Source organism: Rhodopseudomonas sp. RCAM05734, from assembly GCF_052658035.1.
The window spans coordinates 452,501-564,194 of the sequence record NZ_CP199742.1; the positions used below are offsets into that span (position 1 = coordinate 452,501).

110 protein-coding genes, 1 tRNA gene, 1 rRNA gene, 3 pseudogenes and 1 riboswitch (1 of these 116 only partly in view) are annotated in these 111,694 nt (G+C 64.7%); of the genes and pseudogenes, 43 read left to right on the forward strand and 72 right to left on the reverse strand.

Annotation, left to right across the window (positions count from 1 at the left end; all coding sequences use genetic code 11):
• Positions 1-191: 191 nt before the first annotated feature.
• Positions 192-1,678 (reverse strand): 16S ribosomal RNA (locus ACUXVA_RS02340).
• An 853-nt stretch (positions 1,679-2,531) separates the two neighbouring features.
• On the opposite strand from ACUXVA_RS02340, the gene ACUXVA_RS02345 reads away from it, so the two are divergent.
• Positions 2,532-4,586, forward strand: a complete 2,055-nt coding sequence (locus tag ACUXVA_RS02345) for a LysM peptidoglycan-binding domain-containing M23 family metallopeptidase (RefSeq protein ID WP_265081757.1) — start codon at positions 2,532-2,534, stop codon at positions 4,584-4,586.
• 168 nt (positions 4,587-4,754) lie between these two features.
• Positions 4,755-7,187, forward strand: a complete 2,433-nt coding sequence (locus tag ACUXVA_RS02350; RefSeq protein WP_445490655.1) for a hypothetical protein — start codon at positions 4,755-4,757, stop codon at positions 7,185-7,187.
• Between the two features lie 51 nt (positions 7,188-7,238).
• Here ACUXVA_RS02350 and ACUXVA_RS02355 read toward each other — a convergent pair whose 3' ends face one another.
• Complete coding sequence (locus tag ACUXVA_RS02355) at positions 7,239-8,681, reverse strand: aspartate/glutamate racemase family protein (RefSeq protein ID WP_445490657.1); 1,443 nt, start codon at positions 8,679-8,681, stop codon at positions 7,239-7,241.
• A 254-nt stretch (positions 8,682-8,935) separates the two neighbouring features.
• Positions 8,936-11,575 carry an ATP-dependent chaperone ClpB gene (gene clpB, locus ACUXVA_RS02360; protein ID WP_265081754.1) on the reverse strand — a complete coding sequence of 880 codons (2,640 nt, stop codon included), beginning with the start codon at positions 11,573-11,575 and terminating at the stop codon, positions 8,936-8,938.
• 222 nt (positions 11,576-11,797) lie between these two features.
• Here clpB and ACUXVA_RS02365 point away from each other — a divergent pair, with 222 nt between their 5' ends.
• The gene (locus tag ACUXVA_RS02365) at positions 11,798-12,583 is read left to right on the forward strand and encodes an MOSC domain-containing protein (RefSeq protein ID WP_445490660.1); all 786 of its coding nucleotides are present in this window, start codon (positions 11,798-11,800) and stop codon (positions 12,581-12,583) included.
• A 136-nt stretch (positions 12,584-12,719) separates the two neighbouring features.
• Here ACUXVA_RS02365 and ACUXVA_RS02370 read toward each other — a convergent pair whose 3' ends face one another.
• The 3 genes from ACUXVA_RS02370 to metX all read right to left on the reverse strand — a co-directional run bounded on the left by ACUXVA_RS02370 (position 12,720) and on the right by metX (position 15,552).
• Positions 12,720-13,325, reverse strand: coding sequence for a TIGR02594 family protein (locus tag ACUXVA_RS02370; protein WP_265081752.1), 606 nt, complete (start codon positions 13,323-13,325; stop codon positions 12,720-12,722).
• A gap of 351 nt (positions 13,326-13,676) precedes the next feature.
• Positions 13,677-14,351, reverse strand: coding sequence for a methionine biosynthesis protein MetW (gene metW, locus ACUXVA_RS02375; protein ID WP_265081751.1), 675 nt, complete (start codon positions 14,349-14,351; stop codon positions 13,677-13,679).
• Between the two features lies 1 nt (position 14,352).
• Entirely contained in the window at positions 14,353-15,552 is a 1,200-nt protein-coding gene (gene metX, locus ACUXVA_RS02380; protein WP_445490662.1) for a homoserine O-acetyltransferase MetX, read from the reverse strand.
• A 93-nt stretch (positions 15,553-15,645) separates the two neighbouring features.
• Positions 15,646-15,725: riboswitch (SAM riboswitch) on the reverse strand.
• A 181-nt stretch (positions 15,726-15,906) separates the two neighbouring features.
• Here metX and ACUXVA_RS02385 point away from each other — a divergent pair.
• From ACUXVA_RS02385 to ACUXVA_RS02395, 3 genes are read left to right on the forward strand one after another with little or no spacing between them, the layout of a single operon-like run.
• Positions 15,907-16,755: a chorismate mutase gene (locus ACUXVA_RS02385; RefSeq protein WP_265081749.1), complete on the forward strand. Its 849-nt coding sequence runs from the start codon at positions 15,907-15,909 to the stop codon at positions 16,753-16,755.
• Positions 16,756-16,793: 38 nt separating this feature from the next.
• On the forward strand, positions 16,794-17,891 hold the full coding sequence (gene hisC / locus ACUXVA_RS02390) for a histidinol-phosphate transaminase (protein ID WP_445490664.1): 1,098 nt from the start codon (positions 16,794-16,796) through the stop codon (positions 17,889-17,891).
• On the forward strand, positions 17,888-18,829 hold the full coding sequence (locus tag ACUXVA_RS02395) for a prephenate/arogenate dehydrogenase family protein (RefSeq protein WP_265081747.1): 942 nt from the start codon (positions 17,888-17,890) through the stop codon (positions 18,827-18,829). The genes hisC and ACUXVA_RS02395 overlap by 4 nt, the downstream gene beginning before the upstream one ends.
• Positions 18,830-19,047: 218 nt before the next feature.
• Here the strand turns inward: ACUXVA_RS02395 and ACUXVA_RS02400 are convergent, their stop codons facing one another.
• Complete coding sequence (locus ACUXVA_RS02400; RefSeq protein WP_445490666.1) at positions 19,048-20,238, reverse strand: DUF2125 domain-containing protein; 1,191 nt, start codon at positions 20,236-20,238, stop codon at positions 19,048-19,050.
• Positions 20,239-20,362: 124 nt separating this feature from the next.
• Between ACUXVA_RS02400 and ACUXVA_RS02405 the strand changes: the two genes are divergently transcribed.
• Complete coding sequence (locus tag ACUXVA_RS02405) at positions 20,363-20,920, forward strand: gamma-glutamylcyclotransferase (protein WP_445490668.1); 558 nt, start codon at positions 20,363-20,365, stop codon at positions 20,918-20,920.
• A gap of 217 nt (positions 20,921-21,137) precedes the next feature.
• Here the strand turns inward: ACUXVA_RS02405 and ACUXVA_RS02410 are convergent, their stop codons facing one another.
• The 4 genes from ACUXVA_RS02410 to ftsE all read right to left on the reverse strand — a co-directional run bounded on the left by ACUXVA_RS02410 (position 21,138) and on the right by ftsE (position 24,381).
• Positions 21,138-21,911 carry a lysophospholipid acyltransferase family protein gene (locus tag ACUXVA_RS02410; protein WP_445490670.1) on the reverse strand — a complete coding sequence of 258 codons (774 nt, stop codon included), beginning with the start codon at positions 21,909-21,911 and terminating at the stop codon, positions 21,138-21,140.
• An 11-nt stretch (positions 21,912-21,922) separates the two neighbouring features.
• Positions 21,923-22,648: a YdcF family protein gene (locus ACUXVA_RS02415; protein WP_265081744.1), complete on the reverse strand. Its 726-nt coding sequence runs from the start codon at positions 22,646-22,648 to the stop codon at positions 21,923-21,925.
• A gap of 109 nt (positions 22,649-22,757) precedes the next feature.
• Entirely contained in the window at positions 22,758-23,729 is a 972-nt protein-coding gene (locus ACUXVA_RS02420; protein ID WP_445490672.1) for a cell division protein FtsX, read from the reverse strand.
• Positions 23,722-24,381, reverse strand: a complete 660-nt coding sequence (gene ftsE / locus ACUXVA_RS02425) for a cell division ATP-binding protein FtsE (protein WP_265081743.1) — start codon at positions 24,379-24,381, stop codon at positions 23,722-23,724. The genes ACUXVA_RS02420 and ftsE overlap by 8 nt, the downstream gene beginning before the upstream one ends.
• A 141-nt stretch (positions 24,382-24,522) precedes the next feature.
• Here ftsE and ACUXVA_RS02430 point away from each other — a divergent pair, with 141 nt between their 5' ends.
• Together ACUXVA_RS02430 and ACUXVA_RS02435 are read left to right on the forward strand one after the other, a co-directional pair.
• Entirely contained in the window at positions 24,523-25,389 is an 867-nt protein-coding gene (locus ACUXVA_RS02430; RefSeq protein WP_265081742.1) for an MJ0042-type zinc finger domain-containing protein, read from the forward strand.
• Between the two features lie 25 nt (positions 25,390-25,414).
• Positions 25,415-25,792 (forward strand): response regulator, encoded by a 378-nt coding sequence (locus tag ACUXVA_RS02435; protein ID WP_265081741.1) that lies wholly within the window; start codon positions 25,415-25,417, stop codon positions 25,790-25,792.
• A 221-nt stretch (positions 25,793-26,013) separates the two neighbouring features.
• On the opposite strand, the gene ACUXVA_RS02440 is transcribed toward ACUXVA_RS02435, so the two are convergent.
• The 4 genes from ACUXVA_RS02440 to argH all read right to left on the reverse strand — a co-directional run bounded on the left by ACUXVA_RS02440 (position 26,014) and on the right by argH (position 31,903).
• Complete coding sequence (locus tag ACUXVA_RS02440) at positions 26,014-28,563, reverse strand: TIGR02302 family protein (RefSeq protein WP_445490675.1); 2,550 nt, start codon at positions 28,561-28,563, stop codon at positions 26,014-26,016.
• Between the two features lie 296 nt (positions 28,564-28,859).
• Entirely contained in the window at positions 28,860-30,125 is a 1,266-nt protein-coding gene (gene lysA, locus ACUXVA_RS02445; RefSeq protein WP_265081739.1) for a diaminopimelate decarboxylase, read from the reverse strand.
• A gap of 6 nt (positions 30,126-30,131) precedes the next feature.
• Positions 30,132-30,413, reverse strand: coding sequence for an LPS translocon maturation chaperone LptM (gene lptM / locus ACUXVA_RS02450; RefSeq protein ID WP_265081738.1), 282 nt, complete (start codon positions 30,411-30,413; stop codon positions 30,132-30,134).
• A 92-nt stretch (positions 30,414-30,505) separates the two neighbouring features.
• Positions 30,506-31,903: an argininosuccinate lyase gene (argH, locus tag ACUXVA_RS02455; RefSeq protein ID WP_445490678.1), complete on the reverse strand. Its 1,398-nt coding sequence runs from the start codon at positions 31,901-31,903 to the stop codon at positions 30,506-30,508.
• Positions 31,904-31,999: 96 nt separating this feature from the next.
• On the opposite strand from argH, the gene tlpA reads away from it, so the two are divergent.
• Both tlpA and ACUXVA_RS02465 read left to right on the forward strand, forming a co-directional pair.
• Positions 32,000-32,662 carry a thiol:disulfide interchange protein TlpA gene (gene tlpA, locus ACUXVA_RS02460; protein ID WP_265081736.1) on the forward strand — a complete coding sequence of 221 codons (663 nt, stop codon included), beginning with the start codon at positions 32,000-32,002 and terminating at the stop codon, positions 32,660-32,662.
• A 131-nt stretch (positions 32,663-32,793) separates the two neighbouring features.
• Positions 32,794-33,153, forward strand: a complete 360-nt coding sequence (locus tag ACUXVA_RS02465; protein ID WP_265081735.1) for a DUF1428 domain-containing protein — start codon at positions 32,794-32,796, stop codon at positions 33,151-33,153.
• A gap of 9 nt (positions 33,154-33,162) precedes the next feature.
• On the opposite strand, the gene ACUXVA_RS02470 is transcribed toward ACUXVA_RS02465, so the two are convergent.
• Both ACUXVA_RS02470 and ACUXVA_RS02475 read right to left on the reverse strand, forming a co-directional pair.
• Positions 33,163-33,357 carry a putative motility protein gene (locus tag ACUXVA_RS02470; RefSeq protein WP_265081734.1) on the reverse strand — a complete coding sequence of 65 codons (195 nt, stop codon included), beginning with the start codon at positions 33,355-33,357 and terminating at the stop codon, positions 33,163-33,165.
• 66 nt (positions 33,358-33,423) lie between these two features.
• Positions 33,424-34,275 (reverse strand): LysR family transcriptional regulator, encoded by an 852-nt coding sequence (locus ACUXVA_RS02475; RefSeq protein ID WP_445490681.1) that lies wholly within the window; start codon positions 34,273-34,275, stop codon positions 33,424-33,426.
• Positions 34,276-34,378: 103 nt separating this feature from the next.
• Between ACUXVA_RS02475 and ACUXVA_RS02480 the strand changes: the two genes are divergently transcribed.
• Entirely contained in the window at positions 34,379-34,762 is a 384-nt protein-coding gene (locus ACUXVA_RS02480; protein ID WP_265081732.1) for a tautomerase family protein, read from the forward strand.
• A gap of 137 nt (positions 34,763-34,899) precedes the next feature.
• Here the strand turns inward: ACUXVA_RS02480 and ACUXVA_RS02485 are convergent, their stop codons facing one another.
• Together ACUXVA_RS02485 and ACUXVA_RS02490 are read right to left on the reverse strand one after the other, a co-directional pair.
• A complete protein-coding gene (locus tag ACUXVA_RS02485) occupies positions 34,900-35,118 on the reverse strand; it encodes a helix-turn-helix domain-containing protein (protein ID WP_265081731.1) in 219 nt (72 codons plus the stop codon).
• A 2-nt stretch (positions 35,119-35,120) separates the two neighbouring features.
• Complete coding sequence (locus ACUXVA_RS02490) at positions 35,121-35,666, reverse strand: DUF2975 domain-containing protein (RefSeq protein ID WP_265081730.1); 546 nt, start codon at positions 35,664-35,666, stop codon at positions 35,121-35,123.
• Positions 35,667-35,782: 116 nt separating this feature from the next.
• Between ACUXVA_RS02490 and ACUXVA_RS02495 the strand changes: the two genes are divergently transcribed.
• Complete coding sequence (locus ACUXVA_RS02495; RefSeq protein ID WP_445490684.1) at positions 35,783-36,175, forward strand: chlorophyllide reductase; 393 nt, start codon at positions 35,783-35,785, stop codon at positions 36,173-36,175.
• Positions 36,176-36,182: 7 nt separating this feature from the next.
• On the opposite strand, the gene ACUXVA_RS02500 is transcribed toward ACUXVA_RS02495, so the two are convergent.
• The 5 genes from ACUXVA_RS02500 to ACUXVA_RS02520 form a co-directional block, all read right to left on the reverse strand.
• A complete protein-coding gene (locus ACUXVA_RS02500; protein ID WP_265081728.1) occupies positions 36,183-37,064 on the reverse strand; it encodes a 3-hydroxybutyryl-CoA dehydrogenase in 882 nt (293 codons plus the stop codon).
• 115 nt (positions 37,065-37,179) lie between these two features.
• Positions 37,180-38,124 carry an electron transfer flavoprotein subunit alpha/FixB family protein gene (locus ACUXVA_RS02505; RefSeq protein ID WP_265081727.1) on the reverse strand — a complete coding sequence of 315 codons (945 nt, stop codon included), beginning with the start codon at positions 38,122-38,124 and terminating at the stop codon, positions 37,180-37,182.
• On the reverse strand, positions 38,124-38,873 hold the full coding sequence (locus ACUXVA_RS02510; RefSeq protein ID WP_265081726.1) for an electron transfer flavoprotein subunit beta/FixA family protein: 750 nt from the start codon (positions 38,871-38,873) through the stop codon (positions 38,124-38,126). The genes ACUXVA_RS02505 and ACUXVA_RS02510 overlap by 1 nt, the downstream gene beginning before the upstream one ends.
• Positions 38,874-39,009: 136 nt before the next feature.
• Entirely contained in the window at positions 39,010-39,582 is a 573-nt protein-coding gene (locus tag ACUXVA_RS02515) for a cob(I)yrinic acid a,c-diamide adenosyltransferase (RefSeq protein ID WP_265081725.1), read from the reverse strand.
• Between the two features lie 172 nt (positions 39,583-39,754).
• Positions 39,755-39,949 carry a twin transmembrane helix small protein gene (locus ACUXVA_RS02520; protein WP_265081724.1) on the reverse strand — a complete coding sequence of 65 codons (195 nt, stop codon included), beginning with the start codon at positions 39,947-39,949 and terminating at the stop codon, positions 39,755-39,757.
• A gap of 146 nt (positions 39,950-40,095) precedes the next feature.
• Here ACUXVA_RS02520 and ACUXVA_RS02525 point away from each other — a divergent pair, with 146 nt between their 5' ends.
• Positions 40,096-40,989 (forward strand): YihY/virulence factor BrkB family protein, encoded by an 894-nt coding sequence (locus ACUXVA_RS02525; protein ID WP_265081723.1) that lies wholly within the window; start codon positions 40,096-40,098, stop codon positions 40,987-40,989.
• On the opposite strand, the gene ACUXVA_RS02530 is transcribed toward ACUXVA_RS02525, so the two are convergent.
• Entirely contained in the window at positions 40,916-42,172 is a 1,257-nt protein-coding gene (locus ACUXVA_RS02530; protein ID WP_445490688.1) for an ATP-binding protein, read from the reverse strand. The two genes, ACUXVA_RS02525 and ACUXVA_RS02530, sit on opposite strands and share 74 nt — an antisense overlap.
• A gap of 103 nt (positions 42,173-42,275) precedes the next feature.
• Positions 42,276-43,145, reverse strand: coding sequence for a tRNA glutamyl-Q(34) synthetase GluQRS (gluQRS, locus tag ACUXVA_RS02535; RefSeq protein WP_445490690.1), 870 nt, complete (start codon positions 43,143-43,145; stop codon positions 42,276-42,278).
• Positions 43,146-43,181: 36 nt separating this feature from the next.
• Between gluQRS and ACUXVA_RS02540 the strand changes: the two genes are divergently transcribed.
• Positions 43,182-43,829, forward strand: coding sequence for a DNA-3-methyladenine glycosylase family protein (locus ACUXVA_RS02540; protein WP_445490692.1), 648 nt, complete (start codon positions 43,182-43,184; stop codon positions 43,827-43,829).
• A 16-nt stretch (positions 43,830-43,845) separates the two neighbouring features.
• On the opposite strand, the gene ACUXVA_RS02545 is transcribed toward ACUXVA_RS02540, so the two are convergent.
• Entirely contained in the window at positions 43,846-44,130 is a 285-nt protein-coding gene (locus ACUXVA_RS02545; protein ID WP_445490694.1) for a hypothetical protein, read from the reverse strand.
• Between the two features lie 25 nt (positions 44,131-44,155).
• Between ACUXVA_RS02545 and ACUXVA_RS02550 the strand changes: the two are divergent.
• Positions 44,156-44,836: pseudogene (locus ACUXVA_RS02550) on the forward strand (DUF2855 family protein); the annotation flags it as partial.
• A gap of 171 nt (positions 44,837-45,007) precedes the next feature.
• Here the strand turns inward: ACUXVA_RS02550 and ACUXVA_RS02555 are convergent.
• The gene (locus ACUXVA_RS02555; protein WP_265081720.1) at positions 45,008-45,409 is read right to left on the reverse strand and encodes a winged helix-turn-helix transcriptional regulator; all 402 of its coding nucleotides are present in this window, start codon (positions 45,407-45,409) and stop codon (positions 45,008-45,010) included.
• A gap of 62 nt (positions 45,410-45,471) precedes the next feature.
• On the opposite strand from ACUXVA_RS02555, the gene ACUXVA_RS02560 reads away from it, so the two are divergent.
• The 3 genes from ACUXVA_RS02560 to ACUXVA_RS02570 all read left to right on the forward strand — a co-directional run bounded on the left by ACUXVA_RS02560 (position 45,472) and on the right by ACUXVA_RS02570 (position 47,213).
• Positions 45,472-45,801, forward strand: coding sequence for a nuclear transport factor 2 family protein (locus ACUXVA_RS02560; RefSeq protein ID WP_265083545.1), 330 nt, complete (start codon positions 45,472-45,474; stop codon positions 45,799-45,801).
• Between the two features lie 44 nt (positions 45,802-45,845).
• Positions 45,846-46,523 (forward strand): SDR family oxidoreductase, encoded by a 678-nt coding sequence (locus ACUXVA_RS02565; protein ID WP_445493217.1) that lies wholly within the window; start codon positions 45,846-45,848, stop codon positions 46,521-46,523.
• 132 nt (positions 46,524-46,655) lie between these two features.
• Positions 46,656-47,213 (forward strand): HNH endonuclease, encoded by a 558-nt coding sequence (locus ACUXVA_RS02570; RefSeq protein ID WP_445490696.1) that lies wholly within the window; start codon positions 46,656-46,658, stop codon positions 47,211-47,213.
• 120 nt (positions 47,214-47,333) lie between these two features.
• Here the strand turns inward: ACUXVA_RS02570 and ACUXVA_RS02575 are convergent, their stop codons facing one another.
• Positions 47,334-48,047, reverse strand: coding sequence for an alpha/beta hydrolase family protein (locus ACUXVA_RS02575; RefSeq protein ID WP_445490698.1), 714 nt, complete (start codon positions 48,045-48,047; stop codon positions 47,334-47,336).
• Between the two features lie 376 nt (positions 48,048-48,423).
• Between ACUXVA_RS02575 and ACUXVA_RS02580 the strand changes: the two genes are divergently transcribed.
• Positions 48,424-49,044: a GNAT family N-acetyltransferase gene (locus tag ACUXVA_RS02580; RefSeq protein WP_320109699.1), complete on the forward strand. Its 621-nt coding sequence runs from the start codon at positions 48,424-48,426 to the stop codon at positions 49,042-49,044.
• A 131-nt stretch (positions 49,045-49,175) separates the two neighbouring features.
• Here ACUXVA_RS02580 and ACUXVA_RS02585 read toward each other — a convergent pair whose 3' ends face one another.
• The 4 genes from ACUXVA_RS02585 to ACUXVA_RS02600 all read right to left on the reverse strand — a co-directional run bounded on the left by ACUXVA_RS02585 (position 49,176) and on the right by ACUXVA_RS02600 (position 52,514).
• Positions 49,176-50,324 (reverse strand): patatin-like phospholipase family protein, encoded by a 1,149-nt coding sequence (locus tag ACUXVA_RS02585; protein ID WP_445493219.1) that lies wholly within the window; start codon positions 50,322-50,324, stop codon positions 49,176-49,178.
• A gap of 149 nt (positions 50,325-50,473) precedes the next feature.
• Positions 50,474-51,055, reverse strand: coding sequence for a PepSY domain-containing protein (locus ACUXVA_RS02590; RefSeq protein ID WP_265081716.1), 582 nt, complete (start codon positions 51,053-51,055; stop codon positions 50,474-50,476).
• A 312-nt stretch (positions 51,056-51,367) separates the two neighbouring features.
• Positions 51,368-52,039, reverse strand: coding sequence for a TetR/AcrR family transcriptional regulator (locus ACUXVA_RS02595; protein ID WP_265081715.1), 672 nt, complete (start codon positions 52,037-52,039; stop codon positions 51,368-51,370).
• A 226-nt stretch (positions 52,040-52,265) separates the two neighbouring features.
• Complete coding sequence (locus ACUXVA_RS02600) at positions 52,266-52,514, reverse strand: hypothetical protein (protein WP_265081714.1); 249 nt, start codon at positions 52,512-52,514, stop codon at positions 52,266-52,268.
• Here ACUXVA_RS02600 and ACUXVA_RS02605 point away from each other — a divergent pair.
• Together ACUXVA_RS02605 and ACUXVA_RS02610 are read left to right on the forward strand one after the other, a co-directional pair.
• Positions 52,513-53,709 carry an MFS transporter gene (locus ACUXVA_RS02605; RefSeq protein WP_265081713.1) on the forward strand — a complete coding sequence of 399 codons (1,197 nt, stop codon included), beginning with the start codon at positions 52,513-52,515 and terminating at the stop codon, positions 53,707-53,709. The two genes, ACUXVA_RS02600 and ACUXVA_RS02605, sit on opposite strands and share 2 nt — an antisense overlap.
• Before the next feature lie 67 nt (positions 53,710-53,776).
• Positions 53,777-55,027, forward strand: a complete 1,251-nt coding sequence (locus ACUXVA_RS02610) for an arsenic transporter (protein ID WP_265081712.1) — start codon at positions 53,777-53,779, stop codon at positions 55,025-55,027.
• Between the two features lie 59 nt (positions 55,028-55,086).
• Here ACUXVA_RS02610 and ACUXVA_RS02615 read toward each other — a convergent pair whose 3' ends face one another.
• Positions 55,087-56,076, reverse strand: coding sequence for a hypothetical protein (locus ACUXVA_RS02615; protein ID WP_445490702.1), 990 nt, complete (start codon positions 56,074-56,076; stop codon positions 55,087-55,089).
• A gap of 25 nt (positions 56,077-56,101) precedes the next feature.
• Positions 56,102-57,490, reverse strand: a complete 1,389-nt coding sequence (locus tag ACUXVA_RS02620) for an MBOAT family O-acyltransferase (protein WP_445490704.1) — start codon at positions 57,488-57,490, stop codon at positions 56,102-56,104.
• A gap of 162 nt (positions 57,491-57,652) precedes the next feature.
• Here ACUXVA_RS02620 and ACUXVA_RS02625 point away from each other — a divergent pair, with 162 nt between their 5' ends.
• Positions 57,653-58,624: a S1C family serine protease gene (locus tag ACUXVA_RS02625; RefSeq protein ID WP_265081710.1), complete on the forward strand. Its 972-nt coding sequence runs from the start codon at positions 57,653-57,655 to the stop codon at positions 58,622-58,624.
• Here the strand turns inward: ACUXVA_RS02625 and ACUXVA_RS02630 are convergent, their stop codons facing one another.
• The 6 genes from ACUXVA_RS02630 to ACUXVA_RS02655 form a co-directional block, all read right to left on the reverse strand.
• The gene (locus ACUXVA_RS02630; protein ID WP_265081709.1) at positions 58,625-59,599 is read right to left on the reverse strand and encodes a Bug family tripartite tricarboxylate transporter substrate binding protein; all 975 of its coding nucleotides are present in this window, start codon (positions 59,597-59,599) and stop codon (positions 58,625-58,627) included.
• Between the two features lie 42 nt (positions 59,600-59,641).
• Positions 59,642-60,529, reverse strand: coding sequence for a polysaccharide deacetylase family protein (locus ACUXVA_RS02635; RefSeq protein WP_265081708.1), 888 nt, complete (start codon positions 60,527-60,529; stop codon positions 59,642-59,644).
• A 25-nt stretch (positions 60,530-60,554) separates the two neighbouring features.
• Positions 60,555-61,451, reverse strand: coding sequence for a fumarylacetoacetate hydrolase family protein (locus ACUXVA_RS02640; RefSeq protein ID WP_265081707.1), 897 nt, complete (start codon positions 61,449-61,451; stop codon positions 60,555-60,557).
• Positions 61,448-62,143, reverse strand: coding sequence for a GntR family transcriptional regulator (locus ACUXVA_RS02645; RefSeq protein ID WP_265081706.1), 696 nt, complete (start codon positions 62,141-62,143; stop codon positions 61,448-61,450). The genes ACUXVA_RS02640 and ACUXVA_RS02645 overlap by 4 nt, the downstream gene beginning before the upstream one ends.
• 237 nt (positions 62,144-62,380) lie before the next feature.
• Positions 62,381-64,576 (reverse strand): TonB-dependent receptor family protein, encoded by a 2,196-nt coding sequence (locus tag ACUXVA_RS02650; RefSeq protein WP_445490708.1) that lies wholly within the window; start codon positions 64,574-64,576, stop codon positions 62,381-62,383.
• Between the two features lie 66 nt (positions 64,577-64,642).
• Positions 64,643-65,029 (reverse strand): DUF2946 family protein, encoded by a 387-nt coding sequence (locus ACUXVA_RS02655; RefSeq protein ID WP_265081704.1) that lies wholly within the window; start codon positions 65,027-65,029, stop codon positions 64,643-64,645.
• Positions 65,030-65,345: 316 nt separating this feature from the next.
• Between ACUXVA_RS02655 and ACUXVA_RS02660 the strand changes: the two genes are divergently transcribed.
• Positions 65,346-65,969 carry a L,D-transpeptidase gene (locus tag ACUXVA_RS02660; RefSeq protein ID WP_445490711.1) on the forward strand — a complete coding sequence of 208 codons (624 nt, stop codon included), beginning with the start codon at positions 65,346-65,348 and terminating at the stop codon, positions 65,967-65,969.
• A gap of 86 nt (positions 65,970-66,055) precedes the next feature.
• Here ACUXVA_RS02660 and ACUXVA_RS02665 read toward each other — a convergent pair whose 3' ends face one another.
• Positions 66,056-66,505, reverse strand: a complete 450-nt coding sequence (locus ACUXVA_RS02665; RefSeq protein ID WP_265081702.1) for an RrF2 family transcriptional regulator — start codon at positions 66,503-66,505, stop codon at positions 66,056-66,058.
• A gap of 99 nt (positions 66,506-66,604) precedes the next feature.
• Here ACUXVA_RS02665 and ACUXVA_RS02670 point away from each other — a divergent pair, with 99 nt between their 5' ends.
• From ACUXVA_RS02670 to ACUXVA_RS02690, 5 genes are all read left to right on the forward strand, one after another.
• The gene (locus tag ACUXVA_RS02670) at positions 66,605-66,772 is read left to right on the forward strand and encodes a hypothetical protein (protein WP_265081701.1); all 168 of its coding nucleotides are present in this window, start codon (positions 66,605-66,607) and stop codon (positions 66,770-66,772) included.
• Entirely contained in the window at positions 66,769-67,185 is a 417-nt protein-coding gene (locus ACUXVA_RS02675) for a group III truncated hemoglobin (protein ID WP_265081700.1), read from the forward strand. Before ACUXVA_RS02670 ends, ACUXVA_RS02675 begins: the two co-directional genes overlap by 4 nt.
• Before the next feature lie 135 nt (positions 67,186-67,320).
• On the forward strand, positions 67,321-68,625 hold the full coding sequence (locus ACUXVA_RS02680) for a hypothetical protein (RefSeq protein ID WP_265081699.1): 1,305 nt from the start codon (positions 67,321-67,323) through the stop codon (positions 68,623-68,625).
• 74 nt (positions 68,626-68,699) lie between these two features.
• The gene (locus tag ACUXVA_RS02685; protein ID WP_445490714.1) at positions 68,700-69,512 is read left to right on the forward strand and encodes a hypothetical protein; all 813 of its coding nucleotides are present in this window, start codon (positions 68,700-68,702) and stop codon (positions 69,510-69,512) included.
• A gap of 53 nt (positions 69,513-69,565) precedes the next feature.
• Positions 69,566-69,772 carry a hypothetical protein gene (locus ACUXVA_RS02690; RefSeq protein ID WP_265081698.1) on the forward strand — a complete coding sequence of 69 codons (207 nt, stop codon included), beginning with the start codon at positions 69,566-69,568 and terminating at the stop codon, positions 69,770-69,772.
• 59 nt (positions 69,773-69,831) lie between these two features.
• On the opposite strand, the gene ACUXVA_RS02695 is transcribed toward ACUXVA_RS02690, so the two are convergent.
• The 4 genes from ACUXVA_RS02695 to ACUXVA_RS02710 all read right to left on the reverse strand — a co-directional run bounded on the left by ACUXVA_RS02695 (position 69,832) and on the right by ACUXVA_RS02710 (position 72,318).
• Positions 69,832-70,521 carry a DsbA family protein gene (locus tag ACUXVA_RS02695; protein WP_265081697.1) on the reverse strand — a complete coding sequence of 230 codons (690 nt, stop codon included), beginning with the start codon at positions 70,519-70,521 and terminating at the stop codon, positions 69,832-69,834.
• Between the two features lie 143 nt (positions 70,522-70,664).
• Positions 70,665-71,393 (reverse strand): LrgB family protein, encoded by a 729-nt coding sequence (locus tag ACUXVA_RS02700; RefSeq protein ID WP_265081696.1) that lies wholly within the window; start codon positions 71,391-71,393, stop codon positions 70,665-70,667.
• Entirely contained in the window at positions 71,390-71,773 is a 384-nt protein-coding gene (locus ACUXVA_RS02705) for a CidA/LrgA family protein (protein ID WP_265081695.1), read from the reverse strand. The genes ACUXVA_RS02700 and ACUXVA_RS02705 overlap by 4 nt, the downstream gene beginning before the upstream one ends.
• Before the next feature lie 59 nt (positions 71,774-71,832).
• Positions 71,833-72,318 (reverse strand): hypothetical protein, encoded by a 486-nt coding sequence (locus ACUXVA_RS02710; protein ID WP_265081694.1) that lies wholly within the window; start codon positions 72,316-72,318, stop codon positions 71,833-71,835.
• Positions 72,319-72,511: 193 nt separating this feature from the next.
• On the opposite strand from ACUXVA_RS02710, the gene ACUXVA_RS02715 reads away from it, so the two are divergent.
• A complete protein-coding gene (locus ACUXVA_RS02715; RefSeq protein WP_265081693.1) occupies positions 72,512-72,778 on the forward strand; it encodes a PsiF family protein in 267 nt (88 codons plus the stop codon).
• 130 nt (positions 72,779-72,908) lie between these two features.
• Complete coding sequence (locus ACUXVA_RS02720; protein ID WP_265081692.1) at positions 72,909-73,973, forward strand: AbrB family transcriptional regulator; 1,065 nt, start codon at positions 72,909-72,911, stop codon at positions 73,971-73,973.
• Positions 73,974-73,981: 8 nt separating this feature from the next.
• Here ACUXVA_RS02720 and ACUXVA_RS02725 read toward each other — a convergent pair whose 3' ends face one another.
• Positions 73,982-74,527 (reverse strand): disulfide bond formation protein B, encoded by a 546-nt coding sequence (locus ACUXVA_RS02725; RefSeq protein ID WP_445490719.1) that lies wholly within the window; start codon positions 74,525-74,527, stop codon positions 73,982-73,984.
• A gap of 178 nt (positions 74,528-74,705) precedes the next feature.
• Here ACUXVA_RS02725 and ACUXVA_RS02730 point away from each other — a divergent pair.
• The 4 genes from ACUXVA_RS02730 (at position 74,706) to ACUXVA_RS02745 (ending at position 77,965) form a co-directional block, all read left to right on the forward strand.
• Positions 74,706-74,790 (forward strand) — tRNA-Leu (locus ACUXVA_RS02730).
• Between the two features lie 176 nt (positions 74,791-74,966).
• Positions 74,967-75,215 (forward strand): hypothetical protein, encoded by a 249-nt coding sequence (locus ACUXVA_RS02735; protein ID WP_265081690.1) that lies wholly within the window; start codon positions 74,967-74,969, stop codon positions 75,213-75,215.
• A gap of 288 nt (positions 75,216-75,503) precedes the next feature.
• On the forward strand, positions 75,504-76,229 hold the full coding sequence (locus tag ACUXVA_RS02740) for a Crp/Fnr family transcriptional regulator (RefSeq protein ID WP_445493221.1): 726 nt from the start codon (positions 75,504-75,506) through the stop codon (positions 76,227-76,229).
• 155 nt (positions 76,230-76,384) lie between these two features.
• Positions 76,385-77,965 carry a GMC family oxidoreductase gene (locus ACUXVA_RS02745; protein WP_445490721.1) on the forward strand — a complete coding sequence of 527 codons (1,581 nt, stop codon included), beginning with the start codon at positions 76,385-76,387 and terminating at the stop codon, positions 77,963-77,965.
• Between the two features lie 25 nt (positions 77,966-77,990).
• On the opposite strand, the gene zigA is transcribed toward ACUXVA_RS02745, so the two are convergent.
• Positions 77,991-79,214 (reverse strand): zinc metallochaperone GTPase ZigA, encoded by a 1,224-nt coding sequence (gene zigA / locus ACUXVA_RS02750; protein ID WP_445490723.1) that lies wholly within the window; start codon positions 79,212-79,214, stop codon positions 77,991-77,993.
• A gap of 206 nt (positions 79,215-79,420) precedes the next feature.
• On the opposite strand from zigA, the gene ACUXVA_RS02755 reads away from it, so the two are divergent.
• Positions 79,421-80,434: an LLM class flavin-dependent oxidoreductase gene (locus ACUXVA_RS02755; protein WP_265081687.1), complete on the forward strand. Its 1,014-nt coding sequence runs from the start codon at positions 79,421-79,423 to the stop codon at positions 80,432-80,434.
• Positions 80,435-80,437: 3 nt separating this feature from the next.
• Here ACUXVA_RS02755 and ACUXVA_RS02760 read toward each other — a convergent pair whose 3' ends face one another.
• The 10 genes and pseudogenes from ACUXVA_RS02760 to ACUXVA_RS02805 form a co-directional block, all read right to left on the reverse strand.
• Positions 80,438-81,106: a hypothetical protein gene (locus ACUXVA_RS02760; RefSeq protein ID WP_265081686.1), complete on the reverse strand. Its 669-nt coding sequence runs from the start codon at positions 81,104-81,106 to the stop codon at positions 80,438-80,440.
• A gap of 116 nt (positions 81,107-81,222) precedes the next feature.
• The gene (locus ACUXVA_RS02765) at positions 81,223-81,471 is read right to left on the reverse strand and encodes a hypothetical protein (protein ID WP_265081685.1); all 249 of its coding nucleotides are present in this window, start codon (positions 81,469-81,471) and stop codon (positions 81,223-81,225) included.
• 108 nt (positions 81,472-81,579) lie between these two features.
• Positions 81,580-83,634 carry an ATP-binding protein gene (locus ACUXVA_RS02770; RefSeq protein ID WP_445490726.1) on the reverse strand — a complete coding sequence of 685 codons (2,055 nt, stop codon included), beginning with the start codon at positions 83,632-83,634 and terminating at the stop codon, positions 81,580-81,582.
• Positions 83,631-85,127, reverse strand: coding sequence for an ATPase domain-containing protein (locus tag ACUXVA_RS02775; protein ID WP_445490728.1), 1,497 nt, complete (start codon positions 85,125-85,127; stop codon positions 83,631-83,633). Before ACUXVA_RS02775 ends, ACUXVA_RS02770 begins: the two co-directional genes overlap by 4 nt.
• A gap of 87 nt (positions 85,128-85,214) precedes the next feature.
• Complete coding sequence (locus ACUXVA_RS02780) at positions 85,215-85,988, reverse strand: thioesterase family protein (protein ID WP_265081684.1); 774 nt, start codon at positions 85,986-85,988, stop codon at positions 85,215-85,217.
• Positions 85,989-86,065: 77 nt separating this feature from the next.
• Entirely contained in the window at positions 86,066-87,034 is a 969-nt protein-coding gene (locus ACUXVA_RS02785; protein WP_265081683.1) for an NAD(P)H-dependent flavin oxidoreductase, read from the reverse strand.
• Between the two features lie 139 nt (positions 87,035-87,173).
• Positions 87,174-87,884 (reverse strand): hypothetical protein, encoded by a 711-nt coding sequence (locus ACUXVA_RS02790; RefSeq protein WP_265081682.1) that lies wholly within the window; start codon positions 87,882-87,884, stop codon positions 87,174-87,176.
• Positions 87,832-88,413: a YqaA family protein gene (locus tag ACUXVA_RS02795; RefSeq protein WP_445490732.1), complete on the reverse strand. Its 582-nt coding sequence runs from the start codon at positions 88,411-88,413 to the stop codon at positions 87,832-87,834. The genes ACUXVA_RS02790 and ACUXVA_RS02795 overlap by 53 nt, the downstream gene beginning before the upstream one ends.
• Positions 88,414-88,467: 54 nt before the next feature.
• Positions 88,468-88,864: pseudogene (gene hisE / locus ACUXVA_RS02800) on the reverse strand (phosphoribosyl-ATP diphosphatase).
• A 138-nt stretch (positions 88,865-89,002) separates the two neighbouring features.
• Positions 89,003-89,401 (reverse strand): hypothetical protein, encoded by a 399-nt coding sequence (locus ACUXVA_RS02805; RefSeq protein ID WP_265081679.1) that lies wholly within the window; start codon positions 89,399-89,401, stop codon positions 89,003-89,005.
• A gap of 234 nt (positions 89,402-89,635) precedes the next feature.
• Between ACUXVA_RS02805 and ACUXVA_RS02810 the strand changes: the two genes are divergently transcribed.
• The 5 genes from ACUXVA_RS02810 (at position 89,636) to ACUXVA_RS02830 (ending at position 96,798) form a co-directional block, all read left to right on the forward strand.
• Positions 89,636-90,685: an ABC transporter substrate-binding protein gene (locus ACUXVA_RS02810; RefSeq protein ID WP_445490734.1), complete on the forward strand. Its 1,050-nt coding sequence runs from the start codon at positions 89,636-89,638 to the stop codon at positions 90,683-90,685.
• A gap of 134 nt (positions 90,686-90,819) precedes the next feature.
• The gene (locus ACUXVA_RS02815; RefSeq protein WP_265081677.1) at positions 90,820-92,643 is read left to right on the forward strand and encodes a glucan ABC transporter ATP-binding protein/ permease; all 1,824 of its coding nucleotides are present in this window, start codon (positions 90,820-90,822) and stop codon (positions 92,641-92,643) included.
• A 223-nt stretch (positions 92,644-92,866) separates the two neighbouring features.
• A complete protein-coding gene (locus ACUXVA_RS02820) occupies positions 92,867-94,270 on the forward strand; it encodes a serine hydrolase (protein ID WP_445493223.1) in 1,404 nt (467 codons plus the stop codon).
• Between the two features lie 96 nt (positions 94,271-94,366).
• Positions 94,367-96,052 carry a long-chain fatty acid--CoA ligase gene (locus ACUXVA_RS02825; protein ID WP_445490737.1) on the forward strand — a complete coding sequence of 562 codons (1,686 nt, stop codon included), beginning with the start codon at positions 94,367-94,369 and terminating at the stop codon, positions 96,050-96,052.
• A gap of 260 nt (positions 96,053-96,312) precedes the next feature.
• On the forward strand, positions 96,313-96,798 hold the full coding sequence (locus ACUXVA_RS02830; protein WP_265081674.1) for a peroxiredoxin: 486 nt from the start codon (positions 96,313-96,315) through the stop codon (positions 96,796-96,798).
• 186 nt (positions 96,799-96,984) lie between these two features.
• Here the strand turns inward: ACUXVA_RS02830 and rnhA are convergent, their stop codons facing one another.
• From rnhA to ispH, 3 genes are read right to left on the reverse strand one after another with little or no spacing between them, the layout of a single operon-like run.
• A complete protein-coding gene (gene rnhA, locus ACUXVA_RS02835) occupies positions 96,985-97,437 on the reverse strand; it encodes a ribonuclease HI (protein WP_265081673.1) in 453 nt (150 codons plus the stop codon).
• Positions 97,438-97,448: 11 nt separating this feature from the next.
• Complete coding sequence (locus tag ACUXVA_RS02840) at positions 97,449-98,417, reverse strand: homoserine kinase (protein ID WP_265081672.1); 969 nt, start codon at positions 98,415-98,417, stop codon at positions 97,449-97,451.
• Between the two features lie 4 nt (positions 98,418-98,421).
• The gene (gene ispH / locus ACUXVA_RS02845) at positions 98,422-99,384 is read right to left on the reverse strand and encodes a 4-hydroxy-3-methylbut-2-enyl diphosphate reductase (RefSeq protein WP_445490740.1); all 963 of its coding nucleotides are present in this window, start codon (positions 99,382-99,384) and stop codon (positions 98,422-98,424) included.
• Positions 99,385-99,662: 278 nt separating this feature from the next.
• Here ispH and ACUXVA_RS02850 point away from each other — a divergent pair, with 278 nt between their 5' ends.
• Positions 99,663-100,364: a DUF1013 domain-containing protein gene (locus ACUXVA_RS02850; protein WP_265081671.1), complete on the forward strand. Its 702-nt coding sequence runs from the start codon at positions 99,663-99,665 to the stop codon at positions 100,362-100,364.
• Positions 100,365-100,655: 291 nt separating this feature from the next.
• Complete coding sequence (locus tag ACUXVA_RS02855; protein WP_265081670.1) at positions 100,656-100,994, forward strand: potassium channel family protein; 339 nt, start codon at positions 100,656-100,658, stop codon at positions 100,992-100,994.
• 3 nt (positions 100,995-100,997) lie between these two features.
• On the opposite strand, the gene ACUXVA_RS02860 is transcribed toward ACUXVA_RS02855, so the two are convergent.
• From ACUXVA_RS02860 to ACUXVA_RS02910, 11 genes and pseudogenes are all read right to left on the reverse strand, one after another.
• Positions 100,998-101,216, reverse strand: a complete 219-nt coding sequence (locus tag ACUXVA_RS02860) for an alkylphosphonate utilization protein (RefSeq protein WP_265081669.1) — start codon at positions 101,214-101,216, stop codon at positions 100,998-101,000.
• Positions 101,217-101,485: 269 nt separating this feature from the next.
• The gene (locus tag ACUXVA_RS02865) at positions 101,486-102,178 is read right to left on the reverse strand and encodes an OmpW/AlkL family protein (protein ID WP_265081668.1); all 693 of its coding nucleotides are present in this window, start codon (positions 102,176-102,178) and stop codon (positions 101,486-101,488) included.
• A 246-nt stretch (positions 102,179-102,424) separates the two neighbouring features.
• Complete coding sequence (locus ACUXVA_RS02870) at positions 102,425-102,691, reverse strand: hypothetical protein (RefSeq protein ID WP_265081667.1); 267 nt, start codon at positions 102,689-102,691, stop codon at positions 102,425-102,427.
• Between the two features lie 264 nt (positions 102,692-102,955).
• Positions 102,956-104,867, reverse strand: a pseudogene (locus ACUXVA_RS02875) (propionyl-CoA synthetase).
• A 126-nt stretch (positions 104,868-104,993) separates the two neighbouring features.
• Positions 104,994-105,407 (reverse strand): BA14K family protein, encoded by a 414-nt coding sequence (locus tag ACUXVA_RS02880; RefSeq protein ID WP_265081666.1) that lies wholly within the window; start codon positions 105,405-105,407, stop codon positions 104,994-104,996.
• A gap of 86 nt (positions 105,408-105,493) precedes the next feature.
• Complete coding sequence (ftsH, locus tag ACUXVA_RS02885; RefSeq protein ID WP_445490744.1) at positions 105,494-107,335, reverse strand: ATP-dependent zinc metalloprotease FtsH; 1,842 nt, start codon at positions 107,333-107,335, stop codon at positions 105,494-105,496.
• Between the two features lie 63 nt (positions 107,336-107,398).
• On the reverse strand, positions 107,399-107,860 hold the full coding sequence (locus tag ACUXVA_RS02890) for a hypothetical protein (protein WP_445490746.1): 462 nt from the start codon (positions 107,858-107,860) through the stop codon (positions 107,399-107,401).
• A 135-nt stretch (positions 107,861-107,995) separates the two neighbouring features.
• Entirely contained in the window at positions 107,996-108,709 is a 714-nt protein-coding gene (locus tag ACUXVA_RS02895) for a hypothetical protein (RefSeq protein ID WP_445490748.1), read from the reverse strand.
• 108 nt (positions 108,710-108,817) lie between these two features.
• Positions 108,818-109,621: an SDR family NAD(P)-dependent oxidoreductase gene (locus ACUXVA_RS02900; protein WP_265081663.1), complete on the reverse strand. Its 804-nt coding sequence runs from the start codon at positions 109,619-109,621 to the stop codon at positions 108,818-108,820.
• 23 nt (positions 109,622-109,644) lie between these two features.
• The gene (locus ACUXVA_RS02905) at positions 109,645-110,022 is read right to left on the reverse strand and encodes a DUF1850 domain-containing protein (RefSeq protein WP_265081662.1); all 378 of its coding nucleotides are present in this window, start codon (positions 110,020-110,022) and stop codon (positions 109,645-109,647) included.
• Positions 110,019-111,694: the 3' portion of a TRAP transporter permease gene (locus ACUXVA_RS02910; protein WP_265081661.1), read on the reverse strand. 430 nt of this gene lie beyond the right edge of the window; only the last 1,676 of its 2,106 coding nucleotides appear in the window; the start codon falls outside the window, past its right edge; its stop codon occupies positions 110,019-110,021. Before ACUXVA_RS02910 ends, ACUXVA_RS02905 begins: the two co-directional genes overlap by 4 nt.

The following is a 111,694-nucleotide window of genomic DNA, read 5'->3' on the forward strand; positions in this document are numbered from 1 at the left end:
CAAAGGGCTGCCCAGCGTATCCCGGCTTGCACCAGGAACGTCACAAGCACGCCCCAGCGTGTGTTCGTCCGCGAAGAAAGAGAAACGAAGACGGCGGTGTCCCGCCAATGCAGCCTAACGATCCGAAAACCGTTGGCCACTGATGTTTCAAAAGAGGATCGATAGTGCAAGCACTGAAGATCCATCCTTAGAAAGGAGGTGATCCAGCCGCAGGTTCCCCTACGGCTACCTTGTTACGACTTCACCCCAGTCGCTGACCCTACCGTGGTCAGCTGCCCCCTTGCGGTTAGCGCACTGCCTTCAGGTAGAACCAACTCCCATGGTGTGACGGGCGGTGTGTACAAGGCCCGGGAACGTATTCACCGTGGCATGCTGATCCACGATTACTAGCGATTCCAACTTCATGGGCTCGAGTTGCAGAGCCCAATCCGAACTGAGACGGCTTTTTGAGATTTGCGAGGGGTTGCCCCTTAGCGTCCCATTGTCACCGCCATTGTAGCACGTGTGTAGCCCAGCCCGTAAGGGCCATGAGGACTTGACGTCATCCCCACCTTCCTCGCGGCTTATCACCGGCAGTCTCCCTAGAGTGCTCAACTAAATGGTAGCAACTAAGGACGGGGGTTGCGCTCGTTGCGGGACTTAACCCAACATCTCACGACACGAGCTGACGACAGCCATGCAGCACCTGTGCTCCAGGCTCCGAAGAGAAGGTCACATCTCTGCGACCGGTCCTGGACATGTCAAGGGCTGGTAAGGTTCTGCGCGTTGCGTCGAATTAAACCACATGCTCCACCGCTTGTGCGGGCCCCCGTCAATTCCTTTGAGTTTTAATCTTGCGACCGTACTCCCCAGGCGGAATGCTTAAAGCGTTAGCTGCGCCACTAGTGAGTAAACCCACTAACGGCTGGCATTCATCGTTTACGGCGTGGACTACCAGGGTATCTAATCCTGTTTGCTCCCCACGCTTTCGTGCCTCAGCGTCAGTAATGGGCCAGTGAGCCGCCTTCGCCACTGGTGTTCTTGCGAATATCTACGAATTTCACCTCTACACTCGCAGTTCCACTCACCTCTCCCATACTCAAGACTTCCAGTATCAAAGGCAGTTCTGGAGTTGAGCTCCAGGATTTCACCTCTGACTTAGAAACCCGCCTACGCACCCTTTACGCCCAGTGATTCCGAGCAACGCTAGCCCCCTTCGTATTACCGCGGCTGCTGGCACGAAGTTAGCCGGGGCTTATTCTTGCGGTACCGTCATTATCTTCCCGCACAAAAGAGCTTTACAACCCTAGGGCCTTCATCACTCACGCGGCATGGCTGGATCAGGCTTGCGCCCATTGTCCAATATTCCCCACTGCTGCCTCCCGTAGGAGTTTGGGCCGTGTCTCAGTCCCAATGTGGCTGATCATCCTCTCAGACCAGCTACTGATCGTCGCCTTGGTGCGCTTTTACCACACCAACTAGCTAATCAGACGCGGGCCAATCTCTCGGCGATAAATCTTTCCCCGTAAGGGCTTATCCGGTATTAGCACAAGTTTCCCTGTGTTGTTCCGAACCAAGAGGTATGTTCCCACGCGTTACTCACCCGTCTGCCACTGACATATTGCTATGCCCGTTCGACTTGCATGTGTTAAGCCTGCCGCCAGCGTTCGCTCTGAGCCAGGATCAAACTCTCAAGTTGGACTTGAACTTTGAACCGGCTGATCACATCGTATTGACGAGGTCCCACCATACTTGGTCAATCAAACCGAAGCCTGACCAACCTGCCGTCCGCGCTTCACAGCGCAAACAACGATGGTGTAACCTTTGTATCAAAACGTGTACCGCCGAAGTCTTTCGTCCGGCCTCAATCCAAAATCACCAGCTTGCGCCGAATGACTAGAGATCAAGACCCGCAAGGACTCCGCCGTCCACGTTTCTCTTTCTTCATCTAAACTTGTCAAACAACCCGATGTCGCAAAACATCGCCCTCCCCTAAGGGAGAAAATTCGTCAGGCACTTCTACTTAAAGAAGACCGGCTACTCATCCGACGACAAATCAACCGACACCTATCGGCTGCTAAGTCACTCACCTTGATGAGAGCATCAGAGACACGGAAGCTTGCCTGGACCCGTGGGCCCCGGCGCCGCCGCGCTCAGTGGCCGGTTTATAGGCCCTCCAACTCGGATCTGTCAACGCCAATCGTCAGGAAAATGTCATCTCCCGCGCGCGCCAAAAAGCTGAGGTATTACAGGGGCTAGCCATCTATCAGCCACAATGCTGCGGCGTTCTGGCGGGAAGTTGTTCGGAAAAAATTCGGTCGCCGGGTCAGGCGATCTGGATTTCATGGAACGAAAGCGACCGTCGCAACTTGGCGGCTGCTTTTGTCCCCCCGAACAAGATGCAGCAAGCGGCTTTGCGGCATTGACGTCTTGCACCGGGGCCAGCATTTTGGCGCACGCTGTTAGGATGCGGTGACGTTTGCGATGTCGATGCGACGCGGCCGGGGGAAATCCCGTCGTATTGTGGTGATGAACGTTCGGGGGATTTCGGTTTGAATTACGCGACGTCACGCGGCGGCAACTATGGACGCGAGTCTGGGGTCATCGATCTCGGACACGAGCCGCCGCTTTCCGTCGATGGCTCCGAAGCCGCGGTGATCGATCGCCGCCGTGTTTCGGTCCAGTGGTTCAGCGGCACGATTCTCACGGGTCTTTGCGGCGCAGCTCTCATCGGCGGCGCCGTTTTCGCATCGCTCGACGGCGAGATGACATTTGCCAAGGTGCCCGAACGCGTCGAAGGCGCGCTGCGCGGCGCCTTCAGCGCCAACGACAAGATGGCCAGCCTGCACAAGAGCGACCGCCTGCCGCCGCCAAGCGAATCTTCCGCCGCGCGCCAGGTGGTCCGCGTCTCCACCGTGACCCGCGTCGGCAATCGCGACGTGATGCGCGTGCGGCCGTTCATCCGGATCTCCGGCAACCTGTCGATGGCAACCAGCGATCTCAGTGCGAAGGTGCCGCCCTTCAATGCCCAGCGCATGCTGACCGACGTCGGCATCACCGCGCCCGCCGCCACCGAAGACGCCCAGAACCCCGACGCCATCGAACCCGACGCCGAAGTATCCTTCGTCACCCGCGATCTCGCGCCGGTGTTGCCGAAGGCCAAGATCGCCGCCTCGGTGGCGATCGACGAAGTCCTGATGCGGGTCCGCGACGCTTCGAACTGGCGCGGCAATTCAGGCGTCCGCTACACGCTGGCCAGCGCCACCGGCGAGGTCGGCCGCCAGCCCGACATGAAGATGTCCTACGCCGCCGAGGGCACCACGTCGGATCCCTATGCCGGCTTCGAGACCCGCGTGGTCCCGGAAAACGTCACCCAGCTTCCGAAAACCAAGGACCAGGCGACCGGCGGCAATCCCAGCGGCGAACGCATTCATGTGGTCAAGAAGGGCGACTCGGTCGCCACCATCCTGCGCGACCAGGGCGCCTCGCCGGAAGAGATCAAGGCCATCACCTACACGCTCGGCGCGCGCGGTCGCGACGGCGGATTGAAGGAAGGCCAGAAACTGCGGATCCTGATGGCGCCGTCGGCGCCCGGCCAGCGGCTGCAGCCCTACCGCGTGATCGTCGCCAACGACTCCACCATCGAAGCGGTCGCCGCTTTGTCCGACCTCGGCAAATACGTCGCGGTCGACGTTTCCAGCATGAACACCGTGGCCGACGCGCCCGCCGCCGAGAGCGACGACGACGAGGATGACGGCACCGGCGTGCGGCTCTACCAGAGCATTTACGAGACCGCGCTGCGCAACAAGGTGCCGGCCACCGTCATCGAGGACATGATCAAGATCTACTCCTACGACGTCGACTTCCAGCGCAAGGTGCAGCCCGGCGACTCGTTCGACGTGTTCTTCGCCGGCGAGGACGAAGGCGCCACCATCACCGAAAAGACCGAGGTGCTGTTCGCCTCGCTCACGGTGGGCGGCGAGACCAAAAAATACTACCGCTTCCAGACCCCCGACGATTCGATCGTCGATTACTATGACGAGACCGGGAAGAGCGCGAAGAAGTTCCTGGTGCGCAAGCCCGTCAACAACGCCATCATGCGCTCCGGCTTCGGCAGCCGCCGCCATCCCATCCTCGGCTATGTGAAGATGCATACCGGCGTCGACTGGGCGACGCCCTATGGCACCCCGATCTTCGCCTCCGGCAACGGCGTGATCGAGGTCGCCGGCTGGGAAGGCGGCTACGGCAAGTTCATCAAGATCAAGCACAACAACGGCTACGAGACCGCCTACGGCCACATGTCGGCCTTCGCCAAGGGCATGGAGCCCGGCAAGCGGGTCCGCCAGGGCCAGGTGATTGGCTTCGTCGGCTCCACCGGCGCATCCACCGGCGCCCATGTGCATTACGAAATCCTGGTCAACGGCCGCTTCGTCGACCCGATGCGCGTGAAACTGCCGCGCGGCCGCTCGCTGGAGGGCCCGCTGATGGCCAGCTTCGAGAAGGTGCGCGACGGGCTGGACGTGCAGATGAACATGCGCGGCAACGGCGCGCGGGTCTCCGACGCCGCCCTGCCCAGCTCACCGGTGCGGCAGGTCAGCAACCGGTAGGTTCCCGCTTCGCTTCGCCCCATCGGGGAGAGGTAAAGGCGGGCAACCGCGGGCTCCCGATACCCCGTGGAATGCGGCATCGGGTCAATCAGATCTTAGGAGATTTTTGGCAGTTTCGGCGGCAGCCGCGCGTCAGCGTATGGTCACGGTTCACGTGAGGACAGCGCCTTGCCGACATCATTTGCGGCTCAACGCCGCTACTGCATCGCCATCTTCGTGCTGGCCGCGGCGACGCTGTCGTACCAGGTGCTGATCACCCGCTTCTTCAGCGTGATGCTGTACTACCACTTCGCCTTCGCGGCGATTTCCTTCGCCATGCTCGGGCTGACCCGCGGCGCCATCGCGGTCTACGGCGATGCGGCGCGCTATGCGCCGGAGCGGGTCGCGCAGGAATTCGCGCGCCACGCGGCGTATTTCGCCATCTCAAGCGTCGCCGCCATGACCGTGTTTCTCTGCGTGCCGCTGGCGGTGCCCGAGCCCTACGTCGCCGTGGCGCTGACCGTCATCACCTTCGCCTTCGTCATCCCGTTCACCGAAAGCGGCGTCTGCATCACGCTGCTGCTGACCCGCCTGCCCTATGCCGGCGGCTGGCTCTATGCGGCCGACCTGTCGGGCGCCGCGCTGGGCTGCCTCGGCCTGATCTTCGTGCTGCTGCTGATCGACCCGGTCAGCGCCACGTTCTGGATCGGCGCCTTTGCCGCCGCCGCCGGCTGGATGGTGACGCGGCACAGCGGCGACCGCAAAAGCCTGCGCCTGAGCGGCGCAGTGGCGCTGACGCTGGCGGCCATTGCCACGCTGCATACCGGGCTCGCCATCTCCGGCAAGAGCCATCTCGGCGTATTCTGGGCCAAGGGCGCCGAACAGACCGGCACCCTGTTTGAGCGCTGGAACACCTATTCCCGCGTCCGCGTCACGGCGATGGGCGAAAGCACGCCGCAGGGCTGGGGCTTCGCGCATCCCCCGCAGGCCAGGATCGACCAGAACCATCTCGACATCGACGCCGATGCCGCCACCGTCATCACGAAGTTCGACGGCGATCTCACCAAGCTGTCCTATCTGCAGGACGACGTCGTCAACGCTGCCTATCTGCTGCAGAAGCCGAACGACGTCGCCGTGGTCGGCGTCGGCGGCGGTCGCGACATTCTCTCGGGCCTGTATTTCGGCGCGAAGACCATCCGTGGCATCGAGATCAATCCGGCGATCTTCGAAGTGCTCACCGACAAGTTCGCCGACTTTTCCGGTCATCTCGACCGCCAGCCCGGCGTCAAGCTCGTCAATGCCGAAGCGCGCAGCTACATCAACCATTCGCCGGAACGCTTCGACCTGGTACAGATCTCGCTGATCGACACCTGGGCGGCCACCGCCGCCGGCGGCCTGACGCTGACCGAAAACCGCCTCTACACAGTCGAGGCCTGGGGCAATTTCTACCGGGCGCTCAATCCCGGCGGGATGCTGTCGGTGTCGCGCTGGTACGATCCGAAAGACCACCGCAGCGAATTCTACCGCCTGGTGGCGATCGCCGCCGCCGCCCTGCAGAACAAGGGCGTGCCCGCCGCCGAACTGGCGCAGCACGTGGTGGCGCTGAACGTCGACAACATCGTCACGGTGATCAGCCGGCCCGACGCCTTCACCGCCGCGCAGTGGGAGGCCGCCAAGAGCCGCGTGCTGGCGCAGGGTTTCAAGATCCTGCTAGGACCCGACGTGTCGTTCGACGGCGTCACCACGACGCTGATGTCCGGCAAGGCCGACGCCGCCTGGTTCAACGCGCGAGCAGAGAACATCGCACCATCCACCGACGACAGCCCGTTCTTCTTCTACACCGCCCGGCTCGGCACTTTCTTCGCCAAACCGTCGCGGGCGCTGACCAATAACAATTCTGCGGTCAGCATCACCCTGTCGCTGGTGCTGGTGGCGGGGCTCGCCTGCATCTATTACATCGTCATTCCCTTCACCCGCCTCGCGCGGGCCATGCCGCTGGCGACGCTGACGCCGCCGGTGATCTATTTCAGCGGTATCGGCATGGGCTTCATGCTGATCGAAATCTCGCAGATGCAGCGGCTGATGGTGTTCCTCGGCCATCCCGTCTACGGGCTCGGCGTGGTGCTGGTCTCGATCCTGATCTTCAGCGGGCTCGGCAGCATCACCGTGGGCGCACGGCCGCCCAGGCCCGGCGCCGTGGTCGCCCGCATCGTTGCACTGCTGGCCATGCTTGTGATGGCCGGGCTGCTGACGCCCGTGGTGACCGGCTGGGCACGCACCGAGGCCACGGACATGCGTATCCTGATCTCGGTGCTGCTGCTGGCGCCGCCGGCGTTCTTCATGGGCATGATGTTCCCGCTGGGCCTGAGCATCTGGCGCCGCCACGACAGACTGCTGCCGTTCTTCTGGAGCGCCAACGGCATCACCTCGATGCTGGCCTCGGCGCTCGGCGTCGCTCTGTCCATCGAGTTCGGCATCGCGCGGACCTTCGGGCTCGGCGTATGCTTTTATGTGCTTTGCGCGGTGATGATGATGGTGGGCTGGCAGGCGGTGGCAGCACGCACGGACACGCGGGAGCCGGGCGCAGGCGTACCGGCGGTACCCGCGCCGAAGGCGATGTAGGGCACACTGGCCTTTTCACGTCGTCCCCGTCCAAGCAGGGACGATACCGAGCTAAGCTCGCGCCGCCTGTGCATGCCGCACGCAGGCCGACGCCAGCAGCAGCGTCGGATCGAGCAGGGCCACCATGCGGCCTCCGGTCTCAAAACTTTCGGTCTGCGGAAACAGCAGCGGCAGCTCGGTGCAGCCAAGCACGACGACAGCGGCGCCGCGCTCGGCCAGGTGCGCGATGGCGGCGCGCAGGTCGTCGCGACAGCGCCCCTCGGTAAAACCCGCCTTGACGCCGCTGGCGCCATAGATCGCTTCCATCACCAGCGTCTGGTGCGCCGCGTCCGGCAGCATGATCGCGACGCCAGCGCGCCTGGCGGCCACTGCATAGACCCCGCTTTCCACCGTGCCCGACGTCGCCAGCAGCCCGACAACTTGGCCGGCATAGCGGCTGGCAATCTGCGCCATGGTTTCATCAAGCATGTCCAGCACCGGAATCCGCAAGTGCGCCTGCATGCGCTCGACGAAGGCGTGCGCCGTGTTGCAGGGAATGGCGATCAGGTCGGCCTCGGCAGCTTCGAGCTTCTTGCAGGTGGCGAACAGCGCGATGGTCGGATCGGTGCCCTGGTGCAGCAGATGCTCGGTGCGATCGGGGATCTGCGGATTCTGCTCGACGATCATCTTGATATGATCCTGGTCGCGCCGCGCCTCGGTCAGCTTGACCACCTTCTCCATGAAATCCACCGTCGCCAGCGGCCCGACGCCGCCGACCACGCCGATCTTGAAAGCCTTGCGTGGGCGCAGCACCGGCTGACTCAGCGCATAGTCGGCATAGCACTGGTTGGCATTGAAGATCGGAATCGACAGCGAGACCGACAGCGCCGCATGGACCAGCGACAATTCGGTGAAGCCGGGCAGGATGATATCGCAGCCCTGCCCCGCCAGGCCTTCGCAGATGTCGCGCAGCCGGCCGAGCAGCGCCGGCGCATCCGTCCCCGACCGGATGCCGCCGGCCGCATAGACGATGTCCATCAGCGCGCGCTGGGCGTCGGCATCGGGATAGACCAGTGCATGGCTGTCGCCAAACGTCCGGCCGAACAGATCCTTGTCGCGGACGTAGTCGGAAGCCAGCACGCCGATGCGCCGCGCCTGCGGAAAGGCGGTCGTCACCTTCGCCTGCAAGGCGGCCATCAGGCTGACGATAGGCGTGCTGATATTGGGCTCGATCTCGTGCAGGAAGGTATGGCTGACAAAACAGGGCAGCAGGATCGCATCGGTCCCGCGCAGTTCGAGCCGGCGGATCAGGCTGAACGCATGCAGCTTGCGGCCGGTCGGATCGTATTGGCTGTCGCTGCGCAGCCGGTCGCCGGGGAAACTCTGCTGCTCGAACACGATGGCATAGCGCTCGTGATCGGTGGCGGTGACGCGGATCAGCCGCTGCAGCAGATCCGCCCCGGCCAGCGCGCCCAGGCCGCCGACCACGCCGAAGGCAAAACGGTTGTCGATCATGCGGGGCTTTCAAGGCTGTTGTCGCGATCTTTTACGGGAAGCCGAGACAGGGTGCAAAGGGCGCCGACGCCAATGGCAACGCCTCTGCCGCCTGCTGGCGCTTCAGGCATCGATCACGGATTGATCGGCGGTCGGACCGTGCATCGGGAGCGCTGCGCGCCCTCACCCGGATTGCCCCGGCGAGGCGTCGCATCCACGCAGCAATCCACCTCTCCCCGACGGGGAGAGGTGGATGAACATGGCCGTCCCGGTCCTCAGTTCAGTTTGCGCTTCGGGATCGGCGCTTCGAACTGCGCGATCTCGGCGGTCTGCGGCACGCGTCCGTTGAAGGTCAGCACGTTGCCTTCCGACGAGATGGCCACGGTGTCGCCGTCCTTGATGTCGCCGGCGAGGATCATCTCGGCCAGAGGATCCTGCACGAAGCGCTGGATCACCCGCTTCAGCGGACGCGCCCCGTAAGCCGGATCCCAGCCCTTCTCGGCCAGCCAGTCGCGCGCCGCAGGATCGAGCGCGAGCGCGATCTTGCGGTCCTCCAGCAGCTTTTGGAGGCGCGAGAACTGGATCTCGACGATGCGGCCCATTTCGCTCTTCTGCAGCCGGTGGAACAGGATGATCTCATCGACGCGGTTGAGGAATTCGGGCCGGAAATGGGCGCGGACATTGCCCATCACCAGCTCGCGCACCATCGAGGTGTCCTCGCCCTCCGGCTGATTGACCAGGAGTTCGGACCCGAGGTTCGAGGTCATGATGATCAGCGTATTGCGGAAGTCCACGGTGCGGCCCTGACCGTCGGTCAGACGGCCGTCGTCGAGCACCTGGAGCAGCACGTTGAACACGTCCGGATGCGCTTTCTCGATCTCGTCGAACAGCACGACCTGATAGGGCCGCCGCCGCACGGCTTCGGTAAGCGCGCCGCCCTCGTCATAGCCGACATAGCCCGGAGGCGCGCCGATCAGCCGGGAGACCGAGTGCTTCTCCATGTATTCGGACATGTCGAGACGGACCATCGCGGTGTCGTCGTCGAACAGGTATGACGCCAGCGCCTTGGTCAGCTCGGTCTTGCCGACGCCGGTGGGGCCGAGGAACATGAACGAGCCCATCGGCCGGTTCGGATCCTGCAATCCCGCCCGCGAGCGGCGCACCGCGGTGGCCACCGCATGCACGGCTTCGGCCTGCCCGACCACGCGGTCAGCCAGACTCTCTTCCATGCGCAGCAGCTTGTCCTTCTCGCCTTCGAGCATCTTGTCGACCGGCACGCCGGTCCAGCGCGAGACCACCTGCGCGATGTGGTTGGCGGTGACCGCCTCTTCCATCATCTCGCCGTGGTTCTCGTGCGCCTCGATGTCCGCCAGCTTCTTTTCCAGCTCGGGAATCCGGCCATAGGCCAGCTCGCCGGCGCGCTGATATTCGCCGCGGCGCTGGGCTTCGGCGAGATCGTTGCGCAGCGCTTCCAGCTCGCTCTTGAGCTTCTGGGCGTTGGACAGCTTGTTCTTCTCGGCCGACCAGCGCTGGGTCAGCGCCGCCGACTTCTCCTCGAGTTCGGCAAGCTCCTTGGACAGCGTCTCCAGCCGGCTCTTGGAGCCCTGATCGGTCTCCTTGCGCAGCGCCTCCTGCTCGATCTTGAGCCGGATGATCTCGCGGTCCATGGAATCCAGTTCTTCCGGCTTGGAATCCACCTGCATCTTCAGCCGCGCCGAAGCCTCGTCCATCAGGTCGATGGCCTTGTCCGGCAGGAAGCGATCGGTGATGTAGCGGTTGGACAGTGTGACGGCGGCCACCAAGGCGGAATCCGTGATGCGGACGCCGTGGTGCTGCTCGTACTTGTCCTTCAAGCCGCGCAGGATCGAAACGGTGTCCTCGACGGTGGGCTCAGCCACGAAGATCGGCTGGAACCGGCGTGCCAGCGCGGCGTCCTTTTCCACATGCTTGCGATATTCGTCGAGCGTGGTGGCGCCGATGCAATGCAGCTCGCCGCGCGCCAATGCGGGCTTCAGCAGGTTCGACGCGTCCATAGCGCCGTCGCCCTTGCCGGCGCCGATCAGCTGATGCATCTCGTCGATGAACAGGATGATGCCGCCTTCGGCCGAGGTCACTTCCTGCAGCACGGCCTTCAGCCGCTCCTCGAACTCGCCGCGATACTTCGCGCCGGCAATGAGCGCGCCGAGATCGAGCGACAGCAGCTTCTTGTCCTTGATGCTGTCAGGCACGTCGCCGTTGAGGATGCGCAGCGCCAGGCCCTCGACGATGGCGGTCTTGCCGACGCCGGGCTCGCCGATCAGCACCGGATTGTTCTTGGTGCGGCGGGACAGAACCTGGATGGTGCGGCGGATTTCCTCGTCGCGGCCGATCACCGGATCGAGCTTGCCGTCGCGCGCCGCCTGGGTCAGGTCGCGGGCGTATTTCTTCAGCGCATCATAGGCGTTTTCCGCCGTGGCGGAATCCGCGGTGCGGCCCTTGCGCAGGGCATTGATCGCAGCGTTGAGGTTTTGCGGAGTGACGCCGCCCTTGGCGAGCAGACTGCCGGCCTCGGAATCCTTGTCCAGCGCCAGTGCCAGCAGCAGCCGCTCCACGGTGACAAAGCTGTCGCCGGCCTTTTCTGCGGCCTGTTCGGCGGCTTCGAAAGCGCGCGCGGTAGCCGGCGCCAGATAGACCTGACCGGCACCGCCGCCCGACACTTTGGGCATCTTCTTCAGTTCGGCTTCGGTGGCCTGCAGGATGGCGCGCGAATTGCCGCCGGCGCGATCGATCAGGCCGCCGGCCAGACCCTCGCTGTCGTCGAGCAGCACCTTCAGAATATGCAGCGGCGAGAATTGCTGATGGCCCTCGCGCACGGCCAAGGATTGCGCCGACTGGATGAAGCCGCGCACGCGTTCGGTGTATTTTTCAATATTCATGGTTGGGATGTCCCTCGGCCTGCCGGTTCGCCCCGAAAGCACGATACCGCCATCTTCACTGGGTTTCCACGGGCTGCATTGATATCGCTCAACAGCCGCGGTCGTCGCCGGCATCGCGCCGGCTTGACGCAAATGTGGGCAGTCGGTTCCCGGAACGGAAGAGGTCGCCTCACAATTTCGTCAGCGGTGGCGGAGCCGGCGAGAATCCCCTAAAAATCTCCGATGATTGAAAAGCCCGTTGCCAGCGTCGCCAGCCTGTATCGCTATCCCGTCAAGGGTCTGACCCCGGAACGCCTCGCCGGGGTGGCACTGTCCCCCGGCCAGCCACTGCCCTCAGACCGGCGCTACGCCATCGAGAACGGCCCCAGCGGCTTCGATCCGGCGGCGCCGCAGTATTTCCCGAAGATCAAGTTCCTGATGCTGATGCGCAACGAGCGGCTGGCGGCCCTGCGCAGCCACTACGACGAGGCCAGCCACACCCTGACGATCCACCGCGACGGCGCCGAGATCGTGCGCGGCGACCTGGAGACATCGGAAGGCCGGGCGGCGATCGAGCAGTACTTCGCCGCCAACTTTGCCGACGAGTTGCGCGGGCCGCCAAAAATCCTGTTCGCGGCCGGGCACAGCTTTTCCGACGTGGCCAAGAAGGTGGTGTCAATCATCAACCTCGCCAGCGTCAAAGCGTTGGAAAACGAGATCGGCCAGCCAGTGCATCCGCTGCGGTTTCGCGGCAACGTCTATGTAACGGGCTGGCCGGCCTGGCACGAGTTCGACCTGATGGATCAGGTGATCGCGATCGGCGATGCCCGCTTGAAGATCGTCAAGCGCATCGTCCGCTGCGCCGCGACCAATGTCGATCCCGACACCGCGGCGCGCGATCTCAACATTCCCGCGACGCTGATGCAGACCTACGGCCATGCCGATCTCGGTGTCTATGCCGAGGTGATTGCCGGCGGCAGCATTGCCGAAGGCGATGCGATATCTGTCGAAGCGCCGCAGCCGCTGTAGTCCGCTCAGTAGTCCGCTCAGTCGTAGGGTGGGCAAAGGCGCTCTTGCGCCGTGCCCACCATCTCGCGAGATGGTGGGCACGTCATCGTGCGCTTGCGCGCACGCTGACTTTGCCCACCCTACGCATTCGACTAACTCAGCTCGTCGGCATCACATAGGCGTAGATGCGACCGCGCGAATAGACGGACTCCGCGACGCGGCGGCCGTGATTTCCGGAGACGATGATCGGATTGCCGTTGGGATCGATGCCGCTGACGACGCCGACATGGCCGCCGCGACGGCCGCGCGACATCACTGCGATGGCGCCGACCTGCGGGCCGGAAATGCGCTGGCCGTAGCTCGAGAACGAACGCGCCATGTCGGAGCCGGTGCCCTGATGGCCGGAGCGCTGCAGCACCATGTTCATGAAGCGCGCGCACCACAGGCGGCTGCGGCCGGTGGGATTGCTGCCGATGTAGCGCCGCGCCTCGGCGACCACGTTGGACGAGCTGAAGCCGCTGCCGGCGAACGATTCCGCGGCGCTGTCAGCGCTCTGCAGAGTCGCATGGCGAGCAGAGACGCGCATGTGACGGCGGCCGTGATGACGGGAACTGTGATTGTAGGTCTTGTGATGGGAATGGGCATGATGCCCGCTGTGACGTGGCCGTGCCGAAGCCGGTGTTGCGAGCGCGACAATGACGACCGAACAAAAGGCGAGAGTGACGAAGCGAAGCGCCCAACGAAACGCAGTGAACTGAACCATACCAAATTTTTTCCTTGTGAACCCAGACCCCGATGCTGATCGCCAAACGAGCGGTCGATAGCGGGGGGTGGGGTAAAGGAATTTGATGTGGCCATAAAAAGACGCGGCTGAAATTCGCGTCGCGTCTCGCGCCGCATTGCGGCCACGAGAATTAATCTCTGTTAAGACAGTCGCGGCCAAATAGCGTTAAATTGCGATTAACGCAGACGTCACGCAACATTCATACGCGTTGGGATTTCGATTATCATTCTGTTACGACAGGAATGCAGACGTGGCCTGCAAATAGGGGACCCACGAATCTGCAATCTCGCCGGACTGACGTACCGTTCCGAATGGACGCGACGCCGAAGTTTATTGTCCGGCGGATCTGGCGGCGCGGCTGAGCAGGAACACGCCCTGCTCGCCGAACATGTTCCAGAACCACCACGGCGCGTTGAGGCGCAGCGGACGGCCGTTGAGATCGAGCGCCACCGCGCGCTCCATCTTGACGTTGATCTCGTCGCACAGCTGCACGAAGTCCTTGATGGTGCAGAAGTGGATGTTCGGCGTGTCGTACCAGGTCGCCGGCAGGTTCTCGGTGCGCGGCATCTGGCCGTTCACCAGCAACTGCAAACGCATCTTCCAGAATCCGAAATTCGGAAACGACACGATGGCGCGCCGGCCGATGCGCAGCAGGTTTTCCAGCACCACCTTCGGCTGCCGTGTGGCCTGCAGCGTCTGCGACAGGATCACATAGTCGAAGGCGTCATCGGGATAGTTGACGAGGTCGGTGTCGGCGTCGCCCTGCACCACGGCGAGCCCCTTGGCGACGCAGCGGTTGACGCCCTCGCGCGACAGCTCGATGCCGCGGCCGTCGATGCCGCGGCTTTCCAGCAGCTGCAGCAGATCGCCTTCGCCGCAGCCGACGTCGAGCACCTTGGAGCCGCGCGCCACCATTTCCGCCATCAGCAGATGATCGCCGCGCTGCGGTTGCGCGCCGGGGATGACGAGACCCGGCAGGGGCAGAACCTGTTGCTGTGCGGCCATGTTACTTCTCCGCGATCAGGCCGCGCACGGCGCCGGCGGATTCCAGGAAGGCGCGGGAGATGTCGATGAACTCCGGCACATCGAGCAGGAAGGCGTCGTGGCCCTTGTCGGTTTCGATTTCGGCAAACGACACCCGCGCGCCGCCGGCATTGAGTGCATGCACCGTGGCGCGGGATTCCGTGGTGGGAAACAGCCAGTCGGAGGTGAACGACACCACGCAGAACCGCGTCTGGGTGCCGCGATAGGCTTCCGCCAGCACGCCGTTGTGGTCGGCGGCGACATCGAAATAGTCCATGGCGCGGGTCAGATACAGATAGGAGTTGGCGTCGAAGCGCTCGACGAAGGACGAGCCCTGGTAGCGCAGATAACTCTCGACCTGGAAATCGGCGTCGAACGAAAACGTCGGCAGGTCGCGGTCCTGCATCCGGCGACCGAACTTGCGGTGCAGGGCGGCGTCCGACAGATAGGTGATGTGCGCGGCCATGCGCGCGACGCCGAGGCCGCGGTGCGGATAGCTACCCTCCTCGAAGTAGCGGCCGCCGTGCCAGTCCGGATCGGCCATCACCGCCTGCCTGCCGAGTTCATGGAACGCGATGTTCTGCGCCGAATGCCGCGTGCTGCAGGCCACCGCCAGCGCGGAGAACACCCGCTTCGGATAGGCCGTGCTCCACTGCAGCGTCTGCATGCCCCCCATCGAGCCGCCGACCACCGCGAACAGCGTGTCGATGCCGAGCCGGTCGATCAGCATGGCCTGGGCGCGCACCATGTCGGGAATGGTGATGACCGGAAAATCCAGCCCCCACAATTTGCCGGTGGCCGGATTGGTCGAGGCCGGGCCCGTGGTGCCCATGCGGCTGCCGAGCACGTTGGAGCAGATGACAAAATAGCGGTCGGTGTCGAGCGCCTTGCCCGGGCCGAGCAGGGTGTTCCACCAGCCCGGCTTGCCGGTGACCGGATGCGGATTGCCGACATGCTGGTCGCCGGTCAGCGCATGGCAGACCAGAATGGCGTTGGATCGGTCGGCGTTGAGCGTGCCGTAGGTCTGGTAGGCGATCTGGAATGGCGCGAGATCGACGCCGCAATCGAGCCGCAGCGGCTGGTCGGCGCCGAACAGCGCCACGAGCGAGGTGGGATGATCCGCCTCGTGGGCGCTATCCTTGTTTCGCGCCGTCTCCGGCTTCAACGCCTGGACGTTTACCATCTCGATACTGGCCTCCTCAGAAGGTCACGCAGACCACCGCGGAATTCAGGCCATAAAAAACCCGGCCTGAACACGCGTTCGGCCGGGATCACTCTGAGTGTGTCCCCGGCCTGTTTAGCAAGTTGTTTAACGTGGCTGCAAGCCGGCCGGCTCAAATGACCACGAAGTGACAGTTAAGCTAGTCCTGCACACGCCCTCCGTCAAGAAGCGGCGGCGGACACGGTAAACCCTGTCTTCCGCGGCGGCCCGCGGGCGCAATGTTTTCTTTGCTTTCAGAGCCTGCGAACCCTATCAAGATGGGCGGCCACATCCCCGATTTCATCAGTCGCTTCCACGTCTTGCAGGTTACCACGCATGTCCATCGCACCGCCCGCCCCGCCCTCGCTCGAGGTGCTGCGCCAGGAAATCGACAGCATCGACGCGCAGGTCCACAGCCTGCTGATGCAGCGCGGCGACATCATCGACCGGCTGATCTCGGTGAAGCAGACCCAGGAGGTCGGCTCGGCGTTCCGCCCGGCGCGCGAGGCCGACATGATGCGGCGGCTGGTGCAGCGCCATCGCGGCATCCTGCCGATCGATACCGTGGAGAGCATCTGGCGGGTGATCATCGCCACCTTCACCTATGTGCAGGCGCCGTTCTCGGTGCATGCCGATCTGTCGCTCGGCGAATCCGCGATGCGGGATTCGGCGCGATTCCATTTCGGCTTCACGGTGCCCTATGTGGCGCATTTCAGCGCCGCCGCGGCGGTCGAGGCCGTCGCCAAATCCAAGGGCGACCTGGCGCTGGTGTCGGCGACCTCGAGCCGCACGCCATGGTGGCTCGAACTGGAAGCCAAGGGCACGCCGAAAATCATCGCACGGCTGCCGTTCATCGAGCGCGCCGACCATCCCGCCGCACTGCCGGTCTTCGTGGTGTCCCGCGTCGCCGACAGCGCCATGGTGACGGAAGTCGAGATGTGGAGCGTGCGGGTGTCCGGCTGGAATGCGGAGATCGCCCGCGCGCTGTCGCCGCTGGCCGAGATCGTCGCCGTGCCCGATACCGCCTTCGACGGCGCCGCGCTGCTGGTATCGATCACCGCGGCCACCAGCCTCGACAGCATCAAGGCGGCGCTCGTTGCTGCGGGGGCAACCATGCGTTCTTCGGCCCTCGTCGGCAGCCACGCAACCCGCTATACGGTGCCCGCCGACGCCAAGCGGTCCTGACCGCACGTCTGAGACGCCTGACTGATCTGGAGCTACCGATGTCCCGTCCCGTGCCGAAGCCCGGCATCCTCGATATTTCGCCCTACACCCCCGGCAAGAGCCCGGTGGTCGATCCCGGCCGCAAGACCTACAAGCTGTCGGCCAATGAGACCCCGTTCGGCCCGTCGCCGAAGGCGAAGGAGGCGTTTGCCACCGCGGCAGCCCATCTCGAGGATTATCCGGAAGGCACCTCAAAGGTCCTGCGCGAGGCGATCGGCCGCCGTTTCGGCCTCGATCCCGCGCAGATCATCTGCGGCGCCGGCTCCGACGAGATCCTGAACCTGCTGGCGCATGTCTATCTCGGCCCCGACGACGAGGCGATTTCGACGGCGCACGGTTTTCTGGTCTACCCGATCGCCACCCAGGGCAACGGCGCCACCAATGTCGTGGCACCGGAAATCGACCTCACCTGCGACGTCGACGCCATCCTGAAATGCGTGACTGATCGCACCAAGCTGGTGTGGCTGGCCAACCCGAACAATCCGACCGGCACCTATCTGCCGTCGTCGGAGATCAAGCGTCTGCGCGCTGGCCTGCCCGAGCACGTGCTGCTGGTGCTCGACGCCGCCTATTCGGACTATGTCACCAAAGGTGACTACGACAACGGCCTCGAACTGGCGAAGACCACGGACAACACCGTGGCCACCTACACCTTCTCCAAGGTGCACGGTCTTGCCGCCCTGCGGATCGGCTGGATGTTCGGCCCGGCCCATATCGTCGATGCGCTGAACCGCGTGCGCGGTCCGTTCAACGTCTCGGCACCGGCGATGTTCGCCGCGGTCGCCGCGATCGAGGACACCGGCCATGTAAAGATGTCGGTCGACTACACTGCGAAGTGGGTCGAGATCATGACCGCTGAAATCACCAAGCTCGGCATCAAGGTGACGCCGAGCGTGGCGAACTTCATCCTGATGCATTTTCCGGAGACGGGAAAAACTGCCGCCGATGCCGACGCATTCCTCACCAAGCGCGGACTCGTGCTGCGTGCCGTCAACAATTACGGCCTGCACAACTCGCTGCGCATGACCATCGGCACCGAGGAGGCCAACCGGCTGGTCATCGAGACTTTGCGCGAATTCATGGCGTCAAATACGTGACTGCGCAGCCGCCCTTCAAACGCATCGCGCTGATCGGACTCGGCCTGATCGGCTCGTCGCTGGCGCGCGGCATCCAGCAGCTCGGCCTCGCCGAAGTGCTGGTAGCCACCGATGCGTCGGCCGCCGTTCGGGCGCGGGCGGTTGAGATCAAGCTCGCGGACGTGGTCGCTGACGACAATGCCAGCGCCGTGGCGGATGCCGATCTGGTGATCGCCTGCGTGCCGGTGGGCGTGTCCGGCGCGGTGGCTGAAAGCATCGGCGCGCATCTCAAACCCGGCGCCATCGTCTCCGACGTCGGCTCGGTCAAGGCGTCGGTGCTGACGGCCATGGCCGCGCATCTGCCTGATAATGTGCACTTCATCCCGGCCCATCCGGTCGCCGGCACGGAGAATTCCGGGCCGGATTCCGGATTCGCCGAACTGTTCATGAACCGCTGGTGCATTCTCACGCCGCCCGAGGGCGCGGATACAGCGGCCGTGGAGAAACTCACGGCGTTCTGGGCCGCGCTCGGCGCCAATGTCGAGATCATGACGGCCCCGCATCATGACCTGGTGCTGGCGGTTACCAGCCATCTGCCGCATCTGATCGCCTATACAATCGTAGGCACAGCCGACGAGCTCGAGGACGTGACTCGCTCGGAAGTGCTGAAGTTCTCCGCCGGCGGCTTTCGCGATTTCACCCGCATCGCCGCATCCGACCCGACCATGTGGCGCGACGTGTTCCTGGCCAACAAGGACGCGGTGCTGGAAATGCTCGGCGCGTTCCAGGAAGACCTGTCGAAGCTGACCCGCGCCATGCGCCGCGGCGACGGCGAAGCGCTGTTCGATCATTTCACCCGCACCCGCGCCATCCGCCGGGGCATCGTGAGCATCGGCCAAGACGAAGCCGCGCCGGACTTCGGCCGCAAGCACGCCGCGCTGACGAAGAAAGCAGAGTAAGGCGCGCGCTTTCTTCCTTCCCCTCTCCCCCAGCAAAGCGAAGCTTTGCGCAGCGGGAGAGGGCGCCTTCGCGCAGCGAAGGCGGGAGAGGGAAAGCCGCAAACTCAGAAGAGCCCCCTCTCCCGTCTCGAATGCGCTTCGCGCCTTCGATCCACCTCTCCCGCCTGCGCAGCTTCGCTGCTTGGGGGAGAGGGGAAGAAAGGGCGCGCTTCGTCTTTCTAAAACAGCGGCGGGATCTGCGCGACCTTCAGCGAGCCCATCATCACCGCCCCATCGACGAATTTCAGCGGGAAGCTGCGTGCCTTACGGCCCTCCAGCATGGCCTCGGTTCCGAGCGAATTGACGCCGGCAGTAACGCCCGCGCTGGCATTCTGGCGCACCACCTTGCCGAGGCCCGGAATGGCGCGGTCCAGCGCGCCAAGCACGTTGTTGACGTCCGCGCTCTTCACGCCAGGCGCAAAACGATCCAGCGCCGACTGCGGCACGCCCATTTCCAGCAGCTTGTCGATGCCGAGCGCCGGGATCACCTTCTCCAGCCCGGCGACGGTCATCTGCACTTCGCCGTCGAGATTGCCCGCCGCGGTCAGGCCGAGCGAGCCCGACGCCACCGAAATCAAGTCGCCCTGCTGGATCCGCGACTGCACAATCTCCACCCGGCCGCCGGCGGCCTGCAACTCGCGAAACCGCGCCGGCCAGGGTTTGGGCGAGAAGTCCTTCAGCCCGCTGAGCTGGGCACGGATGTCGGCGTCGAACGGCACCGCGAGCGCCGGATGCAGATCCTGGATACTGCCGCCGCCGATCTGCAGCGCCGCCTCGATGACCGGCTTGTCCGGCGTCGAGCTCTCGGCGTTGCGGCCGTGCAGTTCGATATGCTTGGCGCGCGCGATCGGCGCCTGCACGGAGGCGGCGATGCGGTCCACCGAGGCGTCGTCGAACACGATGTCGGCTCGGTCGGGCGGTCCGGGCAGGCCGACGATGCTGCTGCGCGCCGTCGACCAGTTCACCACCATGGCCGGCTGGCCGCGATCGGACAGCACGGCCGGCGCCTTGAATTCGGCGATCAGCAGCTTGGGATCGTAGATCTGCGCCACCACCAGAATTTCGCCGAGCTTGGCATTGATCGGCTGCGCTGCCGCCTGCCCCGCGGTCTGCGCCAGCAGCGCCACGCTCACACCGGTGCAGCGCACTTCGAGCCGGAACGGGAAGCCGGCCACCGAGCGATCTGCGCAGTCGTAGGTCCGCCCCGCCGCGGCCTCGCGGGCGCGCCAGGCGTCGACGTTCTCGTCGACCTTGGAGGCGGCATAGAACCAGAATGCGCTCCACGCCGCCGCCAGGACGACAACGAGGATGGGCATGATGAAAACGGGCCACAGGCGGCGCCGGCGGGTCGGCAGGACAAAATCGGACATGGCGGGACGTAGACAGCATGATTTTGTCAAATCAGCGGTGACACCGGGCTTCCCCCGCCCGATGCAGGCCGGGGTTGCAGGGAAACGCTTCGCCTCAAAAGCCGGATTCTGCTAGGTCGGTAGCATGTCGGCAGCACAATCAACCGAAGCGACGTCGCACGGCGACCTCTGGGTGTTCGGCTACGGCTCGCTGATGTGGCGGCCGGGCTTCGACTTCCTCGAGCAGGCGCCGGCGCGGCTGATCGGCGAGCACCGCGCGTTATGCGTCTATTCCTTCGACCATCGTGGCACGCCGGAGAAACCCGGCCTGGTGCTCGGTCTCGACCGCGGCGGCGCCTGCCGCGGCATCGCCTTCCGGGTCGCCGCAGAGAAACGCCATGCCACCATCGCATATCTGCGCGAGCGCGAGCAGACCACCCACGTCTATCGCGAGGTGATGCGGTCGGTATGGCTCGGCAACGAGGCCCGCGACCGCGTCAGCGCGCTGGCCTATGTGGTCGACCGCAGCCACGTGCAATATGCCGGCCGGCTGAGCCTGACCGAGCAGTTGCATTTCGTGAAGCAGGGCCATGGCCGCTCCGGTCCCAACCGCGACTACGTGCTGTCGACGGTGAAGGCCATCGAGGCCGAAGGCTTTCGCGATCCGCAACTGCATCGGCTGGCGGCGATGTTGCAGGGGTGAGTTGGTGAGGCACTCTCTTTCCCTCCCCCCGCGTCTTCGCGGCGGGGAGGGTGGCCGCGCGAAGCGCGGTCGGGTGGGGGGTGTCACAACAAACTCCGCGCTCCCGGCGCCCCCACCCCGGCCTCCACTTCAGCGATGCTACGCATCGCTTCGTTCGGCCGACCCTCCCCACCGCGAAGACGCGGGGGGAGGGATCACGCAGGCCTCGTGCAAAACGCTAGTTCTCCTTCACCGCGACGTTCGGCACGCGGCCGAACAGTGCGGCCTGTTCCGCGCGGGCCTCGGTGACCAGGCGGGCGGTGGCGGCTTCGATGGAGGTGCTGATGGCGGCGATGAATTCCTTGCGCGGCAGGCCCGGCGGCAGCGGATCGAGGAACTCCACCACCAGCGTGCCGGGATAGCGCAGGAAGGTCCGGCGCGGCCAGAACAGGCCGGAGTTCAGCGCCACCGGCAGGCACGGCACGCCGCATTTGCTGTAGATCTGGGCGATGCCGGGCTTGTAGTCCGGAGCGGCGTCGACGGGTCGCCGCGTGCCCTCCGGAAAGATGATCGGCTGCCTGCCGAGTTGCACCTCTTCGGTGGCGCGCCTGGCCATGTCGATCAGCGACCGCGCCCCGCCGTCGCGATCGACGCCGACCATCTTCGATTTTTTCAGGTACCAGCCAAAAAACGGAATCTTGCCGAGCTCGCGCTTGTAGATGAACAGCGGCCGGTCGAAGAACGGCATCAGCGCGAAGGTCTCCCACATCGACTGATGCTTGGAGGCGACGACCAGCGGCCCCGCCGGAATTTTTTCGAGTCCGCGATATTCGGTCTTGGTGTTGCAGGCCACCCGCATCAGCCAGACGCTGCTGCGGGCCCATGCCTTGGCAATCGCCATGAACGCCCGCGGCGGCATCACGAAGGTCGGGATCGCCACCAGAATCCAGAACACCAGCAGCACATAGAACAGCACGTTGTAGATCAGCGAGCGCACGAAAATGGAAACCATCGAAGATCCGATCAATTGGCGGAGGCGGTGGCCGGCTTGCGCGGCGCGTTGTCGGTTTGCGGCTCATTGCCGTCGGGCGTCAAGTCGATGCCGTGGTCGGCCAGCCAGACCCTGACCTCGGCAGCGAGATATTTGACATATTCGGACAGCAGCAGGCGCAGCGTGGTGCCCGAAGTCCACCACGGCTCGTCGCGCCATCTGTCGCCGATGACCACGAACGGGATCAGTTCGATCTCCGGCATCTCGTGGGACAGCTCAACGAAGGCGCGCGGCATGTGGTAGTTCGAGGTGACCACGATCAGCGAGCGGAAGTTGCGCTCCCGCGCCCAGCGTCTGGTCTCCACGGCATTGCTGCGGGTATTGACCGCGGAGCGATCGAGATCGACGCAGCAGGAGATCAGCAACTGGCTGTCCGGCAAAGCGCGCGAAATCTCGCTGGCGCCGTTGGTCGGATGCACGCCTGAGATCAGCAACCGTGTCCCGTAGCCGCCGGCCAGCAACTCCATCGCGTCGGAGACCCGCGACGATCCGCCGGTCAGCACGACGATGCCGTCGGCCTTCTTGCCGGGCCGCGCCTCGGCGCTGCGCAACTGCGACAGGAAGCCGACAAAGCCGATCGCACCCACCATGAAGGTCAGCGCAAAGGCCACAACGAAAGCCGCGCGCAGCATGCCCCGGCGGCTGCGCGGTCGCGCGGCCGGTCTGTCGATCGGGTCCTCATCCAGCGGCACGGTCATCTGGCGGTGCGTGATCCTGTCGGCACAATTCTAGTTTTTTTCGGTCCTGTTGGCGATGCCAGCCCGGGCCCGATGCGCAAGGGGGAGCACTGCCGACCAGCGGACCGCCTCATTCGATATCGTTCAGCGTCGAAAACAGGGTGCGGCGCGAGGCCCATGCGGTGATCGCCGCGATGAGCACCGCCTGCACCGCCAGCGCCAGATAGCCCGACGGGCGCAGCGAAAACGTCCCCAGCAGCGCGGCGAACTGGTCCCCCACCGGGGTGCCGGAAAACCGGCTGGCGACGGATTCGGAAAACCCGAAACCCAGCATCGCGGCGCCGCCGCCGATCACGCCCCCCTGCAGGCCGAGCCGCAGGAAATGCCGGAAGAAGCGGTTGGCGATATAGCGGTCACCGGCGCCGACGAAATGCAGCACCTCGACGATCGGCCGGTTCGCGGCCATGGCGCCGCGGGTGGCGAACGACACCGAAATGATGGTGGCGACGATGACCAGCGCGAGAATGCCGATGCCGGCAAGCACCGTCGCCGATGTCATCGAACGCATCCGCTCGATCCAGGCACGATGGTCGTCGACGGTCGCCGCCGGCACCGCCTGGGTCACCTGGCCGCGCAGCTTGGCGATATCCAGTGTGGTCCCCGGCACCACATGGGCAACGATCACGCGCGGCACCGGCAGGTCGTCGAGCGACAGCCCGCTGCCGAGCCAAGGCTCCAGCAGCGCCGCGGATTCCGCCTTGGTATAGGGACGCACCTCGACGATGCCCGGCTGCGCCCGCACCGTCTCGGCCACCGCCAGCGTATCGCGCTCCAGATCGCGGCCGGGCACCGGCCGCACCTGGATGGTGATTTCGCTGGCCACCTCGGACTGCCATTCCGATGCCGAGGCGGAGATCAGCAGCACGGCGCCCGTGGTGATCGAAGCCAGGAACGTCATGATCGCCACCACCGCGACCAGTGCACGGCCGGCGATCGAGCCGCGCGGCACGATCGGCGACAAATTGCGCGCACGCGCCGGCACCTGCGGGGTGTCGTGCCCGAGATCCATCAGCGCGCCGTGCTCGTCTCCGGTTCTACTCATAGATATGCAGCCGCCCCTGATGCAGCACCATGCGCCGCGCGTCGTACTGGTCCATCAGCGTGATATCGTGGGTCGCGATGATGACGGCGGTGCCGGACTTGTTGAGCTCGATGAACAGCCGCAGCAGGCGCCGGCCGAGGGTCGGATCGACGTTGCCGGTCGGCTCGTCGGCCAGCAGCAGATGCGGCCGCGAGATCACCGCGCGCGCGATCGCCGCACGCTGCTTCTCGCCGCCGGACAGGATCGGCGGCAGCGCATCCATCCGCTCCCCCAGCCCCACCCATTTCAGCAGGTCGATGACCTCGCGGCGGTAGCTCGATTCGTCGCGGCCCATGACCCGGAACGGCAGTGCGACATTCTCGTAGGTGGTCATGTGGTCGAGCAGGCGGAAATCCTGCAGCACGATGCCGATGCGTTTGCGCAGGTCGGCGATCTGGTCCTTGCCGAGCAGGGAGATGTCCTTGCCGAACAGCGTGACCAGGCCGCGGGTCGGCCGCATCGACAGGAACAGCAGGCGCAGCAGCGACGTCTTGCCGGCGCCGGAAGGGCCGGTGAGGAACTGGAACGAGTGCGCAGGAATCTGGAAACTCAGGTCGCGCAGAATCTCCGGGCCAAGCCCGTAGCGCAGACCGACGTTTTCGAACCGGACCACATTCAGCTCCGTTCGATGAGACGCAGTGCGGCCCCACGACCGCTCATTGAAATATCCTAATTGGTTGTGCCGCCCTTATGGTTTCCGATTCGTTAACGGTCGTCTTGTAGCCTGCCGGCAATGTCATTGGCGAATAGCTCCATGCATATCGTTTGTCCCAACTGTACGACAGCCTACGCCGTCAATCCGGCGACCTTCGGCGATGCCGGGCGCACTGTGCGCTGCGCGCGCTGCAAGGAAGTGTGGCTGGCGCAGCCGGAGGATCTCGCCCGTCGCGAGGCACTGGTTCCCGCAGCGGCCGCGGCACCACCGCCCCCGCCGGACGACGACATGAACGCCTGGGGTCTGACCGACGACGACAGCGCGGATCAGGATCAGCCGCTGGTCGAAAGCCCGTCGATCGCCAGCGCCTTGCCCGCCGAAGAGCCGCCCGAAAATCCCGCCTGGGCCGAAGAGGCCCAGGACGAACCGGCCCTCGCCCCGGCTGACGCCAAGACCTCGCGCCTGTCAGCCGCACTGTCACGCCTGCGCGGCCTGGCGCCATCGATGCCGGCCCGCATCCCGTTCCTGCCGCGCATCAACTCCTCGATCGCCTGCGCCGGCATGGCCGCCCTGGTGCTAGCCCTGATGATCTGGCGGGTCGACGTGGTCAAGCTGATGCCGCAAACCGCGTCATTTTACAAAGCCGTCGGCCTCGGCGTCAATTTGCGGGGCCTGTCGTTCAAGGACGTCAAGGTCGCCACCGAGGAGGTCGACGGCAAGCGCGTGCTGGTGATCGAGGGCAATATCGTCGGCGACAGCCACACCAAGCCCGTGGCGATGCCGCGGCTGCGCTTTGTTGTCCGTGACGAACACGGCACCGAGATCTACGCCTGGACGGCCGTGCTGGACCAGCAAGGCCTCAATCCCGGCGACAAGGCGTGGTTCAAGTCGCGGCTGGCGTCGCCGCCGGCAGAAGGCCGCACCATCGACGTGCGTTTCTTCAACAAGCGCGATATCGGCGCCTGACGCGCCCTGGTTTGACGGAGAGACAATGCCCCGCGTGCTGATCGCCGATGACGAGGAATCCATGCGCCTGCTGGTGGCGCGCGCCATCGCGCTGGACGGCCACGACATCGTGACCGCGCAGGACGGCGCCGAGGCCCTCGAGATCCTGACCGATCAGGACGGCGCCTTCGACCTGCTGCTGACCGACATCAAGATGCCGGTGATGGACGGCATCGCGCTGGCGCTGGCCGCCGCACGCGACTTTCCCGACCTGACCATCCTGCTGATGACCGGTTTCGCCGACCAGCGCGAACGCGCCTCCGGCCTCAATGCCATCGTCCACGACGTGGTCACGAAGCCGTTCTCCGTGGCGGACATCCGTACCGCGGTCGCGGATGCGCTGGCGTCGCGGACAAGGGATTAGGGGCGGCGCTCTCCTTTTCCCCTCTCCCCCGACGCAGCGAAGCTGCGTTGGCGGGAGAGGGTGGATCGAACACGCGAAGCGGGTTCGAGACGGGAGAGGGGGCTGTTGCGGCGGCAACGGCGCTCGCGGCTTTCCCTCTCCCGCCTTCGCTTCGCTCAGGCACTCTCTCCCACGGCGCAAAGCTTCGCTTTGCTGGGGGAGGGGAAAAGCAGAAGCGCCCCTCAATAATCCTTCAGCAGCCGTTCGATGTAGTCGAGCTCGAGCTGCGGGCGGCTGGTGTCGCCGAGGCGGCGGCGCAGTTCCTCGAGGATGCGGCGGACCCGCTGGACGTCGATCTCGCCGGGAATCTTCACCGTCAGATCGTCGCCGAGTTCGCGGCCGCGCAGCGGCCGACCGAGCGGATCGGTGTCGCGTCCACCACTCTGCTGGCGGCCCGGTGCGTTGCCGGGACCGTCGCCCTGGCCCTCGCCGTCACCCTGCTGCATCGCCTGTGCCAGCGACTGCGCGCCCTTGCGCAGAGCATCGAGGGCACGGCCCTGGGAATCCACCGCGCCGTCGGCATTGCCTTCGCCGAGCCGGCCGCTGGCGTCGCCCATGGCGTTGTCGGCATCGCCGAGGCCATCGCCGTCACCCTGCTCGCCCTGGCCCTGTTCGCCGCCCTGACCCTTTTCGCCTTTTTCGCCCTTCTGTCCCTTGCCCAGGCCCTGCTTGGCGAGTTGGTCCTGCAATTTCTTCAGGCGATCGCGCAGGCTCTGCTGGTCCTGCTGCAGGTCGCCCATGCCCTGCTCACCGGGCTTGCCGCGCATCCGGTCGCGCCGCGAATCCTGACCCTGCTTGAAGGTCTTGTCGCGGAGCTGCTGCTGCTTGCGGATCATGTCGCCGAGCTCGTTGAGCGCCTGCTCCATCTCGCCGTCGCCGGACTGGCCGGGCTGCGCCATCTGCAGGTTCTCGAGCATCTGCTGCATCTGTTCGAGCGGCTGCTTGGCGGCGTCCTTGTCGCCGGAGCGCGACAGCCGCTCCATCCGCTCGATCATGTTGTTGAGGTCCTGCTGCCGCATCACCTTGGTGTTGGGATCGAGCGGACGCGCCGGCTGCTGCGGATTCTGCTTCATCTGCTCGGCCAGCTGTTTCAGGAACTTGTCGAGCGCCGCGCGCAGATTTTCGGTGAGCTTCTTGATCTCCTCGTCGCTGGCGCCGCGCTCCAGCGCCTGCTTGAGCGCCTCCTGGGCCGCCTTCAGCGCCTTGTCGACGTCGGTGATGTCGCCGTCCTCGATGGTCACGGCAAGCGCCCAAAGGCTGGCCACCACCTCGCGCAGCGCCGCATCGGTGCGGGCGCGGTCGAGCTGGGTGGCGACGCTGCGCAGGCCGAGATACTGGCCCGCCTCCGGCGTGAACGCTTCCGGCGCGATCATCAGCGCGGCGAGCGCCACCGCAACCTGCGAACTCTGGTTGGCGTCGAGCGCCAGATTGCGGCGCTGCTCGATCAGCGCGCGCGGCAGCGGCTTGGTGAACAACCGCTCCGGCAGTCTGGTATTGAACGGCTCGCTTTTGCCTTCGTTGGCGGCCTCGTCCTTGGCGGTCAGCGTCAGCGTCACATCGGCGCCCGCATAGGGATCCTCGCTGAGGTCCTTGACGGTCTGGCCGACGCCGTTGCGGGTCCGCGCATTGGGCAGCACCAGCGCGAAGCCCGGCGGCTCGAACAGCGGCCGCGGCTTGTCGCCCTTGGCATCGGCGTTGCGTAAGGCGAATTGCGCGTGGGCTTCGGTGACGCCGTAATCGTCCTCGAGCTTGTAGGACATCTGCAGCGAGCCGCGGGCCTGGCGTTCCGGATCCTTGGCCAGCGCGATGCTCGGGGCGCGGTCCGCCGTTGCGGTGAAGGTCCAGACCGGCTGGCCCGAGGGCGCGCGGACATGGGCGGTGCCGTTGCCGGCGATGGTGAAGTGCCGCTCGTTGGTGCCCTTGGGCGCTTCCGCGGTCGGCGCGACCTCGGTAACGCCGCCGCCGAGCGCGACATCGAGCGCGCCGCCGCTGGAGCGCACGATCAGCGTGCTGCCGGCCGGCACCGGTAGCGCGGCAGCATCTGCGGCGGCGGCATCCTTGTTGGCAGCGGACAGGATGATGGGCGGCTTGCCGGTATAAAGCGGCGGGGTGACCCAGGCATCGACGCGGACATTGGCCGGCGCCAGCACGCCGTTCCAGTCGAACGCCGCGGCGATTCGCTGGACGCGCTCGCCGCCGGCGGCGATGAAGGTGGCGACCATGGCCACGATCACCAGGGCTCGCAGCGCCCACGGATCGTGAAGCGCGAGCCGCGGCGACGGCAGCCCGGCGCGGATCCGCTTGACCGAGGCCAAAGTGCGTTCGCGCTGCGCCTGCCACAGCGCCAGCGCGACGGGGTCCTTCGAGGCCAGCGTATCGGCAAGCGCGGTGACCGGGCGATGGCGGATGCCGGTACCGCGGTCGAGCCGGGCAAGGCCGTCGTCGCGGCTCGGCCAGCGGAATTTGCGTAGCGGAAACAGCGATGCCAGGGCCAGCAGCACGAACAGGCCGAGCCCGATGGCCCGGGCGATGAACGGCAGCGCCAGCCAAAGCCCCGCCCACGAGACGACCAGAAACAGGCCAACCATGCTGGACAGGCGGGCCAAATGCGGCCACAGCCGCTCCCACCCGATCGCGACACGCGCCCGCAGCAGCGCCTGCGCCAGCTGATGCTGCGCCAGCGCGTCGGGATCGCGCGATGGTACTGGTCGGTCGGGGGGCGAACCGCTCAACAAAATCTCCGGGTTACCGAATAGCAGCCTAGCACGGCGGCAACAGTGAGGCATGCCGCAAACGATACAACCCACATGCAAGGCGTGAGCCTAAGGCGATTTCGGCGCGATGGGGTCACGAAGGCGTGAGGACGGCGGTGTCGAAGACGGTGCCGCCATCTCCGGCTGCCGTCACCCGGCTCGACGGGTGACCCAGTACACACCGATGGCTCTGAGTTTACTGGATCGCCCGGTCCCGGCGCGCAAGTGCGCGCAGGCCGGGCGACGACAGCCTTTGCCGGGCACCAGAGGTCAGCTCACAGCCAGGGCGCGATCTTGTCCATGGCGATGAGATCCTCGACCTCCACGCGCGGGCGGACCACGGCGTATTGATCGCCGTTGACCAGCACTTCGGGCACCAGAGGGCGGGTGTTGTAGGTGCCAGCCTGCACCGCGCCATAGGCACCGGCGGTCATCACCGCCACGAGGTCGCCGGGCTTCGGCGCCGGCAGCTTGCGGTCCAGCGCGAGATAGTCGCCGGTCTCGCAGACAGGACCGACCACGTCGGCGACGATCATCGCATCATCAGCGCCCGCTTCACGGACCGGCAAAATCTCGTGATAGGCCTCGTACAGTGTGGGGCGGATCAGGTCGTTCATGGCGGCATCGATGATGACAAAGGTCTTGCCGTCGCCGTGCTTCACGTAAATCACCTTGGCGACCAGGATGCCGGCATTGCCGACGATCATGCGGCCGGGCTCGAACATCAGCGTGCAGCCGAGGTTGTGGCTGACGCGCTTGACCATGGCGGCATAGGCCGCCGGCTCCGGCGGCACCGCGCGGTCCTCATAATAGGGGATGCCGAGACCGCCGCCGAAATCCACATGGCTGATGGTATGGCCGTCGCTGCGCAACACCGTAACGAAGTCGGCCAGCAGCCGGAACGCGGTTTCCATCGGCGCGAGGTCGGTGATTTGGCTGCCGATATGCATGTCGACGCCGGTGACCTGAATGCCCGGCAATGCGGCGGCGCGTGCATAGACCGCACGCGCGCGGCTGAGCGGAATGCCGAACTTGTTCTCCGACTTGCCGGTGGTGATCTTGGCATGGCCGCCGGAATCCACGTCGGGATTGACCCGCACCGAAATCCGCGCAGTGCGGCCCATCTCGGCGGCGATGGCCGAGAGCAGTTCGAGCTCCGGCTCCGATTCGACGTTGATGCAGAGAATGTCTTCCGAAAGCGCCGCGCGCAGTTCGGCGGCAGTCTTGCCGACGCCGGAGAACAGGATCTTCGACGGCGGGATGCCGGCCGCCAGCGCGCGCTTCAGCTCGCCGCCGGAAACCACATCGGCACCGGCGCCAAGCTTCGCCAGCGTGCGCAGCACCGACTGGTTGGAATTGGCCTTCATCGCGTAGCAGACGAGCGTCTTCACATCGGCAAAGGCCTCGCTGAACACCCGGTAGTGCCGCTCCAGCGTCGCCGTCGAATAACAGTAGAACGGCGTGCCGACGGCTTCCGCCACCTCGGCAATATTCACACCCTCGGCGTGAAACACGCCGTTGCGGTAATCGAAATGGCGCACGGCGGCTTAGTCCAGCAGCGGGTCGAGGAGGAACGGCTTCTTGCGCCCCTTGGCGGCCAACGGCTGGCCGTTGTCGCCGGGAGCGGTACTGAACAGGGCTGAACCCTTGCCGGCCGCGCCGTCCGCATCCGGATCAACTGCCGCCGCGGAGCCGGCCAGCGGCTGCGCAGACGACTGCGGCGGCAGATCGAGCCCGCCCTTACGGCCGCAACCGGCCAGGGCCAGTGCGGTAGCGGTCAGAACAAGAAGAGCCCATCGCGAAGACGCAGGGCGGGTCGTCAGATTCACGGCGATATCCCCAAATACCCCGGCACCTTACAAAGATTGCCTCGCTCTGGCGAGACCCCGGGCCGGACTGAATTTTCTGCAGATCAACCCGATCAGCCCAATTTTCGCTCTTTTTCCAGCCGCTTGAGCCAGGACTTGGCCTGCGCCTTGACGTTTTTCGGCGCCGTGCCGCCATAGCTGACCCGGCTTTTCACCGAGGATTCCACTGACAGCACCGCCATCACCGCGGCGGTGATCTTCGGCTCGATGGCCTGCATCTCCGCCAGCGGCAGTTCGTGCAGCGCCACGCCGTCCTTCGATGCCCTGGCGACGATCCGGCCGGTGACATGATGGGCATCGCGGAACGGCATTTTCAGGGTCCGCACCAGCCAGTCGGCGAGATCGGTGGCGGTGGCATAGCCCTCGCCGGCCGCAGCGTGCATGCGGGCCTCGTCCGGAACGATGTCGAGGACCATGCCGGTCATGGCGCGAATCGCCAGCGACAGCGCGCCGAAGGCCTCCATGGCGCCCTGCTTGTCCTCCTGCATATCCTTTTGATAGGCCAGCGGCAGGCCCTTCATGACGATCAGCAGCCCGGTGAGCGCGCCGATGATGCGGCCGGTCTTGGCGCGCACCAGTTCGGCGGCGTCGGGGTTGCGCTTCTGCGGCATGATGGACGAGCCGGTGGTGAACTTGTCGCTGAGACGGACAAGCCCGACCAGCGGCGAGGTCCAGATCACGATCTCCTCGGCCAAGCGCGACAGGTGCACCGCGCAGATCGAGGCTGCCGACAGGGTCTCCAGCACGAAGTCGCGGTCGGACACCGCGTCGAGCGAATTGTTCATGGGACGATCGAAGCCGAGCGCCTTGGCGGTGGCGTGGCGGTCGATCGGAAACGAGGTGCCGGCCAGCGCCGCGGCGCCGAGCGGGCTTTCGTTGAGCCGCTTGCGCGCATCCTGGAAGCGGCCGCGGTCGCGCGCCGTCATCTCGACATAGGCCATCAGATGATGGCCGAAGGTGACCGGCTGTGCGGTCTGCAGATGGGTGAAGCCCGGCATCACCGTCTCGGCGTGCTCGAGCGCCCGATCCACCAGCGCCAGCCGCAGCGCGGCCAAAGCGGCATCGGTCTCGTCGAGGGTATCGCGGACATAGAGCCGGAAATCGGTGGCGACCTGGTCGTTGCGCGAGCGTGCGGTATGCAGCCGCCCGGCGGCCGGGCCCATGATCTCGGTCAGCCGGCTCTCGACATTCATGTGAATGTCCTCGAGCGCGCGCTTGAAGGTGAATTTGCCCTGCTCGATTTCTGACAGGATCGTGTCTAGACCCTTGGCGATATTTTTCGCATCACTGGCCGTGATAATGCCTTGCTTGGCGAGCATGGCGGCATGCGCCTTGGACGCGGCAATGTCCTGGGCATAAAGGTGGCGATCGACGTCGATGGAAACATTGATTTCTTCCATGATCGCGTCGGGGCGCTCGCTGAACCGACCGCCCCACATCTTGTTGCTCATGACTGCCACTCATCTTGAGCCCGCGGACCTGCCGCACCGGCTCGATTGCCTCACTGGGCTCTGCATAGCCGGATCTGACACGGAATGACAAACGATATGCCTGACACGCCTCCCACCAGCCCGGCCCGCAGCCGGCGTCCTTTCGTGATCGGCGCGGTCGTGGTCGGGGCGATCATCGGTTATGCTGCGGTTGCCAATTTCGACGGGCTGTGGCGCTCGGCTGCTCCGGTCGACCCCACCTGCCTGCCGGCAGTGGCGCAGGCGAAGAAACTGGCGCCCTTGGCCCATGGCGAGGTCGCCGCATTGACCATGGCCTCGGCGCCGCTGCAGATCCCGGATCTGACGTTCAAGGACGCCGACGGTCAGCCGAAGAAGCTGTCCGACTGGCGCGGCCGGACGGTACTGGTGAACCTGTGGGCGACCTGGTGCGTGCCCTGCCGCAAGGAAATGCCGGCGCTGGACCAACTGCAGGGCAAACTGGGCGGACCCGATTTCGAGGTGGTGGCGATCAACATCGACACCCGCGACCCCGCCAAGCCGAAAGCCTTCCTGAAAGACGGCAATCTCGAAAAGCTCGGCTATTTCAGCGACAGCAACGCCAAGGTGTTTCAGGACCTGAAGGCCGTCGGCCGGGCGCTGGGCATGCCTACCTCGGTGCTGATCGACCGCAAGGGCTGCGAGATCGCCACCATCGCCGGCCCCGCGGAATGGGCCAGCGACGACGCCGTGAAACTGGTGAAGGCGGCGCTACAGAAATAGCCACCGGCCCTGCGTCCAGATGTCGCCTCCGAAAGAGCGCCGGACGGTCGGATTGTCGTCCTCTCGCCCGTCTTTGTCATAAGAGCGCGCCGAAACCTGCCCGTGCGCGCCAACGCAAGGGAGGACATTGCATGGCCTATGTGGACGGATTCATCGTACCGGTGCCGAAGAAGAAACTCGCCGCCTATCGCAGCCTGGCGCGCAAGGCCGGCAAGGTGTGGCGCGAGCACGGCGCGCTCGACTATCACGAATGCATCGCCGACGATGTCAGCGTCGGCAAGGTCACTTCGTTTCCGCGCAGCGTGAAGCTGAAGCCCGACGAAGTCGTGGTTTTTTCCTACATCGTCTACAAATCGCGCCGCGACCGTGACCGCATCAACGGCAAGGTGATGAAGGACCCACGGCTGGCAAAGATGATGGATCCGAAGGCGATGCCGTTCGACGGCAAGCGGCTGATCTATGGCGGCTTCAAGAGCCTGGTCGAGTCCTGAGCGGAAACGTCAGGCGGCGATGTCGAGATTACCACCGACGCCGGCAGCAAGATTGGCCTGCGACGACTGCTGGGCGCCGCCGAGCAGCGTCAGCACGGTAGATTTTTCCATGTCCGCGTTCGACTTCATGATCGCAGTACCGATCTGCGATTGAGTTCCCGCCGCCTTCATGGCGAGAGCGCTTGCAACCAGGGCCATATCCATCAACGCTACTCCGTACCGCAGAAGATGTAGCCCGGAATTCGTTAACGAATGTTTCCGCGGCAGCTGTCAGCCGGCATTGGCGCGGAAGGCCGCGCCGAGCGCGCGCAGCGCGCCGCGGGCACGGGCGTCGGTCAGGCTCGAATACAGGAGCACCTCGCGGCGCGGCAGACGCGGCAGGCCGAGCCGCGGTCCCAGATCGAGACAGCCCGCAGGCGCCACCCGCGGCACCAGCGCGGCGATTGCCAGCCCGGCTGAAATAGCCGCGCCGATGGTCGCGATTCCGCCACCGACAAACACCTCCTGCCACGGGATGCCGGCGGCATCGAGCGCACCGATGGCCATGGCGCGCACGCTGCAGGGTTGTGCCTGGGTCGCCAGCCGCAGCGGTTCGCCCGGCGGGTGATTGAAATCGGGCGCGGCCATCCAGCCGAAGTCCTCCTCGAGCAGAACCTCGCCATCGCGACGGTGGGCGTCGTGGCGCAGCACGATGGCGGCGTCCAGCGCGCCACCCTCGAACGCGTCCAGCATGACGCGCGAGGTGTCGATATGCAGCTCGATCACCAAAGCGGGGTCGCTGGCGTTCATGCGCTTCAGCACCTGCGCCAGATCCGCGCCGACGATGTGATGGCTGATGCCGACCACCAGGCGGCGCCGCTCCACGGCAAACGAACCGAGCGCCGACTGATGCGCCGCCACCAGCCGGCGTGCCGATGCCAGGAAGGCCGTGCCCTCCGCGGACAGCCGCACCAGCCGCGGCGTGCGTTCCAGCAGCCGTCGGCCGAGCCCGCTTTCCAGCCGTTTGATCTTCAGACTGATCGCCGACTGCGTGCTCCCCATGGCTTCGGCGGCCCGGGTAAAACTGTTCAGGTCGGCCACCAGCACGAAGGCCTGGACCGCCTCGACATCAAGCGTCTTCATCGGCGACCATTTAAATTCAGCATCATTGAAATGTTATTTCATGGCGTTTTTAAATGATCAAGCGCACGCTATGTCTTCCCCATCACTTCCAAGGGAGCTTCCAATGCCGCTGACACGCATTTCGATGAGACGGGGCAAGTCTGCAGCCTATCGCCAGGCCATCATGGACAACCTCTACGAGGCCATGCGCGAGACCTACGACGTGCCCGAGGGCGACCGCTTCATGACCATTTCCCAGCATGACGGCGAGGATTTCAACTACGGCGCCGACTATCTCGGCATCCAGCGCAGCGACGACCTGGTGCTGATCCAGCTCACCGTCAGCAACACCCGACCGCTGGCGAAGAAGCAGGCCCTGTACCGGCGGATCGTCGAACGCCTCGGCGAAAACCCCGGCCTGCGGCCCGAAGACATCTTCATCAATCTCGTGGAAGTGCTGCCGGAGAACTGGTCGTTCGGGCACGGCGGGGCGCAATACGTCAAGTGATCGACCTGCGCATCGCCCTGACGGCGCATTTGCTGGGCCTCGGCATGGGCACGGCCACGGTCATAAGCTCGTGCCGGCGGTGACCCGGCTGATGCATGCGCTGAACTAGCAGAACTTCCCGCTTCGGCCATGCCGCCTTACGTATCAGGCTTGCCCGGCTCCCAGACCATCAGGTCGCCGGGCTGGCAGCGCAGATATTCGCAGATCTTCTCCAGCGTCTCGAAACGGACGCCCTTGACCTTGCCCTGCTTCAGCAGCGACAGGTTGGCCTCGGTGATACCGACATACTCCGCCAGTTCCTTCGATCTGACGTTGCGTTCGGCGAGCATGACGTTGAGCCTGATCCTGATCGGCATGATCAGACGAACTGAGCGTTTTCGTCGGCGAGCGTACGGGCCTGCGCCATCACCCACGCGATCACCGCAATCAGCCCGGCGAACACCAGCGCCATCAAGGTGTCCGAGCCGACGGTCAACACCAGTGTCCTGCCGCCGGCCCTGCCGGCTCCGCTGAGCAGCACCGACAGGGCCGCGCCGGCGACCGGCTTGAGGATCGTCGATAGCAGGATGGCGATCGCAAAGGCCCGCAATCGCTGGGCCGGTTCGGCCGTGAAGAAGTTGCCGGCAGCAAACGCGTCGAAACATCGACCGGCCTGCAGCAGCCCCCAGACCAGGCAGCCGAGCGGTACAGCCGATATCAAAATCGCCATGACACGCACGCCAATACCGATCTCCACCACCGGAAAGCCGGGAATGCCGGCCTGCTGAAACACCGCCTCGGTGGGCGTCACCAGCCAGTAGACCACCAGCCCGCCGGTCAAGATGAGGGCGACCGCCAGACAGAGTTTCGACATCAGGCTGCTCAAGCGAACGATGCGCGCCCGGTCGTCCGGCGTCCGCGCCAATCGCGATCCTGCAGTTACGGCCATGCTCTTTCTCCTTTTTTCTGATGGCCCTCTATAGCTTGACAATTATCGTTTCACAATAATAAATATCTGCAAAACAACCTATGGAGACCGACATGCGCGCTTTTCGCGTCTATACGACCTGTGCCGCAGCCATCGTGCTTTTCAACGTCCCGACGGCCAGGGCCGCATCGAGCACGTCGCAGGGCAAAATTTCGGTCACGCAGGTGCAGAGCATGCTGGATCGGGCCGCCGCCAATGCGACCGCGCGGCAGGTGATGATGGCCTATCTTGCCGGCGTGGGAGAAACGGCTGGCGTGCTGATGGATCAGGCCAAGGGAAGGTCGCAAGCGAGCCGATTGAACTGCAGGCGCCGGCTTGCCATCGACGAGGCGCTTGTGCAGGCCGCGCTGGCGCGAGCGCGCACCGCCGACAATCCGGGCGAGACGCCAGCAACGCCGCTGATCGTCGGCGAACTGCTAAAGAGAGCTGAGTGCGAGATCAGGTAACAAGCGATCAGCGCGTCGGGACCGGCTTGTCGCCGCGGTAGTCGTAGAAACCGCGCTGGGTCTTGCGGCCGAGCCATCCGGCTTCGACGTATTTCACCAGCAACGGGCACGGCCGGTATTTGGAATCGGCGAGGCCCTCGTGCAGCACCTGCATGATCGAGAGACAGGTATCGAGGCCGATGAAGTCCGCCAGTTCGAGCGGCCCCATCGGATGATGCGCGCCGAGCTTCATCGCGGCGTCGATCGCCTCGACGTTGCCCACGCCTTCATACAGCGTGTAGATCGCCTCGTTGATCATCGGCAGCAGGATGCGGTTGACGATGAAGGCCGGGAAATCCTCGGAGACGGCGATCTGCTTCCCGAGCTTGCTGACGAATGCCTTCGACGTGTCGAAGGTGGCATCGTCGGTAGCGATGCCGCGGATCAGCTCCACCAGCTCCATCAGCGGCACCGGATTCATGAAGTGAATGCCGATGAATTTTTCGGGGCGATCCGTGGAGGCCGCCAGTCGGGTGATGGAGATCGACGAGGTGTTGGAAGCGATGATCGCTGAGGGCTTCAGCACCGCGCACAGATCGTGGAAGATCTTGCGCTTGGTCTCTTCCTTCTCGACCGCGGTCTCGATCACGAGATCGCAGTCGGCGAGCCCGTCCATGGTCTCGGCGGAGGTGATCTTCTCCAGCGCCTGCTTGCGGGCGTCCTCGCTGATGATCTTCTTCGACACCTGCCGCGACAGGTTGCCGTTGATGGTGGCCATGGCCGACTTCAGCCGGTCGGCCGAGACGTCGTTGAGGACGACGTCGAAGCCGCCCAATGCGGCGACGTGCGCGATGCCGTTGCCCATCTGGCCCGAGCCGATCACGCCGACTTTCTTGATCATGTCCGCCATCTTGCCATCTCGTTGGAGCGCAGGGCCGCGCATATCGCGGCGCGCTTGCATTCTTGCATAAACACCGGCCGGAGTCCGTTGCTCCGGCCAATGTGTCGGTCAGCTTGAGCGGCCGTTACTTCCCGAGCGCTTCGGTGAGTTCCGGCACCGCCTGGTAGAGATCCGCCACCAGTCCGTAATCGGCGACCTGGAAGATCGGCGCGTCCTCGTCCTTGTTGATCGCGACGATCACCTTGGAGTCCTTCATGCCGGCGAGATGCTGGATCGCGCCGGAAATGCCGATCGCGATGTACAATTCAGGCGCGACCACCTTGCCAGTCTGGCCGACCTGCCAGTCGTTGGGGGCGTAGCCGGCATCCACCGCGGCGCGCGAGGCACCGACGCCGGCACCGAGCTTGTCGGCCAGCGGCTCGATGTATTTGGTGAAGTTCTCGCGGCTCTGCATGGCACGACCACCGGACACAATGATCTTCGCCGAGGTCAGTTCCGGACGGTCGCTCTTGGCGACTTCCTCGCCGACAAACGTCGACAGGCCGGGATCGCCGGCGGTCGCCGCGGCTTCCACCGAAGCGCTGCCGCCTTCGCCCGCCGCAGCGGCGAAGGTCGAGGTGCGCACGGTGATGACCTTCTTGGCGTCCTTCGACTTCACGGTCTGGATCGCATTGCCGGCATAGATCGGGCGTTCGAACGTATCCGGCGCAATCACCTTGGTGATTTCCGAGACCTGCATCACGTCGAGCAATGCTGCGACGCGCGGCATCACGTTCTTGAAGCGCGAGGTAGCGGGCGCCACGAAGGCATCGTAGGCGGGAGCCAGCGACACGATCAGCGCGGCCAGCGGCTCGGCGAGGTCGTGGGCATAGACGGCATCGTCGGCCAGCAGCACCTTGGTGACGCCGGCCAGCTTGGCGGCGGCTTCCGCCGCGGCCTTGGTGCCTTCGCCGCCACCGGCGACCAGGACGTGCACCTCGCCGCCGAGCTGCGTCGCAGCAGTCAGCGCCTTGTTGGTGGAATCCTTGAGGGTGGCGTGTTCGTGTTCGGCAATCAAAAGCGTGGTCATCAGATCACCCCGGCTTCGGTCTTGAGTTTCGAAATCAGCTCGGCGACGTCCTTGACCTTGACGCCGGCCTTGCGGCCTTCGGGCTCGGTGGTCTTGATGATCTCGAGATGCGGCGTCAGGTCGACGCCGTAATCGGCGGCGCTCTTGTCGGCGATCGGCTTCTTCTTCGCCTTCATGATGTTCGGCAAGCTGGCGTAGCGCGGCTCGTTGAGGCGCAAGTCGGTGGTGACGATGGCCGGCCCCTTGAGCTTCACGGTCTGCGAACCGCCGTCGACTTCACGGGAAACCACGAAATCGGCCCCGTCGACTTCCAGCTTGGAGGCGAAGGTCGCCTGCGACCAGCCGAGCAAGGCGGCCAGCATCTGGCCGGTCTGGTTGCTGTCATCGTCGATCGCCTGCTTGCCGAGAATGACAAGACCGGGCTTCTCTTCGTCGACGATGGCCTTGAGGATCTTGGCGACCGCAAGCGGCTCGACGATGCCCTCGGCCTTCACCAGGATGCCGCGGTCGGCGCCCATGGCGAGGCCGGTGCGGATGGTTTCCGACGCCTGCGCCGGCCCGATGGACACGACCACCACCTCGGTCGCCTTGCCGGCCTCTTTCAGGCGCAGGGCTTCCTCGACGGCGATTTCATCGAACGGATTCATCGACATCTTGACGTTGGAGAGTTCGACGCCGGTTCCGTCGCTCTTGACGCGAACCTTGACGTTGTAATCGACAACCCGCTTGACCGGCACCAGAACCTTCATCGATCCTCTTTCGTATGAGTTTCTTCGTTTCATCAGCTTGGAAGCTGGGATCAGCTTGGGCGCGGAACCTAAAGCGCCCGCTATCGGCGGTCAACGCGCGAAAGCCAAAAATCGAGCCCCTCGGGCCTGCCGCGGCCTAGCGGTTCTGGCCGGGAACCCACAGCACGTCGCCGGCGCCATTGTCGTTGACCGTACGGCTGGCAACAAACAGGAAATCCGACAGCCGGTTCATGTACTGGATGGCGGCGTCGGAGACCGGCTCGCCCGGGTGGGCCGCGAGTTCGACCATGATCCGTTCCGCCCGGCGGCAAATGGTGCGGGAGACATGCAAATATGCCGCGGCCGGCTTACCGCCCGGCAGCACGAAGGATGTCAGGTCCGCCAGCTTCTCGTTCAGGCTGTCGATGTCGCGCTCCAGCCGGTCGACCTGACTGGCCAGCATGCGCAGCCGCTCGGCCTTGCCGTCGCGCTGCGGCACCGCCAGATCGGCACCGAGGTCGAACAGGTCGTTCTGGATCAGCCGCAGCATGGCATCGAGCGCCGGCGCATCGGCGAGATGCAGCCTGACGACGCCGATCGACGCATTGGTCTCGTCCACGGTTCCATAGGCGGAAATGCGCAGATCGTATTTGGGACGGCGCTCGCCCGACCCCAGCGCGGTGGTGCCGTCGTCGCCGGTACGGGTGTAGATCTTGTTGAGAACGACCATCGCCTGTTTCCTCGAACGTTTCCCGGACGCGCTGCGGCATTATTCATGCCGTTGCGCAGATCCAGAATCCCGGTTTCATTCGCATCCCCGGGGGCCCCGGATCGGCAGCGCACCACGCGGCAAGCGCCGCGCGTTGCGCAGCATCCAGGGCGCGGCACCTGCGTCTGTTTGCTTACCGTCCCATCGCCCAGACCGTCGCCATGGTGACGACGATGGCGACAAACTGCAGCGCCACGCGCCAGCGCATCAGCTTCTGCGAACGGTTCGGCGAGCCGCCGCGCATCATGTTGATCAGGCCAAGCAGCAGGACCAGCGCAACCGCGCCCACCGCGAAGGGAAGAAGAATGGTGCTCAGAAATGTTGTCATCGGCGCTACATAACACCGCATTTGCGGGTTCGCCATCACTGCTGTGAAATTGATCGCGAGGCTGCAACGATCTGGCTTTTTATCCGTAGATATCAGATGGTAACGTGAATCCGTCGACGGTCGGATCTCCCCGGGCAAGGTGGCATGTGAGGCAGATTCGCTACGTCGTTCATGTCGGGCTGGACGCCTTCTATACGTTTCTCGCCGATGACGGCTGGGCGATCGCCAGCCATATCGCGCTGTCGTCGCTGATGGCCCTGTTTCCGTTCCTGATCGTGCTGGCGTCGCTGGCAGGGTTCGTCGGGTCCAAGGGCCTCGCCGACCAGGCCGTTGGCCTGCTGCTGCAGGTCTGGCCGGACCAGGTCGCCGGCACCCTGTCCGGCCAGATCCATGACGTCCTCACCACCACCCGCGGCGACGCCCTGACCATCGGCGTGGTGCTGGCGCTGTATTTTGCCTCCAACGGCGTCGAGAGCCTGCGGGTCGCGCTCAACCGCGCCTATGCGGTGATCGAGCCGCGGCGCTGGTACTGGCTGCGGCTGGAGTCGATCGGCTACACGCTGATTGCCGCCTTCACCGCCTTGGCGATGGCCTTCCTGATCGTGCTCGGCCCGCTGATGCTGGAGATCGTGCGACTCTACGTGCCGCTTCTCGTGGCGAACAACGAGAAGCTGCTCAACCTGGCGCGTTACGGCATCACCATCGCGGCAATGATCACGGCGCTGTTCGTCCTGCATGCATGGCTCCCGGCGGGGCGACGCAGCTTCCTGCAGATCCTGCCCGGCATCGTCTTCACCATGCTGGCCTCGCTGCTCTCGGGCATCGGCTTCGGCCTGTACCTTGCGCGCTTCGCCAACAACTACGTGACCATGTATGCGGGGCTGGCCTCGGTGATTATCGCGCTGGTGTTTCTGTATTTCATTGCCGCGATCTTCGTCTATGGCGGCGAACTCAACGCCGCCATCATCAAGTCGCGGCTACCGCATGGCGTCTCGCTTCAAGCAGCGCAGTCGCTAGCGCCCGTGGAGACACCGGTTTGACCAGGAACGCATCGGCGCCGGCGGTGCGCGATGCCGCCTCGTCGTCGCCGCGGCCGGACACACCGATGATGGCGATCTGACCGAACGGCGCATGCAGCGCGCGAATCCGCTGGATCGCCTCGATCCCGTTGATGCCGGGTAACACCATATCCATCAGCACCGCGTCGAAACCGCCCTGCGCCACACGTTCGGCGGCGGCCTCGCCTCGGCCGATGAATTCGGCCTGGTGACCGAGTTCGGTCAGGATCGCATTGAGCACCACGCGGCCGAACGGATTGTCCTCGACGCTGAGCACCCGCAGCGACTGGTGCGGCTCCGCCGAAGCATCGTCGGCGAGCCCGGACATGATGGCGATCGGCCCCTTCGCCCGCGCGAGCGTCACCGTCAGCGTGAAGACCGTGCCGCCGCCGCGGCGCGGCGCCACCACGATGTCGCCGCCCATGGCACGCGCCAGTTGCTTCACCGACGACAGGCCGAGACCGGCCCCGCCGAAGCGCGAGGCGATGGTGACGTTGGCCTGCGAGAACGGCCGGAACAGCCGCTTGATCTCCGCCAGCGACAGCCCGATGCCGCTGTCGGACACCCGGAATGCAATGCCGACCGCGCCGCGGCCGGCGCGCAGCGACGTCACTTTCATCTCGACGTTACCGCGATCGGTGAACTTCACCGCATTATCGATCAGGTTTTCCAACGCCGCGCGCAGCCGGACCGGATCGCCGATCACGAACACCGGCAATGTCGCGGAAATATCGACACGTGATTGCAGGCCCTTGGCGGCGGCCCGGCCCGCCAGCGAATCGCCGGCATTGCGGGCCAGCGCCCGCAGATCGAAAAAATCCTGACGCACTTGCAGTTTTGAATTTCCGCTGCGCGCGGCATCGACGAAAAGGGTCGCCAAGCCGGCAAGATGTTCGGCACCGGCCTTGATGGTATCGACCCAGCGCCGCTCGCGCTCGTCGAGGTCGGAGGTTGCGAGCAGATCGCTGACGGCAAGGATGCCGGTGAGCGGCGTGCGGACCTCATGGGCAAAGGCGGCAAGCGCTACTTCCACCATACCGGCCTTCGGCCGCGCCACACTGCGCCGGGCGCGCGGCTTCACGGCAGCCGTCTTCGCGACGCGCTTTTTCGCCTTCAACTGGGTGCGCGGCCGCCGTGTACGCGGCGTGCGCGGTGTCAGCGCCATTTGTTCCCCACCCGGCCCCGTCTCACCATGCCACAAAGCGGATGAACGAGTCACGCAAGGCTGCTCAATGGCTTGTGGGCGGCTTGCGGCAAAGCTGTGGCAGTCAGGCCAGGCCGACCAGCCGGCGGATATCGGCGGGCATGGCCCCCTCGGCCCGCAGCCGCCGCAGGCTGGTCGCATGGATGGACTTCGACAGCTTGGCGCCGGCGGTATCGCGGAGCAATTGGTGGTGCCGATAGACCGGCTGCGGCAGGCCGAGCAACTGCTGCAACAGGCGGTGCACGCTGGTGGACCAGAACAGGTCCCGGCCACGGACCACGTCGGTCACGCCCTGCAGCGCATCGTCGATCACCACCGACAGGTGGTAGCTGGTTGGCGTCTCCTTGCGGGCGAGGATGACATCGCCCCAAGCCTCCGGCCGCGCCGCCACTGCGCCGCTCTGGCCATCGGGACCCTGGCCGCCCTCGGTCCAGCCGAGGTCGCCGGCGCGGCGCCGGGCCGCCACCATGTCCAGCCGCAGCGCCGTGGGCGCGCCGGCCTGACGCAGCCGCGCAACCGCCTCCGGCGACAGCGACCGGGCGACGCCGGGATACAGCGGGACGCCATCGGGGTCGTGCGGCCAGGCGCCGCGGGCCTGCTCGGCCGCCACCAGCCGGGCGATCTCGGCACGGCTTTCGAAGCTCGGATACAGCAGGCCGTCGCGCGCCAGCCGGTCGGTGGCGGCGCGGTAGACATCGAGGTGTTCGGACTGCCGCCGCACCGGGGTTTCCCAGGCGATGCCGAGCCACGCCAGGTCCTCGTGGATCGCCGCCTCGAATTCCGGCTTGCTGCGAACCGGATCGATATCCTCCATGCGCAGCAGCAGCCGGCCGCCCGCCTGCCGCGCCAGCTCGAAATTCAGCAGCGCCGAAAAAGCATGGCCGAGATGCAGGTAGCCGTTCGGGCTGGGCGCAAAGCGGAAGACGGGCGGCATTGATCTCTCGGTACGGACGCGCGAGTCCAGGGCACCATGACCGTTCATCTCAACAGCCAGTCCGACCTCGAAGACGCCATCGCCGGCCTGATGAAGCTCGACCCGCGGCTGCCGCCGATCCTGGAGATCGCCGGCATGCCGAAACTGCGCCGGCGCGAGCCGGGATTTGCCGGGCTGGCGCAGATCATTGTCGGCCAGCAGGTGTCGGTGGCCTCGGCCTCCGCGATCTGGGGCCGGGTGTTCGGGGCTTTCGATCCCTTCCACCACGACAGCCTGCGCAAGGCGCGCGCCGACCGCCTCGGGCGTCTGGGCCTGTCGACGGCCAAGATCAAGACGCTGAAGGGGATCGCCCGCGAGCTCGGCAGCGAGCGACTCAATCTCGACGTGCTCGCCGAAGAGGACGCCGACATCGCGCACGCCACCCTCACCAGACTGCACGGCATCGGACCGTGGACCGCCGACGTCTATCTGCTGTTCTGCCTCGGCCACGGCGACGCCTGGCCGGCCGGCGATGTCGCGATCCAGGAGGCGATCAAGGTCGGCCTTGGCCTGGCAGCGCGCCCCACCGTGAAACAGATGGCACCGCTGGCCGAACCCTGGCGCCCGCTGCGCGGCGCCGCCGCGCATCTGTGGTGGAGCTACTATCACGCCATCAAGAAGCGCGAAGGCGTGATCGGGAAGTAACAAAACCGAACAGCGTTTAAAACAGGCCCTGTCGCAAAGTTTTCATCGTGCAGCATGAGGATGCGGAAGAACCAACACGAGGTCTTGAATGAGTGCTTTTCAGTTCATCGTTGCGCGCGACGATCTTCAGCACTGCAAAGTGATCGAGACGCACCTGCCCGATCCGGACAGACTGCCTGAAGACGGCGTCCTGCTGAAGATCGATCGCTTCGCCATCACCGCCAACAACATCACCTACGCCACGCTCGGCGATGCGTTGAAATACTGGCAGTCTGTTTCCGGCCCCGGCGGGTTTCGGCAATATTCCGGTATGGGGTTTTGGCGATGTGATCGTCTCAAAGCATCCTGCAATCGCCGAAGGCGAGCGGCTGTTCGGCTATTTCCCGATGGCCACGCATCTGCAGATCGAGGCGGGCAATGTCAGCAAGCGCGGCCTGCGCGATGCGGCCTTGCACCGCCAAGGCGTGGCGCCGGTCTACAACGCCTATGCGCGCATCGGTAGCGATCCCGCTTTCGCCGGCGCACAGGGTGACTACCAGGCACTGCTGCGGCCACTGTTCATGCTGTCGTTCATGGTCGACGATGCGCTGGCCGAAGCGGATTTCTTCGGCGCCGAAAGCGTGATGCTCACCAGCGCCTCCAGCAAGACCGCCTTCGGGCTCGCGCACCTACTGCACACGCAGCGTCAGCCTATACGGGTGATCGGCCTGACCTCGGCGGCCAATGCCGATTTCGTCCGCGAACTGGACTGTTACGACGAGGTCGTGCTCTACGACCAGATCGCGTCACTGCCCAACGATCGGCCCGCCGCTTTGGTCGACATGGCCGGCAATGGCGCTTTGCGCGCGCGGCTGCACCACCACTTCGGCGACCGGCTGGTCTATAGCGGGCGCGTCGGGCTCACCCATCAGGACTCCTCCGACGACACCGAATTGCCGGGAGCCCGGCCGCGCTGGTTCTTCGCGCCCGACCAGATCTCGCAAGCGCGCCAAGGAATGGGGCCCGGGCGGCATCGACGCCCGCTTCGGCAAGGCTTGGGACGGTTTCAATCCGCTGCTGCAACGCGCGATTACCGTAGTGGAGAGTCGCGGCGCCACGGCCGTCGAACAGGTCTATCGCGACACGCTGGCCGGCCGGATCCCCCCGAACCAGGGCCATATGCTGTCGCTGGCGGGAGACTAATCGGTCTTGCCGGCCGCTTCGTGCGCCGCCGCGCCGTCGGTCGGCTTCAGCGCCGCCCACTTCAGCAGGGCATCGAGCACCGGACAGAGCGTCTGGCCCCAGTCGGTCAGGCCGTACTCCACCTTCGGCGGCACCTGGTGATGAACGATGCGCCGGACAATGCCGTCCTGCTCCATCTGGCGCAGTTGCTGGATCAGCATCTTCTGGGAGATCGCCGGAATCGCGCGTTCAAGCTTCGAGAAGCGCAGCAGCTTGCCGCCGAACAGCTGGAACAGGATCACCAGTTTCCAGCGCCCCTCCAGCATCTTCAGCACCGACTCGACGCCAGTCGCCGCGGTGACCGGGGTCAGCAGCTCACCTGCAGGTAAGTACCCTACTTTTTCGTGCGTACTTGTCATTTGGTGAGCATAGCGACATTTGCTGATGAGACAACGCCCCTTGGATTACTCAGGAGAAATTGATGCCGATCACGCTTGCACCCTCTATCGCCGACTACATCACCGCGGACAATACCGGCGACGCCCGTCGCTTCGGCCAATGCTTTGTCGAGGACGCTATCGTGCGCGACGAAGGTCACACCTATCGCGGCCGCGCCGCGATCGAACAATGGAACACAGAGGCGCGGGCGAAGTACCAGCATCGGATCGAACCGGTTTCCGCAAAAGAGGCCGATGGCAGGACCATCGTCACCATGCGCCTCGCCGGCCAATTCCCCGGCAGCCCCATCGATGTCGATTTTGCCTTTCAGCTCGCTGACGACAAAATTATCGGACTGGAGATCGGGTTGTGAGCGGCGGACTGGAGGGACTGCGCGCGCTGGTCACCGGCGGCACCATGGGCATCGGCGCGGCCGTGGCGGCGCAGTTGCGTGAGGACGGTATCCTGTTCGTCGCCGCCGACATCACGACGGCGGCGGGCTGCGCCGTGGTAGCCGATGCCGTGCACGCGCAGCTCGGCGGTGTCGATATCGTCGTTCACGTCGTCGGCGGCTCCTCGGCGCCCGCCGGTGGCTTTGCCATGCTTGACGATGCGCAGTGGCAACGCGCCCTCGATCTCAACCTGCTTCCGGCGGTACGGCTCGACCGCGCCTTGCTGCCTGCCATGCTGGCGCGCGGCAGCGGCGTCATCATTCACATCACCTCGATCCAGCGGGAACTGCCGCTGCATGACGCGACCACCGCCTATGCCGCGGCGAAGGCGGCGCTGTCGACCTACAGCAAGGCGCTGTCCAAGGAAGTCGGCCCGAAAGGGATTCGCGTCGTCCGGGTGGCGCCGGGCTGGGTCGAAGCCGAGGCGGCCATCCGACTGGTGACCAAGATCGCCGCCAGCGACGGCACCGATTACGAGGCAGCGCAAGGCAAGCTGATGGCTTCATTGGGCGGAATCCCGCTCGGACGACCGGCGAAGCCGGCCGAGGTGGCCGACCTCGTGGCCTTCCTGGCCTCGGATCGGGCCTCCGCCATCACCGGAACCGAATATGTCATCGATGGCGGCACGGTGCCGACGGCCTGACGGCCTGACAGCCTGACGGCGGCCCGCCCCTGCGGGATAGACCAGCCAACACCCTTCACAATGGCGTCACGCTGCCTGTAGTATGTGGAGGTGGGCTGCGTCGCAGCCCAATGTGGGGGTCAGGAGCGTTACTTGAACGCACATGTCTCGCAGGGCGGTTGGCCGGTACTGGTCCTCAACGCGGACTTCCGGCCGCTCAGTTATTACCCACTGTCACTGTGGTCGTGGCAGGATGCCATCAAGGCGGTGTTTCTCGACCGCGTGAATATCGTTGAGCACTACGATCATTCGGTGCACAGCCCGTCGTTCGAGATGCGGCTGCCCAGCGTGGTATCACTGAAGTCTTTCGTGAAGCCGTCGACGCACCCGGCCTTCACCCGGTTCAACGTGTTCCTGCGCGACCGGTTCTCGTGCCAGTACTGCGGCTCGCACGACGACCTCACCTTCGACCACATCATCCCGCGCTCCAAGGGCGGCCAGACCACCTGGGAAAACGTCGTCGCCGCCTGCTCGCCATGCAATCTGCGCAAGGGCAACATGACCACCCAGCAGGCCCGCATGTTCCCGCGGCAGACGGCCTTTGCGCCCACAGTGCACCAGCTGCACCGCAACGGCCGGATGTTTCCGCCGAACTATCTGCACGACAGCTGGCTCGACTATCTCTACTGGGATACGGAACTGGAGCCGTAAGGGGCGCTGTGGCGTTTCCCTCAGCGGGGCCCGCCGTCCCGCGCAAGATGCTGGCGAAAGAAGTCGACAATGCCGGCGTCGAAGTCGCGATGGAAGGCGATCCTGTCGAAGCCCGCCGGATCAGTGCAATAGCTTGGCCGCGAACTGCGGCGAGCAAGGTGGCAAAAATGCAAAATGCCCAGCCGGCACGGCGTGAATGTCCGGCTTGCCGGGCAGGCCGCGGGCGACGCGGGCCACGCCTTCCGGATCGATGCCCACGCTCTTGTCTCCCAACTCTGATCGCCAGACCTGCAGCGGGATGCCGATGCCGGCCAGTGTCTGCGATGTGAAGACCACGCTCATTGCGGGGTCGGCGAGCACGGCTGCCTTGATCCGACTGTCGCGAGGCAGGTCACGTGGAACGTCGCCGCTGCGGACCTGCGCGCAAAATTGCGTGTCGTTGGTACAGTAGGTTGCAAACCTCTGGAAATCGAGCGTGGCGCCGCCGAGCACCAGCCCTGTGTAGCCCCCCTTGGAAAAACCGAAGAAACCGATCCGGTTGGGATCGAGCGCCGCCTTGTCTTTCCAGTTGTTCACCATGAAGTCGAGCAAGCGAATAATGTCCGCCGGACGCGACGCCATCACCGACAGGCTGTCGCTCTGCGAGCGATCGTTGCCGTTGTCGCCGGGATGGTTGATGGCGGCCACTACAAAGCCGGCGTCGGCCAAGGCCTCCGCGACGTCGTTATGGCCGCCGAACCAGCCGCCGCGACCGTGCGAAATGATGACCAGCGGCAGCTTTGTGCCGGTGATAGGACAGTCCTTCACGCCCTGGAGCGAATCGATAAACTGCATCGTGAGGCTACCAAGCGGCACGGGTTGCGGCGCTCCGGCGCATGGATACCAGATGGCGCCGGCCAAGTCTGGACCGGAATCAAGAAGCTGAATGCCTGCCCCCCGCGCGGGAACGCCCAAACAACACAAGATAGTGGCGTAGGCCAAATACCTTTTGAGTACCAAAGCAGCCCCTCGATCCGGCGCATCGAACTATCGGAAGAACAACGATATAATTGTGTCGAAAATGCTCCACAGACCAGACATCATCAGCCTATCGGCCCGGGCAGCGCCATGAGCGAGACGACCGCAACGGCCGGATGTATCCACCGAATTATCTGCACGACAGTTGGCTCGATTATCTCTACTAGGAAACGCGCGAGCAGCCTCGAACTGAATGTTGCTGACGGACGAAGCGCAGGCGTCTATCGCCTGTTCGGGCAGGATCGCGGATCACCAGAGAGGTTACATGGACGCGATTGAGACCGACCGACTTGTGCTGAGGAATTTTCGGAAGGCAGATGCCGCCGATCTCTACGCCTACCTGCACGCACCGACAGCGAGTTGTTTTCTTTCCCTGAAGCTCGAGGATATCGCGGCGGCAGAGGTAGAGGCGGAGAACCGAAGCCGAAACGACGAGTACATCGCCGTGTGCCTGAGAGATTCAGGAAAGCTGATCGGCGACGTGTTCGCCATGCCCGAAGAAGACACCTTCTCGGTCGGATGGAACTTCAATGCGGAATTCGGTGGACGAGGGTATGCAGCCGAAGCCGCGCGAGCCCTTTTTGCCTATCTGTTTACGGTTCAGAATGCGCGTCGCCTCTATGCCTACGCAGAGGACCACAATGTCGCGTCGCAGCGCCTGTGTGAGAGATTGGGGATGCGGAAGGAAGGGCTCTTCATGGAGTTAGTGTCATTCGAGACTGACACTAACGGGAATCCGATCTTCGAGAATACGTTGCAGTATGCGATCTTGCGAAGGGAATGGGCGTTGCAGCGGTCAGTGGAGACGCGCTGATTGAGCCGTGATCGGCATCGTGCCGCCGCAGCCGTCCTCCCCTCGCTCATGAGGGGAAACGGCGGCACCCGCCATCTCGAACAACGACATGGCCAGCCAGACGTTGGGTGCCAAGGGGCCGCGCCCGCGGCTCAATTCCTGGCGCTCGTCGGCAACGCGGCGACGGTTTCGGAAGCCGGTGTCGCATCGAGACCGTCGGCGGGCGGCGCGTGCGACCACGCATGATTGCTGCGCGCCTTGTCATAGCCGTACTGGAACAGATCGCGCATATAGGCGGTCTCAAAACCGGGAGGCGACGTCGGCCGTTCACCGCCGATGTAGCTCAGGTTGAAGCCTAACTTGCTGCGACGGGCGAACTCATAAGTGCTGGCAATGGTCGATCGCGTCAGTCCCTTGACCATAGTCGAAGACGACCGTCCGGCAATGTCCACGGTCTTGTTGTCGGTCGGCTGGAATTCCCGATCGACCTTGTTGTTGATCAGAATGTAGAGCTGCAGGCGTTCGCCCTTCACCATGGACGCGTTGCGCAGCAGGTAGGCTTCCGGCAGGGTCAGAACAGGCGCCGTGACGCCGCCATCGATGTGCATTTCCTGGAATTGCCGGCCATTGGCCTCTGCGTTGATGAGTATCGGCGGGAACACTACCGGCAGACTTGCTGAGGCGGTGACGACGTCGCGGAACAGGTTCAATGATTCTGTCGTCCGCAACGAGGCGATCCGTCCCATGTCCCAGATCGCAGTACGCTGCGAGTCGATGTTTGTCGTCACGATCAGGAGCCGCCGGCCTTTGGCGTGTTCGGCGGCAACCTCGGCAACGAACTTCGCATCGATGTACCTGGCGACCAGACCGCGCAGATTCTTGTTACCGAACAGCCCCGAGCCAAAAATTGCGTTGAACGGATTGGGCGATTCGAGCAAGGTCTCGGCAACGCCGCTGGTATAGACCTCGCGCAATGTCTGGTCGTATCTCGGTCCGAGAAATGCGAATGGCGCGATCAGTGCACCGGTGCTGACGCCGGAGACGAGTGAAAAAGACGGGCGCGTGCCCGTCTCCGACCACCCGGACAGAACACCGGCGCCGTAAGCGCCATCGGCGCCGCCTCCCGACAGCGCGAGATAGGTCAGCGGTCCGCGCGGAGCCGCCTGACTACGCAGGCTTTGAAATCTCCAGGCCGGCTCGTCCGCGTAGCGGCGCAGGTCGGCCAGATCGAGGACGCGCGCCTGCGCTGCATCCCCGGCCGCATAGGACGTTCGCGGCAATGACGCGCAGCCGGTGACCATGAGACTTACGGCCACGAGGACCGCGAGCGAAAGGGTGAAACGCAATGCGACGGGCTGCAATTTCTTTCCCTGGACTTCTTCACCACCTTCCGCGGTGGCATGCGCAGCCTTGTTTGCGGCGAGAGACAACACCGGCGTGAGCGGGATCTTCACTGAAGTCGTCCCTCGAACGAACGCGCTGACGAGCGCCGACGCCCCTTCACAACCCTGCCTGGATCGACTGAGACTTCCTTCAGTGCGCCGTCCGACACGATCACCACAAGGAAGACCAGCCTGCCCTGGGCATATTCCAGCCCGGCACTGACGGCCTTGCCCACGCCGTACTGCTCGGCAATTTCCATCGTCTCGGAAAGAACTATATTTGACTGCTCGAAGTCAGCGACCTTGCGCTGATCTTCGGCGCCAAGATCCGATCTCGGCATCAGCGGATCGACGCGAATGATCTCGCGCTTCGACGCATCGACCACGATGTTCCAGATCTGGCCCCGACGGCTGCCTTTCATATTGAAGATCGGCACGGCGCCCTGACCGTCGAAACTGACGTCCAGGATCTTTCCATCCGCAAACTGCGTCTCGACCTTCTTGGTCAGCTCCGGGACCGCATCCACGCTGCGCGCGAACCAGACGAGTTCGTCCTCCCGCGACGTGGTCGGCGAACTGCCGATGGCCGCGATGGGTTCGTGGGCCGCATGCGCCTCTGGCATGGTTGCCAAAAGCAGCACCTGAAGCATGATCGGTCTCAGGAGTTTCCACACAGACATGCCTCACCCCTCCGCACCGGCCAAACCGGCCGCCAGAAAACGGTACCGTTTCGTATCGTACTTTGATGGCGAGCGCCAGCCCATTCTTGGGCCGGAGTGCAGCGTGGCCGGAGACGCACCGGAAACGGGCCTGAGGGCGGGAGAATGGGTCCCGACACCGGGACCCGCTGCGGCGCCATGATCAGCGCCGGCAATTCCGCGTTTGAAGGTTACGGTCGGATCCCGACCGATCCGCGAGCGCCACTGTGGTGACCTGCGGCGCCACTGCCGGAAAGGAAAGCGCTATCCGTTACGCGGACGCACGCCATCGAGGAACAGATCGATCGAAAGACGCAATCTCTTCAGATGGCTGGACGTCAGTTCGGGTTTCTCGACTCCGAGCGTCACCAGGCGCATTGGTCCTACGATGACCGCATGGAAAAAATATTCAGCGGCATGCTTGCGGTCGCTGATGGAGATCTCGCCGTTCGCTTGGGCCTGATCGAGAATCTTCTCCACCAGCCCGAGTGCGCGCGCGCCGGCGAAATCGTAGAGAATCCTGCCTAGCTCCGGAAACCGCCCGACTTCGGCCGTCACCACGCGGTCGAGCGCTATGGCTTCAGGCTGACAGGCGATCTGGATAAGCGTCTTTGCGAAATTCTCGAGTTGGCGCTTCAGCGGCCCGGGGTGCGCCGGGATGGCGTCCAGCTTGACCATGTGCTTTTCAGCGTACCGCACGACGACCGCGGTGAACAAATCGGCCTTGCCGCTGAAACGCGAATAAAAGGTGCGTTTTGAGATGGCAGCCTCGGCCGCGATTGTGTCGATACTGACGGCCTCGAAGCCGACGCGCAGGAACAGGGCCGTTGCCCGATCGACAATGTCTTCGGTCAGCCGGGCCGACACTTCCTGGGACGGGCGCCCGCCATGACTTTTGCGCGCCGGAGCAAGTGTTTTCGCGATCTGTCGACGCATCAGGTCCTTCAAGCAACGCGGCTGTAGGGCGTTTGAATTCCAGCGTCGGACGACGCCAGGCCCGCCCCGCGATGGGTACTGTATTGTTTACATCTGACGAAGGCAATTTCCACGCCGTCGATGTGCGGGCCGCCTGACTATCGGCGGGATGTCCGTCGCGGACGCCGGACGACGCAGCCGGTCTCTCCGCCCTGTTCAGGTTGAGTTAAGCCGCGACGGATAGCTGTCACATTGACGCTTCAACGGCGGCGTTGACCACGCTGCCGATTGACCGCGAACGGAATGCTTTCCGATCGAACCGGCGCATTGCGTTGACGGCTTGCAGGCGAGCGTTTTCGTGCGGAACCGGTCGCTCGAAATTCTGAAGCCGGCCCTCCCCTGCAGCCCCGAGTTGAAACGATCGGAGCACCATGACCCAACCAGCAAATAGCCCCTGCCGGGGCATCTGGCCCTTGCAGTCGCTGAATTTTTTCATGGCGGATATGCAGGCCGGTATCGGTCCTTTTCTCGGTATGTTTCTGCTCGCGCACGGATGGGAAAGCGGTCTGATCGGCACGGTGATGACCATCGGTGGCGTCGCCGGGATGATCATGACAACACCCGCGGGTGCGCTGATCGACCAGACCAAGCGCAAGCGCGCGTATGTCATCATTCCCGGGATATTCACGGTGGTGGCCTCGGCGATCATTCTCTATTCGCAGAGTTTCTGGGTTGTCGCCGCCTCACAGGTGGCAACAGTGATCGCCGGTGCGGCCATCGGGCCGGCGGTCACCGGCATCACGCTCGGCATGGTGCACCAGGCGGGCTTCAACTGGCAGAACGGTCGCAATCAGGCTTTCAATCACGCAGGCAACGTCGTCGGCGCGGCCCTGTCGGGATTCCTGGGATGGAAGTTTGCCTTCGTTGCTGTCTTCATTCTCGCCGCGGTGTTTGGCGTGCTGTCGATCACCTCGGTCCTGATGATCCCCAGGGACGCCATCGATGACCGTGCCGCCCGCGGCATGACCGATGCAAGTGACGAGCAAAAGGTCGGCGCCTGGACGGTATTGCTCGAATGCAAGCCGCTGCTGATCCTCGCTGCGGCCCTTGCTTTGTTCCACCTCGGCAACGGGGCCATGCTGCCACTCTACGGCCTGGCCGTGGTCTCCGAACAGCATGGCGATGCCGCAAGCTTCGTCGCGATGACCATCGTGGTGGCGCAGGCCGTGATGATCCCGGCGTCGCTGGTGGCGATGCGCATGGCGAGGAAGGAAGGGCTCTGGCTGGTGATCCTGATGTCCTTTCTGGCGCTTCCGATCCGCGGCCTCGTCGCCGCATCAATCATCAAGGGATGGGGCGTGTTTCCCGTGCAGGCGCTGGACGGTATTGGCGCGGGCCTGCAGAGCGTCGCCGTCCCCTCGCTGGTCGCGCATATCCTGAACGGCACCGGCCGCATCAACGTCGGTCAGGGAGCGGTGATGACCGTGCAGGGCGTCGGTGCTTCGCTCAGTCCGGCCATCGGCGGCTGGATCGCTCAAAAGCTCGGCTACCCCGTTGCATTTCTGATTCTGGGAAGCTTCGCGGTCGGGTCCATCGCGCTCTGGATTGGCTTTTCGTCCCTGCTCAAACCGGCCTGCGCGATGAAACTGGACGATGGTGACGCGGCGCTTGCTCCGGCGCCCGCGGCATGAAATGCAGGCCTCTGCACGCAACCTTTCAACCTGATCACCGAATCCGACCGATCGGAGCAACGCGTAAGTGACCAACAACGACATCATCTGGGGCGTCGCAGGCGTCGCGACGTTCGGCGTCATCGTTCGCCCGTTTCGACTGCCGGAATATGTCTGGGCCCTGATCGGCGCAGGCATCCTGGTCGCATTCGGACTGCTGCCATGGCGTGACGCGATCGCGGCCGCCGGCAAGGGGACCGACGTCTACCTGTTTCTGGTCGGCATGATGCTGCTGTCGGAAGTTGCGCGGCAGCAGGGATTGTTCGACTGGCTCGCGACCCACGCGGTGCGCCAGGCGAAGGGGTCCGCGGAGAAGCTGTTTCTCATCGTCTACGGCGTCGGCACGCTGGTCACCGTTTTCCTGTCGAACGATGCGACGGCCGTCGTCCTCACACCGGCCGTCTACGCTGCGGCAACCGCCGCGCGCGTCGCGCCCTTGCCCTATCTGTTCATCTGCGCGTTCATCGCCAACGCCGCGAGCTTCGTGCTGCCGATCTCCAACCCGGCCAACCTGGTGATCTTCGGCGAACACATGCCGCCGCTCGGTCAGTGGCTGTACCAGTTTACGTTGCCGTCGATCGCTTCCATCCTCGTCACCTACGTGGCGCTTCGCTTTACCCAGCGCCACGCGCTGACCGAGAAACTCGCGGAAGACCTGGACGCGCAGCCGCTTTCGCTCGGCGGCAAGTGCGTCGCCATCGGAATCGGCCTGACCGCGGCCGCATTGCTGGCCGCCTCGGCGCTCGACCGCCAGCTTGGCCTGCCGACGTTCATCTCCGGCGCTGCCGTGACCATCGTCGTCCTCCTGATCGGCCGGCAATCGCCGCTTCCGGTTCTGCGGGACGTCTCGTGGGGCGTGCTTCCGCTCGTCGCCGGGCTGTTCATTCTGGTCGAGGCCGTCGAACAGACCGGCATCCTGCGCGTGATGGCGCAATTGCTGCACGAGGCTGCCGCGGCTTCGCCGGACAAAACCGCCGTCGGCGCCGGCGTCATCGTGGCCTTTGCGTCGAACCTGCTCAACAACCTGCCGACCGGGCTCGTGGCGGCCACCATCAGCCAGACGGCGGACGTGCCGCTGCAGGTCACCAGCGGCTTGCTTATCGGTGTCGACCTCGGCCCCAACCTGTCCGTGACCGGCTCGCTTGCGACCATCCTCTGGCTGATCGCGCTGCGGCGGGAAGGCGAGGCTGTCACCGCCTGGCAGTTCCTCAAGCTCGGCATTGTCGTCATGCCGCCCGCATTGGCGGCGGCGCTGCTGGCGATGGCAGTCATGCCATAGCGTGAAGCCATGTCCGCGGAGTGACGACAATCTCCATCGAGACTGCCGACACCCCGTTGCTAAGGCAGACCGCGCACCGCCTCCTCCGCCAGCAAGATCGTCGGCTTGCCGGCCGGAGCGCCGGCTTTCAGGCCGGCATCCTGAAGCCGCCCGATCAGCCGCTCGGTGCGCAGCCGCGCCGCGCCGCTGTCCACGTGATAGTAGGTGTCGAGCATATGCTCCGGCGAAAAGTATGAATCTTCGGGTTCGCCGACCACCGCTATGCCATGCCGCTGAAAGATCGCGCGGGCCTGGTCGGCGATCGGCAACCGGCCGTTCGCCAGCGCGTAGCAATTCGTCCCGGCGACCGCCGGCCATGTCACATAGATGCGCACGCCGCGCTGCGTCTGTAGTCCGGCCAGCTGTTTCGCTGCCCACTCGACGACGGGAGGAATGTTGCCGGTGGCGGCAATGTAATCGGCGCAACCGATGCCCTCGACACTTGACCGCCGCCGTGAATCATCCTTGCGGTCACCCAGCGGCCACTTCGCCATGTCGGCCTTGATGCGGCTGACATGCCCCGGCCACAGATCCTTCCTCAAATAGAGCCTGCCGCCATCCGACAGGTTGTGCAGCGACAGGTGTTGCACGGCGAATGCCACCCGCGCGAGGAAAGGCTGGCTGGCGTAATAGGCGGCATATTCATCGGGCGTCTTGTCGGTGAAATCCTGCGGCTCCTCGTCACGCGTATAGTAGACCCATTCGAACGGCAGGATCAGCGTATCGCCCTGCCGCGCATATTTCAGCAGGCGATAGATCTTCATCTCCAGCGGAATGCTGCCATTGTCGGCGACGTCGATCACCGGCATGGAAAAGGCCTGTTCGATCAGGCCGGGCTCGATGCCGAACATCGAGCTCGATCCGGCATCGATAACGATGCGCGGCGCGGCAATGTTCTCCAGCAGGAACTGCGGATAGCCGAAGGGGATCCTGCGGTTGCTCGTGGTGAAGAAGTCGTAGGACGCCGTCAGCCCGAGCGCGCAGAGCAGCGCGCCTGCGACTGTGGACACGGCGAATGTCAGGAGCTTTCCCACGTCAGAAATTATAATAGATGAAGGGGGAAGAGATCGACGTATTTGTCGCGACCATGGCGACAACCGCCGCCGCACCTGCCAGCACGCCGGAAAGCGGAATCCGCCAGCGCCAGTCCGCGGCTGCAATGTTCTGGCTGTTCGGAAGAAGCCAGACGATCAGCGCAGCAACCAGCAGCAGCGGGCAGGCTTGATACATCAACGTCGACAGGCCGGGGCCGGGAGACATCATCGCGGCCAGAACGCTGTGGGCAGTGGCGAGATCCGGCGCCCGAAAATAGACCCAGGCGAAATTGACGAACAGGAAAGTGACGACGATGGCCAGCGGCCCTGGCATGCGCAACCCGCGCGACGCCCACGCCTTCTGCACGCAGCAACCCAGGCCGTGCAGCGCTCCCCAGGCGATAAAGGTCCAGGCCGCGCCGTGCCACAATCCGCCGAGCAGGAACGTGACAAACAGGTTGCGATAGACGCCGGCCGTTGATGCGCGATTGCCGCCGAGCGGGATGTAGAGATAGTCACGCAACCAGCGCGACAGCGTGATGTGCCAGCGGCGCCAGAAGTCCTGGATCGAGTCCGCCTTGTACGGAGAGTTGAAATTGAACGGGAGCCGGATTCCGAACAGCAGCGATATGCCCACGGCCATGTCGGCATAGCCGGAGAAGTCGAAATAGAGCTGAAACGTATAGGCCAGGCTGAGCAGCCAGGCATCGGCGAAGCTCAGTGCCGCCACGTTCTTGTAACCGAGATCGACGAACACGCTCAGTTGATCGGCGATCAGCAGCTTCTTCAGCAGTCCGACCGAAAACAGACAGGTGCCCTCGATCAACAGGGTGGCGTAAGCGGCCGAGCAAAAGACGAAGCCATCGCTGCGGCCGAGCATCCTGAACTGCGGCATCATCTCGCGCCAATGGATGATAGGGCCGGCGATCAGGTGCGGAAAGTAAGTGACAAACAGTCCGTAGCTGGCGAGATCGCGCTGCCTTTGTCCCTTGCTGTAGATGTCGACCAGAAACGCGATCTGCGTGAACGTATAGAATGAAATGCCGATCGGCAGCGCGACGTCCAGATGGGGGAGCGCCACGCCGAACAATTCCGCCAGATTGGCGAGGGCGAAATTGGAATACTTGAAGAATGCAAGCATGCCCAGATTGAAGACGAGCGCGAGGATGAACACGACCTTGCGGTGCGACGCCGACATGGCCACCTCGCAGAGGACGCGCCCGGCGAAATAGTTGACCAGGATGGACGTCGCCAGAATCGGCGTCTGCCAGGGGTTGCCCCACGCATAGAACACCACCGACGAGACCAGCAGGATCGGCAGCAGCAGCCTGTGAAATCCAAGGGCCAGAGCGACATGGAATGCCCCCAGCACGATCGGCAGGAATCCCAACAGAAACTCTCGCGTCACAAAAAGCATCCGGATCCCCCAGGCCGTTCAGACCACTCTTTCTTCCGAAAAGGCACGACAATCCGCCACCCCGCGGCGGACCTTACAATCGCCTAAACTGCATGTATACTTTGTGACGCTGGCGCTCGTTAGAAGGAAGGCTGCATGCCCTCATTGACTGAATGGAAGGTGCCGTCGGCGGCGCAGCCGCGCGCCGAGGATTACAGCTTCGATCTGGAGCACGCGCTGGCTTCGGTGGTCGGGGTCCATGCCATCATCCCCAACGATGCCTTCACCGCCGATACGCTGGGCACCGAACGCGCCGGCAACGGCGTGGTGATCGACGCCGGGCTGGTGCTGACCATCGGCTACCTGATCACCGAGGCGGAGACCGTCTGGCTGCATCTCGGCGACGGCCGCGTGGTGCAGGGTCACGCGCTCGGCGTCGACCCGGAGACCGGCTTCGGCCTGGTGCAGGCGCTCGGCCCGCTGGATCTCGATCCGCTGCCGCTCGGCAATTCGAGCAGCGTCGACGTCGGCGATCGCGTGGTGGTCGGCGGCGTGGGCGGACGGACGCGCTCGGTGGCTGGGCACGTCGCCGCGCGACAGGAATTCGCCGGCTATTGGGAATATCTGCTTGACGACGCCATCTTTACCCATCCCGCCCATCCGAACTGGGGCGGCGCTGCGCTGATCTCCGAGCGCGGCGAACTGATCGGCATCGGCTCGCTGCAGATCGAGCGCGAGCACGGCGGCAAGAGCGAGCATCTCAACATGACGGTGCCGATCGACCTGCTGAAGCCGGTGCTCGACGATCTCCGCAAGTTCGGCCGCGTCAATAAGCCGGCGCGACCGTGGCTCGGCATGTACACCACGGAAATGGAGGACAAGGTCGTGGTGGTCGGCATCGCCGCCAAGGGACCGGCCGCCGGCGCCGAATTGCGCACCGGCGACATGATCCTGGCGGTGAAGGGCAAACCCGTCTCCAGCGCCACCGAGTTCTATCGCCGGCTATGGGCGCTGGGCCCCGCCGGCGTCGATGTGCCGCTGACGCTCAACCGCGAGGGCGACACCTTCAACGTGGTGCTGGTCTCAACCGATCGCGCCAAACTGCTGAAGGCGCCAAGAATGCACTAGCTAGTCCTGTTTCAGGTCGAGCTTGCGAATAACCTCACCCCATTTCACGAATTCCTTGCGCACATAGGCATCGGACGCGACCGCTGTGCCGCCGATCGGGCTGAAGCCGATGCGGTCGAGCTGGTCGCGGATCGCCGCGTCGACCAGCACCGCGTTGACGTCGGCGTTCAGCTTGTCGACAACATCCGGCGGCGTCTTCTCCGGCAGCAGGAAGGCCACCCACGTCGCATCCTCGTCGTCGCTCAGTCCCAGCTCCCGCGCGGTGGGAACGTCGGGCAATGATGGCATGCGGTCCTTGCTGGTGACGGCCAGCGGCCGAACCTGCCCGCCCTTGACCAGCTCCATCGCCGCCGGCAGGGCGACGCTGGCCAGTGCAGTATGACCGCCCATCACCGAATTCAGCGCCGGACCAGCGCCGGTGAACGGCGCATGCACCACTGGCACCTTGGCGGTCAGGCGAAAGATCTTTTCTGCCGACAGATGGGGCGTAGTTCCGACGCCGGCGGTGCCATAGGTGTAGTTCTCGGCATTTGTCGTCGCGATCACGTCGCGCAGGGTCTTTGCCTTCAGATCCGGCGCACCGACGATCAGGTTAGGCGTGGTGGCGGCGATGACCGCAGCCTTGAACTGATCGGGCGCATAGCCGGCTTTGGCCGACAGGCTGGGATTGACTGCAAAGGCGCTGGTGGTGACAAGAATGGTGTAGCCGTTCGGCTCCGCCTTGGCGACGAAGGCCGCAGCGATGTTGCCGCCCGCGCCGACCCGGTTCTCGATCACCACCGGCTGGTGCCAATGCTCGTTGAGCTTCTGTCCGAGGATACGTGCGATGATATCGGCGGGCCCCCCAGGCGCGAAGGCGACAAGCAACTTCACAGGCTGCGATGGATAGGGCTGTTGAGCCACCGCAGCGCTGGTGGCAATCACCGTCGCCGCGAGCGCGGCCGCGACGATGCATCGTCCGAAGGTAAGTGACATGGTGTTTCCTCGCTGATGTAAGGGCGCTTTTCGCGCCTCTGGTCAGATCGCCTGGTCGGTGAAGGTTTGCTCCTGTGCCAGCGCGTATTCGGCAATCTCCATGCGGGTGCCGATCCAGACGTCGTCACGGGCCTTGGCCAGCTTGATCATCGCGTCATAGGCCCAGGCTCCGGCCGGACGCCCATAGACATGGGTATGCGCGGTGACATCGAGCATGAACGGCGCGGCATCGGCGCGCGGGGCATTGTCGAGGATCGCCTTGAACTGTTCGACCAATGCGGCCGGCGCATTTCCGTAGCGGATGCTGTGCGGCAGATCGTTGACGTCCATGGTGAGCGGAATGCCGACGATCCGCGCGCCGCCGTGCTCGATGATCGACGGCAGGTCGTCGTCGTTGCAATCGCCGAACCAGACGTAGCCTTCCTGCGCCAGCAGGCGCGCGCTGATCGGGCTGCCGGTGCCGCGTGGGCTGATCCAGCCGCGCGGTTTCTCGCCGGTGACGGCGCTGATCAGGTCGGTGGTGCGACGGATATTGGCGACCTCGCCGGCCTCGTCGAAATACACCGGGATGACATCCATGCCGTAGGAATGTACGACGATCTCGTGGCCGGCGGCGTGCAGTTCCTTGAGCACGCCGGGATGGGTTTCGGCCAGTACGCCGTTGACCATGATGCTGGTACGCACGCCGTTCGCCGCCGCGATGCGGATCAGGCGCTGGATGCCGCGCACCGCGCCGTAGCTGGCCCAGGAATGCGCGTTGGTATCGAAGAAACCGGGTTGCAGCACATTGCCCATGGGGCCGATGCCCGGCGCCTTGCCGGGGGACCAGGCCTCGTAGGCGAGATTGAATACGATGCCGATGCGCGCGCCGTTGGGCCAGCGGAAATCGGGTCCGGCGCGGCGGACGCGGATGGAGGTGGATTCACTCATGACATAGGTCCGTTATTGCGCGCGCTCAGGCGACGATGTCGTTGTGCAGAATGCCGATGCCTTCGATTTCGGCGGTGACCTTGTCGCCCTTGACCAGGAAACGCGGCGGCGTCATCGCATAGCCGACGCCGGACGGCGTGCCCGTGGCGATCACATCGCCGGGCTCCAGCGTCATGCCACGCGACAGGTGCTCGAAGATCTCCGGGATCGGGAAGATCATCCGGCTGGTGCGGCTGTCCTGGCGCAGCTCGCCATTGACGGTGCTGCTGATGCGGAGATCGCCGACATTCGGCAGCGCCGATACGTGGACGACCACCGGCCCGAACGGACAGGAGCGATCGAGGCCCTTGCCCTTGAACCATTGTCCGTAGCGGCGCTGCATGTCGCGGCCGGTGATGTCGTTGATGATCGAGTAGCCGAACACGTGATCGAAGGCATCCTTCGCTGCAATGTTGCTGCCGCCCCGCCCGACGATCACGGCAAGCTCGACCTCGTAATCCAGCTGTTCGGTGACATTGGCGTGCTGCGGAATGCTGTCGCCGTCGGCGATCACCGCGGTCGGCGGCTTGGTGAAGATCTCCGGCACCACAGGCAGCGGCGCCGGCGCCTTGCCCTGGGCGCGCATGCCCTCGTCGATATGCTCCTTGTAGTTCCGTCCGACGCAGAATACGTTCTTCTTCGGCCGCGGGATCGGCGCCAGCAGCTTCAGTGACCCGCGCGCCAGCAGTCCGGTCGGCTTGCCGGCGGCGAGATCGCGGACGATCGCCAGCCCGGGCTCACCGGCCTCGGCGAGCTCGCCGACATGGTGCGGCGCGACAACTGCGCCGGACTTTGGCCAGGCCGCGGTGAGGTCAAGTACATCATCGCCGGTGAGCAGACCGAGATGCGATCCGTCCGCGGCAGCAAAGGTCAAAAAGATCATTCGGATTTTCCGTTTTGCTTGAGGTTGTCAAAGTCGGTGAGCGAGGCATTCGCCTGATCGCGCAACAGGCGGACATGGGACCGCGCCAGCATCTCGGCCCGATCGGGATTGCGCGCCGCGATCGCGTCGATGATGCCGTAGTGCTCGTGAAACGATTGCGCGCCGCGGTTCAGACGCTCAATGAAGCGCAAGCCGGACATTTTCAGGTGCCCGAAGGATTGCCAGGTCTTGTCGAGCAGCGAATTGCCGCTCTCGCGGATCAGCAGCGCGTGAAAGGCCGTGTTGGCCTCGGCGTATTCCGCCGGCCGCGCCAGCGCCCCGGCTTCGTCGAAGCCGGCGAACACCGCACGCAGCCGGCCGGCGACATCCGCTGCACCGTTGGCGGCAACCTCACGCGCCGCGAGCCCCTCGAGCATTTCGCGGATCGACAGCCACTCCAGATATTCCGGCAGCGAGGTCGGCATCAGCCGTGCGCCGCGGCGCGGCCGGAACGACACCAGTCCCTCCTGCTCCAGCCGGCGCATCGCCTCGCGCACCGGCGTCCGGCTGACGCCGAGCTCCGCCGCCAGTTCTTCCTCGCGCACCCGTACCGGCACATCGATGCCGACCGCCCGCGCGCTCAGCAGCAGCTTGAGGGCGGCATAGACTTCATCCCGCAGATAGGGCCGGGCGGCGATCGGACGCTGGTTCATGAATTTTGTATATGTATACAAAATTTAAGTGTCCAATATATTTCATCTGCTTGCTTGTTCGCATATGCAGCATATCGCAGATGGATAGCAACGGCCGGTGCGATCTGGCGTCGCACCGATCCGGGCCGTGCGGCGCCTCGTCAACGGTCTCGCTGTGTCGCAGGGCGCCGGGAAGCGCACGAGGCGGCGCGCATGCGCCGCCTCGTGGTAGTCGATGCGCCTACCGCGGAGACGCCGTCACCACCGGTACTTCATCCCCGCATAGACCGCGCGGCCGGTGCCGGGCTCGAACAGGGCCGAACTGGCAGTCGCCTTGTCGAGGATCGAGGCCGAAGCGATGTAGGCCTTGTTGGTGATGTTGCGGGCCTCGATATAGGCCGACACCGGTCCACCATTGTCGATGCCGGCCTTGAGGCCCAGCAGGGCGTAGGGCTCGGTCTTCAGCGTATTGGCGCTGTCGACATAATAGGATTCCGGCACCCATTCGAGATTGGGGCCCATGTAGAATCCGTTGGCATGCTTGTAGAGCAGTTCGGCACGCAGATAATGCCGCGGCGCGCCGGGCAGGACGTTGTTGCCGTAAAGCACATCATTATCGAAGCGGAAGTCGTTCAGCGTATAGGCGAGGTTCAGCCACAGCTTGTCGGGTGCCGGGCCGGTGTCGAACAGTCCCTTGAAGAGCGCTGCACCGACGCCGGCCTCGATGCCCTGGTGGATCGTGCGATCGGCATTGGTCACGTTGCAGTTGCCGGACGCGCTGTACAGGCATTGCAGCTCGTTGCGGATATTGGCGCGATAGAAACCGAGCTCCCAGGTCAGATCAGGGCGCTTGCCGCGGGTGCCTATTTCATAGGTTGTCGCGGTCTGCGGCCGGATACTGGTGAAGGGGATTGTCGGGATGCCCGGGCCCGATGCGCTCTCGCCGAAGCTTGGCACCTCGGCGCTGCGCGAGACGTTGCCATAGGCCTGCCAGGTGGGATCGATGTTCCACAGCAGCCCGCCCTTCGGACTCCACAGGCTGAAGCTGGTCGAGCCGGACTGGTCGCCATCGCTCAGGAAACGATCCTGGCGGTTGCGCGTCGCATAGAGGAACTGGGTGCCGGCTACGGCCGCCACCGTCGGCAGGAAGTAGAAGGAATCCTCGACATAGACCGAGGTGTTCTTCGAACTGTCGATCGACGACGAGGCCAGCGCACCCTTCTGGCCGCCGACATTGACATATTGCTTGTTGTCGATCCGGCCGTTGATGACGTTGACGCCGGCGACCAGAACGTTGCGGAAGCCACCGATATTGCGGTCGTCGGTGGCTTTGGCGAAGCCGCCGTAGTCCTGGTAGTGATAGTCAAGCCACTGGAAGATCGGGTGCATCAGGTGACGGTCGACGCCGAAGGCGCCGAATTCCACCGTGGTGTCGTCGAAGCGCAGGGTGGTCTTGTTGGCCAGCCTGACGGTGTCGATGTTGCGCTGCTGGTCGAGCGTGACATTGCCGGCGGCCGCCGTGGTCGGCGAGGTCAGCGCCGACTGCTTGGTGACACTGCCGGGAATTCGCTGCCGCACCTCGTTGGCATTGAGATAGAAGCGGGTCTCGGCGTCCGGCGAGAACTGGTAGCCGACATTGCCGCTGACGCGGGTCGAATGGCCGTCGCTATGGTCGCGAAAACCGGAGGCCTCCTGGTTCGAGGCGGTGATGTAGCCATCCCACGGACCGTTGGCGCCGCCGGCATTGGCCTGCAGCCGGCGATAGCCGAACGCGCCGAAATCCAGCGAGGCGCCGTTGGGGAACGGATCGCGGCCGGTGGGCGTGACGAAATTGATCGCGCCGCCCAGCGAATTGGCGCCGAAGCGCAGCGCGTTGCCGCCCTTGTAGACCTCGACGTATTTATAGGCCGAGGGATCGATCTCCTGGAAATCACCGTAGCCGTCGGCGGTGTTGATGGGGATACCATCCATATACGGCTGGACGCCGCGCAGATGGAAGTTGCGCGACAGGCTGGAGCCGCGAATCGACAGGCGGGTGTCATCGCCCCACTTGGGCTGCGCGAACACGCCGGGCACGTAGTCGAGGATGTCCTTGATGCTGTTACCGACAGTGGAGTTCTTCCACGCATCGGCCGTGACCAGCGCCACCCCTCCGGGGGTCTGCTGGATCTCGCGCAGCGCCTGCTGCGCGGTCAGGACCGTCAGCGAACCCGGCACGCCGGGCGCATCGGGCTGCGTGACGACCACGGCCGCCCGGCGCGAGGCGCGGCTTGAGGGTGCCACGGCAGCATTGCGCGGCGGGCGCGGGGCGACGGCGCGCTTCTGCTGCGGGGCATCGATGGTGACCGGCGGAAGCGCGGATTGCGAAGCTGTTTGCGCCTGCGCGGACAGCGATACGAGCATGGCGGCAGACGCGAGCATGATGCTGCGCAGCCGCGTGACAACGGATGACATGGATGACTCCAGCGAACTGAATTGACGATGATGTTGAATGCGCCGGGGATGATCCCGGCCCGGTCGTCAGCTCAGGCGCGGTGGCGCACGGGCCTGGTGGCTGGAGGTGGCCGCGCGGGTGGCGACGCTGCCACCCGGCGTGAAGGCCGGCGGCGACGCGACGGCGACCCGCACGGCGAAGGACGGGCCGGTGGGCGGCAGCGCCCCAGCCGCATGGTGGTTGCCGACACAAAGCGGGCAATGCACGACCGCCTTGCCGGTGGATTTCCCGGCGTCGTCATGAGCGGCGGCAAGGTCGGGATTGTTGGCACAGATCTCGAAACCGGCGGCGGCAGCCACCGGCGACAACGACGCCAGCAGCATGCTGGACAGCATGACGTTCAGCACAAGCGCATAGGCCGCGACAAACGATGCCACGGCGCCAACGATGCGTTTGCGCGAAAGGTGTTTCAAGATCAGCTCCCCAACTTTGGAATATCACGGCAGCTCATGCTGTCAAAGCCGGTTCCATTGCGACTCGTCCAACAATTCGGCAAAGGCCGCCAACATGCCGCGTCCTCCGGCCGATGATGTGGCCCGATCACCACAGCGCCACGCAAACTGCTCCGGCAGCGCGCGACTAACGCGAATGTCACTTCCTAAATCAGGCTCCAGGCCCCAACCGAAGCGGAGCAATGGATTGCGCGTTTCGGCGCGCGAAAGGCACGACAAGGGAACTTTGATGACGGGTTTGGGCGGATCTCGTGGGTTGCGCTTGCTGGCGCTTTTGATGGTCTCGGCATCGCTGGCCGGTTGCGCGAGCAGCGGCGGGCTGAACAATCTTGCCGGCGGCGCTTCGGCAAGTTACGCCGCGATGAGCGACGGCGGCCATGAGCTGCCTGCCATCGACGTCAGCGAGATCGACCCTGCGATGCTGCGCCAGCCGGTCGAGTATCGCACCCGGGAACCCGCCGGCACCATTGTCGTCGACACCGCCGCGCGCCACCTCTATCTGGTCGAGGGCAACGGCCGCGCCATGCGTTACGGCATCGGCGTCGGCAAGGCCGGCCTCGCCTTCGCCGGCAATGCCACCATCAAACGCAAGGCGGAATGGCCGCACTGGAGCCCAACCGAGAACATGATGAACCGCGAGCCGGCACGCTACCGCAAGATGGCAGGCGGCATGAGCGGCGGCATCGACAATCCGCTCGGCCCGCGCGCCATGTATCTCTACCAGGGCGACCGCGACACCATGTTCCGGATCCATGGCACGACTGAACCGGAAACCATCGGCCACGCCGTCTCCAGCGGCTGCATCCGGCTGATGAACCAGGACATCGTCGACCTCTACAGCCGGGTCAAGAACGGCGCCCGCGTCGTGGTGATCCAGGGCGGCCGCGCCGCCGAGTCCTGAACGCCGATATAGCGTGATTGCCAGCGATCGCCGCGAGGACGCGTGTTGATCGATGGTCCGGCGAAGGCGTTCAACAAACCGCTGAGCTAGCCTCGGGCGTCGTGCGAGATGCCGAGCAGGCCGGCAAGGCGCTGCCGCGGCTGCACCAGATCGGCCAGCGTGTACTCTTCGAGCACCGCCATGAAGGCATCGCGGGCCTTTTCCAGCGCGCGTCGCAGCACGCAGGACGGCCGGATCGCGCAGGGCGCGTCGAGCGGCTTGAAACACTGCACGATCGCCATATCCGGCTCAGTGTAGCGCACCACCTCGGCGAGCACGATCGCGCCGACCGGCCTGGCCAGCCGCAACCCGCCGCCGCGGCCGCGCACCGTCTCGACAAAGCCGCCGACGCCGAGCTGGTGCGCCACCTTCATCAGGTGGTTTTCCGAGATGTCATAGCTCGCCGCGATGTCGGCAATGGTCGAAAGCTGGTCCGGCTTCAGCGCCAGATACATCAGCATGCGCAAGGCGTAGTCCGAGTAGATGGTAAGGCGCATGGCTGGTCTCCTGGGCTCCGTTTAAAGAAGTATTTTAAATATTGCTTTTAGGCAAGCCGCGATCTATATGAGGTTCGTCGTTCACGACGGGAGCGTTTCATGACCAAAGCCGCACTCAGTGACACTATTGCCCGCCCGTTCCTGTGGCCTGGCACCATCGCCTGCAACGCGCTCGGGCTACACGATCACAACGACTTGGTGCGGATGCTGGTCAATTCGCTGATCTGGACCGTGGTCGGCGTGACGATCGCCGCATTCGTCATATGAGCGCGGTGAACGACAGGCTGCACCACGTCTCGGAGGACGGCATCCGGCAGCTGGTCGATGCCTTCTACGTGAAGGTACGCGCCGACGCCGAGCTTGGACCGGTATTCGCGGCCGTCATCCCCGGTGACGACTGGCAGCCGCATCTCGACAAGATGTATGCGTTCTGGTCGTCGGTGATGCTGACCTCAGGCTGCTACAAGGGCAATCCGGTGATGAAGCACGCGGCGGTGCCCAGCATGAAACCTGAGCTGTTCGCCCGCTGGCTGGTGCTGTTCGACGAGACCTGCCGCGAGATGTTCGATGCGGCCGTCACCGCCGCATTCAGGGAAAAGGCCGAGCGCATCGCCGAGAGCCTGAAGCTGGCGTTGTTCTATCGCCCAGACCGCCCATGGCCGCCGCAGCCCACGGCATGATCTTCGTCGCCCCCGACAACTGCATCAAGCGGCGAAGGCGGGCGACATAATCCGGTCGATTTTTCCCGATAGCTGAACGGTTTAGTGAGTTGCGGGGGCGCGCTCAGTTCCATTCGATCAGCATCGGGACCGACCATGCCCCCATCAACTGCTCCTGCCCCCTCGCCTTCCTTGCAACTGTCGAGGGGCGTCGCGCGCCTCGAGGGCACGCTGAAGCTGACCACCGCGATCCTGGCGCTGGCCGCCGGTGTCTACACCTATCTCGGCGTCCGCGAATTGCTCAACGGCAGTCCGACCACGGTGTTCTTCGCCGCGGTGATCTATTCCGTCGCGGTGTCCGTCGGCATCTACGCCTTCTGGGTGTTCCTGATGCAGTTCATGCCGCATGTGGTCAGTCGCAGCGGCCGCAACCTGATGTTCGGTTGCATGCTGCTGGGCTCGCTGATGATCGTGGCGATGTCGTCGTGGCTCAACGCCTCGGCTCTGGCCGGCGCCGCCGCGATCCAGCAGCATCTGGCGATTACCGTGCAGAACTACACCCGCGATCTCGACACCGCCAATACCAATGCCATTGCCGCGCAGGGCCTTCTGCCGGACATCCAGCTGGCCTCCGCGCGCTTCGCCAAGCTGGCCGACGCCGAGCGCGCGGGCTCGCTGACCGGCACCTCCGGCTCCGGCACCGTGGTGCAGCTTCTCACCCAGATGTCCGGGCAACTCGATGCGCTGGGCCAGGAGGTCCAGGCCTCCGGCAAGCGCGTCACCGCGCTGTTCGAACAGGGCGGCAAGCATCTCGCGAAAATGCGCGAGCTGATTTCCGACCGCGGCCCGATCGCCAGCCGCAGCGACGCTTTCGCGACGGAGTCGCTGGCGCTGATGGGGGTGATCGCCAACCTGCAGCAGACCTCGGTTGCCCCCGCGGTGAAACGCGCTTCGGTCTCGTTGTCGTCGGGCTTCATCGCGCCGGCAGCAGGCGGCCGAAGCGGCGACCTTGCCGACCGGCAGACGGCGGTGGTCAGCAAGGTCGAGGGTTCGATCGCCGCACAGGCCGCGTCATTGTCCGATGCAGCCGACAAGATCCTGCAGACCCCGCGGGTCGAGCCCGGTCGCTTCCAGGCCATGTCGCCGGCCGAAGCCGTGCTGCGCTATGCTGGCGACTTCATCCCGAGCTGGGCCGGCGCCATCTCCATCGACCTGATGCCGGCCGTGCTGGTGCTGATCCTCTGCGTGGTCCACGCCGCGATCCGTCGCGAGGGCCTGCCGGTGGCCAGCGCCTCCACCATGACCGCCGGCGAATTGCTGTCCGCCTTGCAGATGGCGCGCGAAATCGAGACCGCGCGACGGGCGGTGCCTGGCGAGACCGCACCGGATGATGCAACGGCGCCCGCGGCGACGAACGACGAGAACGTCACGCCGCTGTCGTCGGCGCGCGGCCCGAAGTAACCCGCCATGGCATCCGCGCCCTCCCCCTGCAGCAACGCTTTCACGCATGGCTCGGCGACAATCCCGACGAGGCCATGCTGCGCTTCATCTTTCGTGGCGTCGCGGCCGCGACCATCGCTGTGCTGGCGCTCGATCTCGCCACCATGAACGGGCTGCTGAAGAGCGACGACATCGCACTGACACCCGCAGAGGTGCGCGAGAACGCCCCGGGCTTCGGACTGCCGGCTATGCCGGCGATCCTCGCGCCATGGTTGCCCGGCGGCGACCGCCGCCTCGCACCGCTGCCGCAGCCGGACGGCGCGCTGCGCAAGCCGATGAGCTTCGAACTGATCGGCGGCGGCAAGTTGATGGCCACCGGCACCATCACGCCCGGGGTATCGGAAGCCTTCGCTGCCGAAATCGCCCGGCGCGGCGACTATGTGAAGACCGTGGTACTGAACTCGCCGGGCGGCTCCGTTGGCGACGCGCTGGCCATGGGCCGGCTGATCCGCGACAGGAAACTCGCCACCGAGGTCGAGGCCGGCAAATACTGCGCATCGAGCTGCCCGCTGGTGTTCTTCGGCGGCGTCGAACGCCGTGCTGGCGACAAGGCCGCCATCGGCGTGCACCAGGTATTCGCCATGAGCCCCTCCGATCCGGCGGCGCCGCGCGACGACATGAGCGATGCGCAGCGCATCTCGGCACGCTGCCAGCGCTACCTCGGCGACATGGGCATCAACCTGCAAGCCTGGGTGCACGCCATGGAAACGCCAAAGGACCGGTTGTTCATCTTCCGGCCAGATGAGCTGAAGACGCTCAACATCGTGACGGCGGGAGTGGATGCCACACCGCCAGCCGCTCCCGTACCGGCGGCTTCGTCACCCCCTGCGGCAAAGACGCGTTCCTGACTCAGGAACTATCCCGGCGGAACCACGTTGATGCGGTCAATGGAGGATTTGCCATGCGGATGTTTCTGGGAATGATTTTGGGTGCACTGTTTCTCACCCTCGGCGTCTACATCTACGATTCGATGTCGACGTCCAGCGTCGCGAATGGCCAGGTGGCGCAGGAGCGCCGGACCATCGTCAACTGGGATGTCGCCGAGACCAACTGGGAAGCACTGAAGGTGCGCACCAAGAGCGACTGGGTCAAGCTGACGTCTAACTAACACTGCCGGATTTACCGAGAGCGCGCTCGTCACGGGATGAGCGCGCTTTTGCGTGTCCGCTACTTCTTTGCGTTCGCCTTGCGCGCATCGGCGATGGCCTGGCCGAACTGCTCCTTCGTCAGCGCGCCCGGCACGCGAAACTTGCCGATGATGAAGGCCGGAGTGCCGCCGAAGCCGAATGCAGTTGCCTGCGCGTCGGTGCGCTTCAGAACAGCATCAATGATCGCCTTGTTGGTCTCCATGTCGCGCAGGGCGCGATCGACATCGATTCCGGCACCGGCGAGGCGCTCGCGAACGCCGGACTCGGTGAGCTTGACGTCGAGGGAGATCAACGCGTCGTGCGCCTCGACGAACTTGTCCTGAAACTTGGTCGCCAGCGCCAGCCGCGAGGCATAGACCGACACCGGGCCGAGGATCGGCCAGTCCTTGAACACCAGCTTGACCTTGCCGTCGTCCGTTACAGCCCCGCGCAGGGCCGGTTCGAGCTTGCGGCAATACGGGCACTGGTAGTCGAAGAATTCGACGATGGTGATATCGCCCTTGGCATTGCCGGCGACCGGGATGTCGGGATCGCGCAGCACCGCTGCCTCATTCAGCACGGTCTCGTCGCCATCCTTGCCGAGTGCCGCCACCGGCGCGCCGTCGATCCCCAACAGCAACGCCCCGGCACCGAGCAGGCCGAGCGCGCCGCGCCGTGTCGGCGTCGCTGCACCGGACAACACAAGGGCGGGATTGAGGCGGTCGGTCATGATGGATCTCCGGAGGACGCGACACGGCGCTCACGTGACATGTCTGTTGCGGGCCAACATATAGAGCGTCACGGGGATAATGATAGACGCGAAACGGCGTTCGGGCGCATCACAAAGCGCGCCGCCGGGCGCGGTCGCCGTGTTCACCCGCGCACCAGCAATGTGACGGCGAGCGGCACCAGCAGTGACGTCACCAGTGCGTTCAAGCTCATGGCGATGCCGGCGAACACACCGGCGATGGCATCGACCTGGAAGGCACGCGCGGTGCCGATACCATGAGAGGCCAGCCCGACGGCAAAGCCGCGGGCGCGAAAATCGGTGATGCCCATGCGATTCATCAGCGGGGTCACGACGATGGCGCCGATGATGCCGGTGAAGATCACCGCCACCGCGGTCAGCGACGGATCGGCGCCGAGGGATTCACTGATTCCCATGGCCACGCCGGCGGTCACCGATTTCGGCGCCAGCGACAGGACCACGTTGCGCGGCAGACCGACGGCCTCGGCCAGCAGCACAATCGACACGATCGCGGTGACGCAGCCGGCCACCAGCGCCGCCAGCATGGGCAGGATGGCCGAGACCACGATCTTGCGGTTCTCGTACAGCGGCACGGCCAGCGCCACTGTGGCCGGCCCGAGCAGGAAGTGCACGAACTGCGCACCGCCGAAATAAGTAGTGTAGGACGTGCCGGTGAGCAGCAGGAATGCGGCGATAATCCACATGGCGTGCAACACCGGATTGGCAAACGGATTCCGACCTGTCCTCAGCGAAAACGCATCGGTAGCGGCATAGACCAGCAACGTGACCGTCAACCACAGCAGTGGCGACTGCGACAGATACACCCATAGCGAAAATGGATTGGCGGCATTCATGGCGCGGTCCGCCGCGCCAGCAGCCGGCTGGCCAGCAGAAAGGTGCCCACGGTCACCAGCAGCGTGATCACCACGGAGACCGCGAGGATGGCCATGACGGCGATGCCATACTCTGCAATCAGATCAAGTTTCTGCACCACGCCGACGCCAGCCGGCACGAACAGCAGCGACAGGTGCGCCAGCAGTCCCTTTGAAGCCTGCTCAACACCCTGGTCGCACAACGGTCCTATCGCCAGCGGCCTGAAGCGATCGCGCGCCAGCAACAGGACCAGCAGCAACAACAGCCCAAGCACCGGACCCGGCACCGGCCATGCCAGCCCACGGACCACGATCTCGCCGGCCAGCTGGCACAACAGAATCAGCGACAGACTCGCAATCATGGGCTCTCCGCGGGTGTGATTCCGTTATCACCTATCACCCGCGGCCGGGCAATTGTCGATCAGGCGGCGGGCTTCAGCTTCTTGGTGCATTCGCTGTAATAACCACCGCCCTTCTGGATCCATTTCAGGCCGCCATTGGCGTTGGTCGCCTTGTTGGCATTGTACTGGTCGACGCAGGTATGCATGCGGGCCTTGCCGGCGGTTTCCTTGGCGTATTTCGCATCCACGGCGGTCGGGAAGGTGGCCGGCCCTGTCGCGGCCGGCGCGGCGGCCGGTGTTGCTGCGGGCTTCGGCGCAGCGGCCGGCTTGGCCTCCGCCGCCTTTGGCGCGGCCGGAGTCGCAGCCGGCGTTGCCGCGGCGTCGGATGCGCATTCGGCCTTGCGGAAGTCATTCCATTTCTGGCCGTTCAGCGTCCCGGCGGTCTGCGCCGCTTTGTATTTCGCCGAACATTCGGACATGGTCAGCGCCTGCGCGGGCATCGCCGCCGCGGCCATCGCAGCTCCCGACAATGCAAGCGCAGTGAAAAGTCTGGCATGGCGTTTCATCGTTGCATCTCCCTTTTGACGGCCGCAGCCTGTCGAACGGTATCCTAGCGCAGGGTTTCCGGTGGGCAACGCCGTGACCAACGTCGCCCGAAAAATAATTCGATCACGCTGACGCAAGCGAGCCCGATTCATTCACCCGCCGTTCAGGCGACCGGCGCGACGGTCCGCGCCTCTGCAACCCCGAGGTTTTGCCATGATGAGATTCTCTTCGCGTGCCGCCGCAACCGCCATCGTTTCCCTGCTGCTGGCCGGCTCGGCCTTTGCGCAAACGCCGGCGCCGTCACCCATGACGAAATCGGCCCCGGCCGATAAGATGGCGCCTGCCGAGAAGAAGGCCGAGAAACCGCGCACGGAAGCCTCGCTGGAATGCTCCAAGCAGGCCGACGCCAAGGGCCTGCATGGCACCGAGCGCCGAAAATTCCGCTCCGAATGCAAGAAGAACAGCGCCAAGCCCAACTAGGCCTGAAGCGGCGGAGGCCGAGGGCCTCCGCCGCGCATGGCGGCGATGGCCGGACCGCGATTGCCCGGCCTGCCGGACTTTGCCATAAGGCGAACGGGCTCGCCCTGGGCCCGACGGCAGCCCGGCATCGATGCAGTTCACCCTTCCCAGCCGATCGGACATCCGCAGCGTGCTCGAAACGCTGGCGGCAGGCGCAACTGGCGCGGCGCTGTTCTATCTGGCCGAACTGCCGGGCGGGCTGATCTCCGGTGCGATGATCGCCGTGGCGACGCTGGGCATCTCCGGCCGTCCGGTCGGACTGCCGCAGCCGATGGCTCACATCATCCTGATGACCCTCGGCATGTCGCTGGGATCGATGGTGTCGCCAACCATGGTCAAGAACCTCAGCGCCTATCCGCTGACCATCGGCCTGCTGGCACTGGCAACATTCTGCTCCACCTTCGGCAGCAGCCACTACCTGCAACGCTTCCATGGCTGGGACCGCACCTCGGCGCTGCTGGCGGGCAGCCCCGGCGCGCTGTCGCAGATCGTCATGCTGGCCACCGAGCGCAAGGCCGACGTGGCCGGGATCGCCGTCGTGCAGATTTTCCGGGTCATCATCCTCACCGGCGCCGTGCCGCTGCTGCTCGCTGCCACCGGCTTGATGGGCCACGGTCCTTTGCCGTCGCGCGGCGAGCCCGCCACCGCGCTGGCGCTGGCCGAGCTGGCGGTCGCGGCGGTCGCGGTGTCGCTGCTGATGCGCTGGATCAATTTCCCTGCCAGCTGGATGTTCGGCGCGATGATGGCGTCATCGGTGCTGCACGGCGCCGGCTTGGTCGAGGGCACGCTGCCGCAATGGGCCTATATCGCCGCGCTGGTCGGGATCGGCACGCTGATCGGGTCACGCTTCGGCAAGATCCGGCCGCGCACCATTCTCAGCCATATCAACGCCGCCCTGGGATCGTTTGCCGTGGCCATCGCCATTTCCGGGGTATTCGTGCTTGCCATCGTCCTGACCACCCAGGTCAAGCCCTCCGACGTGGTGGTGGCGTTCGCGCCAGGCGCCATGGACGCCATGCTGGCGCTGGCGCTGACCCTGCACATCGATCCCGTCTTCGTCGGCGCGCATCACCTGTCGCGCTTCATCTACGTGTCGATCGTCACGCCCGGCATCGTGCACCTGTTCGGCAAGGCGCAGGACGACATGGACGACTGAACGGACGATCAGGCGCGCCGCGCCGTCCGCTCGATACCCCACAAAGCGATCGCCGCCATCAGCAGCGAGATCAGCACGTTGTAGCCGGCCAGCGACAGGCCGAGAAAGCGCCATTGCACCTCGTCGCAGCGGATCACCTTGACCGTGTTGAGCCGCTCCAGCAGGCTGCCGGCACTGCCGAGATTGCCGACCGGCCCGGTGCAGTCGGTCGGCCCCTGCCACCAGCCCCATTCGACGCCGGCATGGTAGGCGCCGAGCCCGGCATTGCCGAGCGCGGCCAGTGCCAGCAGCAACATGCCGCCCACCAGCACCGCGCGCGGCGCACCCCGTGCGGCGGCAGTCGCCACCAGAGCGGCCAGCGGCACCGCGAGATAATAGGCATAGCGCTGTTCGAGGCACAGCGGACAGGGCACGATGCCGAGCACCAGCCGGAAGAACCACGCCCCGGCCAGGGTCGCCGCAGCGATGACGGCGATGGCGAGTGCGGCCCGCAGCGCCGGGGTGGGTGCAATGGGCTCGGCATGGGATGCCGGCCGGTTCAACGTGGTGGCCATGGTCGCGACGCTCCGGTGTCTGAGCGCGTCCTATCCCGTGCCCCGGTCCTTGTCGAGGCGACCCCGATCGCACTTCCGATCACTCCGGAGCGTTTTGGCCACCCCGCAGGTTGACCCCCACTGCGCGACCGCTATATTCCGCCCGCTTCGCGACCCCGGCCAGCCGGCGGTGGCGATGGCCCCTGTGGCGGAATTGGTAGACGCGCTCGACTCAAAATCGAGTTCCGCAAGGAGTGCTGGTTCGATTCCGGCCAGGGGCACCATTCCCGGTAAAGTTACGAACCGGGTCAGCAAATCGGTCGACCGCGCGGCGGCGATTTCGATATCGAGCAACGCAAATCTCTCCACGACGTGACCTTCGCGACCGTCTCATTTGAGGCGGCGGGCACCTTGCCTATCTGCTTCGATCGGATGCCCCATTCGGCAGGAGTTGCAAGTCATGACCTTCAAGCGTCCGCCACTTTGTCGAAAGTGGTCTGAAAGCGAGGATGAGGAGCTTCGGTGCCTCGCCAAGACGGGAGCAACGCTGCTGCGGGCGACAGCCGCGTTGAACCGACGAGAAAACGTTATTCGCAAGCGCGCGCGGGAATTGGGCCTGTGTCTGGTCGGCATGCGCGAGGCCAAACGCCGCATCCGGTTGCTGACCGAACGGGAGGCGAACGATGACCGATCTCCTGCCCACTCCTAAATGCCCGTCCTGCGGCCTGCCAATGAAGCGACAACGAACAGCCTCAGGCGTTCAGTATGAGTGCAGCGGGCCCGATTGTCGCGATTCCGCCGAGGTCGCGGCGCGCTGGATCGCCAGCAGCCTCAAGCCGCCCTCCGTATAGGGCCGACCGGCCGTGAGGCGACGTCGGCCTAAGCGGCTGACCGAGCTTTCTACGGCCTTCCGGCCGTCGATGTGCTATCCCTTGCGATCAAGAAGCGCTCGATATCCGGTTCCGGTATCGATGCCCTGCTTCCAAAGGAGGCGAACATCGACCCCCACGCGCTGCTCATCAGCAAGTTGAAAGAGCACTCTCATCTTCACAAGGAAGATGTGAACGAGATCCGCGCATTCAGCATCACGGTTCGCGAGCTTGGTCTCGGAGAGGATTTCGTGCGCCAGGGCGATCGCCCCAAGGCTTCCGCTTTGGTGGTGAGGGGCGTTCTGGCGCGCTACCACTTGCTACCGGATGGACGACGCCAATATCTATCCTTCCATATGCCCGGGGACATGCCGGACTCCCAAGCGCTTTTTGTTGAGCAGATGGACCATACCGTCTGCGCAATCGGCACGGCGAGCGTAGCTTCCATCCCACACAAGGACCTGGTGGCGGCCTTCGACCGTCGCCCGTCGCTGGCATTTGCCATTTGGCGCGAGACGTTGATCGATGCCGCCATCTTCCGAGAGGCGATCACGAACAACAGTGCCCGCCCCCCGCAACGTCGCATGGCCCATCTGTTCTGCGAGCTTTACTACCGGTCCCGCGCCTCCGGTCTCACGGACAACGAGGTGTGCCAGACTCCGATAACCCTGGGGCAATTGGGCGAAACGCTCGGCATGTCGCTGGCTACGGTCAACCGCACGCTATCGGAGCTGCGGGACACCGGCTCGGTCGACTTTCGTCACGGCGAGATCGTGATTCATCATTGGGACCGGCTCGTCGGCCTCGCCGATTTCGACCCGTCCTATCTGCATCTCAAGCGACCGCCGTTGTGACCGCCGTGGTCCGGCCGGCTTCGCCGCGGAGGCTGGCATGCACCCGCGCGGGGATGCCCCACGCGGTAGAAATGGATATGGATGCTGTCAGATCGGCCGTCTGAACGTGCGCGCCGATCTTCCCGGGCCTTCGCCATAACGTGAGAACCCACCCTATGTATGATGTCATTGTCGTCGGCGGCGGGTCTGCCGGCGCTGCCCTTGCCGCCCGCCTGTCGGAAGACCCCGCAACGCGCGTGCTACTGCTTGAAGCCGGACTCGACTGGCGTGCGAGCGAGGCGCCGTGGGAGGTCACCACACCCAACCCGATTCCGATCATCCACAACCGTGAGTATCAGGAAAAGTGGCAGTGGCCCAACCTGTTGAGCCGTCGCGTCGCCGGCCAGAACGCGCATTTCTACTGGCGCGGCAAGGGGCTCGGCGGCTCGTCCATGATGAATGGCCAGATCGCCATTCGCGGCGTCGCCGACGCCTTCGACGAATGGGCGGCGCTGGGTTGCACCGGCTGGGCGGCGAAAGACGTCATGCCGCTATTCTCTGTGATCGAGGACGACGAGGAATTCGGCGACAGCCCGGGCCACGGCCGCGGCGGACCGCTGCCGGTCTATCGCGCGCCCGCAGACAGATGGGGTCCGATCGACAGCGGCTTGCGCGACGCCGCGCTGGCAGCGGGCTATCCATGGTGCGCCGATGTCAACGGCCCCGACGGCGAGGGGGCCGCCTGCTATCCCATCAACAGCCGTAACCTGCGACGCATATCCACCAACGAAGGCTATCTCGAACCGGCGCGCGGCCGTGCCAATCTCGAAATCCGCGGCAAGGCGCTGGTCGACCGGCTGGTGATCAAGGACGGCCAGACCACCGGTGTTGTGGTCCATATCGAAGGCCAGGGCACGATGAAGATCGACGCGCGCGAGATCGTGCTGTGTGCTGGCGCTATTCACAGCCCGGCGATCCTGCTGCGTTCGGGCATCGGCCCCGCCGACGAGCTGAAAGCCATGGGCATCGCGGTCGCGCGCGACCTCCCGGTCGGCAGAAACTTCTTCGATCATCCGCTGTTCCGCACGACGATCCAGCTGCGCGAGGACATCCGCCCGGTCGATCCCGATACCCGCCACACCAACTGCTGCGTGACCTATTCTTCCGGCCTCGCCGGCGGCGGCAAGCGCGACATGATCCTGATCGCCTTCAACCATCGCGGCATCGGCAAGCCCGGCGCCATCGGCACCGGCCTGTTCAATGCATTTTCGCGCGGTGCCCTGACGTTGGCGTCGATCGATCCGTCGATCGATCCGATCGTCGAGGAGAACATGCTCGCCGACCCTCGCGATATCCTGCGGATGCGCGATGCGGTAAAGCGGCTGGCGGTGCTGACCGTGCAGCCGGCGCTGGCCGGGATCGCCGACTGGATCCGCCTCACCGACACCGACCTGACCCTGCCGCAAGCGGCGGCGCTGCCGGATCACGAACTTGACGCGCTGCTGTGCCGCGACACCGGCGACATCCAGCATGCCGCCGGCACCTGCCGCATGACCGCCTTCGACGACGACAATGGCGTGGTCAATCCCGACGGCACCGTGAAGGGGCTCAAGGGCCTGCGCGTCGCCGATGCCTCGATCATGCCGTCCGATTGCCGCGCCAACACCCATCTGACGACCGTCGTGATTGGCGAGCACATCGCACGGATGATGAAGCGCAAGACCACGGCCGGGGCGGTCCCGGCCTTGGCGAGTTAGGTCGGACGACGAGCCTCAGATCGGTTCATTCCGCGGCGCGCGGGCTGGCCATATCTTCGGCCCGCTTCCAGGCCGGAAACGGGTCGAACAGATTGGCCCAGGCCGCGACGTCCATACCGGGCTTGCCCGACACCAGGCAGGCGTCGAGCCGGCTGCGAATGTCGGCTTCATCCATGTCGGTGCCGATGAATACGATCTCCTGCCGACGGTCGCCGTAGATCTCGTTCCAGTTCTTTTTCAGCGACTGTCGCCAATAGGGATCGTCGGGCCAGCGGTCGCTCGGCACATTGGCCCACCAGAATCCCATGCCCTCGCTGCGCACGATGGCGCCGGCCTGGCTGAGTTCGCCGACCCATTGCGGCCGTGTCGCCAGCCAGAAATGTCCCTTGCTGCGGATTACGCCGACCCAGGTCTCACGCAGAAACTGCTGGAATTTCGCGGGATCGAAAGGCCGCCGTGCGCGATAGACGAAATTCTGCACGCCATACTCTTCGGTCTCGGGCGTGTGGTCGGCGAAGCCGTACAGTTCCTTGTACCAGAGCGGATGCTGCTGGGCCTTTTCGAAATCGAAGCGGCCTGTGTCGAGCACGCGGTCGAACGGCACCTTGGCAAGATCCGCCTCGACGATGTCGGCATCGGGATTGAGCGCGCGGATGATTTTTAGTGCGTTGTCGCGCTGCATCGGCGTGGCGTCGCTCACCTTGTTCAGCACCACCACGTCGGCAAATTCGATCTGCTCGACCAGCAGATCCACCAGCGTGCGCCGGTCGCCCTCCAGCGACTCGCCGCGATCCTGCAGGAAATCCGTCGAGGAATAGTCCTTCAGCAGGTTCACCGCATCGACCACCGTCACCATGGTGTCGAGCTGTGCGACGTCCGACAGGCTGTCGCCGTTCTCGTCGCGGAAATCGAACGTGGCGGCGACCGGCAGCGGTTCGGCGATGCCGGTCGATTCGATCAGCAGATAGTCGTAACGACCGTCCTCGGTGAGCATGCGGACCTCGCGCAGCAGGTCGTCGCGCAGGGTGCAGCAGATGCAGCCGTTGGTCATCTCGACCAGTTTCTCATTCGAGCGTGACAGCTTCGCATCGCCATCGCGAATGAGGTCGGCGTCGATGTTCACCTCGCTCATGTCGTTCACAATCACCGCAACCTTCAGGCCGTGGCGGTTGTTCAGCACATGGTTCAGCAAAGTGGTCTTCCCAGCCCCGAGGAAGCCGGACAAGACAGTGACGGGGAGTTTTTGCATCGAGATCGAACAATCGTTTGAGGGACGGAAACCGGCGGGTCTTGCGTGCAGCTATGGGCACCAATTTTTGTTATGTTATAACATAACAATCCTTCCGGTGGCTTTGTCAAGTTCAACCGGGCCCGGCATTGCGGCGTGTCAGCTCTGCGCCCGTGGCAATTCCGCTTCTGTGCCCCCAGTTAAAGGAGCCCTGCAGGAGTTTGCCCATGGCCGCCCTTTCGATCCTCGACCTTGTCCGTGTCACCCAGGAAACCGACGCCCGCGGCGCGCTGGACAATGCGCGCGACCTGGCCGGCCACGCCGAGCAGTGGGGCTACAAACGGTTCTGGGTGGCCGAGCATCACAACATGGCGGGAATCGCCAGTGCCGCAACGTCCATCGTGATCAGCCATATCGCGGCGGGCACCCGGACGATCCGCGTCGGCGCCGGAGGCATCATGCTGCCCAACCATGCTCCAATCGTCATCGCCGAGCAGTTCGGCACCCTGGCACGGCTGTATCCCGGCCGTATCGACCTTGGCCTGGGACGGGCGCCCGGCACCGATCAGTTGACCATGCGGGCCTTACGCCGGTCGCTGCAGAGCTCGGACAACTTCCCGCAGGACGTGCTCGAGCTGCAGGCCTACTTCGCCCCGGTCGGGCCGAACCAGAACATCCAGGCCGTGCCGGCCGGCGGCACCGACGTGCCGCTGTGGATTCTGGGCTCAAGCACCTATGGCGCGCAGCTCGCCGCCGAGCTCGGCCTGCCCTACGCCTTTGCCTCGCATTTCGCGCCGGAACAGCTGCTGCAGGCGCTGGCGATCTACCGCGCCCGCTTCAAGCCGTCCGAGCAGCTCGACCGCCCCTACGCCATGGTCGGCGTCAACATCATCGCCGCCGACACCGACAAGGAAGCCAGGCGCCTGGCGACGACGCAGCAGATGTCGTTCGTGAACATGTTCCGCGGCACCCGCGGCCTCAGCCAGCCGCCGATCGACGACATCGAGACCTACTGGTCGCCCGCCGAGAAGATGCAGGCGATGGGCATGCTGAGGCGCTCGATCGTCGGCTCGCCCGACACCGTGCGCGCAGGCATTGCAGCGCTGGTCGCCGAAACTGGCGCCGACGAATTGATGATCGTGTCGGATGTCTATGATCACAGCGCGCGGCTGCATTCGTACGAGCTGATCGCTGCGACACAGAGCAGTCAGCAAGGGCAGCTGGCAGAAGCCGTCGCCTGAGTCTCAGATCTGCGACGCGACCTGTTCGAGGCCGATGATGCGGGCCAGCGAGCGAACCTCGCGCTTCTGATCTTCGCGCAGCGTAAAGAGCAAAGGCATCGCTGCCGATTTCAGTTGCTGCACTTCGGCGCTGGACGGATCGATCGGCGGGAGGCTGGCGCCCGGCCTGGACTGCTTTGTGTCGTGGATCTTGCGCGCAATCGCTCGCAGCGCATCCTCGACGGCCGGCCAGCTTTGCTGCTGAGAAGCGGTCAGGTTGAGGCGCCCCTTGATGGCGGCGATCTGCGCATCGCTGAGCAATGCATAGTTCTTCTGCACGGGCGGCTTGGCGGCCAGCTTCGGCTTGGCGGGCGTTGGCGACGGGATCATCCCGGGATCGGCGATTCCGGGCGGCGCGACAACAGCCGCGCTCTCCGACGCAAATGCCTGCCGCAGCGATTCAATCTGCAGGGAATCGGATGGCGATGTTTCGACCGACGCCAGCAGTCCGGCGGCCACTGGCAGCTTGTCCTTCTTACCCTGGGCGTTCGAGACCGGGCCACGGGCCACGGCCACAGAATTCGACGTATCGAACGGGGCGGAAGGCACGCTGTCGCGGCCAAGGATGCTGGCAACCGCGCCGCCCGCCAGCAGGACACAAGCCAGGGCCCAAATGGTCAGTGTTCGCGTCAAGCCTGTCTCCACTGCAGCGACGAAACTATCGTCGATCGTCCTCACAAATGGAGAATAAATGAGGCTTAACCATGCCAGTCCGGAGGCGGACCGAGCCCGAATTGGCTAAACCCAACTTAGGCAGCCAACTCAAGCACATAGGCGTCCTGGATATCGGCCACGATATCGGAGGCTTCCCACAGCGCGTCCGGCGCGATGGACTGCATGCTGATGGTCCAGTTGGCACCTTTGGCGGCACGCGGCGTGCTGACGATGTCGAATTCGACGTTGCGGCACAGCGGATGACGCTCGAAGGCAAAGGCCACCCGCGCCTTGATCTCTGCGATGGTAGCTGGCGTCTTCTCGAAACAGGCTTCGAAATCCATGGCAACCGCCCTGTGTCCAATTGCGCGCCGCGCGATTCTCAACCGCCCATTCTTGATCCAGCCCTGGTTAACGAACCATTAATCGCGGCATCGCGGGTTCCCTTCGGGTCAGCCCAGCAGTTGATCGAGCCGCTCCCGCAACTGGTCCTGATGATAGGGCTTCGCCAGCCGCGGCAGATCGAGCTGCGTGCCCTCAGGCAGTTCCGCATAGCCGGTCGCAAGCAGGATCGGCAGCGACGGCCGCACCTCCCGCGAGGCAGCGGCAAGTTCGATGCCGGTCATTCCCGGCATCACGTGATCGGTCATCATCAGATCGAGCGGTTGTTCGCTGCGTAAAATATCCAGCGCATGGCGGCCGGAATTGACGCCGATGACCCGGTGACCCAGATCTTCCAGCATCTCCGTGGTGGACATGGCGATCAGCGGATCATCATCGACGAACAGGATCACCGCCGAGCGCGCGGCGTTGCGCGTGACCTGACCTGCGCCGGTGGATGCCGGGGCTTTGGTGGTGACGGGCAACACCAGGGTCGCCGTCGTACCGCGTCCCACCACGCTGCAGAGTTCGAGGGTGCCGCCGAGTTGCACCGCGAGGCCATGCACCATCGACAGGCCGAGGCCGGTGCCCTTGCCCAGCGGCTTGGTCGAGAAAAACGGCTCAATCGCCTTTTTCAGCGTCTCCGGCGACATGCCGCTGCCGTTGTCGATCACCGACACCTTCAGATAGTCGCCGGGTGTCAAAGCGGGGTCGTTGTTGACCGCGTGCCGGGACACCTTGATGTCGATCGCCCCGCCATCCTGCATGGCGTCGCGCGCGTTGATTGCCAGATTGAGGATCGCAAGCTCCAGCTGGTTGGCATCGATCCGTGCCGGCGGCAGGCCCTCGGGGATATCGATATTCAGCGCAACACGGGGACCGAGCGAACGCTCAAGCAGATCGATCATGCCACGGATCAGCGCGCCCAGATCGACCGGTACCACCTTGAGATCCTGCTGCCGCGCAAATGCCAGCAGCCGCTGGGTCAGCGACGCGCCGCGCTCGGCCCCCTGCATCGCGCCGTCGATCAGCCGGTGCATGCGCGGGTCGTCGGGGATGCGCTTGCGCAGCAAGTCCAGATTGCCCATGACGGCCATCAGCAGATTGTTGAAGTCATGCGCGACGCCGCCGGTGAGCTGGCCGATGGTCTCCATCTTCTGCGCCCAGCGCGGCTGCTCCTGGGCCTTTTCGCGGGCCGCGACTTCCTTCATCAGATCGGCCGTGCGCTCCTCCACGCGCTGTTCCAGCGTGGCGGTGAGTTCGGCCAGCGCCGTGCGTTCGGCTGCGAGCTGGTCGAGCAGCGTTTCCCGCTCGATGTCGACGGTCTTTCGTGCGGTGATATCGAGGGACACGCCGACCAGCGATTTGACCTTGCCGTCGGGGCCGCGAATGGTCCGCGCGCGGGTCTCCACCCAATGCACGGTGCCGTCCGGCCATATATTGCGATACTCGACATTGTAGTCGCTGCCATTGGCAAGGGTCAGGTCGAGGGCCTGCTGGCGGCGCTCGCGATCGTCCGGATATATCGATGCCTGCAGGTCCTCAAAAGTGAAGGGCTGCCCCGCCTTTCGTCCGAAGAACGACTTGCAGGCATCCGAAACTTCGAGTTCCAGCGTCGGAAGATGCAGCTCCAGCGCGCCCAGCCGGCCGGCGTTGAGCGCCGTCTGCAGCAGCTCTTCGCTTTCGGTGAGATCTTCGAGAATGGCGCGCGTCTGGTATTGCCGGCGTCGCCCGCGCACCGCCGAGCCAACGATGCTCACCAAAGTGGTGGGGTGAAACGGGCGCTCGATGAAGGTGACGTTGCCGAGCAACTGTCCGAGCCTTGCCGCATCGGGGTTGCGTTCGGGGCCGCCGCCCTGCCGGGTCAGCAATACGATGGGGAAATCCGACCATGACGGCTGGTCGTGGAGCCAGGTCACCAGCCGGCGCAGATCGGCGGTCTTGATCGCCTCGTCGGCGATCACCGCCAGTCCTGCACCGCCCTCGATCTCCTGCACCAGAGCTGTAAAATCCGCGCAGGCCTGCGCGTAAAAACCAGCCTCGCGGATCAGCGCCTCCGCCACCGCAGCGTCGCGGCCGGTAGGGGCCAGAATGACCGCGCGTTCGGAGGACAGGCCCGGCTTCACGAGGCCTGCTCCTCCAGCAACGGGCTGACGCCGCCATAAATCGGGACGCCGCGCAACACGCCCTGGAATTCGCTGAGCGGGGCCCCGATGGTCAGGCCGCGGCGGTCGATCCGGTATTCGCGGATCGTCGTCTCGTGATTGCCGGTACGCTTCTTGATCACCGAAATCGCCCGCCGCACGCTGCCTGTCGCTTCGAAATAGCGCAGCAGGATCACGGTGTCGGCCAGATAGGTGACGTCGATCGGCGCCTTCATGTCACCCACCAGACCGTGCTGCGCAACCGTCATGAACGTCGCAGCGCCACGGCGATTCAGATACTGCAGCAGCTCGTGCATATGCAGGATCAGCGAGTTCTCCTCAGGCATCGAAGCCTGATAACCGTTGAGACTGTCGATCACCACGGTCTTGATATCATGGTCGTCGATCTGCTTGCGAACGCGATGCGCGAATTCGCCGGGCGACAGTTCGGCCGCATCGACCTGCTCCACGAACAGCTTTCCGCTTCGCTGCATCTCGGCGAGATCGATGCCAAGACCTTTCATGCGATCGAACAGCAGACCAAGCTCCTCATCGAGCACGAACATCGCGGCCTTTTCTCCGCGCTTCACCGCGGCCACGACGTTGACGATCGCGGCGATTGATTTGCCGGTGCCGGCCGGTCCCAGCACCAGCGTGCTCGATCCGGTTTCGACTCCGCCGCCGAGCAACTGGTCGAATTCGGCGATCCCGGATGACTTCGTTGTGCGGGCCAGATTGTTGCGGAATTCCGAGGCCACCAACCTTGGGAAGATGTTCAACCCGCCGGTGGAAATGGTGACGTCGTGGTAGCCGCCGCGGAATTTCACGCCACGATACTTGATCACGCGGGCGCGGCGGCGCTCGGCGCCATAGGACGGCGCCAGTTCCTCCAGGCGCAAAACGCCATGGGCAACGCTATGCACGGTCTTGTCGGCCACGTCGGCGGTGAGATCGTCCAGCAGCATGACCGTGGTGTTGAACCGTGCGAAATAGTGCTTGATGGAGAGGATCTGCCGGCGATAGCGCAGCGAGCTCTGCGCCAGCAGCCTGATTTCAGACAGGCTGTCGAGCACGACCCGGCTCGGCTTGACGCGTTCGACCGCCTCGAAGATCTGCTTGGTAGTTTCCCCGAGCTCAAGGTCCGAGGAATACAGCAGGCTCTGCTGCTGCTCGGAATCCAGCAGGCTTTCGGGAGGCAGAAGTTCGAAGACCTCGATGCCTTCGCCGAGGGTCCAGCCATGTGAAGCCGCACCGTCGCGCAGCTCAGGATCGGTCTCGGACAGGGTGATATAGAGGCATTTTTCCCCGGTACGGGCGCCCTCCAGGAGAAACTGCAGAGCAACAGTGGTCTTGCCGGTGCCCGGCGCGCCTTCCACGAGAAACAGGTGACCGCGCGTAAAACCACCGGACAGGATATTATCCAGACCCCAAATACCGGTTTTCGCCCGATCTTCGGGTGCAAGTTCAGAACTCATCGGAACCCCCTAACGTCGAATAACCACCACGATTGCAGCGAGTTCCCTGCCATCGCACGGTTTTTTCGCCCCGCAAGTGGGCTCGGTTCAGCGTTGCTCGATCACCAGGCTCTGCACGGCCCGGCCAAAGTAGCCGTTGATGTCGGCGAGCCGCGAGGCGGCGATGCCGGCACCGGTGGGCCCGATCCAGCTTTCGGAATCCAGCAGGATCCAGTCGCCCACAGGCGGTCGCGACAGGCTGACGGAAAGGTCGGCATTCAAGAACGTCCAGTGGTCGAAGCTCAGGACGCTCGACGTTCCGTTGCTGAAATCGGCGGCGACCACCGCGCGCATGACCTGGGAAATCGGCGCCCCCTCGATGATCGGCCGGTTGAGCCGGTACCAGATCGCGCCGGGCCCGAGTTTGAGGAAGCCACCGCGCACCGCCCGCACCGTCATGCCGGCAACAAACGGACTGCTGGCATGTTTCGGCTCCAGCAATCCTCCCTGGTCCGGCAGGGGAAGGTCGAGTGGGGAATCGACGACCTCCGCAGGCAGCGCCTGCGCCTCGACCCGGACCTTCAGCACCGTGGCGCGCACAACGACCACACCATCTGCCAGCAGCCTGACGCCACAAAGCTGGATCTTGCGGCCTTCGCGCAGCACCTCGGTCTCGAAGCTGAGCGGCGCCACGGGCACCGGCCGCAGGAGGTCGACGGTCACCCGCACGACCTGCATCGGCGATGCCGCAGGCATCCGCTCGGCCAGCCACGTCACCAGCGCCGACGGCGCCGACCCGTGCTGCATGGTCGCGTTCCACGGACCCGCGGCGTGCGGAGAGGTGAGGACGTGATTGCCGTCCACGCGATAGATGAAGTCCATCAAGCGAATCTCTCAAGTCTCGTGCAGGCTCCGCGGAGCGGCCCGAGGCATGCCGCGCCGCCTTGGGGACCCGGGCTCTACAGCGGCGGATCGATCGCTTCGTCATATTCCTTCTTGAAACGCGCGATCAATTCCGCCACCGGCACCACCTTGCCGACGCTGCCGATGCCCTGGCCGCTGCCCCAGATTTCCTTCCACGCCTTCGGCTTGGGGCGCTCGCCGTTGCTGTCGGTGCCGAAATTCATCTTGGTGGCATCGGATTCCGGAAGATTGTCGGGGTCCATGCCGGCAGCGACGATGGAGGGCTTCAGGTAGTTGCCGTGAATGCCGGTAAACAGGTTCGAGTAGACGATGTCCTCGGCAGCCGAGGCAGCGATCATGTCCTTGTAACCCGGCACGGCGTTGGCTTCGGTGGTGGCGATGAAGGCCGAGCCGATATAGGCGAAATCTGCACCGAGAACACGTGCAGCGCGGATCGCGCGGCCGTTGGCGATCGCGCCCGACAACGCGACGGGCCCGTCGAACCACTGCCGCGTCTCAGCGACAAAAGCAAGCGGCGAGATTTCGCCGGCATGGCCGCCGGCGCCGGCCGACACCAGGATGAGGCCGTCGGCGCCCTTCTCTACCGCCTTGTGTGCGAAGCGCTGATTGATCACGTCGTGAAACACGATGCAGCCCCAGCCATGCGCGGCCTGGTTCAGCTCCTCGCGGGCGCCGAGCGATGTGATCATCATCGGCACCTTGTGCTTCTCGCAGACGGCCAGATCGTGCTCGAGCCGGTTATTGGATTTATGCACGATCTGGTTCACCGCGAAGGGGGCCGACAGACGCTCCGGATGCGCCTTGTCATGGGCGGCAAGCTCTTCCTTGATCTGGCTCAGCCACTCGTCGAGCAATTCCGGCGGTCGCGCATTCAGCGCCGGAAATGAGCCGACGATGCCAGCCTTGCACTGCGCGATCACCAGCGCCGGCACCGAAATGATGAACAGCGGCGCACCGATCACCGGAATCGACAGGCGATTCTTGAACAAAGCAGGCATGGACATGGAGCTTCCTCGTCTTGTTTTTATTTTGCGCGAAACGGAATTTCCTTCGGCGCCTGCCCGTTGGGCCGGCGGACGATGCCAGAACCCAAGGCAGGAAAGCAATCGCGCGGTCGCGGAAATTCGCCGACCCCATACCCGTTTACTGGCAGAGCGCGCGGGTGACGTAGCTTTCAGTCTTGCAGACGTCGTCGGCCTTGTTGCCGGTCATAAAAGACTTTCGCGAGCAACTCTGGGCGGAGTCGGTGTCGAGGCTTTTGCCCTCGTTGAACCCCTTGCCCTGGCAGAGCTTGTCGGAGGCTGCCTTGCAATCCGGCGCGCCATTGGCCGACACCGGACAGACCACGCGTCCTTTGACCACCGTGGTCAGCTGGGGCAATCCGTCGCTGGATTGACCGAAATTGTTCAAAGACGGAAGGGCGGGAAGCGACGGCATCGCCGGCAGTGTCCATGTCGGCGCCTTGAACAACTTTCCCAGCTCATTCATGAGACCGGGATTGTCGCGCGTTTCAGGCACGGCCTCAGCCGGCACCGAGGCAGCCGGTGGCGCCTGTACGACGGGCGCGGCCTGATCCGGAGCCGGAGCGGGCGCGGCGGCAGGCGCGGGCGCGACCTGGATAATCACCGACTTGATTGGCGGAGATGGAGCTGGCGCCTGCGCCCGGGCGCCATCCATCGCGGCGATCATGAGCGCCACCAGGACGGCGATCGTGAAACTGCGATGGCGCGCGAACGCATTGATCGAGTCAGACATGACGCGAAACGTACCCCGAGCGTTGCTGCGGGGAAAGCGTCGCGGATCAGAACAGGCGGAAAGCGATAATGAAGCCGAGCACCAGCACACCGGCGGCAAGCGCCACCCACAGGCCCAGACGCTTCTCGATGTTTTCGCGGATCCAGACGCCATAGCGGTTGAGCAGGATGGCCACCAGGAAGAACCGGCCGCCGCGGGCGATAAACGACAACCCGATGAACATCCAGATGTTATAATTGGCAAAGCCCGACGTGATTGTGACGAGCTTGAAGGGAATCGGCGTCAAGCCCTTCAGCAGGATGATCCAGGCCCCATACTCGGCGTAGCCGGCCCGGAACGCCTCGACCTTGTCGCCATAGCCATACAGCTGAATCAGCCAATGGCCGACCGAGTCATAAAGCAGGGCGCCGATCAGATATCCGACAATGCCGCCGGCCACCGACGTGACCGTGCAGACCAGGGCATAGAGCCAGGCCCGCTCCGGTCGCGCCAGCGACATCGGAATCAGCATCACGTCCGGCGGTATTGGAAAGAACGAACTTTCCGCGAACGACACGGCCCCCATCAACCAGATTGCATAGGGCTTGTGGGCGGCGTCGATGCACCAATCATAGATACGTCTGAGCATGGCGCGATGAACCACCGTGGCGTGGATTTGTCCATGCCGTGCGGCGATGAAATGTCAGGCGAGCTTTCGTCGTCGCGCGCCTTCGAGCGTGACAATTCGTCGCCCTGAGGGCTGGGCGTCGACCTGCCGGGGGCGTTTGGGAGGTTTGGGAAGCTTTTCGGCGATTCCGAACATCCGGTCTCGCCGGTCCATCTCGGCCCAGATCTGGCCAGGCTTCACGCCCACGGAGGCCCAGAGCACGGTGAGATTGTAAAGCAATTCGGCGCTTTCGCGGATTACAGCGTCCGGCCTGTCATTGACCGCGTCGATCACGACCTCGATGGCCTCTTCGGCCAGCTTCTTGGCCATCCTGGCGGGGCCGCTGGAACAGGCGCGCGGTTCGCGACGTGGCAGGATCGAGATCCTTGGCTGCGATCACTGCCCGGTAAAGACGATCCAGCGAATCACTCATGACAGCAGGCTAGCTGCAAACCGTGGTTAGCGGGTTAATGCGGATGAACCGCCAGATCTCACGACAATCGCCGGCCGCTCACACGACCGGCGATTGCCTGTTCCAATGCGGAATTGGTCGGAACGCTGCTGTTAAGCGTCAATAACCGCCGTAATAGCCCGGGCCGCCACCGTAATAGGCCGGCCCTCCGCCGTAATAACCGGGGCCGCCGCCGTAGTATCCGTGGCCGCCATAGTAGGCCGGGCCGCGATCATAGTAATAGTCGCGGCGATTTTGCGAGGCGGCGATCGCGCCGATGGTACCGACAATGGCACCGAACGCAGCCAGCCCGGCGGCATTACCACCGCCACGGCGATAGTGACGACGGCGCGCCGAACTGAAATCGGTCGAGGTCGATGCCGCATGGCTGTACGCGCCATCGGCAGCCGGTGCGGCCATCACAGCCGTCGGCGCCACTGCCGAAATAGCCACAGCCGCAACAGTAGCCAAAATGGCAGCGCGGCCTTTGGAATGAAACAATCCCGTACGAGTGAACATCTAAATGTCCTCCGTGGTCGTCTGGCCCTGCGGGCCTCGATCACTAACCACTTGGGTCACTATGAGTTCCCGAAGCCGAACCGGAGCTGAACGATCGGTGGCGGAATAAAGGCGCTCACCTGACGTTCACGTTTGATCGCGCAGGATGATGAGGGCAAGATGCCGCAGCCGCGGTCATCAATCCAACATGCCGGAATGGCAACTGTCGCCCTCCGACTTGGTGTTAGTGCCTCAATGCGTAGTCTTGCGACGATATTCTCACGGCGGCTTCTGGCTTTCTGGCTCAGCACATTGAGCCTTGCCGCTATCCCTGCGACACATGCCGACGAAGCCCGGCCTCCCGTCGCGGTTCAGTTTTCACTTGATCGCGCCATCGATGCGGTGGCTGCGCCGTTCGTCATGGCGAGCACGCGCGGCCTGTTTCGTGCCGAAGGGCTGAACGTCTCAACCAACGTCGCCAGCGGCACGCGCGACACCATCACCCGCATCGCCTCGGGCGCCAGCGATCTGGCGCTGGCCGATCTCAATGCCCTGATCCGCTACCGCGACGGCGCCGATGCGGCCCCGGTGAAGGCAGTCTTCGTATTCCTCAACAAGGCGCCCTACGCCATCGTGGCGCGACACAGCCGCGGCGTCTCGGCGCTGAGCAGCCTCGACGGCAAGACCATCGGCGTCGCCGACGGCGATCTCGCGATCCGGCTATGGCCGGCACTGGCGCGGCGCAACGGCATCAAGCTGGCCAACGTCAAGCAGGAGAAGATCAGCCCCGCGGTGCGCGAGCCCATGCTGTCTGCAGGCCAGCTCGATGCCGTGACCGGATTTTCCTATCTGTCGGCGGTCAATCTGCGTAACCGCGGCGTGCCGGCCGACGATCTTGCGGTATTTCGCTATGCCGATTACGGCTCCGTGGCCTACGGCACGGTGGTGATCGTCAATCCGAAATTTGCTGCGGACCGGCCGGAGGCGGTGCGCAGCTTCCTGCGCGCGGTGACCGCCGGCATGCGGCTCGCCATCAGCCAGCCGGCGCAGGCGATCGATGACGTCATCGCCCAGATGGACGGCGGGTCGCGCGAGCTCGAACGCGAACGGCTGCGCATCGTGATGCACGACAACATCCTGACCGCCGACGTCAAGCGCGACGGGCTCGGCGGGCTCGATCCCGCCCGCTTCGAGGCATCGCTCGGCGAGATCGCGGAGGATTTCAGCTTCCGCAAACGGCCGTCAGTCGCCGATATTTTCGACGGCACCTTCTTGCCGGACCCGGCGGGGCGCAAGATCGACTGAACAACTGGCGCGAGCCGCTGTATTCCGCCGTCGACCTTGCCTAGAATGGCTTGTGGCGGCGTTGCGGCAAACCTGTGGCAGCCTGCCGCAAGTCCAATCGTCAGTCCCTGAGCTCCCTGGCAGGCCTCCCCTCCATGATCCGACTTTACACCCGCGTGCTGCAACTGCTGGGCAAGGAGACGCGGCTCGGCTGGATCCTGGCTGGCGCCAACCTGCTGCTGGCCGCGGCGCAATTCGCCGAGCCGGTCTTGTTCGGCCGCATCATCGACGTGCTGTCGGGTAACCTGTCCACCGGCGCGCTGGAAACCAGGGTCGGCTCGCCATGGCCGCTGCTGGCCGCCTGGGTGGGCTTCGGCCTGTTCACCATCGGCTGCGGCGCCATCGTCGCGCTGAACGCCGACCGGCTGGCGCATCGCCAGCGTCAGGCGGTGCTGACCGACTATTTCGAGCACATCATGCAGCTGCCGCTCACCTATCACACCGGCACCCATTCCGGCCGGCTGATGAAGGTGATGCTGCAGGGCACCGACGCCCTGTGGCGGCTGTGGCTCGGCTTCTTCCGCGAGCACTTCGCCTCCATCGTGTCGCTGATCGTGCTGCTGCCGCTGTCGCTGTACATCAACTGGCGGCTGGCGACCCTGCTGTTCATCCTGTGCGTCGTCTTCACGGTGCTGACCACGCTGGTGGTGCGCAAGACCTACGGGCTGCAGAGCGAGGTCGAGGGCCACTACAGCGACCTCTCTGCGCGCGCTTCCGATGCGCTGGGCAATGTCGCACTGGTACAGAGCTTCGTCCGCGTCGACGCCGAGGTGCAGAGCCTGCGCAGCGTCGCCAGCCAGTTGCTGGCGGTGCAGATGCCGGTGCTGTCGTGGTGGGCGCTGGTCACGGTGATGACGCGCGCCTCCACCACCATCACCGTGCTGGCGATCTTCACCGTGGGCATCGCGCTGCATCAGCAGGGCCTCACCACGGTCGGCGAGATCGTGATGTTCGTCTCCTTCGCCACCATGCTGATCCAGAAGCTCGAGCAGGTGGTCAGCTTCATCAACAGCGTGTTCATGGAAGCGCCGCGGCTGCAGGAATTCTTCAACGTGCTGGACGCCGTGCCGGCGGTGCGCGACCGCATCGACGCCATCGATCCCGGCCGCCTGCAGGGCCTCGTCGAATTCAACAACGTATCGTTTTCCTATGACGGCAAGCGGCCGGCGATCGCCGACCTGTCCTTCACCGCGCTGCCGGGGCAGACCATCGCGCTGGTCGGCGCCACCGGGGCCGGCAAGTCGACGGCGATCGCGTTGCTGCATCGGGCTTTCGATCCGCAATCCGGCGTCATCAAGATCGACGGCATGGACGTGCGGGGCCTGACCCTGGCGGGGCTGCGGCGCAACATCGGCGTGGTGTTCCAGGAGGCGCTGCTGTTCAACCGCTCGATCGCCGACAACCTGCGCGTCGGCAAGCCGGATGCCACCGAGGAGGAGATGCGCACGGCCGCACGCCGCGCCCAGGCGCTGGATTTCATCGAGCGCAGCGAACGCGGCTTCGAGACCAATGCCGGCGAGCGCGGGCGCATGCTGTCCGGCGGCGAGCGGCAGCGGCTGTCGATCGCCCGCGCGCTGCTGAAGGATCCGCCGATCCTGATCCTCGACGAAGCCACCAGCGCACTCGACGCGGTCACCGAAGCCAAGGTCAACGTCGCTCTCGATGAAGTGATGAAGGGCCGCACCACCTTCGTGATCGCGCACCGGCTGTCGACCATCCGCAACGCCACGCGCATTCTCGTATTCGAGGGCGGCCGGGTGATCGAAAGCGGAACGTTCGACGAACTGGTGGCGCAGGGCGGCCATTTCGCGGCGCTGGCGACGGCGCAATTCATGGTGCAGGAGAATGCCCGCGCGAGCCTGAACCTTCCCGAAGCAGGCCCGGCCATGGCCGCGGCACCGGGACACGTCGAAATTTAGCCGCCTTCATCGCCGATTTAGCGTCACCGGCCACTGTTCCGACGCTGTCAGCCGGTATAGGTTTGGCCCCACCGCAGCCGATTGATGGCCCGCCTGCCTGGCGGCCTGAACGTCAATTTCCAGGATTTCAGCGCGCTGCGCCCGGCGCCGCGCGCTGGTCGCAAAGGACCGGAATCGGATAGTGCAGTTTTTGTTCGCCCCTCGCCTGCCGCTGAAGTGGATCATGGTCGCCGCCGCGCTTGCGCTGGCGCCGCTCGCCCCCCGCACCGCTCAAGCCGAGGCGCTGCTGGTGGTCGAGGTCGATACCGGCAAGGTGCTGCAGGCGGAAAACGCCACCTATCCGTGGTATCCGGCCTCCGTCACCAAGCTGATGACCGCCTATGTGACGCTGAAGGCGGTCAAGGACGGACGGCTGTCGCTGGACACGCTGGTGTCGGTCTCGCCGACCGCGGCGGCGCAGTCGCCCTCCAAGATGGGCCTCAGGCCCGGCACCCAGCCGACCATCGATAATGCGCTGAAGATGATGCTGGTGAAGTCGGCCAACGACATGGCCGTGGTGCTGGCCGAGGGCGTCGGCGGCTCGATCGATGGCTTCTCCGAGCAAATGAACGCTACCGCGCAGAAGCTCGGCATGACCCAGACCCATTACGTCAATCCCAATGGCCTGCCGGCCGACGGACAGGTCACCTCGGCCCGCGATCTGGCCATCCTGGCCCGCGCCATCATCCACGACCTGCCGGAATACGAGTATTTCGTGCACATCCCGTCGATCCGTTTCGGCCGCAGGGTGACGCAGAACTTCAACCGGCTGATCGGCCGCTTCCCGGGCGCCGACGGCATGAAGACCGGCTTCATCTGTGCGTCCGGCTACAATCTGGTGGCCACCGCCACGCGCAACGGCAAGCGCCTGATCGCCGTGGTGCTGGGCGCGTCCTCCGGTCAGATGCGCGCGGTGCGCGCCGCCCAGCCGCTGGAACGCGGCTTTGCCAGCAATTCGCTGACCTGGCTGCGCCCGGCCATGGGCACCGTCGACAATCTGGCGCCGATCGACGCCGCCCCGCCGAACCTGCGCGACGAAATGTGCGGACCCAAGCGCAAGCGCCCGGCCAGCGACGAGGACGAAAACGTGGCCAGCGACAGCTCCGGCGAGAGCCCCAGCCTGACCTTCTTCAGCGCCGGCCTGCAGCCGCCGACGCTGCGCCCGGTCGACATGATCGCCGCCGCCCCTGCCCCGTCGGAGCCGGTCATCGTCTATACCGGCCCGAAAAAGACCGGCGCCGAGCTGATCGCCGCCAATGCCGTGGAAGAGGCCAAGCAGACGCCGAAGCCGAAGGCAGGCAAGAAGCGGGTCGCCGGAAAGAAGCCGGACGCCGCGGCCGACGCCAAGGACACCAAGCCGGCGGCGACTGCCGAAGCCAAGCCGGATGCGAAGCCCGCCAAGCGGGTCAGCGTCAAGCTCGACACCGCCAAGCCCGACGCGCCGAAGCCCACGGCAGCCAAGCCCGCAGCGGGCGCTGCCAAACCGGCAGCAGCAGCGGCGGCCAAGCCCAAGTCGGCCGCCAAGCCGGCGCCGAAAGCCACCACCGGCGAGGCCAAGCCCGCCGCCGCGACGTCGCCGCGCTCGTAGCCCTCCTCACCGCCATCCATTGCTGCGACGCGCCTTGCCTTTGAGGCGGCGTATGCCCAATACTTCCCCGAAATAATGCATCGAGGGGGAAATACGATGGAGCGCATCTGGCTCAAGCAGTATCCGGCGGGCGTCCCCGCGGATATCGACGTGACGCAATATCCGTCGCTGGTCGCGCTGCTGGAAGAGAGCTTTGCGAAATTCCGCGACCGCAAGGCGTTCATCTGCATGGACAAGTCCATCACCTATCGGGAGCTGGACGAGATGTCGGTGGCGCTGGGCGCCTACCTGCAGAGCAAGGGACTGGCCAGGGGTGCGCGGATCGCGCTGATGATGCCCAACGTGCTGCAATATCCGGTAGCCACCGCCGCGGTGCTGCGCGCCGGCTATGCGGTGGTGAACGTCAATCCGCTCTACACGCCCCGCGAACTCGAACACCAGTTGAAGGACTCCGGCGCCGAGGCGATCATCGTCCTGGAGAACTTTGCCGCCACGGTGCAAAAGGTCATTGCCAGGACTGCGGTGAAGCATGTCATCGTCGGCAGCATGGGCGACATGCTCGGCTTCAAGGGCCTGATCGTCAATCTTGTCGTGCGCAAGGTGAAGAAGATGGTGCCGGCCTGGTCGCTGCCCGGCGCGGTGCCGTTCAACGACGCGCTGTCAGCCGGCCGCGGCATGACGTTCGCCAAGCCGGCGATCGGTCCCGACGACGTCGCCTTCCTGCAATATACCGGCGGCACCACCGGCCTTTCCAAGGGCGCCACGCTGCTCCACCGCAACATCCTTGCCAACGTACTGCAGAACGATGCCTGGCTGCAGCCGGCGCTGCGCAAGCCGCCCCATGTCGACCAGCTGTTCATCGTCTGCGCGCTGCCACTGTATCATATCTTCGCGCTGACGGCCTGCTTCCTGCTGGCGATGCGTGCCGGCGGCGTCAACCTGTTGATCCCCAATCCGCGCGACATGCCCGGCTTCGTCAAGGAGCTGCTGAAGTATCAGATCAACAGCTTCCCGGCGGTCAACACGTTGTTCAACGGTCTGCTGCACACGCCGGGCTTCGACCAGGTCGACTTCTCCAAGCTGAAGATTTCCAACGGCGGCGGCATGGCTGTGCAGAAGGCGGTGGCTGAGAAGTGGCTGAAGGTCACCGGCTGTTCGATCGCGGAAGGCTACGGCCTGTCGGAGACGGCGCCGACCCTGACCTGCAATCCCGCCGACGTCGAAGAGTTCAATGGCAGCATCGGCGTGCCGGTGCCCTCGACCTGGATTTCGATCCGCGACGACGACGGCAACGAGGTGCCGCTCGGGTCGCCGGGCGAGATCTGCGCCAAGGGACCGCAGATCATGTCGGGTTACTGGAACCGGCCGGACGAGACTGCAAAGGTCATGACTGCCGATGGCTTCTTCCGCACCGGCGACATCGGCATCATGACGGCGGACGGCTACACCAAGATCGTGGACCGCAAAAAGGATATGATCCTGGTCTCCGGCTTCAACGTCTACCCGAACGAGGTCGAGGACGTCATCGCCAGCCATCCCGGGGTGCTGGAATGCGCGGTGGTCGGCGTTCCCGACGAGCGCACCACCGAAGCCGTCAAGGCCTTCGTGGTGAAGAAGGACCCGAACCTGACCGCAGCAGACATCATCAAGTTCTGTCATACGGAGCTCACCAACTACAAGGTGCCGAAGCAGATCGAATTCCGCGACGCGCTGCCCAAGACCAACGTCGGCAAGATCCTGCGCCGCGAGTTGCGCGACGAAAAGAAGCAGGCGGCGGCGTAACTCGGAATCTTGTCCCGGACGCGCTGCAGCGCAGGCGATGCGAAAGCATCGCCGACAACGCTGCTGCGCAGATCCGGGACCCAGATTCTTTGGATCGCCACCGGGACCCCGGATCAGCAGCGCACCACGGCGCAATCGCGCCGCGTTGCGCAGCATCCGGGGAACGCCCGTGGGGCGGCCTCCGCTTGCGTGCGCCGAATATTGTGCGCGTCATGCAGCCGGTCTAAACACACCCACCCATCCTTCAGGAGAGATCTGCGATGACCATCAAAGTTGGCGACAAGCTGCCCGAGGCGAAGTTTCGCGTGATGACCGCGGAAGGTCCCGTCGAGAAAACCACCGACGACGTGTTCAAGGGCAAGAAGGTCGCCCTGTTCGCCGTGCCCGGCGCCTATACCGGCACCTGCCACAAGATGCATCTGCCGAGCATCTTCCTCAACGCCTATGCGATGAAGGACAAGGGCGTCGACACCATCGGGATTGTCTCCGTCAACGATGCCTTCGTGATGAACGCCTGGAAGAAGGACACCGACCTGCGCGACGAGGCGATCTTCCTCGCCGACGGCAATGCCGATTTCGCCAAGGCCATCGGCCTGGAAATGGACGGCTCGGGCTTCGGCCTCGGCATCCGCTCCAAGCGCTACTCGATGCTGGTCGAAGACGGCGTCGTCACCAAGCTCAACCTCGAGCCGAACGCCGGCAAGGTCGAAGTCTCAGGCGGCGATACGCTGCTCGAACAGCTTTGAGCTGAGGCGGCCTCGCAACAAACACTACTGTCATCGCCCGGCCTGGCGCGCAATTGCGCGCCTGGACCGGGCGACCCAGTATTCCGGGAGGCCGGTGACAAGCACCAAGGTCTGAGGCTACTGGATCACCCGCATTCGCGGGTGATGACAATTGTGGGTATGTTGAGCGCGAGAGCAGCGCCCTCGCTACTTCCTGTTTCTATTCTCCGCCAGACCATCGCGCGACAGCTGATCGGCGCGTTCGTTCTCGGCGTGGCCGGCGTGGCCCTTGACCCAGTGCCAGCGCACGGTGTGGGTATGCAGCGCGGCGTCGAGGCGCTGCCACAGGTCGACATTCTTCACCGGCTTCCTGTCGGCGGTCTTCCAGCCGTTTTTCTTCCAGCCGTGGATCCAGCTCATGATGCCGTTGCGCAGGTACTGGCTGTCGGTGTGCAGATCGACGGTGCACGGCTTCTTCAGCGCCTCCAGCGCCGAGATCGCGGCCATCAGCTCCATGCGGTTGTTGGTGGTGTGCGGCTCGCCGCCCTTCAATTCCTTCTCGACCTCGCCGAATTTCAGGATCGCGCCCCAGCCGCCGGGACCGGGATTGCCGGAGCAGGCGCCGTCGGTGTGAATGATGACGGGAGTGAGAGCAGTCACGTGGGCAATCCCTAGGCTTCGACGCCGTAATCGGCCATGCAGCGCACGGCCTGATGAAACCGCAGCTTGCGGACGTATTCCAGCGGGTCTTTCGGACGCACCAAAGCGCCGGCGGGCACATTGAGGAAGTCGACCAGGCGGGTCAGCAGGAAGCGCAGCGACGCGCCGCGCGCCAGCAGCGGCAATGCACCCTGCTCGGCATCCGACAGTTTTCGAACCTTCTCATAGGCGGACAGAAACGCCCGCGCCTTGGTGACGTTGAAGGAATGATCGGCCTCGAAGCACCAGGCGTTGAGGCAGATCGCAACGTCGTAAGCCAGCATGTCGTTGCAGGCGAAGGTGAAGTCGATGATCCCCGACAATTGGTCGCCGAGGAAGAAGGCGTTGTCGTTGAACAGATCGGCGTGGATGACGCCTTCGGGCAGATCCTTCGGCCAGACCCCGCTTTCCAGATAGTCCAGCTCGGTGGCGATCAAGTCGCGCAGGCCGTGCTGGACCTCGTCGGCGCGTGGCGCCGCCGCATTGAACAGCGGCCGCCAGCCCGACACAGACAGCGCATTGGCGCGCGGCATGGTGAAATCCTGGCCGGCCAGATGCAGCTTCGCCAGGCCTTCGCCGATCCCCGCGCACTGCGCGACATTCGGCTTGCGCGGCCAGACGCCTTCGAGAAAATCGATGATGGCGGCGGGACGGCCGGCCAGCGTGCCGAGCATGGTGCCGTCGCGCATCTTGACCGGCTGCGGGCAGCTTATGCCGCGCGACGCCAGATGGCTCATCAGAGCGAGAAAGAACGGCAGGTCGTCCTTTGCCACGCGCTTTTCATAGAGCGTGAGGATGAACGAGCCCTTGCTGGTGTGCAGCAGGAAGTTGGTGTTCTCGACGCCCTCGGCGATGCCCTTGTAGGACATGAGCTCGCCGATGTCGTAACGCGCCAGATACGCCGCGAGCTCGTCGGCGGCGACGTCGGTGTAAACCGCCATGCGCTTAAGCGGCGTCGGGGCGCAATGAGCGCGGCAGCGGGAAGAACTCGTTTTCTTCCGCGGCCGACACCGTCTCCACATGCAGTTCGTAGCGCTCGGCAAAGGCGCCCATGATCTCCTCGACGATCACCTCCGGCGCCGAGGCGCCTGCGGTGATGCCGAGGCTCTTGATGCCGTCGAACATCGACCAGTCGAGATCGCTCGCGCGCTGTGCCAGCACCGAGACCTTGCAGCCCTCGCGCTCGGCGACCTCGCGCAGACGCTGCGAATTCGACGAGTTCGGCGCGCCGACCACGATCAGCGCATCGACCACCGGCGCCACCTTCTTGACCGCGAGCTGGCGGTTAGTGGTGGCGTAGCAGATGTCTTCCTTGTGCGGCCCGTTGATGGTCGGGAAGCGCTGCTTGAGCATGGCGACGATTTCCGCGGTGTCGTCGATCGACAGCGTGGTCTGGGTCACGAAAGCGAGGTTGTTGGGGTCCTTCGGGGTGAAGGTGGCGGCATCCTGGGCGGTCTCGATCAGCATTACCGCGCCGGCGGGCGGCTGGCCGAGGGTTCCGACCACTTCCGGATGGTGCGAATGCCCGATCAGCAGGATCTCGCGGCCGCGCTTGAAATGGATCGCCGCCTCGCGGTGCACCTTGGTGACCAGCGGACAGGTGGCGTCGAGGGAGAAGAAATTGCGCTGTTTGGCGTCCGCCGGCACCGATTTCGGCACGCCATGGGCGGAAAATACCACCGGTGCACTGGTATTGTCGGGGATTTCGGCCAGTTCCTCGACGAAAATCGCGCCCTTGGTGCGCAGGCTGTCGACCACATATTTGTTATGGACGATTTCGTGCCGGACATAGACCGGCGCGCCATGGATCGCCAGCGCCCGCTCGACGGTATCGATGGCCCGGACCACGCCGGCGCAGAAGCCGCGGGGGGAACAAAGCACGATTTTCAGGGGCGGTTTGGCCGTCATGATGGGAATCCAAGGGTCATCTAAGGTCCGGAGCCCCCGGAAGAGCGGGTGCAAAGCGGTCATTTCGACGGGACAATAAGGCAAAGAGCCTGTTTCAGGAAGCACTTGGCCTCCCAAGAAAGCACTTGGGGCCCGATCGCCGCGCTGTCAAGGCCGAACAGTCTTCCATTGCGGAGTTAGGCCGGGACAGACTATATACAGCCTGAATTCCCCGTCATCACCGATGACCAGACGGCTCCGCCTCCAAAAAGGTGGGCGGAGCGTAAAGGAGATTTGCCATGAGCAATGCACCGCTGATGCCAAAGGCAACTGCCGTGTGGCTGGTCGACAATACGGCGCTGACCTTCGACCAGGTTGCCGACTTCACCAAGATGCACCCGCTCGAGATCCGCGCGATCGCCGACGGCGACGCCGCCCAGGGCATCAAGGGCATGGATCCGATTTCCAACGGCCAGCTGACCCGCGACGAGATCGAACGCGGCGAGAAGGACAAGAATTATCGCCTCAAGCTCGAGGAGAGCAAGGTGATCCTGCCGCCGGCTGCCAAGAAGAAGGGCCCGCGCTACACCCCGGTGTCGCGCCGCCACGAACGGCCGAGCGCGATCCTGTGGCTGGTGCGCAACCATGCCGAGCTGAAGGACAGCCAGATCATGCGGCTGGTCGGCACCACCAAGACGACGATCGCCTCGATCCGCGACCGCACCCACTGGAATGCCTCGACCCTGACGCCGATGGACCCGGTGACCCTGGGCCTCTGCTCGCAGATCGAACTGGATTTCGAAGTGCAGCGCGCGGCCAAGGAAAAGCCGACCGATCAGGCCTATGGCGGCGCGACGTTGCTGCCGGCCTCCGAAACCACCCGCAAGGAGGAGGAATACGAGACCTCCGAACGCAGCGGCGACGACCTCAATGTCGATGCGGTGTTCGCCAAGCTCAAGGGCATCGGCGGCACCAAGAAGGCCGAAGACGACGAGGAGTAGGTCTTTCGCACCTCGCGAGACGCGCTTTCAGCATTCAATCGGAAAGAAGCGGCGAAGAAATTCGCCGCTTCTTTTTTGCGCATCACGCTCGGCTCTTGTGCCCCGGACGCCATGCTAGACGCAGTGTTGCCTCTCAGAGCCGGGCCATAACGAACGCTGGAGCCTGTGCCTGGGGCGGCTCCGCATCCGGGACACACGACAGCCCTTACACAAACTTCACTTTCCAAAGCCGGCCGAATCCTGCGACATCGCCGCTGGCAGGCACCATGGCCTGCGCCGGGGACCCTCACGATGGCATCGCTCTGGCTTGGTCTGGTGCGCCTGGTCGCCGGCTTCCGGCGCGGCCTGCGCGATCCCGAATTCCGCGCCATCCTGTTCCTGATCGCGGTGGCGATCGGGGTCGGCGCGACATTCTTCCGCGTCATCGAACAGTGGCCGTGGATCGATGCGGCCTATTTCAGCGTGATGGCGCTGACCACCGTCGGCGACGCCACCCTGGCGCCGACCACGGCGATCGCCAAGATCTTCACCATGGGGTTCTCGATCTGCGGCATCGGCCTGATGCTCGCCTTCCTGTCGCGGCTGTCGTCGTTTCGCGACCACGACAGCAACCAGGACGAGCGGAAATAATCCTCACGCCTTCTTGAGAAATTCCACCCGCAGCACCAGGCCCTTGATCTTGTCGGTGCGGCCTTCGATTTCCTCCTCGTTGTCGGTGAGGTGGATGTTCTTGATCACGGTGCCGCGCTTCAGCACGGTGGAGGAGCCCTTCAGCTTGAGATCCTTGATCAACGTGACGGTATCGCCTTCGGCAAGCAGCGCGCCGTTGGAATCCCTGACCTTGATATCCATGGTGTATCCTACTTTTCTAGCGCACGCGGCACCACTGTCATCGCCCGGCCAGGCGCTCAATTGCGCGCCTGGAACGGACGACCCAGCAGCCACCGGTGCCGACGATGGAGCCGCGCTGACTCCGAATACTGGATCACGGGCTTTCGCGGGTGATGACAACTGAGCGTAATCGCGCGACGCACTCTTACTTCGACATCACACCGAATAACAATACCTACAAAAAAACGCGGCACCGGTTTGCACCGGTGCCGCGCGCAAAAAGTGCCGGCTCAGAACTTGTAGGTGATGCCGGTGCCGATCAGCCAGGGATCCAGATTGACCTTGCCGGTGATCGGGGTGCCATTGGCCAGGCGGCCTTCCCAACCCGGGCGCAGCCAGAGCTTCTTGACGTCGACGTTCCAGCCCCAATGCTTGTCGAGCATGTAGTCGAAGCCGAACTGCACCACCGGCGCGGCGGCGTCCTTCAGATGGCTGTCGATGACGGTGGTGCCGCCCGCGGACTGGCTGAAGAACCAGGTGTAGTTGACGCCGGCACCGACGTAGGGCTTGAACGCGCCGAAATCGGTGAAGTGGTACTGCAGGGTGAGGGTCGGCGGCAGCAGCCAGGCCTTGCCGACATCGACACCGGCCAGCGCATCAGCGCCGGTGACATGGTGCTTGGTGACGCCGAGGATGAGTTCGGCCGCGATGTTCTTGGTGAAGAAGTAAGAGATATCGAGCTCGGGAACGACCTGATCGGAGGTCTTCAGCGACGAGCCCGGGACCTGGTCGACACGACCGCCATTTTCCGGGATCACGCCGAGCACGCGCAGGCGAATCATCCAAGGATTCCATTCTTCGACGACCGGCGCCTTGTAATAGGGTGCCTTGGCCGGGAGGTCGGCGGCCTGCGCCGGTGCTGCGAGGGCGCCGAGCGCCGCTGTCGTCATCAGCACTGACAGTGCTGTCATAACTTTCTTCATCAAACTTCCCCAAATGTTCAATCGTCAGCGTGAACGGACTCAGCTGGCTGGTTCAGAACAGAGACGACAGCGGGGAATTCGGATAATTGATCGAGATCAAACCGGGTCAGCCGCCGGCGACGTTTGCCCTCGACCGTGGCTTTGATGTCACAGAGCGCGCGCCACGACGCGGTGGCCATTCACCGGACAATGCCTCGCAAGAGCAGGCGGATCGAGCGCCCCAGCCGATGCGGGGAATCGTCCGTCCTACGGACGGTCCGGATTATTCAGCATGTGTTCGCCAAGATTGCGCTGGGCACGATCGGCGCGGGCGACGGCGTTGCTGCGCTGGACGTCGCGATCCTTGCGGCAGGCCGCATATTCGCTGGAGCCGACCGTAACACCGTTGGCGCGGCAGATGGCGTCGTCATCCTCGCCCAGGCTGGAGACCGGGATATCGCTGCGCCGCGCACAGGCGCCCAGCGCGAGCGCCGCGAGCGTCAGAACAATCAGAGGGGTCGGAGTCGGTCGCATGAAAAATCCTGGCGGCGTGACGGTGGCGCCGTGTTTAGCGCGAAATGCGGGGATTGTAAGGTATAGATGCCGGGCGGCGGAGGCACCCTCCCTCGCCCCCTGGCGAAGCTTCGCTTCGCACCACTTGCGGGGAGAGGGTCGGGTGAGGGGCACTTCGGCCCGCAAACACGGACTCGTGGTCAGCAATGTGCCTCGCCCCTCACCCGACCGGCTTCGCCGGTCGACCTCTACCCGCGCAGGATGCGGGGAGAGGTTAAGACAGCACTACACCCTGCCCTTCAGCGCCTCGCCGATCTCGCCCAGCGCATTGGGATCCTCGATGGTGGCGGGCATCGCCCAGTCGTCGCCATCGGCGATCTTCTTGATGGTGCCGCGCAGGATCTTGCCCGAGCGCGTCTTCGGCAGCCGGGCCACGGTGATGGCGAGCTTGAACGCCGCCACCGGCCCGAGCTTGTCGCGCACCAGCGCCACCACTTCCTTTTCCACCTGCGCCACCGGCTTGGTGACGCCAGCCTTCAAGACCAGGAAGCCACACGGCACCTCGCCCTTGATGGCGTCCTTGATGCCGAGCACGGCGCATTCGGCGACGTCTGGATGCGAGGCGAGGATCTCCTCCATGCCGCCGGTGGACAGCCGGTGGCCGGCGACATTGATGATGTCGTCGGTGCGGCCCATCACATAGACGTAGCCATCCTCGTCGAGATAGCCCGCGTCGGAGGTCTTGTAGTAGCCGGGGAACTCGTTGAAGTAGGCTTCCTTGCAGCGCTCGTCCTGCTCCCACAGGGTCGGCAGGCAGCCCGGCGGCATCGGCAGCTTGATGACGATGGAGCCCATGGTGCCGGCCGGCAGCGGCTTGGCCGCCTCGTCCACCACATCGACCTGGTAGCCGGGCATCGGCACCGTCGGCGACCCATGCTTGACCGGCAGCAGGCCGAGGCCCACCGGATTGCCGGCGATGCACCAGCCGGTCTCGGTCTGCCACCAGTGATCGACCACCGGCAGCTTCGGCTGCTGCTCGGCCCACTCCACCGTCGGCGGATCGGCGCGCTCGCCGGCCAGGAAGAGCGTGCGCAGCTGTGACAGGTCGTATTTGCGGATGAAGGCGCCTTCGGGATCCTCCTTGCGGATGGCACGAAACGCCGTCGGTGCCGTGAACAGCGCCACGGCTTTGTGCTCCGAGATCACGCGCCAGAACGCGCCGGCGTCCGGCGTGCCCACCGGCTTGCCCTCATACATGATCGAGGTCGCGCCATGCAGCAGCGGGCCGTAGATGATGTAGCTGTGGCCGACCACCCAGCCGATGTCGGAAGCGCACCAGAACACTTCGCCCGGCTTGATGCCGTAGAGATTCCACATCGACCATTTCAGCGCGACCATGTGGCCGCCATTGTCGCGCACCACGCCCTTGGGCTTGCCGGTGGTGCCGGAGGTGTAGAGGATATACAGCGGATCGATGGCAAGGACCGGCACGCAACCGGCTGTCTTGCCGACGGCGATGGCATCGGCGCGCAGGCTGGCCCAGTCGTGGTCGCGGCCTTCGACCAGGTCGCACCCCTGCTGCGGGCGCTGCAGGATGATACAGGCGTCCGGCTTGATGCTGGACAGGCTGATCGCCGCGTCGAGCAACGGCTTGTAGTGCACGATGCGGCCGGGCTCGAGGCCGCAGCTGGCGGACAGGATCAACTTGGGACGGGCATCCTCGATGCGGGTCGCGAGTTCCTTGGCGGCAAAGCCGCCGAACACCACCGAATGCACCGCGCCGATGCGCGCGCAGGCCAGCATGGCGATCATCGCTTCCGGCACCATCGGCATGTACAGCACCACGCGGTCGCCCTTGGCGACGCCGAGATCCTGCATCACCGCGGCCAGCGTCGATACTTCGTGCAGCATCTGCGCATAGGTGAACTTGGTGATCGTGCCGGCCAGCGGCGAGATCGTGGATCAGTGCCGGCTGGTCAGCGCGGCCGGAGGCGACATGGCGGTCGAGCGCGTTGTAGCAGGTGTTGACCACGGCGCCGGCGAACCAGCGTCCATACAGGCCCATGGCGGGATCGAAGACCTTCTTCGCAGGTTCGATCCAGTCGATCTCGCGCGCCGCCTCGCCCCAGAATCCCTCGGGATCGCTGATCGAACGGGCATGGACCTCGCGATAGCGGCTTTTGGCATGGATGTTCATGGCGTCGCTCCCGTGCGCGGTCATTGGCGACCGCTTCTTGTAGTTGTCTTACCCCGTTTCCGGCGTCCGCGCCTCATGCTCGTGCGGACCGCCCGGATGGCGCGAGGCCATCCGGGTGCGGCCGGGCTACTGGCAGTAATACCGCCGGCCGTCATAACCCCGATAGGTGCCAGTGGCGGGATCGAACGAGCGGTAGCGCGAGAAGCAGTAGGCCTCCCAGCCCGGTCCCGGACCGACCGGCGCGACGTAGACCGGCGCCGGCGCGTAATAGCCGCGGCCATAATACGGGCCGCCATAATAGTCGCGCTGCTGGCTCGCCGCGATACCGCCGATGATCAGCCCGGCGATTCCCGCCGCGGCAGCGGCAGCAGCCGCGTCGCCGTGGCGCCCGCGAACCGCGACGATGTCCGAGCCGGCCGTCGACGTCATGGCCGTCGAAGCCGGGTTCAGCGGCGCCGCGCCCGCCGGCGCAAGACCGGCAACCATTCCAAGCAAGGCCGCCGCAGCAACCCCAACACACAAGCCGCGAGATATGTTCATGGAAAACTCCTCTGTGAGTTTTCATAGTGGCTCCGGCGCGGGAACCTGGCGTTGATCGAGGTCAACACGCCCGCGCAAAGGCAACCTCACGCTGCATCCGGCGTCGCCTTGCGCATGGCCTGCAGCGGCGCGAATTCCTCGACGGTCAGGGTCTCCCTGGCGATCAGCAGCGCGGTGCCGGCTTCGAGATCGTCGCGGCGACGTTCGAGAATCGCCTGCGCGGCGGCGCGGCCCGCCTCGATCAGGTCGCGCACCGCCAGATCGATCTCGCGCGACGTCGCTTGGGCGGCACTCACCACGGTGTCCTGGGCGGAGGGCATGAAGGCCTGGGGCCGCGCGGCGTAAGTGCGCTGGCCGATGGTGGCGTCCATGCCGTATTTGGTCACCATCTCCACCGCGATTTCGGTGGCGCGCTGCAGGTCGTCGGCGGCGCCGGTGGAGATGTCGCCGTCGAAGATCGGCTGCTCGGAGGCGCGACCGCCCATCAGCACGGCGATGCGGTTCTTCAATTCGCTGGCGGTGAGCAGGAAACGGTCCTCGGTGGGGCGCTGCATGGTGTAGCCGAGCGCGCCGACGCCGCGCGGAATGATCGACACCTTCTGCACCGGATCTACGCCGGGCAGGCTCGCCGCCACCAGCGCATGGCCCATCTCGTGATAGGCGACGCGGCGGCGCTCAGCCTGGTTGAGCACGCGGCTCTTCTTCTCGATGCCGGCAACGATGCGCTCGATGGCGACGGTGAAGTCGTCGAAGGTCACCTTGCTGGCGTTGCGCCGCGTCGCCGCGATTGCCGCCTCGTTGATCAGGTTGGCCAGATCGGCGCCGGTGAAGCCGGTGGTGAGGCTGGCGACCTTGTCGAGATCGACGTCAGGGCCCGCGTGAATCTTGCCGATATGGACCTTGAGGATGGCGATGCGGCCGCTCTTGTCCGGTCTGTCGACCAGCACCTGGCGGTCGAAGCGCCCGGCGCGCAGCAATGCCGGATCGAGGATCTCCGGCCGGTTGGTGGCGGCGAGCAGGATCACGCCGGCACTGGGATCGAAGCCGTCGAGTTCGGACAACAGCTGGTTGAGGGTCTGCTCCTTTTCATCGGTGCCGCCGAAGCCGCCGGGCTGGCGGCTGCGGCCGAGCGCATCGAGCTCATCGATGAAGATGATGCAGGGCGAGGCCTTGCGCGCCTGCTCGAACAGGTCGCGCACCCGCGCCGCACCGACGCCGACGAACATCTCCACGAATTCCGAACCGGAAATCGAGAAGAACGCCACGCCGGCTTCGCCGGCCACCGCCCGCGCCAGCAGCGTCTTGCCGGTACCGGGCGGCCCGACCAGCAGGATGCCTTTCGGCACGTGAGCGCCGAGCCGGCCATAGCTCTTCGGGTCCTTGAGAAAGGACACCACCTCCTGCAGTTCGAACTTGGCCTCGTCGACCCCGGCAACGTCCGCGAAGGTCACCTTGATGTCGGTCTCGACATAGACCTTGGCCTTCGACTTGCCGATCGACATCAGCCCGCCCAAACCCTGGCGATCGACAAGCTTGCGGCCGAGTAACATCCAGATGAAGTAGAACATCGCCGCCGGCACGACCCATGACAGGATGGTCTGGATCAACCCGCCAGACGGAACGCCGGTGACCACGACGCCCTTGGCCGCCAGCTTCTCGGCCAACGCCTGATCGACGCGGGCGGTGACGAAGGCGGATTTGCCGCTTGGCAGCTTGTCTTTCAACTTGCCCTGGATCGTATCCTGGCCCACCGCCACCTCGGTGACGCCGCCCTGCGCCACCAGTTGTTCGAACTGGCTGTAGGGAATCGTATCGATCTGGCTGTAGGTCGCCAGCGCCCATTGCAGCAGCAGCATGCCGATGCCGGCGGCGACGAAATAGCCGATGGTGATGCCCTGCTTGCGCGAGTCGGGGTCGTCGGTCGCCATCGATACTCCAATCAGGCGACCGCGACGGATGCCGCCGCAGGCGCGCTTGCATTCACTGCAGGGTTATTTTTTCGCCGGCGCAAACGACTGGTTGCTGAACGGCGATGCGACCGGCTGCTGGATGACGACGAAGCCGCGCTCCATGGTCTGGTGGCAGGCGTTGCAGCCGGCGGTCAACGTGCCGAAGCTGGCGGCAAACTTCTTGCCGTCTTTGGCCTTGATGGCCGCGGCGAGCAGATCCAGCGGATCCGACATGGTGGTCAGGTTGCTCACGGGCATGCCGGAATACATCCCGGCGGCATCGGACAGACCGCCCTTGATCTGCGCCAGCTCATAGGCCGCCAGATCCCAGTTGAGATTCTTTGCCGCAAACCACAGCTTGATGTGGCGCGACTGGATCGCGTTCATGAGATCGCCCAGCCGCGGCGTGTAGTCGCTGCTCGTCGACCTCGACATCTGGGCAACGGCGGGGGAAGCCACCAGCACGACCAGCGCAAGGGCTGCGATCACGACACGACGCTTCATGGGCATCCTCTTTTGCAAGTCGCCGGCCGCGACGGCGACCACGATGCCGAATACTAGACTGGCGCCGGCTGTCGGACATTGAGCGGGATCAAGGCATTGCCCTGCGGCCGGGCCAGCCGGCCGCAGGCAGGTTACTCAATCGCCGTCGCGGCCGAGCAGTTGCTGCAATCGTGCCTGCAGTGCAGCCTTCAGGTCATAGCCGGGCCGGCCGAATGCGGCGTTGCGCTTTTCCAGAAACGCCCCCTGCTCGCGGCGCAGGCGGCGGCCAAGCGGCGTATCGACGCCGGCCTCGCGCAGGACACGGCCAAGGGCGCTGTCGACCTCGCGATCGAGATCGGCCAGCGCCGGGTCGGCGCAGATCGCTTTATCCACCGATCGCCTTGCCCTGGCACAATTGAAGCTGGGTTTGCCGGCCACCGCGCGCTGCGCGCCGATCTTCTCGAGTTCCAGCGCCAGCGCCTTGTAGTTGGCCCGCGCCGCCTCGTGCTGGGAATTGAGTTTGATCGCGGCGCCGAAATCGGCCAGCGCGTGTTGCCGGTCGCCCTTCCTGCGCCACAGTTCGCCGCGGCTGTTGAAGGTGTCGGCGAGCGTCGGATCGAACCGCAGCACGGCATCATAATCCCCGATGGCGCGGTCGATCTCGTCGCGGCGCACGAACACAGCAGCACGCGCCAGCAAGGCCTTGATGCGATCCGGCTTCGCGGTCTTGTCGTTGTCGATCAGGACGCCGCAACTGGCGACGATCCGGTCATCGTCCGCTGCCGCGATCGCTGCGACGCAGGGCGCGGGATCGATGACGGGATCGGCCGGCGGGTCGCTCGGCGCCGTGTGCGCAACGCCGGACGCCATACACAATGCCGCGCTGACGAGGAGAGCGTGGAGAGCGTGGAGACTCCGTCGCATGCTGGATCCGTAACTCAGGTGATGGCCATTCCGGGGCGCGACGATGCGGTGACCTCAGCCGACCTTCAGCGTCAGCCCGCCGTCGACCACCAACTCGATGCCGGTGACATAGCGCGATTCGTCGGAGGCCAGAAACAGCGCGGCGTTGGCGACGTCCCACGCCTCGCCCATATGGCCCATGGGCACCATGGCGTCGCGCGCGCGCCACATGGCGGCGACGTCGCCGGCGGCGTAACTCGCAGCGAGGCCCGCGGAATGCTCGACCATGGGCGTCTTCATCAGGCCGGGCAGCACGCAGTTCACGCGGACATGTTTCGGCGCGAATTCCACGGCGGTGACGCGGGTCATCTGGTTCATCGCCGCCTTGCTCGCGGCGTAGGTGACATAGGAAATGCCGAGCTGGCGGATCGAGGCGACCGACGAGATGTTGATGATGGAGCCACCGCCCTGCTTTTCCATCACCGGAATGACGTGCTTCATGGCGAGGAAGCAGCTCTTCAGGTTGACCGCGAAGACGCGATCCCATTCCGCCTCGGTGACATCGACCACGTTGCCGACCTCGGCAATCCCGACATTGTTGTCGAGCACGTCAATGCGGCCATAGGTCTTGAGGCAGGCCGCCACCATGGCCGCGACCTGATCGGCGCTGGACACATCGGCGGTATAGGCGGTGGCGTGGCCCGCCTCCGACGTGATGATATCGACGGTTTCCTGCGCGGCACGGCCGTTGCGGTCGACACAGAACACGTGGGCGCCCTCGCGGGCGAAGGTGACGGCGGTGGCCTTGCCGTTGCCCCAGCCCGGCCCGATCGAGCCGGCGCCGACCACGAGTGCGATTTTTCCCTTGAGGCGTTGCATCGGACGTTTCCCCTGTCTGATCTTTATTTGTTATCGCAGGCGCGCATGATGGTAACATTCGCGCCGACGGGATGGTCGAGAATTTCCGACAGCGTCCGGCAGCGGCCATCGTTGCACAGCCGCCATTCGCCCGCCGCTCCCGAATTGCCGAGCGCCAATTCAGGCATCGGCGCGCGCTGCGGTCGCCATTGAAACCAGCCATTGACCAATCGTGCCTCGGGCGGCGGCTCCATGCCGGCGCCGGAGCCCTTGACGCGGGCCTGCACCAGTTCAAGGCCGGCCGGGGTGATCGCCCAGTCTTCCTGCCAGTCGACCTTCTCGATCGAATGGGTCCACACCAGCGTGAACGCCGCCACGGCCAGCGTCTTGGTGACGCCGGCGGAAATCAGGCAGAGGCTCAAGCCGCGGCCACTTTATGCGTGGGACGCTGCCGCCACTGCCAGATCACGATGCCGATGGTCATGATGTAGCCGATCCAGTCGCTGTAGACGAACTCGCCGAGCAGGCAGAGCGCGGCGACGAACGACACCAGCCGCTCGCCGAAATTCATGCGCGTGAACAGGAAGCCGATCGCCGCCATGCCGAACAGCGCAATCGCCACCAGCGCCTTGAAGGTGGCGTAGACCACCGCGCCATAGAAGCCGAGTTCGAGCGCCATCGGATCGCCGGGCTGCAGCATCAGCGCCGGCGAATACACCGCGATGAACGGGATCACATAGCCCGCCAGGGCGATGCGCATCGCCTCCCAGCCGATCTTGTCGGGATTCTCCCGCGCAATCGGCGCCGCGGCGAGTGCCGCCAATGCCACCGGCGGCGAAAGGTCGGCCATGATGCCGTAGTAGAACGCGAACATGTGGCTGACGATCAGCGGCACGCCGAGCTTGGCCAGCGCCGGCGCGGCCAGCGCGGCGGTGATGATGTAGGTCGGGATGGTGGGAATGCCGGTGCCGAGCAGGATCGACAGCAGCATGGTCATCACCAGCGCCAGGAACAGGCTCTTCTCGCCGAGCCCGATCACCCAGCCGCCGAAGATGGTGCCGACGCCGGTCTGGGTCATCATGCCGATGATGGTGCCGACGATGGCGCAGGCCATGCCGACGGTGAGCGCCGACTTGGCGCTGTCGGCCAGCGAGTCGCGGCAGGCCGCGAGCGTGGCGCGGCCGCCGCGGGTGAGCGCGCTGATCAGCACCAGCGCGAACACGATCGCCGCCACCAGGCGGATGTCGATGCCGTCGCGGAACGTGACGCCGACGATCAGCGCCAGGCCGATCCAGAAGATGAAGCGCAGCGCCTGGTTGGAGAAGCCGAGCACGATGCTGGCGCCGAGGATCAAGCCGACGGTGAGCGACAGACCCATGGTGCCGGCATAGAGCGGCGTAAAGCCCTCGAACAGCATGTAGACCAATGCCGCCAGCGGCAGGACCAGGTACCAGCGCGCGACCAGCGCCTTCCAGGCATTCGGAATTTCGGACTTCTTCATGCCGACGAGGCCGTGCTTGCCGGCTTCGAGATGCACCATCCAGAACGCCGAAGCGAAATACAGGATCGCCGGAATGACCGCCGCCTTGACGATGGCGGAATATTCGACACCCAGCGTCTCCGCCATGATGAAGGCAACCGCGCCCATCACCGGCGGCATGATCTGGCCGCCCATCGAGGCGGTGGCCTCGACGCCGGCGGCAAACGCCCGGCGGTAGCCGAACTTGATCATCAGAGGAATCGTGAACTGGCCGACGGTGACGACGTTGGCGACGCCGGAACCGGAGATGGTGCCCATCATGCCGGAAGCGAACACCGCCACCTTGGCCGGTCCGCCGCGGGTGCCGCCGAACAGGCCGAGCGACACGTCGGTGAACAGCTGGATCATGCCGGCGCGTTCCAGGAACGAGCCGAACAGGATGAACAGGAAGATATAGGTGGCCGACACATAGATCGGCACGCCGTAGAAGCCTTCGGTGCCGAACGACAGGTGAGTGATGACCTGGTCGAAATCATAGCCGCGATGATTCAGCGGCGCCGGCAGGTACTGGCCGAAGAACCAGTACAGCAGGCAAGCCCCGCACATCAGCGGCA

Bases quoted from the DNA above. Each gene is read 5' to 3' on its own strand.
- ACUXVA_RS02735 (WP_265081690.1), top strand. From the start codon at position 74,967: ATGACCTTCAAGCGTCCGCCACTTTGTCGAAAGTGGTCTGAAAGCGAG.
- ACUXVA_RS02365 (WP_445490660.1), top strand. From the start codon at position 11,798: ATGATTGAAAAGCCCGTTGCCAGCGTCGCCAGCCTGTATCGCTATCCC.
- ACUXVA_RS02590 (WP_265081716.1), bottom strand. From the start codon at position 51,055: ATGCTTCAGGTGCTGCTTTTGGCAACCATGCCAGAGGCGCATGCGGCC.
- ACUXVA_RS02465 (WP_265081735.1), top strand. From the start codon at position 32,794: ATGGCCTATGTGGACGGATTCATCGTACCGGTGCCGAAGAAGAAACTC.
- zigA (WP_445490723.1), bottom strand. From the start codon at position 79,214: ATGCAAAAACTCCCCGTCACTGTCTTGTCCGGCTTCCTCGGGGCTGGG.
- ACUXVA_RS02695 (WP_265081697.1), bottom strand. From the start codon at position 70,521: ATGACCGACCGCCTCAATCCCGCCCTTGTGTTGTCCGGTGCAGCGACG.
- ACUXVA_RS02630 (WP_265081709.1), bottom strand. From the start codon at position 59,599: ATGTCACTTACCTTCGGACGATGCATCGTCGCGGCCGCGCTCGCGGCG.
- ACUXVA_RS02605 (WP_265081713.1), top strand. From the start codon at position 52,513: ATGGCGGATATGCAGGCCGGTATCGGTCCTTTTCTCGGTATGTTTCTG.
- ACUXVA_RS02640 (WP_265081707.1), bottom strand. From the start codon at position 61,451: ATGATCTTTTTGACCTTTGCTGCCGCGGACGGATCGCATCTCGGTCTG.
- ACUXVA_RS02680 (WP_265081699.1), top strand. From the start codon at position 67,321: ATGCCCCCATCAACTGCTCCTGCCCCCTCGCCTTCCTTGCAACTGTCG.
- ACUXVA_RS02420 (WP_445490672.1), bottom strand. From the start codon at position 23,729: ATGAGTAGAACCGGAGACGAGCACGGCGCGCTGATGGATCTCGGGCAC.
- ACUXVA_RS02775 (WP_445490728.1), bottom strand. From the start codon at position 85,127: ATGAGTTCTGAACTTGCACCCGAAGATCGGGCGAAAACCGGTATTTGG.
- ACUXVA_RS02385 (WP_265081749.1), top strand. From the start codon at position 15,907: ATGTCCATCGCACCGCCCGCCCCGCCCTCGCTCGAGGTGCTGCGCCAG.
- ACUXVA_RS02475 (WP_445490681.1), bottom strand. From the start codon at position 34,275: ATGAAGACGCTTGATGTCGAGGCGGTCCAGGCCTTCGTGCTGGTGGCC.
- ACUXVA_RS02585 (WP_445493219.1), bottom strand. From the start codon at position 50,324: ATGGTCACCGGCTGCGCGTCATTGCCGCGAACGTCCTATGCGGCCGGG.
- ACUXVA_RS02900 (WP_265081663.1), bottom strand. From the start codon at position 109,621: ATGCAACGCCTCAAGGGAAAAATCGCACTCGTGGTCGGCGCCGGCTCG.
- ACUXVA_RS02565 (WP_445493217.1), top strand. From the start codon at position 45,846: ATGGGCATCGGCGCGGCCGTGGCGGCGCAGTTGCGTGAGGACGGTATC.
- ACUXVA_RS02560 (WP_265083545.1), top strand. From the start codon at position 45,472: ATGCCGATCACGCTTGCACCCTCTATCGCCGACTACATCACCGCGGAC.
- ACUXVA_RS02820 (WP_445493223.1), top strand. From the start codon at position 92,867: ATGGTCGCCGCCGCGCTTGCGCTGGCGCCGCTCGCCCCCCGCACCGCT.
- ACUXVA_RS02755 (WP_265081687.1), top strand. From the start codon at position 79,421: ATGGCCGCCCTTTCGATCCTCGACCTTGTCCGTGTCACCCAGGAAACC.
- ACUXVA_RS02720 (WP_265081692.1), top strand. From the start codon at position 72,909: ATGCAGTTCACCCTTCCCAGCCGATCGGACATCCGCAGCGTGCTCGAA.
- ACUXVA_RS02495 (WP_445490684.1), top strand. From the start codon at position 35,783: ATGCGCGCTTTTCGCGTCTATACGACCTGTGCCGCAGCCATCGTGCTT.
- ACUXVA_RS02880 (WP_265081666.1), bottom strand. From the start codon at position 105,407: ATGAACATATCTCGCGGCTTGTGTGTTGGGGTTGCTGCGGCGGCCTTG.
- ACUXVA_RS02705 (WP_265081695.1), bottom strand. From the start codon at position 71,773: ATGATTGCGAGTCTGTCGCTGATTCTGTTGTGCCAGCTGGCCGGCGAG.
- ACUXVA_RS02645 (WP_265081706.1), bottom strand. From the start codon at position 62,143: ATGAACCAGCGTCCGATCGCCGCCCGGCCCTATCTGCGGGATGAAGTC.
- ACUXVA_RS02690 (WP_265081698.1), top strand. From the start codon at position 69,566: ATGCGGATGTTTCTGGGAATGATTTTGGGTGCACTGTTTCTCACCCTC.
- ACUXVA_RS02430 (WP_265081742.1), top strand. From the start codon at position 24,523: ATGCATATCGTTTGTCCCAACTGTACGACAGCCTACGCCGTCAATCCG.
- ACUXVA_RS02725 (WP_445490719.1), bottom strand. From the start codon at position 74,527: ATGGCCACCACGTTGAACCGGCCGGCATCCCATGCCGAGCCCATTGCA.
- ACUXVA_RS02675 (WP_265081700.1), top strand. From the start codon at position 66,769: ATGAGCGCGGTGAACGACAGGCTGCACCACGTCTCGGAGGACGGCATC.
- ACUXVA_RS02515 (WP_265081725.1), bottom strand. From the start codon at position 39,582: ATGGTCGTTCTCAACAAGATCTACACCCGTACCGGCGACGACGGCACC.
- ACUXVA_RS02660 (WP_445490711.1), top strand. From the start codon at position 65,346: ATGGTCTCGGCATCGCTGGCCGGTTGCGCGAGCAGCGGCGGGCTGAAC.
- ACUXVA_RS02520 (WP_265081724.1), bottom strand. From the start codon at position 39,949: ATGACAACATTTCTGAGCACCATTCTTCTTCCCTTCGCGGTGGGCGCG.
- ACUXVA_RS02575 (WP_445490698.1), bottom strand. From the start codon at position 48,047: ATGCAGTTTATCGATTCGCTCCAGGGCGTGAAGGACTGTCCTATCACC.
- ispH (WP_445490740.1), bottom strand. From the start codon at position 99,384: ATGACGGCCAAACCGCCCCTGAAAATCGTGCTTTGTTCCCCCCGCGGC.
- ACUXVA_RS02830 (WP_265081674.1), top strand. From the start codon at position 96,313: ATGACCATCAAAGTTGGCGACAAGCTGCCCGAGGCGAAGTTTCGCGTG.
- ACUXVA_RS02485 (WP_265081731.1), bottom strand. From the start codon at position 35,118: ATGCCGATCAGGATCAGGCTCAACGTCATGCTCGCCGAACGCAACGTC.
- ACUXVA_RS02415 (WP_265081744.1), bottom strand. From the start codon at position 22,648: ATGACCGTGCCGCTGGATGAGGACCCGATCGACAGACCGGCCGCGCGA.
- argH (WP_445490678.1), bottom strand. From the start codon at position 31,903: ATGAGCAACAAGATGTGGGGCGGTCGGTTCAGCGAGCGCCCCGACGCG.
- ACUXVA_RS02405 (WP_445490668.1), top strand. From the start codon at position 20,363: ATGTCGGCAGCACAATCAACCGAAGCGACGTCGCACGGCGACCTCTGG.
- ACUXVA_RS02480 (WP_265081732.1), top strand. From the start codon at position 34,379: ATGCCGCTGACACGCATTTCGATGAGACGGGGCAAGTCTGCAGCCTAT.
- ACUXVA_RS02510 (WP_265081726.1), bottom strand. From the start codon at position 38,873: ATGAAGGTTCTGGTGCCGGTCAAGCGGGTTGTCGATTACAACGTCAAG.
- ACUXVA_RS02745 (WP_445490721.1), top strand. From the start codon at position 76,385: ATGTATGATGTCATTGTCGTCGGCGGCGGGTCTGCCGGCGCTGCCCTT.
- ACUXVA_RS02805 (WP_265081679.1), bottom strand. From the start codon at position 89,401: ATGTTCACTCGTACGGGATTGTTTCATTCCAAAGGCCGCGCTGCCATT.
- ACUXVA_RS02670 (WP_265081701.1), top strand. From the start codon at position 66,605: ATGACCAAAGCCGCACTCAGTGACACTATTGCCCGCCCGTTCCTGTGG.
- ACUXVA_RS02580 (WP_320109699.1), top strand. From the start codon at position 48,424: ATGTTGCTGACGGACGAAGCGCAGGCGTCTATCGCCTGTTCGGGCAGG.
- ACUXVA_RS02855 (WP_265081670.1), top strand. From the start codon at position 100,656: ATGGCATCGCTCTGGCTTGGTCTGGTGCGCCTGGTCGCCGGCTTCCGG.
- metW (WP_265081751.1), bottom strand. From the start codon at position 14,351: ATGGCCGCACAGCAACAGGTTCTGCCCCTGCCGGGTCTCGTCATCCCC.
- ACUXVA_RS02555 (WP_265081720.1), bottom strand. From the start codon at position 45,409: ATGACAAGTACGCACGAAAAAGTAGGGTACTTACCTGCAGGTGAGCTG.
- ACUXVA_RS02355 (WP_445490657.1), bottom strand. From the start codon at position 8,681: ATGATCGACAACCGTTTTGCCTTCGGCGTGGTCGGCGGCCTGGGCGCG.
- gluQRS (WP_445490690.1), bottom strand. From the start codon at position 43,145: ATGCCGCCCGTCTTCCGCTTTGCGCCCAGCCCGAACGGCTACCTGCAT.
- ACUXVA_RS02870 (WP_265081667.1), bottom strand. From the start codon at position 102,691: ATGCGACCGACTCCGACCCCTCTGATTGTTCTGACGCTCGCGGCGCTC.
- ACUXVA_RS02890 (WP_445490746.1), bottom strand. From the start codon at position 107,860: ATGAAGCGTCGTGTCGTGATCGCAGCCCTTGCGCTGGTCGTGCTGGTG.
- ACUXVA_RS02860 (WP_265081669.1), bottom strand. From the start codon at position 101,216: ATGGATATCAAGGTCAGGGATTCCAACGGCGCGCTGCTTGCCGAAGGC.
- tlpA (WP_265081736.1), top strand. From the start codon at position 32,000: ATGCCTGACACGCCTCCCACCAGCCCGGCCCGCAGCCGGCGTCCTTTC.
- metX (WP_445490662.1), bottom strand. From the start codon at position 15,552: ATGGTAAACGTCCAGGCGTTGAAGCCGGAGACGGCGCGAAACAAGGAT.
- ACUXVA_RS02600 (WP_265081714.1), bottom strand. From the start codon at position 52,514: ATGAAAAAATTCAGCGACTGCAAGGGCCAGATGCCCCGGCAGGGGCTA.
- ACUXVA_RS02825 (WP_445490737.1), top strand. From the start codon at position 94,367: ATGGAGCGCATCTGGCTCAAGCAGTATCCGGCGGGCGTCCCCGCGGAT.
- ACUXVA_RS02765 (WP_265081685.1), bottom strand. From the start codon at position 81,471: ATGGATTTCGAAGCCTGTTTCGAGAAGACGCCAGCTACCATCGCAGAG.
- ACUXVA_RS02840 (WP_265081672.1), bottom strand. From the start codon at position 98,417: ATGGCGGTTTACACCGACGTCGCCGCCGACGAGCTCGCGGCGTATCTG.
- ACUXVA_RS02810 (WP_445490734.1), top strand. From the start codon at position 89,636: ATGCGTAGTCTTGCGACGATATTCTCACGGCGGCTTCTGGCTTTCTGG.
- ACUXVA_RS02710 (WP_265081694.1), bottom strand. From the start codon at position 72,318: ATGAAACGCCATGCCAGACTTTTCACTGCGCTTGCATTGTCGGGAGCT.
- ACUXVA_RS02470 (WP_265081734.1), bottom strand. From the start codon at position 33,357: ATGGATATGGCCCTGGTTGCAAGCGCTCTCGCCATGAAGGCGGCGGGA.
- ftsH (WP_445490744.1), bottom strand. From the start codon at position 107,335: ATGGCGACCGACGACCCCGACTCGCGCAAGCAGGGCATCACCATCGGC.
- ACUXVA_RS02865 (WP_265081668.1), bottom strand. From the start codon at position 102,178: ATGAAGAAAGTTATGACAGCACTGTCAGTGCTGATGACGACAGCGGCG.
- ACUXVA_RS02785 (WP_265081683.1), bottom strand. From the start codon at position 87,034: ATGTCCATGCCTGCTTTGTTCAAGAATCGCCTGTCGATTCCGGTGATC.
- ACUXVA_RS02500 (WP_265081728.1), bottom strand. From the start codon at position 37,064: ATGGCGGACATGATCAAGAAAGTCGGCGTGATCGGCTCGGGCCAGATG.
- clpB (WP_265081754.1), bottom strand. From the start codon at position 11,575: ATGAATATTGAAAAATACACCGAACGCGTGCGCGGCTTCATCCAGTCG.
- ACUXVA_RS02650 (WP_445490708.1), bottom strand. From the start codon at position 64,576: ATGTCATCCGTTGTCACGCGGCTGCGCAGCATCATGCTCGCGTCTGCC.
- ACUXVA_RS02850 (WP_265081671.1), top strand. From the start codon at position 99,663: ATGAGCAATGCACCGCTGATGCCAAAGGCAACTGCCGTGTGGCTGGTC.
- ACUXVA_RS02700 (WP_265081696.1), bottom strand. From the start codon at position 71,393: ATGAATGCCGCCAATCCATTTTCGCTATGGGTGTATCTGTCGCAGTCG.
- hisC (WP_445490664.1), top strand. From the start codon at position 16,794: ATGTCCCGTCCCGTGCCGAAGCCCGGCATCCTCGATATTTCGCCCTAC.
- ACUXVA_RS02780 (WP_265081684.1), bottom strand. From the start codon at position 85,988: ATGGACTTCATCTATCGCGTGGACGGCAATCACGTCCTCACCTCTCCG.
- ACUXVA_RS02815 (WP_265081677.1), top strand. From the start codon at position 90,820: ATGATCCGACTTTACACCCGCGTGCTGCAACTGCTGGGCAAGGAGACG.
- ACUXVA_RS02715 (WP_265081693.1), top strand. From the start codon at position 72,512: ATGATGAGATTCTCTTCGCGTGCCGCCGCAACCGCCATCGTTTCCCTG.
- ACUXVA_RS02665 (WP_265081702.1), bottom strand. From the start codon at position 66,505: ATGCGCCTTACCATCTACTCGGACTACGCCTTGCGCATGCTGATGTAT.
- ACUXVA_RS02370 (WP_265081752.1), bottom strand. From the start codon at position 13,325: ATGGTTCAGTTCACTGCGTTTCGTTGGGCGCTTCGCTTCGTCACTCTC.
- ACUXVA_RS02400 (WP_445490666.1), bottom strand. From the start codon at position 20,238: ATGTCCGATTTTGTCCTGCCGACCCGCCGGCGCCGCCTGTGGCCCGTT.
- ACUXVA_RS02895 (WP_445490748.1), bottom strand. From the start codon at position 108,709: ATGGCGTCCGGCGTTGCGCACACGGCGCCGAGCGACCCGCCGGCCGAT.
- ACUXVA_RS02540 (WP_445490692.1), top strand. From the start codon at position 43,182: ATGACCGTTCATCTCAACAGCCAGTCCGACCTCGAAGACGCCATCGCC.
- ACUXVA_RS02795 (WP_445490732.1), bottom strand. From the start codon at position 88,413: ATGCTCAGACGTATCTATGATTGGTGCATCGACGCCGCCCACAAGCCC.
- ACUXVA_RS02635 (WP_265081708.1), bottom strand. From the start codon at position 60,529: ATGAGTGAATCCACCTCCATCCGCGTCCGCCGCGCCGGACCCGATTTC.
- ACUXVA_RS02435 (WP_265081741.1), top strand. From the start codon at position 25,415: ATGCCCCGCGTGCTGATCGCCGATGACGAGGAATCCATGCGCCTGCTG.
- ACUXVA_RS02625 (WP_265081710.1), top strand. From the start codon at position 57,653: ATGCCCTCATTGACTGAATGGAAGGTGCCGTCGGCGGCGCAGCCGCGC.
- ACUXVA_RS02595 (WP_265081715.1), bottom strand. From the start codon at position 52,039: ATGCGTCGACAGATCGCGAAAACACTTGCTCCGGCGCGCAAAAGTCAT.
- ACUXVA_RS02530 (WP_445490688.1), bottom strand. From the start codon at position 42,172: ATGGCGCTGACACCGCGCACGCCGCGTACACGGCGGCCGCGCACCCAG.
- ACUXVA_RS02410 (WP_445490670.1), bottom strand. From the start codon at position 21,911: ATGGTTTCCATTTTCGTGCGCTCGCTGATCTACAACGTGCTGTTCTAT.
- ACUXVA_RS02505 (WP_265081727.1), bottom strand. From the start codon at position 38,124: ATGACCACGCTTTTGATTGCCGAACACGAACACGCCACCCTCAAGGAT.
- ACUXVA_RS02685 (WP_445490714.1), top strand. From the start codon at position 68,700: ATGCTGCGCTTCATCTTTCGTGGCGTCGCGGCCGCGACCATCGCTGTG.